Source organism: Microcoleus sp. FACHB-672 (genome assembly GCF_014695725.1).
Classification (GTDB): Bacteria; Cyanobacteriota; Cyanobacteriia; order Cyanobacteriales; family Oscillatoriaceae; genus FACHB-68.
In genome coordinates, this window is sequence record NZ_JACJOU010000012.1 from 230,687 (window position 1) to 346,029 (window position 115,343).

At 47.9% G+C, this 115,343-nt stretch carries 98 protein-coding genes, 2 tRNA genes and 1 riboswitch (2 of these 101 running past the window's edge); of the genes, 49 read left to right on the forward strand and 51 right to left on the reverse strand.

Features of this window, described 5'->3' with window-relative positions; translation table 11 throughout:
* The 5 genes from H6F56_RS07580 to H6F56_RS07600 form a co-directional block, all read left to right on the forward strand.
* Positions 1-3,427 carry the 3' portion of a response regulator gene (locus H6F56_RS07580; RefSeq protein WP_190666626.1) on the forward strand. 188 nt of this gene lie to the left of the window's left edge, so the window shows 3,427 of its 3,615 coding nt (coding positions 189-3,615); the start codon falls outside the window, past its left edge; it ends in the stop codon at positions 3,425-3,427.
* A gap of 122 nt (positions 3,428-3,549) precedes the next feature.
* Complete coding sequence (modB, locus tag H6F56_RS07585; RefSeq protein WP_190666401.1) at positions 3,550-4,275, forward strand: molybdate ABC transporter permease subunit; 726 nt, start codon at positions 3,550-3,552, stop codon at positions 4,273-4,275.
* A 147-nt stretch (positions 4,276-4,422) separates the two neighbouring features.
* Positions 4,423-5,670, forward strand: a complete 1,248-nt coding sequence (locus tag H6F56_RS27025) for a TonB family protein (RefSeq protein WP_190666403.1) — start codon at positions 4,423-4,425, stop codon at positions 5,668-5,670.
* Positions 5,671-5,745: 75 nt separating this feature from the next.
* A tRNA-Gly gene (locus H6F56_RS07595) sits at positions 5,746-5,816 on the forward strand.
* Positions 5,817-5,993: 177 nt separating this feature from the next.
* Positions 5,994-7,154 carry a DNA cytosine methyltransferase gene (locus H6F56_RS07600; RefSeq protein WP_190666406.1) on the forward strand — a complete coding sequence of 387 codons (1,161 nt, stop codon included), beginning with the start codon at positions 5,994-5,996 and terminating at the stop codon, positions 7,152-7,154.
* A gap of 74 nt (positions 7,155-7,228) precedes the next feature.
* On the opposite strand, the gene H6F56_RS07605 is transcribed toward H6F56_RS07600, so the two are convergent.
* The 3 genes from H6F56_RS07605 to H6F56_RS07615 form a co-directional block, all read right to left on the reverse strand.
* On the reverse strand, positions 7,229-7,513 hold the full coding sequence (locus tag H6F56_RS07605) for a hypothetical protein (protein ID WP_190666408.1): 285 nt from the start codon (positions 7,511-7,513) through the stop codon (positions 7,229-7,231).
* Between the two features lie 20 nt (positions 7,514-7,533).
* The gene (locus tag H6F56_RS07610) at positions 7,534-8,595 is read right to left on the reverse strand and encodes an ABC transporter permease (protein ID WP_190666410.1); all 1,062 of its coding nucleotides are present in this window, start codon (positions 8,593-8,595) and stop codon (positions 7,534-7,536) included.
* Positions 8,596-8,749: 154 nt separating this feature from the next.
* On the reverse strand, positions 8,750-9,262 hold the full coding sequence (locus H6F56_RS07615; RefSeq protein WP_190666412.1) for an adenine phosphoribosyltransferase: 513 nt from the start codon (positions 9,260-9,262) through the stop codon (positions 8,750-8,752).
* A 442-nt stretch (positions 9,263-9,704) separates the two neighbouring features.
* Between H6F56_RS07615 and H6F56_RS07620 the strand changes: the two genes are divergently transcribed.
* Complete coding sequence (locus H6F56_RS07620; protein WP_242031905.1) at positions 9,705-10,310, forward strand: DUF3038 domain-containing protein; 606 nt, start codon at positions 9,705-9,707, stop codon at positions 10,308-10,310.
* The gene (locus H6F56_RS07625) at positions 10,307-11,671 is read left to right on the forward strand and encodes a DUF4335 domain-containing protein (protein ID WP_190666416.1); all 1,365 of its coding nucleotides are present in this window, start codon (positions 10,307-10,309) and stop codon (positions 11,669-11,671) included. Before H6F56_RS07620 ends, H6F56_RS07625 begins: the two co-directional genes overlap by 4 nt.
* 69 nt (positions 11,672-11,740) lie before the next feature.
* Here the strand turns inward: H6F56_RS07625 and H6F56_RS07630 are convergent, their stop codons facing one another.
* Complete coding sequence (locus tag H6F56_RS07630; RefSeq protein WP_190666418.1) at positions 11,741-12,928, reverse strand: aspartate aminotransferase; 1,188 nt, start codon at positions 12,926-12,928, stop codon at positions 11,741-11,743.
* A 55-nt stretch (positions 12,929-12,983) separates the two neighbouring features.
* Between H6F56_RS07630 and H6F56_RS07635 the strand changes: the two genes are divergently transcribed.
* A complete protein-coding gene (locus tag H6F56_RS07635) occupies positions 12,984-13,157 on the forward strand; it encodes a hypothetical protein (RefSeq protein WP_190666421.1) in 174 nt (57 codons plus the stop codon).
* 56 nt (positions 13,158-13,213) lie between these two features.
* Here the strand turns inward: H6F56_RS07635 and H6F56_RS07640 are convergent, their stop codons facing one another.
* The 4 genes from H6F56_RS07640 to H6F56_RS07655 form a co-directional block, all read right to left on the reverse strand.
* The gene (locus H6F56_RS07640; protein WP_416360987.1) at positions 13,214-14,335 is read right to left on the reverse strand and encodes an iron-containing alcohol dehydrogenase family protein; all 1,122 of its coding nucleotides are present in this window, start codon (positions 14,333-14,335) and stop codon (positions 13,214-13,216) included.
* A gap of 268 nt (positions 14,336-14,603) precedes the next feature.
* On the reverse strand, positions 14,604-15,125 hold the full coding sequence (locus H6F56_RS07645) for a Ycf51 family protein (protein ID WP_190666425.1): 522 nt from the start codon (positions 15,123-15,125) through the stop codon (positions 14,604-14,606).
* 64 nt (positions 15,126-15,189) lie between these two features.
* Positions 15,190-15,669 (reverse strand): Fe-S cluster assembly sulfur transfer protein SufU, encoded by a 480-nt coding sequence (sufU, locus tag H6F56_RS07650; protein WP_190666427.1) that lies wholly within the window; start codon positions 15,667-15,669, stop codon positions 15,190-15,192.
* 242 nt (positions 15,670-15,911) lie between these two features.
* The gene (locus H6F56_RS07655; protein WP_190666429.1) at positions 15,912-16,064 is read right to left on the reverse strand and encodes a hypothetical protein; all 153 of its coding nucleotides are present in this window, start codon (positions 16,062-16,064) and stop codon (positions 15,912-15,914) included.
* An 81-nt stretch (positions 16,065-16,145) separates the two neighbouring features.
* On the opposite strand from H6F56_RS07655, the gene pheS reads away from it, so the two are divergent.
* The 5 genes from pheS to H6F56_RS07680 all read left to right on the forward strand — a co-directional run bounded on the left by pheS (position 16,146) and on the right by H6F56_RS07680 (position 19,246).
* Entirely contained in the window at positions 16,146-17,150 is a 1,005-nt protein-coding gene (pheS, locus tag H6F56_RS07660) for a phenylalanine--tRNA ligase subunit alpha (RefSeq protein ID WP_190666431.1), read from the forward strand.
* Between the two features lie 110 nt (positions 17,151-17,260).
* Positions 17,261-18,181: a bestrophin family protein gene (locus tag H6F56_RS07665; RefSeq protein ID WP_190666434.1), complete on the forward strand. Its 921-nt coding sequence runs from the start codon at positions 17,261-17,263 to the stop codon at positions 18,179-18,181.
* Between the two features lie 143 nt (positions 18,182-18,324).
* Positions 18,325-18,648, forward strand: coding sequence for a hypothetical protein (locus H6F56_RS07670; RefSeq protein WP_190666436.1), 324 nt, complete (start codon positions 18,325-18,327; stop codon positions 18,646-18,648).
* Positions 18,649-18,757: 109 nt separating this feature from the next.
* Positions 18,758-19,123, forward strand: a complete 366-nt coding sequence (locus tag H6F56_RS07675; RefSeq protein WP_190666437.1) for a DUF1818 family protein — start codon at positions 18,758-18,760, stop codon at positions 19,121-19,123.
* Positions 19,124-19,172: 49 nt separating this feature from the next.
* Positions 19,173-19,246 (forward strand) — tRNA-Pro (locus H6F56_RS07680).
* A 286-nt stretch (positions 19,247-19,532) separates the two neighbouring features.
* Here H6F56_RS07680 and H6F56_RS07685 read toward each other — a convergent pair.
* The 7 genes from H6F56_RS07685 to cysS all read right to left on the reverse strand — a co-directional run bounded on the left by H6F56_RS07685 (position 19,533) and on the right by cysS (position 25,029).
* A complete protein-coding gene (locus H6F56_RS07685; protein ID WP_190666439.1) occupies positions 19,533-20,066 on the reverse strand; it encodes a hypothetical protein in 534 nt (177 codons plus the stop codon).
* Between the two features lie 36 nt (positions 20,067-20,102).
* Positions 20,103-20,636, reverse strand: coding sequence for a hypothetical protein (locus H6F56_RS07690; protein ID WP_190666442.1), 534 nt, complete (start codon positions 20,634-20,636; stop codon positions 20,103-20,105).
* A gap of 205 nt (positions 20,637-20,841) precedes the next feature.
* On the reverse strand, positions 20,842-21,177 hold the full coding sequence (locus H6F56_RS07695) for a XisI protein (RefSeq protein WP_190666444.1): 336 nt from the start codon (positions 21,175-21,177) through the stop codon (positions 20,842-20,844).
* Entirely contained in the window at positions 21,165-21,581 is a 417-nt protein-coding gene (locus H6F56_RS07700) for a XisH family protein (protein WP_190666447.1), read from the reverse strand. Before H6F56_RS07700 ends, H6F56_RS07695 begins: the two co-directional genes overlap by 13 nt.
* 115 nt (positions 21,582-21,696) lie before the next feature.
* A complete protein-coding gene (locus tag H6F56_RS07705; RefSeq protein WP_190666448.1) occupies positions 21,697-22,803 on the reverse strand; it encodes an AI-2E family transporter in 1,107 nt (368 codons plus the stop codon).
* A gap of 59 nt (positions 22,804-22,862) precedes the next feature.
* The gene (locus tag H6F56_RS07710) at positions 22,863-23,528 is read right to left on the reverse strand and encodes a glutathione S-transferase family protein (protein WP_190666450.1); all 666 of its coding nucleotides are present in this window, start codon (positions 23,526-23,528) and stop codon (positions 22,863-22,865) included.
* 43 nt (positions 23,529-23,571) lie between these two features.
* Entirely contained in the window at positions 23,572-25,029 is a 1,458-nt protein-coding gene (gene cysS, locus H6F56_RS07715) for a cysteine--tRNA ligase (protein ID WP_190666452.1), read from the reverse strand.
* A gap of 140 nt (positions 25,030-25,169) precedes the next feature.
* On the opposite strand from cysS, the gene H6F56_RS07720 reads away from it, so the two are divergent.
* The 4 genes from H6F56_RS07720 to H6F56_RS07735 all read left to right on the forward strand — a co-directional run bounded on the left by H6F56_RS07720 (position 25,170) and on the right by H6F56_RS07735 (position 30,890).
* A complete protein-coding gene (locus H6F56_RS07720) occupies positions 25,170-26,294 on the forward strand; it encodes a CobW family GTP-binding protein (RefSeq protein ID WP_190666454.1) in 1,125 nt (374 codons plus the stop codon).
* Positions 26,295-26,902: 608 nt separating this feature from the next.
* Entirely contained in the window at positions 26,903-29,095 is a 2,193-nt protein-coding gene (locus H6F56_RS07725; RefSeq protein WP_190666456.1) for a protein kinase domain-containing protein, read from the forward strand.
* A gap of 403 nt (positions 29,096-29,498) precedes the next feature.
* Positions 29,499-30,290 carry a nickel pincer cofactor biosynthesis protein LarB gene (gene larB, locus H6F56_RS07730; protein ID WP_190666458.1) on the forward strand — a complete coding sequence of 264 codons (792 nt, stop codon included), beginning with the start codon at positions 29,499-29,501 and terminating at the stop codon, positions 30,288-30,290.
* Positions 30,291-30,488: 198 nt separating this feature from the next.
* Complete coding sequence (locus H6F56_RS07735; RefSeq protein ID WP_242031906.1) at positions 30,489-30,890, forward strand: hypothetical protein; 402 nt, start codon at positions 30,489-30,491, stop codon at positions 30,888-30,890.
* Positions 30,891-30,918: 28 nt separating this feature from the next.
* Here the strand turns inward: H6F56_RS07735 and H6F56_RS07740 are convergent, their stop codons facing one another.
* Together H6F56_RS07740 and H6F56_RS07745 are read right to left on the reverse strand one after the other, a co-directional pair.
* Positions 30,919-31,359, reverse strand: a complete 441-nt coding sequence (locus tag H6F56_RS07740) for a hypothetical protein (protein WP_190666460.1) — start codon at positions 31,357-31,359, stop codon at positions 30,919-30,921.
* A gap of 233 nt (positions 31,360-31,592) precedes the next feature.
* Positions 31,593-31,946: a DUF4258 domain-containing protein gene (locus tag H6F56_RS07745; protein ID WP_190666462.1), complete on the reverse strand. Its 354-nt coding sequence runs from the start codon at positions 31,944-31,946 to the stop codon at positions 31,593-31,595.
* A 972-nt stretch (positions 31,947-32,918) separates the two neighbouring features.
* Here H6F56_RS07745 and H6F56_RS07750 point away from each other — a divergent pair.
* Complete coding sequence (locus H6F56_RS07750) at positions 32,919-33,719, forward strand: Uma2 family endonuclease (protein WP_190666628.1); 801 nt, start codon at positions 32,919-32,921, stop codon at positions 33,717-33,719.
* A 145-nt stretch (positions 33,720-33,864) separates the two neighbouring features.
* On the opposite strand, the gene H6F56_RS07755 is transcribed toward H6F56_RS07750, so the two are convergent.
* The 3 genes from H6F56_RS07755 to H6F56_RS07765 form a co-directional block, all read right to left on the reverse strand.
* On the reverse strand, positions 33,865-35,715 hold the full coding sequence (locus H6F56_RS07755; RefSeq protein ID WP_190666464.1) for a DUF3685 domain-containing protein: 1,851 nt from the start codon (positions 35,713-35,715) through the stop codon (positions 33,865-33,867).
* A 218-nt stretch (positions 35,716-35,933) separates the two neighbouring features.
* Positions 35,934-38,183: a hypothetical protein gene (locus H6F56_RS07760; protein WP_190666466.1), complete on the reverse strand. Its 2,250-nt coding sequence runs from the start codon at positions 38,181-38,183 to the stop codon at positions 35,934-35,936.
* Between the two features lie 485 nt (positions 38,184-38,668).
* Entirely contained in the window at positions 38,669-39,109 is a 441-nt protein-coding gene (locus H6F56_RS07765; RefSeq protein ID WP_323797875.1) for a Fur family transcriptional regulator, read from the reverse strand.
* Positions 39,110-39,385: 276 nt separating this feature from the next.
* Between H6F56_RS07765 and H6F56_RS07770 the strand changes: the two genes are divergently transcribed.
* Positions 39,386-39,871, forward strand: a complete 486-nt coding sequence (locus H6F56_RS07770) for a CRR6 family NdhI maturation factor (protein WP_190666470.1) — start codon at positions 39,386-39,388, stop codon at positions 39,869-39,871.
* Positions 39,872-40,006: 135 nt separating this feature from the next.
* Here the strand turns inward: H6F56_RS07770 and H6F56_RS07775 are convergent, their stop codons facing one another.
* The 3 genes from H6F56_RS07775 to H6F56_RS07785 form a co-directional block, all read right to left on the reverse strand.
* A complete protein-coding gene (locus H6F56_RS07775) occupies positions 40,007-41,563 on the reverse strand; it encodes a peptidoglycan DD-metalloendopeptidase family protein (protein WP_190666472.1) in 1,557 nt (518 codons plus the stop codon).
* Positions 41,564-42,303: 740 nt separating this feature from the next.
* On the reverse strand, positions 42,304-42,900 hold the full coding sequence (locus H6F56_RS07780) for a D-glycero-alpha-D-manno-heptose-1,7-bisphosphate 7-phosphatase (RefSeq protein ID WP_190666474.1): 597 nt from the start codon (positions 42,898-42,900) through the stop codon (positions 42,304-42,306).
* Between the two features lie 89 nt (positions 42,901-42,989).
* Complete coding sequence (locus H6F56_RS07785; protein ID WP_190666477.1) at positions 42,990-43,961, reverse strand: glycosyltransferase family 9 protein; 972 nt, start codon at positions 43,959-43,961, stop codon at positions 42,990-42,992.
* Positions 43,962-44,125: 164 nt separating this feature from the next.
* Here H6F56_RS07785 and ispD point away from each other — a divergent pair, with 164 nt between their 5' ends.
* Complete coding sequence (ispD, locus tag H6F56_RS07790; protein ID WP_190666629.1) at positions 44,126-44,821, forward strand: 2-C-methyl-D-erythritol 4-phosphate cytidylyltransferase; 696 nt, start codon at positions 44,126-44,128, stop codon at positions 44,819-44,821.
* A gap of 64 nt (positions 44,822-44,885) precedes the next feature.
* On the opposite strand, the gene H6F56_RS07795 is transcribed toward ispD, so the two are convergent.
* Together H6F56_RS07795 and H6F56_RS07800 are read right to left on the reverse strand one after the other, a co-directional pair.
* A complete protein-coding gene (locus H6F56_RS07795) occupies positions 44,886-46,670 on the reverse strand; it encodes a tetratricopeptide repeat protein (RefSeq protein ID WP_190666479.1) in 1,785 nt (594 codons plus the stop codon).
* A gap of 309 nt (positions 46,671-46,979) precedes the next feature.
* Positions 46,980-47,291: a DUF4278 domain-containing protein gene (locus tag H6F56_RS07800; RefSeq protein ID WP_190666481.1), complete on the reverse strand. Its 312-nt coding sequence runs from the start codon at positions 47,289-47,291 to the stop codon at positions 46,980-46,982.
* Between the two features lie 35 nt (positions 47,292-47,326).
* A riboswitch (Glutamine riboswitch) is annotated at positions 47,327-47,415 on the reverse strand.
* Positions 47,416-47,711: 296 nt separating this feature from the next.
* Between H6F56_RS07800 and H6F56_RS07805 the strand changes: the two genes are divergently transcribed.
* Both H6F56_RS07805 and smpB read left to right on the forward strand, forming a co-directional pair.
* Positions 47,712-48,506 (forward strand): hypothetical protein, encoded by a 795-nt coding sequence (locus H6F56_RS07805; protein WP_190666483.1) that lies wholly within the window; start codon positions 47,712-47,714, stop codon positions 48,504-48,506.
* Positions 48,507-48,614: 108 nt separating this feature from the next.
* On the forward strand, positions 48,615-49,082 hold the full coding sequence (smpB, locus tag H6F56_RS07810) for an SsrA-binding protein SmpB (protein WP_190666485.1): 468 nt from the start codon (positions 48,615-48,617) through the stop codon (positions 49,080-49,082).
* Between the two features lie 125 nt (positions 49,083-49,207).
* On the opposite strand, the gene H6F56_RS07815 is transcribed toward smpB, so the two are convergent.
* Positions 49,208-49,351 carry a hypothetical protein gene (locus tag H6F56_RS07815; protein ID WP_190666487.1) on the reverse strand — a complete coding sequence of 48 codons (144 nt, stop codon included), beginning with the start codon at positions 49,349-49,351 and terminating at the stop codon, positions 49,208-49,210.
* On the opposite strand from H6F56_RS07815, the gene accC reads away from it, so the two are divergent.
* Entirely contained in the window at positions 49,339-50,685 is a 1,347-nt protein-coding gene (gene accC, locus H6F56_RS07820; protein WP_190666489.1) for an acetyl-CoA carboxylase biotin carboxylase subunit, read from the forward strand. The genes H6F56_RS07815 and accC overlap by 13 nt on opposite strands.
* 57 nt (positions 50,686-50,742) lie before the next feature.
* Here the strand turns inward: accC and H6F56_RS07825 are convergent, their stop codons facing one another.
* Entirely contained in the window at positions 50,743-51,027 is a 285-nt protein-coding gene (locus H6F56_RS07825; RefSeq protein WP_190666491.1) for a YggT family protein, read from the reverse strand.
* Positions 51,028-51,297: 270 nt separating this feature from the next.
* Between H6F56_RS07825 and psbX the strand changes: the two genes are divergently transcribed.
* The 5 genes from psbX to H6F56_RS07850 all read left to right on the forward strand — a co-directional run bounded on the left by psbX (position 51,298) and on the right by H6F56_RS07850 (position 55,655).
* Positions 51,298-51,417: a photosystem II reaction center X protein gene (gene psbX, locus H6F56_RS07830; RefSeq protein ID WP_190666493.1), complete on the forward strand. Its 120-nt coding sequence runs from the start codon at positions 51,298-51,300 to the stop codon at positions 51,415-51,417.
* Between the two features lie 235 nt (positions 51,418-51,652).
* Positions 51,653-52,552 carry a Ycf66 family protein gene (locus tag H6F56_RS07835; RefSeq protein ID WP_190666495.1) on the forward strand — a complete coding sequence of 300 codons (900 nt, stop codon included), beginning with the start codon at positions 51,653-51,655 and terminating at the stop codon, positions 52,550-52,552.
* A 76-nt stretch (positions 52,553-52,628) separates the two neighbouring features.
* On the forward strand, positions 52,629-53,168 hold the full coding sequence (locus H6F56_RS07840; RefSeq protein WP_190666497.1) for a TolB family protein: 540 nt from the start codon (positions 52,629-52,631) through the stop codon (positions 53,166-53,168).
* Positions 53,169-53,256: 88 nt separating this feature from the next.
* Positions 53,257-53,781 carry a TolB family protein gene (locus H6F56_RS07845; RefSeq protein ID WP_190666499.1) on the forward strand — a complete coding sequence of 175 codons (525 nt, stop codon included), beginning with the start codon at positions 53,257-53,259 and terminating at the stop codon, positions 53,779-53,781.
* A 407-nt stretch (positions 53,782-54,188) separates the two neighbouring features.
* Entirely contained in the window at positions 54,189-55,655 is a 1,467-nt protein-coding gene (locus H6F56_RS07850; RefSeq protein WP_190666501.1) for a trypsin-like peptidase domain-containing protein, read from the forward strand.
* Positions 55,656-55,672: 17 nt separating this feature from the next.
* On the opposite strand, the gene H6F56_RS07855 is transcribed toward H6F56_RS07850, so the two are convergent.
* The 3 genes from H6F56_RS07855 to H6F56_RS07865 form a co-directional block, all read right to left on the reverse strand.
* Positions 55,673-58,396, reverse strand: coding sequence for a diguanylate cyclase domain-containing protein (locus H6F56_RS07855; RefSeq protein ID WP_190666503.1), 2,724 nt, complete (start codon positions 58,394-58,396; stop codon positions 55,673-55,675).
* Between the two features lie 195 nt (positions 58,397-58,591).
* Positions 58,592-58,783: a chlorophyll a/b-binding protein gene (locus tag H6F56_RS07860; protein WP_190666505.1), complete on the reverse strand. Its 192-nt coding sequence runs from the start codon at positions 58,781-58,783 to the stop codon at positions 58,592-58,594.
* Positions 58,780-59,889 (reverse strand): succinate dehydrogenase/fumarate reductase iron-sulfur subunit, encoded by a 1,110-nt coding sequence (locus H6F56_RS07865; RefSeq protein ID WP_190666508.1) that lies wholly within the window; start codon positions 59,887-59,889, stop codon positions 58,780-58,782. Before H6F56_RS07865 ends, H6F56_RS07860 begins: the two co-directional genes overlap by 4 nt.
* Positions 59,890-60,067: 178 nt before the next feature.
* Between H6F56_RS07865 and H6F56_RS07870 the strand changes: the two genes are divergently transcribed.
* The 6 genes from H6F56_RS07870 to H6F56_RS07895 all read left to right on the forward strand — a co-directional run bounded on the left by H6F56_RS07870 (position 60,068) and on the right by H6F56_RS07895 (position 68,191).
* A complete protein-coding gene (locus H6F56_RS07870; protein WP_190666510.1) occupies positions 60,068-60,772 on the forward strand; it encodes a Uma2 family endonuclease in 705 nt (234 codons plus the stop codon).
* Between the two features lie 175 nt (positions 60,773-60,947).
* Positions 60,948-61,469, forward strand: a complete 522-nt coding sequence (locus H6F56_RS07875; protein WP_190666512.1) for an RDD family protein — start codon at positions 60,948-60,950, stop codon at positions 61,467-61,469.
* A 43-nt stretch (positions 61,470-61,512) separates the two neighbouring features.
* Positions 61,513-61,701: a 50S ribosomal protein L33 gene (gene rpmG / locus H6F56_RS07880; protein WP_190666514.1), complete on the forward strand. Its 189-nt coding sequence runs from the start codon at positions 61,513-61,515 to the stop codon at positions 61,699-61,701.
* Positions 61,702-61,791: 90 nt separating this feature from the next.
* The gene (gene rpsR, locus H6F56_RS07885) at positions 61,792-62,007 is read left to right on the forward strand and encodes a 30S ribosomal protein S18 (protein ID WP_190666631.1); all 216 of its coding nucleotides are present in this window, start codon (positions 61,792-61,794) and stop codon (positions 62,005-62,007) included.
* A gap of 144 nt (positions 62,008-62,151) precedes the next feature.
* On the forward strand, positions 62,152-64,170 hold the full coding sequence (locus H6F56_RS07890; RefSeq protein WP_190666516.1) for a ribonuclease catalytic domain-containing protein: 2,019 nt from the start codon (positions 62,152-62,154) through the stop codon (positions 64,168-64,170).
* Positions 64,171-64,312: 142 nt separating this feature from the next.
* Positions 64,313-68,191, forward strand: coding sequence for a DUF2157 domain-containing protein (locus tag H6F56_RS07895; RefSeq protein WP_190666518.1), 3,879 nt, complete (start codon positions 64,313-64,315; stop codon positions 68,189-68,191).
* 173 nt (positions 68,192-68,364) lie between these two features.
* On the opposite strand, the gene H6F56_RS07900 is transcribed toward H6F56_RS07895, so the two are convergent.
* Positions 68,365-71,202, reverse strand: coding sequence for a hypothetical protein (locus tag H6F56_RS07900; protein ID WP_190666519.1), 2,838 nt, complete (start codon positions 71,200-71,202; stop codon positions 68,365-68,367).
* Between the two features lie 425 nt (positions 71,203-71,627).
* On the opposite strand from H6F56_RS07900, the gene H6F56_RS07905 reads away from it, so the two are divergent.
* Both H6F56_RS07905 and H6F56_RS07910 read left to right on the forward strand, forming a co-directional pair.
* Entirely contained in the window at positions 71,628-73,004 is a 1,377-nt protein-coding gene (locus H6F56_RS07905) for a 1-acyl-sn-glycerol-3-phosphate acyltransferase (RefSeq protein WP_190666522.1), read from the forward strand.
* Between the two features lie 85 nt (positions 73,005-73,089).
* The gene (locus H6F56_RS07910) at positions 73,090-73,311 is read left to right on the forward strand and encodes a hypothetical protein (RefSeq protein ID WP_190666524.1); all 222 of its coding nucleotides are present in this window, start codon (positions 73,090-73,092) and stop codon (positions 73,309-73,311) included.
* Between the two features lie 2 nt (positions 73,312-73,313).
* Here the strand turns inward: H6F56_RS07910 and H6F56_RS07915 are convergent, their stop codons facing one another.
* Positions 73,314-74,828, reverse strand: coding sequence for a DUF2079 domain-containing protein (locus H6F56_RS07915; RefSeq protein ID WP_190666526.1), 1,515 nt, complete (start codon positions 74,826-74,828; stop codon positions 73,314-73,316).
* 149 nt (positions 74,829-74,977) lie between these two features.
* Here H6F56_RS07915 and dxr point away from each other — a divergent pair, with 149 nt between their 5' ends.
* The 3 genes from dxr (at position 74,978) to H6F56_RS07930 (ending at position 77,619) form a co-directional block, all read left to right on the forward strand.
* Entirely contained in the window at positions 74,978-76,174 is a 1,197-nt protein-coding gene (gene dxr, locus H6F56_RS07920) for a 1-deoxy-D-xylulose-5-phosphate reductoisomerase (protein WP_190666528.1), read from the forward strand.
* Positions 76,175-76,209: 35 nt separating this feature from the next.
* Complete coding sequence (locus H6F56_RS07925) at positions 76,210-76,875, forward strand: Uma2 family endonuclease (RefSeq protein WP_190666530.1); 666 nt, start codon at positions 76,210-76,212, stop codon at positions 76,873-76,875.
* Positions 76,876-77,397: 522 nt separating this feature from the next.
* Complete coding sequence (locus tag H6F56_RS07930) at positions 77,398-77,619, forward strand: hypothetical protein (RefSeq protein ID WP_190666531.1); 222 nt, start codon at positions 77,398-77,400, stop codon at positions 77,617-77,619.
* A gap of 261 nt (positions 77,620-77,880) precedes the next feature.
* Here the strand turns inward: H6F56_RS07930 and H6F56_RS07935 are convergent, their stop codons facing one another.
* Together H6F56_RS07935 and H6F56_RS07940 are read right to left on the reverse strand one after the other, a co-directional pair.
* Positions 77,881-78,663, reverse strand: coding sequence for an ABC transporter ATP-binding protein (locus tag H6F56_RS07935; RefSeq protein WP_190666534.1), 783 nt, complete (start codon positions 78,661-78,663; stop codon positions 77,881-77,883).
* A gap of 193 nt (positions 78,664-78,856) precedes the next feature.
* The gene (locus H6F56_RS07940; RefSeq protein ID WP_190666535.1) at positions 78,857-80,206 is read right to left on the reverse strand and encodes an FtsX-like permease family protein; all 1,350 of its coding nucleotides are present in this window, start codon (positions 80,204-80,206) and stop codon (positions 78,857-78,859) included.
* Between the two features lie 1,043 nt (positions 80,207-81,249).
* Between H6F56_RS07940 and H6F56_RS07945 the strand changes: the two genes are divergently transcribed.
* Complete coding sequence (locus tag H6F56_RS07945) at positions 81,250-82,593, forward strand: choice-of-anchor K domain-containing protein (RefSeq protein WP_199312631.1); 1,344 nt, start codon at positions 81,250-81,252, stop codon at positions 82,591-82,593.
* Positions 82,594-82,761: 168 nt separating this feature from the next.
* Complete coding sequence (locus H6F56_RS07950; protein ID WP_190666537.1) at positions 82,762-83,607, forward strand: transglutaminase-like domain-containing protein; 846 nt, start codon at positions 82,762-82,764, stop codon at positions 83,605-83,607.
* A gap of 185 nt (positions 83,608-83,792) precedes the next feature.
* Here H6F56_RS07950 and H6F56_RS07955 read toward each other — a convergent pair whose 3' ends face one another.
* From H6F56_RS07955 to trmD, 8 genes are all read right to left on the reverse strand, one after another.
* Complete coding sequence (locus H6F56_RS07955) at positions 83,793-85,463, reverse strand: glycosyltransferase family 39 protein (RefSeq protein WP_309236466.1); 1,671 nt, start codon at positions 85,461-85,463, stop codon at positions 83,793-83,795.
* A 195-nt stretch (positions 85,464-85,658) separates the two neighbouring features.
* Entirely contained in the window at positions 85,659-87,455 is a 1,797-nt protein-coding gene (locus H6F56_RS07960) for an ABC transporter substrate-binding protein (RefSeq protein ID WP_190666539.1), read from the reverse strand.
* A 29-nt stretch (positions 87,456-87,484) separates the two neighbouring features.
* A complete protein-coding gene (locus tag H6F56_RS07965) occupies positions 87,485-89,272 on the reverse strand; it encodes an ABC transporter substrate-binding protein (RefSeq protein ID WP_190666541.1) in 1,788 nt (595 codons plus the stop codon).
* Between the two features lie 40 nt (positions 89,273-89,312).
* A complete protein-coding gene (locus H6F56_RS07970) occupies positions 89,313-89,576 on the reverse strand; it encodes a hypothetical protein (protein ID WP_206753392.1) in 264 nt (87 codons plus the stop codon).
* A 245-nt stretch (positions 89,577-89,821) separates the two neighbouring features.
* A complete protein-coding gene (ispF, locus tag H6F56_RS07975) occupies positions 89,822-90,304 on the reverse strand; it encodes a 2-C-methyl-D-erythritol 2,4-cyclodiphosphate synthase (protein WP_190666545.1) in 483 nt (160 codons plus the stop codon).
* Between the two features lie 74 nt (positions 90,305-90,378).
* Positions 90,379-90,975, reverse strand: a complete 597-nt coding sequence (locus H6F56_RS07980) for a DUF1517 domain-containing protein (protein ID WP_190666547.1) — start codon at positions 90,973-90,975, stop codon at positions 90,379-90,381.
* A 283-nt stretch (positions 90,976-91,258) separates the two neighbouring features.
* Positions 91,259-92,536, reverse strand: coding sequence for a DUF1517 domain-containing protein (locus tag H6F56_RS07985; protein WP_190666549.1), 1,278 nt, complete (start codon positions 92,534-92,536; stop codon positions 91,259-91,261).
* A 41-nt stretch (positions 92,537-92,577) separates the two neighbouring features.
* Positions 92,578-93,288 carry a tRNA (guanosine(37)-N1)-methyltransferase TrmD gene (trmD, locus tag H6F56_RS07990; protein WP_190666551.1) on the reverse strand — a complete coding sequence of 237 codons (711 nt, stop codon included), beginning with the start codon at positions 93,286-93,288 and terminating at the stop codon, positions 92,578-92,580.
* 305 nt (positions 93,289-93,593) lie between these two features.
* On the opposite strand from trmD, the gene H6F56_RS07995 reads away from it, so the two are divergent.
* Positions 93,594-94,457 carry a cyanophycinase gene (locus H6F56_RS07995; protein ID WP_190666553.1) on the forward strand — a complete coding sequence of 288 codons (864 nt, stop codon included), beginning with the start codon at positions 93,594-93,596 and terminating at the stop codon, positions 94,455-94,457.
* A gap of 348 nt (positions 94,458-94,805) precedes the next feature.
* The gene (gene cphA, locus H6F56_RS08000) at positions 94,806-97,505 is read left to right on the forward strand and encodes a cyanophycin synthetase (RefSeq protein ID WP_190666555.1); all 2,700 of its coding nucleotides are present in this window, start codon (positions 94,806-94,808) and stop codon (positions 97,503-97,505) included.
* A 175-nt stretch (positions 97,506-97,680) separates the two neighbouring features.
* Here the strand turns inward: cphA and tatA are convergent, their stop codons facing one another.
* The 8 genes from tatA to ribD form a co-directional block, all read right to left on the reverse strand.
* Complete coding sequence (gene tatA, locus H6F56_RS08005) at positions 97,681-97,860, reverse strand: twin-arginine translocase TatA/TatE family subunit (protein ID WP_190666557.1); 180 nt, start codon at positions 97,858-97,860, stop codon at positions 97,681-97,683.
* A gap of 58 nt (positions 97,861-97,918) precedes the next feature.
* Positions 97,919-98,458 carry a type II secretion system protein gene (locus tag H6F56_RS08010; protein ID WP_242031907.1) on the reverse strand — a complete coding sequence of 180 codons (540 nt, stop codon included), beginning with the start codon at positions 98,456-98,458 and terminating at the stop codon, positions 97,919-97,921.
* 211 nt (positions 98,459-98,669) lie between these two features.
* Positions 98,670-99,266 (reverse strand): pilus assembly FimT family protein, encoded by a 597-nt coding sequence (locus H6F56_RS08015; protein ID WP_190666560.1) that lies wholly within the window; start codon positions 99,264-99,266, stop codon positions 98,670-98,672.
* A gap of 8 nt (positions 99,267-99,274) precedes the next feature.
* Positions 99,275-100,333, reverse strand: coding sequence for a prepilin-type N-terminal cleavage/methylation domain-containing protein (locus H6F56_RS08020; protein ID WP_190666562.1), 1,059 nt, complete (start codon positions 100,331-100,333; stop codon positions 99,275-99,277).
* A gap of 47 nt (positions 100,334-100,380) precedes the next feature.
* Positions 100,381-101,115, reverse strand: coding sequence for a prepilin-type N-terminal cleavage/methylation domain-containing protein (locus H6F56_RS08025; protein WP_190666564.1), 735 nt, complete (start codon positions 101,113-101,115; stop codon positions 100,381-100,383).
* Positions 101,116-101,136: 21 nt separating this feature from the next.
* Entirely contained in the window at positions 101,137-105,786 is a 4,650-nt protein-coding gene (gene hpsA / locus H6F56_RS08030) for a hormogonium polysaccharide biosynthesis protein HpsA (protein ID WP_190666566.1), read from the reverse strand.
* A 139-nt stretch (positions 105,787-105,925) separates the two neighbouring features.
* Positions 105,926-106,573: a hypothetical protein gene (locus tag H6F56_RS08035; protein WP_242031908.1), complete on the reverse strand. Its 648-nt coding sequence runs from the start codon at positions 106,571-106,573 to the stop codon at positions 105,926-105,928.
* Positions 106,574-106,751: 178 nt separating this feature from the next.
* Positions 106,752-107,816, reverse strand: coding sequence for a bifunctional diaminohydroxyphosphoribosylaminopyrimidine deaminase/5-amino-6-(5-phosphoribosylamino)uracil reductase RibD (gene ribD, locus H6F56_RS08040; RefSeq protein WP_416360988.1), 1,065 nt, complete (start codon positions 107,814-107,816; stop codon positions 106,752-106,754).
* Positions 107,817-108,378: 562 nt separating this feature from the next.
* Here ribD and H6F56_RS08045 point away from each other — a divergent pair.
* The gene (locus H6F56_RS08045; protein ID WP_190666572.1) at positions 108,379-108,654 is read left to right on the forward strand and encodes a hypothetical protein; all 276 of its coding nucleotides are present in this window, start codon (positions 108,379-108,381) and stop codon (positions 108,652-108,654) included.
* Positions 108,655-109,428: 774 nt separating this feature from the next.
* The gene (locus tag H6F56_RS08050; RefSeq protein WP_190666574.1) at positions 109,429-110,334 is read left to right on the forward strand and encodes an MBL fold metallo-hydrolase; all 906 of its coding nucleotides are present in this window, start codon (positions 109,429-109,431) and stop codon (positions 110,332-110,334) included.
* A 59-nt stretch (positions 110,335-110,393) separates the two neighbouring features.
* Here H6F56_RS08050 and H6F56_RS08055 read toward each other — a convergent pair whose 3' ends face one another.
* Positions 110,394-110,570 (reverse strand): hypothetical protein, encoded by a 177-nt coding sequence (locus H6F56_RS08055; protein WP_190666575.1) that lies wholly within the window; start codon positions 110,568-110,570, stop codon positions 110,394-110,396.
* A gap of 130 nt (positions 110,571-110,700) precedes the next feature.
* On the opposite strand from H6F56_RS08055, the gene H6F56_RS08060 reads away from it, so the two are divergent.
* From H6F56_RS08060 to secA, 4 genes are all read left to right on the forward strand, one after another.
* On the forward strand, positions 110,701-111,789 hold the full coding sequence (locus H6F56_RS08060; protein ID WP_190666577.1) for a bifunctional riboflavin kinase/FAD synthetase: 1,089 nt from the start codon (positions 110,701-110,703) through the stop codon (positions 111,787-111,789).
* 248 nt (positions 111,790-112,037) lie between these two features.
* A complete protein-coding gene (locus tag H6F56_RS08065; RefSeq protein ID WP_190666579.1) occupies positions 112,038-112,946 on the forward strand; it encodes an AAA family ATPase in 909 nt (302 codons plus the stop codon).
* 71 nt (positions 112,947-113,017) lie between these two features.
* Positions 113,018-113,548, forward strand: coding sequence for a diheme cytochrome C (locus H6F56_RS08070; protein WP_190666580.1), 531 nt, complete (start codon positions 113,018-113,020; stop codon positions 113,546-113,548).
* Positions 113,549-113,685: 137 nt separating this feature from the next.
* Positions 113,686-115,343, forward strand: the 5' portion of a protein-coding gene (gene secA / locus H6F56_RS08075) for a preprotein translocase subunit SecA (protein ID WP_190666582.1). It continues 1,153 nt past the right edge of the window; 1,658 of the gene's 2,811 nt are visible here — the first part of the coding sequence; it begins with the start codon at positions 113,686-113,688; its stop codon lies off the right edge, out of view.

Here is a 115,343-nt window from a genome sequence, read left to right on the forward strand (position 1 = left end):
CCTGATGAGCGGAACTGAATTCCTCAGCCTCACCGCAACCCAGTATCCGGATGTGATCCGAATTATTCTCACCGGCTACACCGATGTGGAAGATTTGGTGGAAGCAATTAACTCCGGTAAGGTGTTCAAATACGTTACCAAGCCCTGGGATGCTGAACAGCTTCTAGCCCTTGTGAGACAAGCCGTAGATACTCACAATGTACTAAAAGCTCGCACACGAGAACTTTGCCGCACGCTCCGTCAAGAATCACTGCTCAATGCAGTCACCAATACTATTCGTTCTCGCACTAACTACCGGCAGATTCTCCAGACGATCGTAGAAACCGTTGGCCAAATGTTTGAGGTCAGCTGCTGCATCCTGCGTCCGGTTCATGATGACCAACTAGCAGCCGAGTCCTTTATCTATCAAAAGGATGAAAACGGCAGGAGGAGGGATGAAAAAGGCAATTCTCATTCGTCTTCTACCCTTCCTGCTTCATCCTTATCCCAGACAGTTTGGGACACCCGCGATGTCGAGGTGATGAATGATGTACTAGCAGATGAGCGGTTTAGCGAAACCGAAGAAGGCAGAGAGCGGGCCGCCATTTACCAAGCCGCAAATATTCGCTCTAGCTTAGTTGTCCCGCTATTCTGCCGGCTCGATTTTATGGCAGTGCTGGCATTGCACGAGTTCGGGACGCCGCGTGTGTGGCAGGATGACGAAGTCCAGATGGTGATCATGGTGGCCGACCAAGCTGCCTTTGCGCTGGCCCAAGCACGGGCTTACGAACAGGTACGGGCGCTAGCCAAACGCGAGGCGCTGATCAACACAATCACAACCGCAATTCGCTCCAGCCTCAACCCTCAAGACATTTTTGCCGCCATCACCCACCAGCTGGGGCAAGCCCTTCATGCGGATGGCTGCGCCCTATCTTTGTGGACGGAGGAGGATGAATATGTCCAGTGTGTGGGGTTATACGACTCGTTGCAAGACACGTACCACAAAGAGACCCTGGAAGGTTCACATCAGCCGACAAACCCATTTTACCGGCTGGGAACGTCACACTTGCCCTCAGAAAATACCCAAGTCGGTAACAACGGAGCGCCAGCGGCTTCTAGCAACGCCAAGGGCGCACAAAACTCCCCTACACCCTCATCGTTGCTGCCCCGGTCTGTCGTGCCTATTCGGGGCAATCCTGTGCTGCTCCAGCTGCTAGTGACACAACAGCCGGTGGTGGTCAGCGATCTGGAAACCAAGCCAGAACTGAATGTATTCGATATGCCGCTGAGATCGCCGGCACGGGCGCTGTTAGTGGTGCCCCTGATCTCAGACGGGCAAATCATTGGCAGTATTTCTCTGCGCCAAACTCACACAGCCAGACAGTGGGAGGCATCAGAAATTGAGCTGGCGCAGGCAGTGGCGGCGCAGGCGGCGATCGCAGTGCAGCAAGCCCGACTTTATCAAAAAACACGACAGCAGGCAGAACGACTACTGGAACTTGACCGGCTCAAAACCGAGTTTTTCCAAAATATTTCTCACGAGTTCCGCACGCCGCTGACGCTGATGATTGGGCCGCTAGAATCGGTGGTGGCCCATCAGGGAGATTTACCCTATGAGCAGGCAGCGATCGCGCTGCGAAATTCCCGTCGTTTGTTGCGACTGGTGAACCAACTGCTAGATTTACAGCGCATTGATGCCGGTCGGATGCAACCGACATTCCGCCCCTGCGATTTAGTGGATTTTGTTAACCAAACCGTGGATTCGTTCCGCCCTTATTGTGACAAAAAGGGAGTAGGGGTTTACACGCATCTGAGCGAGTGTTCCTCAGTCTACTTAGATTTAGAAAAATTCGATAAGGTACTCTACAATTTACTGTCCAATGCGATGAAGTTTACGCCGAAAGGCGGCAGTATTATTGTTACCTTGCAACGGGCTGGGGATCATTGTCTTTTGCAAGTAAAAGATACCGGCGTTGGCATTCGATCTGACCAGATTCCTCACTTGTTTGAGCGCTTCCGTCAGGCAGAAGGATCGGCAAGCCGGTCTTATGAGGGCAGCGGTTTGGGTTTGGCTTTGGTTAAAGAACTGGTTGAACTCCACGGGGGCCAAATTTCGGTTGAATCGGTTTACCGGCAAGGGGCGACTTTCACGATTTGGCTGCCAATCGGAACGGCTCACCTGCCTCCTGAACAAATCATTGAAGTGCCTACCGGGGTGCTGCCTTCTCGCGCTGCAGTCGAGTTAGCAGATGTGGAGTTTGAGCAAGAAACTCATGACTTATTAGAGTTAAATGAAGAGTTAAAAGAAGCCACTCGCAAGACTTCTGCATCGCCAACGCAACCATCCGTGCCGGCACAAGGCGGACTCCCGAAAGCTCAACAGTCGGTTTTATTTGTCGATGACAATCCTGATCTGCGTACCTATGTTTCTGGCATTCTCAAGCAAAAAGGCTATCACGTTATTCTGGCTCGCAATGGAGCGGAGGGATTCTCGCTAGCAAAAGAACAGCATCCTGACCTAATTGTGACGGATTTGATGATGCCTTTGGTGTCGGGTTTGGATATGATTCGCATGATTCGAGAAGAGGAGGGTTTAAAAGGAATCCCGATCATTTTGCTGACTGCAAAAGTTAATGAAGACACTCGTCTTGAAGGTGTGGAAGGAGGCGCGGATGGCTATTTAGCAAAGCCGTTTAATGATCGCGAACTGCTGGCATCTGTGCGAAATCTCTTGGCACTCAAGGAAAATGAGCGCCGGATACAAGAACTCAATACCTATCTAACCGAGTCTGTGTTGCGTCGGTTTTTGCCGCCTTCTATGGTGATTAAAGCGGCTGCCGGTGAACTGTTGCTCGATCTGCGCCCAGAACCCCGTTTAATCACGATTTTGTTTAGTGACATTGTGGGGTTCACCCAGTTAGCTAATACATTGCGCTCTCGCCGGGTGGCAGAAGTGCTTAATGAATATTTAGCAGAAATGACGCGAGCGGTGTTTGATAGCGGCGGTACGGTGGATAAGTTTGTGGGAGATGCTGTGATGGCTTTATTTGGCGCACCGGAGGAACTAACCCCGAATGAACAGGTGCGGCGGGCGGTGGCGGCAGCGCGGCAAATGCAGCATCATTTAGCAATCCTAAACCGGCGCTGGCAAGAGCAAGGTTTAGTAGGGGCGCAAGGTGTGGCACCTATTCAGTTCCGCTGTGGCATTCATCAGGGCACGGCTGTGGTGGGAATGTTCGGTGGGGCAGATCGAGCGGATTATACGGCGATTGGCCCTTCGGTGAATATCTCGGCACGATTGCAAGAGGCGGCAGATCCAGGGAGTATTTTGGTTTCAGCAGCAGTTGCAGATTATCTAGATGAGGAGGAAATTACAAAATTCCGCCCACTTAAATTGAAGGGAATTGATGAAACGGTTCTCACTTTTGTGGTGAATTCGCCGGAGTGAAGCGTTGAAAGTAAACTTCTGGCAAAAGGTTTTTTTAACCGCAGATAAACGCAGATAAGGTTAACTATTTAAGGCGTTCATTTGTTGGTTTTTAAAATTTTTGCAAGAGGTTAAATTCAGAAATGAGTGTTCAATTTTCAATTCTCAGTTCTTTGCGCTTGTCGTTGCAGGTGGCACTTTTGGCAACAGTTTTTGTGGCGCTCATTGGGGGACTTATCGGTTACTTATTGGCGCGGCATAATATACAAGAAAGAAGAGAAAAGAAGAAAAGGCGGTTTGGATTTCCCCCTTCTAATTTTTTGCTGTTTGTGTTTGAAGCCTTGATAACTCTACCGCTGACGTTACCCCCAACGGTTGTGGGCTTTTATTTATTAGTTTTATTTGGGCGCAATGGGTTTGTAGGCCGACCTCTTTATGCAATAACCGGCTGGAGTTTGGTTTTTACCTGGCAAGGCGCTGTAGTGGCGGCGGCGGTGATGGCACTGCCGTTGATGGTGAAAACAACGCGGGCGGCTCTGGAAAGTGTAGATCCCATTTATTTACAAGCGGCTCAAACTTTGGGCCAATCTGAATGGCAAGTTTTTTGGCGGGTTTGGCTGCCTTTGGCGTGGAAGGGTATCTTTGCAGGGATTGTTCTCAGTTTTGCGCGGGCTTTGGGGGAATTTGGCGCGACACTGATGATTGCCGGCAACATTCCAGGGGCTACACAAACGATGCCAATGGCGATTTATGAGGCTGCAACTGCCGGCAATGAGCGGCTGGCGTTGATTTTAGTGGTAATTCTCAGTTTGATTTCCTTAATGGTTGTCTCGCTCACCAATTATTTGGAACAACGCCACGCACAATAGAAAAGGAAAAGTTAACGGTTTATCATAATGGGTTTGGGATTCAAGAATAGCTCTTTTCTTTATTGGTCAAGAGTTATCTGTCATTTGTCAAGTTTTCAAAAGGACAAATGGCAACGGACAATGACAAACTCTAGAATCTAAAGCTCAATGACTTCAACTGATCCAACTGAGCCACCGAACTGGCGCAGACACACCGATCCACCGGCACTCTGGGTGGGGGTGTCTCTGGGTTCTGTTTTTGTGCATCTGCTCGTTTTCTGGTTGGCACGCTCTCTCAGCTTGCCGGTTCTTGTTAAGTCGGGGGATGAGCCAATTGCAATTGATCTGTTTGTGGAGATTCCAGAAACAGAAGCACCTAAAGCATCGCCTCAGCAAAAGGCGACGCCATCGGCACGCCCACAAGCGCCGGCAAAAGCAATTCCGGCACCAGTAAATAAATCGGCTGTTTCTTCTGCTTCAGATAACACGGCGCTGCTGCCGGCACCAGCTAAGTCGCCGACGGCTTCTAACGGGGGCGTTAATAAGCCGGCACCCACTCCAACACCAACTCCTAAGCCGGCACCCACTCCAACGCCAATTCCTAAGCCGGCAGCTACAGCGACGCCAATTCCCAAGCCGGCATCCGCACCAACGCCAGAACCGACACCCACGCCAACTCCAACACCCACGCCAACTCCAACACCCACGCCAACGCCAGAACCGACTCCCACACCCACACCCACACCAGAACCGGCTCCCACACCCACACCAGAACCGGCTCCCACACCCACGCCCACGCCAGAACCGGCTCCCACACCCACGCCTGAACCGACTCCCACACCCACGCCTGAACCGACTCCCGAACCCACACCCACGCCTGAACCGACCCCGGAACCAACTCCGGAACCCACACCCATACCCACGCCAGAACCCGAACCGACTGGGCCGGCAACCTCTAGCGAAGAGTTGCCACCCGTACCGCCGCCAAGGGACAATCCCACAGAAACAGCTCAGCAGCCGGAGACATCGGAGCCGGCAGGGGAACCGGAACCTTCAGAGGGTGACGCTGCGGGGGTTAGAGTCAGTGTTGTGGGGGTTAGCCAAGCGAACCCAGACAAGGATCTTCCTGATGCCGGTCGAGAAGCCAAACCCATGAGGTTTTCTGACGAGTTTCCTGACTTGGCCTATCCGCCGCAAATTGATAAAATCGCTCTTGGTCAGGAGGTCACCTTGTATGTGATGGTGAGTGCTGCAGGAAGACCTGAAGTCATACAGGTGCGGCAAGGCAGTCAATCACCGGCTTATGATCAGTGGGCGGAAAACCTGATGGCACAATGGGAATTTGAGCCGGCATACCAAGGCGGTCAACCCGTTGCCGGTGAGCTGGAGGTGCGGCTTAGAATTGACCCACTGTAGAACATGAAAAAAGAGTTTTTTCAAATTTTGTTCACATCTGGCAAAATCGTGATATATTTAAAAATGCGTTGGATTGCGGGCATGGTTTAATGGTAAAACCTTAGCCTTCCAAGCTAAAGACGCGGGTTCGATTCCCGCTGCCCGCTTTTAAGTAAAACCTAATAAAACCAAGGCATTCAGGCTTTACTTCCTAGGCCGGTTTCAGTCTAAATTGACATCGCATCTGCAACAGTTCTATCAACTTCCTGCCGAGCGAGGCGGTAAGCTAGAGTTTTGTCACTTCTCAGATTCGCGTTATCTCTTTTGCTGTTGCAGGTCATTGCATGAGTCAACGTCCCAGTATCTTCTCGTTTTTCTCAGGAACCGGCTTTCTCGATTTAGGGTTTGAATTGAGCGGTTACAATATCGTTTATGTCAACGAAATTCACCCACCTTTTCTAGAAGCTTACCGTTATTCTCGCGAACAGCTTAATTTGCTTGAGCCAGAATACAACTACTTTAAAGAAGATGTGATTAAACTTACCGAAGGTAAAGATAAATTACGTCTGAAAGAATTAATCCAAGATGCTCGCAAATCTAGTAATATTATTGGGTTTATCGGTGGCCCGCCTTGCCCTGATTTCTCGATAGGCGGTAAAAATAAAGGTGGAGAAGGAGAGCGTGGTAAACTTTCTGCTGCCTACATTGAATTAATTTGTCAGCAGAAACCAGACTTCTTTCTTTTCGAGAATGTTAAAGGACTGTGGCAGACCAAAAAACATCGATTGTTTTTTGACGAACTCAAATCTAAAACGCAAGAAGCCGGTTATGTTTTAACCGAACGCCTTATTAATTCGTTAGAATATGGAGTTCCGCAAGACAGAGACCGAATTATTCTTCTGGGATTTCGTGAAGAATTGATTATTGATAAAAGCAATCATATTGATCTGCAAAAAAATATTGTTGAGAGTGCTTTTCCTTGGAAAAAGTATATTAAATATTCAAAACGAGAGGTTCTGTCTTACCCTTGGTTGCAAACCAACCAATTTCAAGAAGATTCAGAACTGCCTTTTCCGGGTGGTATTCCGCAAGAGCTAACCGTTGAATATTGGTTCAAGCAAAATGATGTACTTAACCATCTAAATGCTCAACATCATTTTAAACCGAGAGCCGGTCTCAACCGATTTAAATCTGTCGAAGAAGGTGATACTTCCAAAAAATCTTACAAACGCCTTCACCGATGGCGATACTCTCCAACCGCTTGCTATGGAAATAACGAAGTTCATTTACATCCCTACAAAACCCGCAGAATTTCTGTTGCTGAGGCGCTGGCAATACAATCTTTGCCAAAAAACTTTTATCTGCCGCCTTACTTACCCTTAAACATTTTATTTAAAACCGTAGGAAATGGGGTTCCTTACTTAGCTGCACAAGCACTCGCACAGACAATTTTGGATTATTTAGAAATCAGTAAAGTCGAGCGCGTCGTAGAATTAATTTCATGAAATTCAGACTCGGCGCTCGTTATGCCGCAAAGAAGATAAAAGTATCTTTTGTTACTTCTAAATGGGTGATGATTTCAACTGTTAGATAAAAAATCAACTGTTGGCAAAAGCGGATCTTTAACAATCCCCACACCGGCAAACCCCCAGCGAGTCAGCAAACCCTTTAATTGAGAGCCGGTGATTGACTCCACGCCAAACTTATCCGCAACACCGGCACCGTGTGTATTGAGGTAGCTTAGCGCGTCAGAATGCTCTTGGAACATCAGCAAATAGCCTTTGCCGCCGCTAGTATTGGGATGAGCCGCCAAATAGCTACCGTCAGCTTTAGAACGAACTAAATAGTGAATTTGTGAAAACATAGTTCCCCCTCTTACTAAGCTTAATTCATATCTTCCAGTTTAATTCGGGGATCAGAAACTTTTAAAAGTAAATCTGCTAGCAAATTCCCTACAATTAGCATGACAGCACCCATCATCAAACTTGCCATTACTAAATACAAATCTTGATTCGTTACCGCTTGCAAAATCAGCCGGCCTAATCCGGGCCAATTAAAGAAAAATTCTGCAATAAACGCCCCGCCTAACAAGCCGGCAAACTCAAATCCTAATAATGTAATTAGAGGATTCACTGCATTTCGCAGAGCGTGTACATAAATGACTCGATTTTCGGGTAAACCCTTTGCACGAGCGGTTCGGATATAATCTTGGCGCAGTACATCTAGTAATTGTCCGCGAGTAATTCGCTGCAAGCCGGCAAAACTGGTAACACTGAGCGCGATTGTCGGTAAAATCATGTGCCAGCCAATATCTAAAACTTTCCCCAACGGCGTTAAATCCGCATAATTAATGCTAGTCATGCCGCCGACTGGAAAGAGCGGGGAAGTAACTTGAGCGAAAAATAAGAGTACCAGCGCCGTGATAAAGCTGGGAAAACCTTGCCCGATGTAGCTAATGACACGCAGGATGCGATCAGTTAGATCATTTTGCTGAACCGCGCCAATAATCCCCAGAGGAATTGCAATTGCCCAAGTCAAAAGTAACGATGAAATGGCTAGCAATAGGGTTGCCGGTATGCGCTCCCACAACAGAGATGCCACTGAGCGTTGGTAAACAAAACTCGTGCCAAAATCCCCTTGTGTAACAATTCGTCTTAACCAGCGCCCATATTGCTCCAACGGCGGCTTATCTAAGCCAAAATTAATACTTAATTGTTTGATAGTTTCCGGAGAAATCTTGGGATTTTGCCGCAGCGTATCCAAGTAATCTCCTGGTGCTAGTTGAATAATTGCAAAGCATAATGCTGATGCTAGAAACAGCGTTAAAAGTGCTTGTAACAGCCGCTTTAACACATATAAAAGCGTCTCGCTGGTGGCAAGCGCCGCCATTCCATTTGTAAAAGATTCCAGCCCCCGGCTGCCTGAAGAATGCTTAGTAGAAGTCATAAAAAAAACGATTAGATAGAGATGGAGGCAGGGGCAAAGCGGCAAAGCAACACAGAAGCATAGAAATTACCTAACCGATTTTCTCTGCTTCTACCTTTGAGTTGGCGCAGCCTTGCCCGTACCTTTAGGTGGGCGAAGCCTTGCCCCATAAGCCTTAATACTCGATTAAACTCACCACCGGCACATTTGGCAGTTTGTGACGACCGCCCAAAGCCGCTAGCTCTAAGATAAAGCCAAAACCGACCAATTCGCCGCCCGTCTGCTGCACGAGATCCGCCGTTGCCTTTGCTGTACCGCCGGTTGCCATCAGATCGTCCACAATGAGCACCCGACTGCCCGGTTCCCAGGCATCCTGATGCATTTCTAGCCGGTCTGTCCCATACTCTAGCTCATACTCGACAGCATAAATCGCCGCCGGCAACTTGCCCGGTTTCCGCACCGGCACAAAACCGGCACCCAGTTTATAAGCCATTGGCACCGCAAAAATGAAGCCTCGTGACTCCATGCCAACAATATAATCGGGTTTTAAATCGGCACATTTTTCTGACATCGTGTCGATGGTGTAGCGCAGCCCCTGTGGGTCGCGCAAGAGCGTTGTAATATCCCGAAACAAAATACCCGGTTTCGGAAAATCTGGGATGTCGCGAATCAGAGACTTCAAATCCATGAGTTGATGATTGAGGGTGAGTTTGGCATCAGTATCGTCTTGTCTGCCGGTTCGGGAACTATCCTCTAGCCTGACAGGGGTTGCGACAAAATCGTACAGCTCTTCATGGTGCGTTTGTCAAGCAATCTTGCTCCGATCCCGTACACTAGAATTTAGCACCGGCTCACCGCCAACACCCATCAAAATGCCCAGCTCTCTTATGTGCCCTTACGGATCACTGTGCAGAAATCTTGCTAAAATTGACTGTTTGTTTGTCCCCGGATTTTTAATTTCAAGTGCTGAATTTTGGTAGCACACAGATGGGTTCGCGCCACTAGTAGAAAAGGGCATCAATGTCAATAGAAAAACTTAGGTATTTTTGTTTGCAAGCCATTATAAATTTAGTCTTGATTAGTCCAGTTGACCCCCCCAGGCAGTTAGCATGAATGGTCCAGTAAGCGTAATGCAATCCAATAGTCCGCCCGAACGGTCAACCCCGCTGATTTTGGACAGTCTGCCGAACCCTCTCATCTCTGAGCTGGGCTGTCCCCGTCGCACACGGTTGCAAATAGACCTGATCTTACTGGCCATTGAAGCCTTAGATCTTAGAGGCTCTGAAGCCATCTTAGCCTTGGCCAAAGAACTGGAGATCGACGAAATTATTCAAAATCGGGTCGTCCTGTGGCGACTTCGCAGCACCAACCCGCTGAGGCGTTACAGCCAGCGGCGTCCCCTGAGTTTGGAAGAAGCCAAAGCGCTGGTAATGATTGCCTGCCACTTAGCACGTCGGATGACTGTATTAATTCGTCAGCTGCTAATGGACTACCAGCAATTGCGAGACAAGCAAGTACCACTTGAACACCATTTGCGACTGTCTGATTATTTAGAACGCTTCCGGGCGCATTTCCGCAGCCGGATGAACCCCCGCAGAGCCGGTGTTATGGTGTACAACACCGATGAAAAATTGAACCAGCTGGCTCTAGAATTGCTGGGTAAATTACTGTTTTGCACCGGCACCGCCGGAATGCAGCGATTTTGGATTAGTCTGTTTGATGGAGAGGTGGCATGACAATTCTACGCCAATACAATTTACCGAATTGCACCCTGCTCCTAGAAGGCATGAGCGAGAGCGCTTCTAGCAGCCCCTCAGACAGTCGCCCTTTGATGTCGCTTCTAATCGGTGCGGAATGCCGGTTTGCCGGTCGAGAGCAGACACTGAGCGGGGGACGGGAGTTTTTAGAAAGCTTAGTCACCGCACTCAGCCGCTACGCCCAAGAAGTTTTGAGCGGAGTGCCCCTCCCAATCGATCCGACAGCTCAGCCATCCTTGGTAGAGGTGCGAAAAATTGAAGGAAACTTGCACCGGCTGACTCTACACTCGCCGGATGGGCACAGTGTCGCGAAACCGGCATCTCCGACACACTTTGATCTGACAACCGTACAGCTGTTTGATTTGGTAGAGGCCGTCGATCAGTTTTTTGCAGACTCTCGGACGCTGCCAGAGTTGTCTCTACGCTTGACACCCGTTTCTAAGAAATCTGCCCAAACCTACAAGCCGGTAGCCCGCCGCGCCATGCCGGCAGCCATTGGGGTGTCAACTTTAGCCGCTGCAGCAATCGCGGCTTCTTTCTTTCCTATTCCCGACGTGCGACGCCCCACAGAGCCGGTGCAACAGTCGGGTTCTAGCAATAATACGTTAACCAACACCAGTGCTAATTCCAATGCCGGTGCTTCCCCCCCTTCGGCTTCAGAGTTAGAAACTGCCCTGTCAACCTTGCCGGAGATTACCGATCCCAACCAACTCGAAGGTTTGAAGTGGAAACTTTACGACCAAATTGATCGCGCTTGGAAACGCGACGACTCGTTTGGGCAGGAACTTGTTTATCGCGTTGGTGTGGGCCAAGACGGGGCACTTGTCGGCTACAAACCGGCGAACCAGGGCGCGATAGATGCAAAGGAAACGCCCTTGTCAGACTTAGTTTACATTCCCCCAGGCGGCGGTGAAGCCACGCCAGAATCTCTCGCCCAGTTCAAAGTCGTGTTGAGCGAGAAAGGGGATGTGCAAGTCAGTCCCTGGAAAGGCTACACCGCAGATCCCAGCTTACCACCAGATATTTCCGATCCTGGACAGCTAGAAGATTTGCAGGATCAGCTGTACAAGGAAATTGATCGAAATTGGAAAGACTCTCCCTCCTTTGAGCGGGAGTTAATCTATCGCGTGGGAATCACCCCAGAAGGCACCATTGTCAACTTTACGCCGCTGAATCAACCGGCCTTTGATTACGTTCGGGAAACACCCCTAGAGAAATTGCAGCAACCGGCATCGGCTGCAACCGAGGGTGCCGGTGATCAGCAACCGCTGGCTCAATTTAGAGTTGTTTTTACCCCCAGAGGGGTGCTTCAAGTCAGTCCTTGGAAAGGATTTCGTTAACCGGCAGTTCCCGCTGTCGTTTAGAGAGGGGGAGCAAAGCAAAATTTGCTTTCTCCCCCAGGTATTCCTTTACGGCTGATAGCGGATACCAGCATCTTCAAAGCGGCGCAAGGCTTCGCCAAGGCGATCACAATCCGCAATTAAACTCACGCGGACATAACCCTCCCCGCCTTGCCCAAAAGCATTGCCTGGGGTTACAACCACACCTGTCTGCTGCAATACCGTCAGCGCAAAATCCGTTGAACCGGCACCAGGGGGACACTTCACCCAGAGATACATCGTTGCCAGCGTTTTGTCAACATTCCAACCGAGTTTACCCAATCCCTCAATCAGAAAATCTCGCCGGGTTCGATAACGATTTTGCACTTCATGCAGGTAAACATCTGGCAATTGCAGGGCAGTTTCCGCAGCCGATTGAATGGCGGCAAAAATACCGTAATCCAAGTTTGTTTTTAACGTCCGCAGTCCTTGAATAATGTGCCGGTTTCCTACCACAAAGCCAACACGCCAGCCGGCCATGTTGTAAGTCTTGGACAAGGTGTGAAACTCAACCCCAATATCCTTAGCCCCCTCAATTTCCAGCAAACTCGTGGGCTGATAGCCATCAAAAGCCAGCTCAGCGTAGCACAAGTCATGGACGAGCAAGATTTCATACCGGCGGGCAAAAGCAACAATTTCCTCGAAAAATTCGCGGGGTGCGGTTGCGCCAGTGGGGTTGCTGGGATAATTGAAATACAGAATCTTGGCTTGTTCAGCCACCGAGTCAGGAATTGCGGTTACATCAATCAGCCAGCCGTTTTCCGGTTTCAGCATTAAACTGTGAACCTTGCCGCCGGCAATCACCGGCCCGCGAAAATGGGCCGGATAAGCTGGGGAGGGCACCAGCACCAAATCCCCAGGATTAATATAAGCAATGGCTAAATGAGTCAAACCTTCCTTAGAACCGAGGAGGGGCAGCGCTTCGCTATCGGGATCGAGTTCAACCCCATATCGGCGCTTATACCAATTGCTAATGCTGCGGCGGAAGCTGGCGGTGCCTTCAAAGGGAGGATAGCCATGATTGGCAGGATTTTGCATCGCCGCAATCGCCGCATCAATCACGGGTTGAGGCGTCGGGCCATCTGGATTTCCCATGCCCAAATCAATTAAATCCAGCCCCTGTTCTCGCGCCCTGGCTTTAAGTTCATCCAGTCGGGCAAACACATAGGGCGGTAATGCTTGCAGCCGATTAGCTGGCTCGATCCAATCCAACGTCATTAAATTGCCGCACTCTTCTGATTAATCAAAAAAACACTAATTTGAGAAGCGAGTTTTGAGCAAACCGATCGGCTGTCAGGTGGTTTTTGAGCCAAACATTCTCGCTCTGGGTGAAAATAGATTGGCTAAATCCGCCACGACAAAGGCTTTACTGAACTTGCCACCCAGAGCGGCGATTTGCTCTACTTTGAAGTTGCAGCGGCAGCCGGCTAAATCTTTCCGAGGATAGATTTGAGTCTGGCAAACACGCTGGATTATTAGCTTATCAGCTATCAGCGATGAGAATTAACAAAGCCCTTCTTCAATTCCCAGCAAAGTTCGTCCTGAGTCCACCGGCACGGTTGTCGAAACCATTGCCGCCATCAGCTGTTCCGGAACCACGGTAAAGGGTAGTCGGTGGATATCTGAAGCCGGCTGACAGGCAATTTCAGCCGCTTGCTGCAACTGAGTTAGGGTAATATTGGCCAAACCTAACTGGCTAAGGGTTTGCGGCAAGCCGATTTCTGTATAGAACTTTAAAAGCTGTTGCCGCGCTGATGCCGCCAACTGGTTGCCTTGAATAGTTTCTTCCAACCGCAACTGCACGAGAATGCCATAAGCGACTTTTTCGCCGTGCAAAGTGCCATGACTCGCCAGCAAATGCGTTAAACCATTGTGTACCGCATGAGCAGCCACCGTGCGACACTGAGCACCGCCAATCCCCCCAATGATGCCGGCGAGTAAAACCGTTGCATCCACAACTTCCCGCCACACTGCACCCCCCGGTTCTTGTAGGGCATCCACAGACTTTTGAAACAAGAGATCCCGCAGAACTCTGGCTTGTTGAACGGCGGCGATCAGGAGGGTTTGATCTGAGTGACCACTACTAACAGACGCTTCATACCACTTAGCAAGGGCATCACCGATGCCGGCAACTAACGTGCGCTGGGGAGCGGTTTGAATCAAGTCATAATCGAGGATTAGCAAGTCCGGGCAGCGTGCCAGGGCTACGTCATACAGAAAAGCACCTTCGTTGGAGTAAACATTGGAGAGGGCTGTCCAGGCGGCACAGGTGGCTGCTGATGTGGGGATCGTAACCACCGGCAGCCGGCAGCGATAGGCCAAGAGTTTGGCCATATCCAGTGCCTTGCCGCCACCCAAGCCAATAATCACATCGGCTTGATGGGACTTCACCGCTTCTTCCAGGGAAGCCAAGGACATCTCAGAGCAATCCGGGCTGTAAGAAGCTTGCGCCACCGCTAATTTTTGCTGTTCTAGCACTGTCAGCAGGGGCTGGCCGGCACTTGTCAGAGTGCGTTCGCCGGCCACAACTAACGGCCTAAGTCCCAAACGTGCGATTGCTTCGCCACTGAGGGCTTGGGAACCGCGAATCACTTGAGCCGGCGCAACATTCATCGAATAAAGCATCGAGACACCCTTAGAGGCGTCTGGGACGTTAGAAGCAGCGGGATGGGTCATACGGCAACGCCTTGTGGGTTGAGTAATAGGAATATCAGTCTACAAATTTTTACAGGGAGTGTGTCACACTGATCCGCTAAATGAGTGAAGTTCTTAACCTTCACTTAAGGTAAATCGGCGGGCAGCCGGTTAGCGAACGGTCGAGTGGCAGAAAAAGCACTGAAGCGTCGCTGGCGCTTTCCCACCCGCCGCCTTACCTGTCTGGCACACGACGGTGTTAACTTTTCTCTGGCTGGGGCAATTGGGCGAATTTGTCTCGGAAGATTTCAACGCTCATGTTCTCGTCGTTGCGATTATAGAGCGAACGCTTGATCTGACCGATGTAGAGCGGTTTTGACACGCCGGTTTCTGGGTGGATAATGGTGCGGGCGCGGATCGTTAACTGATTTTCATCTTTACCCAGCCGGCCTGGTGTAAACAAGTTGCTTGCCGCTTGACGCAGAGTCGCGTCAAGTTCCGACTCGGTAATGGTGGGTGGAACCGCGATCACCGCCTGAGGCCCACTGATATCGTAGACAGTGGAAAAGCGAATGGCACCGGGAATTGAGGTGCGAGTGATGGGGACGAGGGTGAGAGCAAATAAACCGGCAGTTAGCACGCCCATAAAGCCGGTGGCACCCACCAGCCGAAACCGGATGTCCCATTTAAAGACAAACGCCAGCCCAGTGAGAATGCCACAGGCTAAGGTGAGAATGGCTGCCCACTGGGTAGCGGTGATAAATTCAGCAATTGTTGGCATAGGAGTTATTTCGCGATCTGTAGTTCACTGTTCGTGAACAATAAACAATGAACAAGCTGGCAATTCAAGATTCTTTTTCGTTGGTAACAAACCCGTTGGACTCAGCATCGCCCGATGATTCGAGGGCCGCTTTGAGGGTGTGCCAGGTGAGGGTGGCGCATTTGATTCGCACGGGAAATTGTGAGACGCCTTGCATGACGTTTAACTTCCGCAACTCTTTGGGGAATTCGGCTTCGCCTTTCATCATGCCTTGAAAGCGCTGCACCATTTCTAAGGCTTCTGCAACGCCTCGCCCCCGCAAGGCATCGGCCATCAAGTCAGCAGAAGCCATTGCGATGGCGCAACCTTCTCCCTCAAATTTGACATCTTCAATGCGATCACCGGCATCGTTCAGCCGCAGGGTTAGCTCAATCGTATCGCCACAGGAAGGATTATGGCCCCGTTGCAGCCGATGTGCCGGCTCGGTTTTACCGCGATGCCGGGGTTTTTTATAGTGTTCCAGAATAACTTGCTGGTAGAGGTCGCGCAGATTGCCAAGAGACATGATGGGATGGCTCAGATGTTAACTTATCGTTACTTAGATCCTATCAGTGTCTATCGATTTGGCGGGGTAACTCTGCCCCAACAACTGAGATGCCGGTTGAATTGACCTCTAGAAGTTGCTTTTTTACTGATCGCTGATGTTGTGAATTTTTTGTCTTTCAGAACTGACTTGAGCGGGCGAAATTTGCCCCACCTTTGTCCAACATCTGACACCTGTGGCAAAGCGTCATCAAATTTGCCCTTTCATTTATCTTTAAATAAATATCGGCTACTTTGTTGGAGGCTGCCGGTGGTGGCAGGGTCAGCAGCTAGCCTCGTTTGGCACTCTGCTAAATTTGCCGGCTCACACCCAACAACAGCGGCAATGGTCAGGGCAAATTGCGATAAACTCAGCATGATCACGAAATCTGGCTGTAGCCTCTAAACTAATATAAATGGGCTGCATTCAAAAACTCCATTCCCTTTGCAACCCCTAGCATGACGATTCAGATTAGCGATATTGAGGCTCAACTAGAAACACTGCGGCAGGAAGCGCAAAGTGCAATCACCACTGCCGGCACGCTCGAACGCCTAGAGGAACTCAGAGTCGGCTACCTGGGCAAAAAAGGCCAACTGTCTCAAGTCTTAGGCAGCATGGGCAAATTAAGTCCAGCCGACCGGCCTCGCATTGGTGCAATGGCCAATGAGGTCAAGGAAGCGGTGCAAACAGACCTTGATTCCAAGCGGACAGCGCTGCAAGCCGCTCAAATTCAGGCCAAGCTGGAATCAGAAACTTTGGATGTCACCATGCCTGGGGTTTATCGTCCCCAAGGTCGAATTCATCCCTTGAATGGAATGATTGATAGGGTCGTGGATATCTTTGTGGGACTCGGTTACACCGTGGCCACCGGCCCGGAAATGGAAAGCGATTATTATAATTTTGAGGCGCTAAATACGCCACCCGATCATCCAGCGCGGGATATGCAGGATACTTTCTATTTACCAGACGGCAACCTGCTACGCACCCACACTTCCTCGGTGCAAATTCGCTACATGGAAAAACACGAGCCGCCGATCCGAATTGTCTCACCTGGACGCGTTTACCGACGCGATACCGTGGATGCGACTCACGCGGCAGTTTTCCATCAAATTGAGCTTTTAGCGATTGATGAAGGGCTAACATTTACGGATCTTAAAGGCACGCTCAAAGAATTTTTACAGCAGATGTTTGGCGCTGATTTGCCGATTCGTTTCCGTGCAAGTTATTTCCCGTTCACTGAACCTTCTGCTGAGGTGGATGTGCAGTGGCAAGGCAAATGGTTAGAAGTCTTGGGTTGCGGGATGGTCGATCCAAACGTCCTTAAAATGGTCGGTTACGATCCAGAAAAATACACGGGGTTTGCTGCCGGTTTTGGAGTAGAACGCTTCGCAATGGTGCTGCACCAAATCGACGATATTCGCCGGGTTTACAACAGTGACTTGCGCTTTTTGCAGCAATTTTAAGCAAGTAGTTGCTAATCGTTAAAGGTGAATTTTGTCGCCATTAGCGATTAGCAATTAATCGTAAATATTTTTAAGAAAATACCTCTAGAAGACGACTAAATATAACTTTTATGGCACTTGAAAAACTGACCTGGTGGCGAATAAGTTTACGGATGAAAGGGTCAGTCGCTCCAGCAATTTTTAGCCAGGTGCTTTTTTGCGGAGTGTTTGGCTTTTTTATTTCCATACTTTATCATTTTAAAGTACCCGTTGGCTGGAGTATTGTTGGGTTTGTTCCTAATATTATTTTAGGTTTATTATTAGTATTTCGGACAAATACTGCTTACGAACGATTTTGGGAAGGTCGCAAACTTTGGGGAACTTTAGTCAATACTGTCCGCAATTTTGCCCGCCAAATTTGGATAGCGATTGATGCCAAGGAACCCCAGGACGCACACGAGAAAATAGCAACTTTGAGACTCTTAGTTGCTTTTGCTGTGGCGACGAAATTGCATCTACGGCAAGAGGCACTTAACAGTGAGATAGAGGCGTTAATATCGCCGGAACAGTATCTCAAGCTGAAAAGCATGAACAACCCTCCTTTAGAAGTTGCCTTCTGGATTGGAGACTATTTACAAAAGCAAAATGAGCGAGGGTGCATCAATAACTATCAACTGGCGGCGATGCATAAGCTACTAGATAATATGGTAGACGTTTTAGGAGGATGTGAACGGATTTTAAAAACTCCAATTCCCTTAGCCTATGCCATTCATCTAAAGCAATTACTATTAATTTATTGCTTATTATTACCTTTTGAAATTGTTGGTAAGGTGCAGTGGTGGACAGGGCCGGTGGTTGCTTTAGTGAGTTTTATAGTGTTTGGGGTGGAAGAAATTGGCATTGAAATCGAAAATCCTTTTGGTCATGACTTCAACGACTTACCTTTAGATACTATTTGCGCTACTATGCTACGCAACATAGAAGATTTAATTTCCCTCTCGCCTAATACTCACGTTAATCTAGCTGAGGAAAAACAAACACTAATAAATTAGGGAGCAAGCTAGAACACGCTCAAATTTTAAAATGTTAAAAATAATAGAATCTTGGGTTAAAAAATAGGTTAATAAAACAGATTTTACCGAAAGATAGGTGAATTAAAGCTAAAATTAAAGTAGCGTAATAGGCAGAAAAATATATGGCGGAAGTTCAGATCGCAATTGAGGGAAAAGGCGCAGTTGAAGCAGCAGAAGCGCTGTTAAGCAGTCCTGACATAACACGAGGAACCTGGCAACCCGTAGAAGCAACAAGACCTGATAAGGTCGTGTCAGTGATTGTTCACATTCTATCAGCTGCAAGCGCAGAAGCTTTATCCCAACAAATTAATAATTGGTATCAAAGATATCAAGAAGCGGTGTTGGCTCAAACAATTGATAAGGTGGTACTGGTAGCGAATGGCAAGCGACTGTTGCTGGGAGAGAGTAGTCTCGATGATCTTCGCCAGACAATCTTAAATACATAAGGTTGTTGTGAAAATTTTAAACAATAATAGATTTGGCGAACACCGGCAGCCGGTGAATTCACTCAATGGCATTGCTTAAACCTTGAAATAAACAAGCCGGCAGAATTTCATGGATCGTCTCGTCAAGAGTGGAACAGGTTGGCGCTTAGGCTGGAATCCCAGCGCCGCTGAATATAAAGGTTTAGTGGGTGGGGAAGATTGGGCGCTAGAGTTGACAGAGGCGGAGTTGAATGATTTTTGCCGGCTTCTAGGGCAACTGGCGGCTACAATGAGCCAAATGGCCGAGGAATTGATGGACGAAGAGAAAATCGCCTGTGAAGCCGAAAGTGATTTACTCTGGTTAGAAGTTGAAGGCCGGCCTAATTCCTTCAGCCTGCACTTCATTCTATATTCAGGACGTGGCGCAGAAGGGAAATGGCCGGCCTCTGCAATTCCCAGTTTGGTTCAAGCCATGCAGGCACTCAAAGTTTTTTAATTTAGGTGCTTGCTTACTGTGGCAGATGTGCTATTATAAAAATTCGCAACGGGGCGTAGCGCAGCTTGGTAGCGCACCACTTTGGGGTAGTGGGGGTCGTGGGTTCAAATCCCGCCGCTCCGATTTCAAAAAACCTCTAGACAAGTCGATTTGATCGAATGTCAAATCAGTTGTCTGGGATGACGAATTGTTGCCCGAATTGAAAAATTATTTGGTACTTAGATTTAAAAAAAGACTCCTGTTCAGGAGTCCTTTTTTGTAGGTGCACTTTATAAGCTTGTACTAGAGAAGTTACTTCACAGCAAAGATGATGATCTATGTTGGTTTGCTTTAGAGATAACTGAAGGATGCGGTCGCTCTTAAGCGTGTGGTGCCTCGTTAAATTGCTCTACAAATGTGCAGCGCTTTCCTACCGTGTAGGTGCTGATTTAATTAAATCTTGCACTAATTTATACGCTTCTTTTAAAGGCACTTGACCATTCTCTACATTCGCCATTAAACTCTGAGCATCCTTCGGGCTAATTAGATCGAGCCTTACTGGTTCCTTCAAGAGAAGAATGAATTTTGTCTTGTCACTATCTTCAAGTTTAGATGCTCTTTCTTTAGCTTCCATTTCCATTAGCTGTTTTTTCAACTGCTTCAGCATTTCTGCTTTTTTTCCGTCATCAAAAGTGCCATCAATAAACATCTTCTTTAATCCTACAAGAGCAAGCCCACCTAAGGCAGCACCTCCAGCAACTACTGCTAATGGGGCAGCAACCGGAAGCAGTCCGAAGAAAGCCGCACTAGCTCCTAATACAGAAGCGGCATAACCAGCACCAGCAGCGCCTACTACTCCAATTCCAATATCGGAGAGAATTCCTATCTTATCGTGAGGATTTTTTTCTAATTCCTCTATAGCTTTAAGAATTTGCTCTTTGGTGGGAGTTTTAGTGTCTGACATATTAGACCTCTTGAAATTACTTGAATCTGTTTATATTTAGGCAGTGATGACATTTTGAAAGACAACATTAAAAACATCAACCATTAATTGAAAAAAGGCTTGGACTATTTCAACAATGTCCTCTGCAAATCCCATAAGTCCGTTCTGTACTTCTTTCCCTTGAGCGCGTTTGTCTACCCTATGTCCAGCTATTGCAAACACAACTATTCCTGCTGCTGCTAATGCTGCTGCCAATGGTGTCAAGTACGCTCCAATAAAGGGTATAGAAATTACCAAGTAGTTGACAGCAAATCCTAGAGCCACTCCTATCCCAACTCCTGTAACTAAATTAGGATGTGCCTTAACAAACTCAATGATTTTGATAACGATAATTTTGCCGATATCAACTACTTTATTTCCAACTTTCGGAGTGTAGTTAGCTAGTTCATGTAATCTAATCGTTACTTCGTGGGGCAATCCACTATCGTTTAACCACACATACAGGTCACTGCTACTCATCGATCCTGCATCTGCTTGCCATAGAGCCATCTTAAAGTTGGCTTGTGCTTGAGATAATATTTGTCCTGTCATTTTTTATTTATCCCCTAGAGGAGCAATTAATCTCTGCACTCAGTATGAATGCTGATGTATATAGGTATGATGATAAAAGCACGGAACTTATTTTAAGTGCGATCAATAAACTCCGTACTATTACGGAAAGGACGTAGCGGTTCTTCGGCATCCCGGATGCAGATAAGTTCAGGAATGCCGGGACTATAGACAGCTTAGCGACTTTTCAAGCTACACCATACTCGGTGTACTGTCGTTTGTAAGGAGGCTGTAATCCCAATACAATATCCCCTCTCGGCACACCCATTTCAACTAGCTCCTCAGCAGGATTCTGATCTGTTAAATTTTGCTGGAGCCAAATTTTTCCATCTTTAATATCAAAATGGATCACGCATCGGTAAATCCGGTTGAACTGTTGCCAACCTACATTCATCCACAGGTAATGATCTCCTTCGGTATCGAAAATGAGTTGCACTTCGAGCGCATCATCCGAAACATCATCGTTGGCATACCGGCTCATTAACGTCTGAATATATTGCCGGTATTGAGCTACCTTGTCCATTGCACAATCACCTCATTCGCTGGATCGTACACAATTAACAAGACCTGATACCGTTGTACCGCAGTTTGAGTGAATTCGTACTGAAAAAACGTTTGATACACATCAACTGGGACTGCTAAGTACAATGTCCGATCTGGCTCAACAGACTCTAGAGCAAGACGATAGCTGAGAAATTGTCCCAGCGCCGAGTAGAAATCCGTAATCGCAGAGGGATTCAAGAAGCTTTTGATCTCAACCGCAATTTTCTCTCCAGCTCGCTCCGCTGCCAGCAATTGTTCTGCCCCTAAATCCACTTGAAAGTTGACGTTGCCGAACTTAAATCTCAAAGGATCGTTAGTAATCACCCACTTCTCTTTTTGAAGTGCCTGTTTTACAACTTCGTGGAAAACATCTTTGGCAGACACAGACAAAATCTCAACTTTGCATCTTCATATTACTGGCTACTGTTCAAGACTCTTTGGGAACTGCCCAACAAATCACTTTTTGGCACTTAACTTTGGGCTTTGCTTTAAACCCCTGTCAAGTTGAAGGAGCCACCGGCACAGTATTTGCCTTCGCTTGAGCGTGTGCCTCTCGCCTTTCTGCCATCAACTTTGGTCTTAGATAAAGATTTTCCACCAAAGCAGCCGCGCCGGCAAACCAAGGCGGAACAATTAGCGCCCCAATAATGCCCAGAAGTTGAACACCCCCCAGCACCGAAAGTAGCTGAAACAGCGGATGCACCCCCACTGAAGACCCTACTAGCAAGGGATCAAGCACATAAGTTTCCAGGTTTTGGATCACCACAAATAAAATTAACACCCACAGGAACAGCAAGCCGCCTTGGGAAATGGCCACAATGAGCGCCGGCACCACCCCTAAAATTGGGCCTAAAAATGGAATCAAATTTGTCACGCCGGCAATGGCACCTAAACCTAAGGCAAAATCTTGGAGTCCCAAAAAACTCAAGCCGACCGTTGTTCCCAACGCCAAAATTCCCGAAACCAAAACTCGCCCTCGAATGTAACTTCCCATTCGCTGACTCACCGGCACCACTTGAGCCTCTAAGCGCTCATCCCAAGGCTTCGGAAACAACCGCACTAAACTTTTAATTAAAGTGCGACTGTCTGCAACCATATAACCTGACAGAAACAGAGACAAAATCAAACTAAAAAAACCGCCCACAATACCCCGCGTAATCCCATAAGAACGCAGTAGTAGCTGTTGGCTAGAACGAAACACCCAACTTGTCAGCGCTTGAGTATTAAAAAATTGACGGATTAAATCAGGACTATTATCACTGAGTCGAACCGCTATATTTTCAACCAAGAGGCGCAACGCTTCCAAATAAACCGGCAATTGACGAATCAAGCGATCAATTTGCTCAATTACAGTTGGCCCAATTAACAAACCCACCCCTGTCAAGCCGCCAATCAAAGTCAGATAAGTAAGAATTGTCGCCACCCACCGGGGAACGCCAAATTTTTCCGCCCAATTCACCACCGGCACAATTGAAGCGGCCAGCACCACTGAAACCATCAGCGTTACCAGCAAACTTCGTAGCTGCCAAAGTAGCACCAGCATTAGGCCGGTGGCTAAAATTACCAACAGATTAGATATCGAAACGGTAATGCGCTGCTCTGACATAAACAGATTAGGTGATTCCTGACACTCCGATTCCGAAAAGCAATTGTGTTTAACAACTTTTAGCGATGAGAAGACCCTTGTATTCGAGCTTTCAATCGAGAGATAAACCCTACCATTTCTTGCTGACTGACTTGAGTTTTTTGCCAACTAGGATGTTGCGTCAATCGCTCACACCACCCACTCAGTTTAGGGTACTTATCTAGAGGCATACCAATCCCAGGCAACTGAGTCACCACCGTGCCGGCGACGATATCCGCTCGATTGATACCCTCGCCACCAAATAACAGAGAATCCCCTAAAACGCTCTCAAAAAAACCGAGTGCTGTATTAATTTGCTGCTTTGCATTTTCCTGTTTTTGGGGATCGGGTTCAGCAATTCCCCAGACTTGAGTGGCTAAGGGTAATAAAAGCGGCATGACTTCATTAACCGTTACTAATTCCACCATTCTCACCCTTGCCAAAGATTTTGCATCCTTTGGTAACAGTGCAGGATTCGGGTATTTTGCCTCTAAGTAATCCAAAATTGCTAGAGATTCAAACACGCTAAAGTCGCCATCCTCCAACACAGGAATGTGATGAAAAGGATTAAGTCTTAAAAACTCTGGTTGTAACTGATCACCATCTAGGTTAAGTTTCACCAACTCAAATTCAACTTCTTTTTCTAGTAACGTAATCCAGACGCGGCGGGAGTTAGGAGAAATCGGAGTATAATACAGCTTTAACATGAAAAAACCTCTCAGCTTTCATTTAAAATTCAGAAATTATCCCTTAACTGCGATGCCAGAGCGTCACACTTCCCGGCTGATCAATTAAAGTAATTCCTTGGGCTTGTAGCTCATTGCGGATGCGGTCACCTTCAGCAAAGTTTTTCGCCTTACGAGCATCCTTTCGCTGCTGAATCAAGGCTTCAATCTCTTCATCGCTTAAGCCGCCGACTTCTTCACTTTTTTCCACCGGCAGCGCTTCCAAACCTAACACTTGCGCTAATTGTACGAGCGTGTGCCACTTTTGCTGTAACTCACCGGCTGGCGTTTTGGTTTTCCCCTCATGGACAAGAATATTTTGCTCTTTTTGTAACTCCTTAGCGAGTTCAAACAGCACTGCTAAACCGCCTGAGAAATTAAAATCCTCATCCACGGACGCCTGGAATCTCTCAACCTGTTCAGTATTCAGTAAATTTTCCTCAGCTTTCTCCCAGCCGAGTCGATCCCCGCACTCATAACCGAACAGCAAACCATCTTTGAGGGTATTCCAACCATTTTGGATAGCAGCCATCGCGTCGCCGGTGAAGTCAACCGGCTTGCGGTAATGCGCTTGCAAAACGAATAACCGCACTGCCATTGGATCTGGCGCATTGGGCGCATCTAATAACTGCCGAATTGTGGTGAAGTTGCCTAAAGATTTAGACATTTTTTCACCATCCACATTCACCATGCCATTATGTAGCCAGTAACGCGCTAAAGGTTGGCCGGTGACTGCTTCAGATTGGGCAATTTCATTCTCATGATGGGGGAAAATTAAATCTGCGCCGCCGACATGGATATCAATGCTTTCTCCTAAGCGATCGCGCACCATTGCTGAGCATTCAATATGCCATCCCGGACGACCGGCACCCCAAGGCGACTCCCAAGCCGGTTCTTCGGGTTTTGCTGCCTTCCACAGGGCAAAATCGAACGGATCTTTCTTCTTCTGAGCTTCTGGATCTTCCACACCCACGCGTCCACTCGCGCCGGCTTGCATATCGTCTAGCTTGCGTCCCGACAGCTTGCCATACTCACCAAACCGCCGTACCGCAAAGTAAACGTCCCCGGCTGCTGGGTAAGCAAAACCTTTGCTTTCCAACTCGTGGATCAGCCGCTTAATTCCATCTAGCGTGTGAGTAGCGCGGGGATACTCATCCGCCTCCAGTACATTCAGCCGCTTCATGTCTTCAAAATAGGCTTCCGTAAACCGATTTGCCACTTCTTCCATCGAAGATCCTTGTTCCCTGGCGCGGTTGAGAATTTTGTCATCAATATCGGTAAAATTCTGCACGTAGCGCACATCATAGCCCCGCCATTTTAAATACCGGCGCACCGTATCCCAAACAATATAAGAGCGGGCATGGCCCAAATGGCAGTAATCATAAACCGTGACGCCACAGCAATACATCCGCACCTTGCCGGCTTCTAGCGGCTCAAACGGTTCGTCGCGACGAGTCAGGGTGTTGTAAATTGTAAGGGCCATAACAAAGCAATCGTGAAAACAGCTGGGCTGAAACCGGCAAGAACAACCTTTAGATCGGCAATAATGAGGTTAGCTGGGATATCAGCCAACATCCTCGTAACGCTATCCTCCCATTTTCTGACGTTTTTGACAGCGACGCTATGCAATCAGCAGTCACCCCCGACAACTCACCGACGATAGAGACTCCCAAACACGGCTTGCCGGTTACGATCATCACCGGCTTCCTTGGCAGCGGCAAGACGACCCTACTCAACCACATCCTAACCAACCAGGAAGGCGTAAAAACAGCGGTTTTGGTGAATGAGTTTGGTGAAATTGGCATCGATAATGAGCTGATTGTCGCCACCGGCGATGATATGGTGGAGCTGAGCAACGGCTGCATCTGCTGCACCATCAACAATGATTTACTCGAAGCCGTCTACAAGATTTTAGAGCGACCTGACAAGGTGGACTACATGGTTGTGGAGACAACCGGCCTAGCCGATCCGCTGCCGGTGGCGCTCACGTTTTTAAGCACGGAACTGCGCGATTTAACCCGCTTAGACTCCATCGTTACGGTCGTAGATGCAGAAAATTTTAGCCTTGACTTGTTTAACAGCCAAGCCGCTTATAGTCAAATTGCCTACGGCGATATCATTTTGCTCAACAAAGCAGATTTGGTAGATGAAGCGAATTTGGATCTTTTAGAAGTCAAGATTCGCGATGTTAAAGCCGGCGCGAGAATTGTTCGCACAAAACACTCACAAGTGCCTCTGCCCCTAATTCTCAGCGTGGGTTTGTTTGAGACTGATAAGTATTTCCAAACGAATGAGCCGGCGCACGATCACCACGATCATCACGATCACCACGATCATCACGATCACCATGCTGAATGCGATCACGATCATGGCCATTGCGCTCACGACCACGACCACGAACACCACCATCATCACTCAAATCACTTAGAAAATGACGGATTCATCTCCGTTTCTTTCGAGACTGACAAACCCTTGTCAATTAAAAGATTCCAGTACTTCTTAGACAATCAATTGCCCGCTAATGTCTTCCGCGCTAAGGGAATTATGTGGTTTGATGAAAGCCCCAAACGTCACATTTTCCACCTCAGCGGCAAGCGCTTCTCAATTGATGATGACGAGTGGAATGGTAAACCTAAGAACCAATTAGTTTTAATTGGACAAGATTTAGACCGCGAAACTTTACTATCACAAATTCAATCTTGTGTCTGTCTTCCTTCTAACAATCGCGGCAAGGGTTTTGGTAAATAAGCCGAAAAAGAAAAGAATCTCATAAAAAACTAGATTCTTTTCTGAAACTGCCGGCGGGAAATCGCTCAACCATTTCGAGCAAAAACGGATTGGAGCAACTTGGCAAACCCAACTCATTGTTCCATCCAAAAGTGCAGCCGGTTGAGCGATAGCCCCCAAATTTTGAGAGAATTACCCGCAGAGTCGGCAGCGGCTTTAATTGAGTGTGCCGGCCTTGTCAGGATATCCCAACACAAGTTGGCTGCCGGTAGCAACTGCCCATTATCTTAAAACCGGCTCATTTGGGGACAAAAAACTTCATCCTGTAAATTTTTCCCTAACAAGCGGCACAATTTTTAATCTCTAAATTCCCTAATCCAGGCTTCCAGGTTTCGCAGCAGTCGGCAAATTTTCAAGACTGTTGTACTATACAGGAAAAAGCCTTTAAAATAGATAACCACTAACGCTGAGAACCCTAATGCCGTCCCGGCCCAACAGGATATTTTAATTTCCGGGAAAAGCGCACCGTTAGCGCAATGATTTAATATGACTTATTACAGAGGTGCTGATCTTTCCCCTCTCTATTTGTAATAATCTTCAAAACTTAACTTAAGGTTAATGTACCTTCCGTGAGTTACTGCCTTAATCCCAACTGTCCCAACCCAGCTGACTCATTGAACGCTCAAAACCGCATTTGCCGGCATTGTGGCTCATTGCTGGTAGTGCGAGGAAATTATCGAGTCAAGCATCTTTTGGGAGAAGGCGGCTTCGGCAAAACTTTTGAAGTCGAAGATGACCGAGGATCGCTGAAAGTCTTAAAAATTCTGATTGGCAACAACCCCAAAGCCGTCTCTCTGTTTCAGCGAGAAGCCCATGTTTTAGGACACTTGCAGCATCCCGGCATTCCCAAAGTGCAGCCAGATGGCTACTTTACTTTTGTGCCGAGAAACAGCCCGCAGCCATTGCACTGCCTGGTGATGGAGAAAATAGAAGGCTCTAATTTGGAAGAGTGGCTAAGCGGTCGGGCCAACCAACCTATCTTGCAAAATCAGGCACTAATCTGGCTAAAACAGCTGGCAGAAATTTTACATCAAGTCCACCAGCAGCAATATTTCCATCGTGATATTAAGCCGTCTAACATCATGCTGCGTCCCAACGGCCAGTTGGTGTTGATTGACTTTGGCACCGTTCGCGAAGTCACCGGCACCTATTTAGCTAAAGTTGGCGGCGGTGGCCATAAAGTCACCGGCATTGTTTCACCAGGCTATACGCCACCCGAACAAGCCAATGGCAAAGCCGTTCCCCAGTCGGATTTCTTTGCCTTGGGACGCACGTTTGTCTATTTATTAACCGGCCACGATCCCAACGATTTTCCCGAAAGTCCCCAGACAGGGGAGTTAATGTGGCGAGATCGGGCCAAGCAAGTTTCCAAGCCGGTGGCCGATTTAATTGATTATTTGATGGCACCGTTTCCAGGAAACCGGCCTCAAAACACCCAAGTCATTTTACAGCGCCTCCTAGATTTAGAACGCGCCGCACCTCAGCCGCAGGTTTCTTATCAGCCGGCGCAGTTTCCTGCCAACCATCGGGGAGTTCCACAATACCGAGGCGCGGCTGTTCCCCTGGCTAGCTTGCGCCGAGGGAAAAGCAAAAGACGGTCCGCTACAATCGCTAAGTCCAGAAACAAAAAGCTTAGCCCGCTTCACCAGAAATTAGTGGGTGGCCTTGTTTTCCTGGTCGTAGCCGGTGTGGGCGCTAGCCTGCTCTTTGCTGGGATGGACATTGAACTGTCCCAGTATTTTCCAGCACAGGTAAATCTGTCAGTTGCCAGTTCTGGGCAGCGGGAAGCGGTTTCTGCCAAGGAATTGCAAAGTGAAAAAGCTGTGCGCCGGCCAGAGAACCTTTGGAAAAAGGCTGTTTTCGCCACTACCCTTGCTGATCATTTATGGGGTGTCACAAGCGTTGCCATTAGCGCAGATGGTCAGACCCTTGTCAGCGGCAGTGTTGACAAGACGGTGAAAATTTGGAACTTGCCGGCGGGTAAACTGCTTCACACCCTTGCCGGTCATACTAATGAAGTTTGGTCAGTTGCCATCAGTCCCGACGGCAAAACCCTAGCTAGCAGCAGTGGCGATAAAACCGTTAAATTGTGGGATCTCGGCACCGGCACCCTGAAAAGCACCCTGGATGGCCATTCCGGTTCGGTCAACACCATTGCTTTTAGTCCCGATGGCAAAACCTTAGCCAGCGGCAGTTTCGACAGCACGGTTAAGTTGTGGAATTTGGGCACCGGCCAAGTGGGCAATACGCTTTCGGGCCACGCAGGCGGGGTGAATGCCCTTGCCTTTAGTCCGGATGGCAGGATGCTAGCGAGTGGCGGCTTTGACAGCACGGTTAAGTTGTGGGATCTGCGAGTCAGTTGTGCCGGCGCACAGCCTTGCACTCCCATCCAATCCCTTGAGGGTCATTCACGCCGCGTCCAATCTGTTGCCTTTAGCCCAGATGGCCGTACCCTCGCTAGTGGCAGCGTGGATGGCAGCATTAATGTATGGGATCTCAGCCTCGGCCAGTTACAGCGCACATTTCTGGGGCATTTAGATGCAGTCAATGCCGTTGTGATTACTCCAGATAGCAAGACTGTGATCAGTGGGGGGGGCAGCGTGGACGGCACAATAAAGTTGTGGGATTTGGCTACGGGTCAGCTACTGGCGACTGCCAAAGGGCATTCAGACTCAATTCATGACCTTGCCCTCGGCCCGGATGGCCAAACCCTTGCGAGCAGCAGTGAGGACTATACAATTAAGATTTGGCGGTTGCACTAGAATAATCAATGAGCAAAAAAAACTGTTTTCAATGTGTTTTATTGGGTTTTATCTTCCTCATTTTTAGCTGCGGCAACTGATTGTTTTTCTAGTTTATACGGTTTTTGTTGCGAAAACTCTCCTTGATTCTATTTTTTTACTGCTCTGTTTCTTGTTCTTTAAAAATCCGAATTATTTTTATTAGTGAACTATTAAAAATTGCCAAATCATGAGTTTCTTAAAAATTGCTGCCAGCCGTGTTCGGTTATCTGTGTGAACCGGCACCTCGGCTGGGTAAGTCTGGCAAAATTAAGGACTTTGCATTTAGTGCTGCTTTCTGGGAGAAAAATTCAACTAAGCTAGCAATCGGATGTCAAGATAAAATTCTCTCCCTCCAATACTGTCTTTGCTGATAGCTGATACTGTGACTCAACCTGAAGCTTTACAATCTTTACTCAAAGCGGTTGCCGCCGGCACTGTAACCCCAGATGAAGCCCTGGATAAACTGAAGCATTTTGATTTTGAGCCGGTGGGTGATTTTGCCCGAATTGACAATCACCGCAGCTTGAGAACCGGCTTTCCCGAAGTAATTTGGGGACCAGGTAAAACTCCTGAGCAAATCGCTCAGATCATCGAAACAATGCGCCGCAATCATCCGGTTGTGATGGCAACTCGCATTGAACCGACTGTCTGTGTTCAATTGCAGGAGAAAGTTAGGGGTCTTTATTACTACCCAGAAGCTCGAATTTGCGCCACTGTGCCGGCAGCACTCCAACCTCAATATCCAGGCGTAGTTGGTATTTTGAGTGCCGGCACAGCGGATTTGCCGGTGGCGGAGGAAGCCGCTTGCACTGCCAGCCTCTGTGGCTTTGAGGTGCTTCGGCTGTGGGATGTGGGGGTTGCCGGCATTCACCGACTGCTGAGTAATCGCCATGTAATTGACGCCGCCGATGTGCTAATTGTCGTTGCCGGCATGGAAGGCGCTTTACCGAGTGTCGTTGCCGGAATCGCTGATTGTCCGGTGATTGCTGTTCCCACCAGTGTTGGCTATGGTGCGAGTTTTGGTGGCATCGCTCCTCTGTTGACAATGTTAAATTCTTGTGCCGCTGGTATAGGTGTGGTGAATATTGATAATGGCTTTGGTGCGGCGATTTTGGCTGGACAAATTCTGAGAACCGCTCACAGGTTAAAGCAATCATCAGAAGGAACGTGTTGAAATTTTGACCTCAAAAAATTGGGAGTTTTTGCCGGCATCTGGCGTTGTTCAGCACGCTAACCCAAGATTGCCGATTTAACGTTTGAGTTGGAAAGATGTTGAGCCGGTGTGCGGTAATACTTTACTAGCAAGCCCATCTGATCGATCAGACCTGCAATAATGTTTAAACGTTTTATATTTTTGACCTAAGTAAGACAGATGGGCAGCACGAACAGTGGCCAAAATTTTGATTCAGAACAATTGCCGGTTGAACTGCAAGCCCTTGCCACTGAGATCCGTACCTTAGCCAAACACCGGCAAGGGGATACACTGGCGATTTTAGAGCTATTGCGGCTGCTAGAGACTCTGCATCGAGAGGTTCAGGATAATGTATTTCAACCGTCTTTACCCGATAATCGGCAGGCGCTATACGCCTTGCTGCGCGACATTGAAGCTGATGGCGGGTGGCCTTATATTCCTCGCATGAAGCTACAATCGCTGTTAAGGAATTTTGCCCCAGAGTCTGCCGGCAAGCCTATCTCAGAAACGCTGACTTCTCAGCATCCTTCCAGTTTCGATAAAGGGAGAGGCAAAGGGGGTAAGGGTGATAGCTCAGATTAATTCTCGATTTTCAATCTCAAGCCTTCAATTAATCGACAGCTTTCCATTCCACGTTTAATTTGATCCACTTATTTGGCTCAAACTTTAACACTTGCTTGAAGACATACAAGCAATCGAACATTTCCGCCGGCTTCATCGGTTGTTCGCAACTGCGCTGCCAGTCAGCCCGATCCATTGTGCCCATAATTAGGTACTCGTTGCCGGTCAAATCCGGCTGCTGCTGGCTGCATAGATAGGCTAGTTGCTCCTCAATTTCATCCTGATGGGCAATTAGCAAGTCGCAGGCGGGGCAATAGCGGCAAGACTTGTTAAGGGCAACTGGCTGTTGCGGTTCAAGATGAATCACCAGCGGCACTTTACGCAGTTTTGTTTTGCCTTCGCACTTCGGGCAGTAAGAGAACCGCACGTCCCTGTAAGGGTTCTGAAAGAAGAATTTGTAGCGGCGTGGCTGCTTTCCGATTCGTTTCATCGCCCAAGTCCCATAGCACCTAAAAATTAGATTAGCCTATTATATTTCTGTTTAATGACTTCCTGTTTACCGCTGCTCCTAAGTTGCCATCTAAACCGTAATTCTCATACTCCCGCATTCCCAATACCCCTGATCTAGTCATGCAGCATCGCCCCACAATCTCTAGAACGCACGTATTGCCGGTTTAAGCAGTAGATTGATTTCTGACAAGCGGTATTGAATAGCGTTTCGCTTTATTTACGAACCCGACGCTTCGTTTTTTCGTGCCAATATGCTGTTAAAATTTTTGGATTGGGCGGGCCGGCAAGACAGACAACTCTTAACCCTCTTAAAACATCAATAAACTGATAATAAGGGCTGTGTCGCAAGCTTCGATCATTCAAAGTAAATACGAGCGCCCCTCTGCTGAATCCTTTAGTCCCATACATAAGAGCGACTTCAATCATTGCATTACTAATCGCCCGCTGCTGTTGCCGCCTTTGCAAATGATTGCTATCTTTTCGGCGATTTACGCTAATTAAAATCCCGATATGGGTTTGATTTTCATCTTTTTCGACCAGTCGCGTAATTTTCTTGTTGGCGTCCATTTTTGTAGCCTCTGATTTGATAATTCATGTGGAAGAAGTAGGTAGAACTGGATAGAATATAGAAAAGAGAATCAGGAAAATCAAGCAAAAATTAAATAGAATTCATGCAAGCTATTAATTTTTGCGAAGAAATGTAAAAAATAATTAAAAAATTCCTCCCTTTGTTAAATACACTCGACAGAAAGCAGTTTCGGAAAGCTTGGCGAAAATCATGTGCTGGAAGCGTGTAGAGCGCCTGCAACCACTCTCACCCTCAATGCAGCAAAGCAGAAAATACCCAACAATTGGGTATATTAAAGTTTTCCCAGTGTTGTCCTGAGATTAACATCGGCACTCTCACTACGTGTTAAAGATTATTGACTTTTGCAGTAAGAAGCGGGTTAGCGGCGGATCACGAGGCTTTTTTGACGAAATCTTCAACTTTAGCCAAATCTACAAGAAAATAAAATTACGCACTTTGCAGCAAATAAGTTTGTGATAGCCAGGAAATCGGCGAAAAATTGCTGATTTGAGAGTATTTTGCCTAATGTCCGTTTTAGAAGCATTTTCCTGATAGCTGAAAGCAGCGATAGAGCATAGAACCCCGATGAAGAAGTATCTACTTTGTTCATCTAATGTTTTAGGAGGATTTCGCTGTGCCGATGAATACAAATTGGCATTTTTTCCTGCAACCCGATTTCTCACAACCGGGTTGCAGGAATCTATGACATTTTTAAGCCGACAGGGGAGTTGCTAAGTTTAATGATTCTTCTAAAGCCGGTATAATATTGAATTAATCGGAAAACCCTGCTTGCTCTAACAAGCCTTCATTACTTCTCTACAGAGTGCCGACAATCCTTAAATCTTTGATATCAACGCCGGCAATAACAAAGGCAAAATAGAGATAGGTGCAGTTGTTTAAAAATTAATAATTAGTAAAATAAGATAGGCTGAATTTAGATAAAATATTGTCAAGCTACACCGGAGGGCATGATGACTGTAGCCGTTAATAACTATAGTATTACGTGGGAAAAATTGCCTGATGATTATCAACTAGATGACGAGCCGGTGGATAACCTTAACCAGCCATTGCTAGCCGCAGCCTTAAGCGAAGCCTTAGAATTAGTAGGGCGCATTCAAGAACCGATGCTAATCGCCACTAATTTCGGTCTGTGCGCCACTGTAAACGGCAAATTTGTGATTAAAGCTCCCGATTGGGTTCATGTGCGCTCTGTGCTGCCAGATGACTCTGATCAGCCTCGCCGCAGTTACACACCTAACCTGGAAGGCGAAGTTCCCTCAATTGTGATGGAGTTTCTTTCAGCGACAGAGGGAGGCGAGTATTCTAGTAAGCCAACTTACCCTCCCGGCAAGTGGTTTTTTTACGAACAAATCTTGCAAGTGCCAATCTATGCAATTTTTGAACCGGCAACTGGATTGCTGGAGGTGTATCAGTTAAATTCAGGACGCTATCAGCTGCAACAGCCAGATGCAAATCGGCGCTACTGGATTGCCGGCATCGAGTTATTTCTAGGCGTCTGGGAAGGCACAAAGGCAGATCGTACCGGCTACTGGTTGCGCTGGTGGGATGAAAGTGAGCAGTTGTTATTATGGGGTGTGGAATTGGTAGAGCAAGAGCGACAAGCTTTAGAGCAAGAGCGTCAAGCAAAAGAAGCTGCGCTACAACAAGCTGAGCAAGAGCGCCAAGCGAAAGAAGCGGCTGTGCAACAAGCTGAGCGGTTAGCGGCTCACTTGCGTTCCCTTGGCATCAATCCTGATCAAATCTCATCTTGAGTTGACAAGGCAAAAAACCGCGTATGGCTTGAGTTTGCACCATGCGGTTGGCACGGGTCGAAGTGAAGGAATAACAAACGGCTCAAATGATTCTCATTAAAAGTGGTTAGGCTGTTGTGCGTTTAAATAGGCAAATTAAATCTATTTATTTCTGTCGTTGGCTACTTTTATTAAACTTGCTTTCTTGCCAAGAACTGCCGATTCCCTGTATAATGCCGCGACCAATCAAACCTAGACCCCGGCCAATCACTTGAGTGAGTACATAAACAACACCGTTGCCGGCAAAAGCAACCGCTGATCGCAAGCGAGGCGCAACCGCATCGCGGCTTTCCAGAACCAACGTTACCGCCAGGGGAATTCCTGACAGTTGCATTAACTCCTCACGGCGGGGTGCATAGATAGGAATTTTCCCGATGCCCCGATAAGTGAACAAGAACAACCAATACCGGCTTTCAAAAATCGCTGTGGGTTCCCCAAAATATTTTTCCAGGCGGTATTTCCAAGACAAATTGTTGCGAAACTTTTCAATGGATCGGGTCGAAATCCAGCGCCGGTCATAAAAACTCTGTTTAATTTCCTCCACATCTGGAAAATAATTTAACAGAGGTTGTACCACTGCATTTGCAACTTGAATCACTAAATTGTGCAGCAAAGCCTCCGCTCGCAGCAACGCTTCTGTGCTGCCGGCAGGGTAGGCCAAATTGTCAATTTTTAAGGGAGTTTTAAATAGCACATGAGCAATAAATTCAGCCACTTGAGGGATTTTATTCAAAATAGCGCTCTGGACAACTGCCTCTTCTTGCAAGAACACCGGCACCACTTCCACCTCACCCACAGGTAGCAATAGCGTATAGAATTTGCCAAAAAATTCGGTTGTTACTCCTTCCCACAAATCCCGGACAATTACATTTTTTTTCTCACTGATCTGCCCTGCCTGTACTTCAGAAAAGCGCAGTTCATCCAGCATTTCTTCTAACTGACGCAGGATAATAGATAGCAATTCTTGTTTTTTTTCTGCCCGTAAAATATCAATTTCCAGCGTCACACTTGTCAAATTGGGCAGACTAGAATTTAGCTTGGCAAGAGTCGCTTCAAATAATTCTGAGCGCAACGCTCTATAACTCATTTCTGAGCCGATTGTTTGGCGCTGCAACCGGCCTGCTTCTGGGTCAAGCTCTGTAGGTTGCAGAGAAATTTGTCCAGATGCTTCAGGCGAATTTTGGGGCGAAAAGTCTTCTCGCTCGCTCCAATTAGAGGCAGAAGTGGGCTGAGGTGCCGGTGGTAAAGGGTTTGGAGCCAACACTTGGTTTACCAACCAGCGGGCGGCTCGCAGTTCTCTTCGGCGTCCCAGCAGAACCGCTCGATCCAAGTCTGTTATAGCCGGATTTTGCAGTTGGGCTGTCAAACTCTCAATTGTGGCATCAATTTGTCGCAGCCCTGGTAAACTCAGGGTTCGCCGCAGGTTGGCCAGTGGGCGCTTTGCTCTGGCCTCCAACTTTGCCGGTATTCGCACTTCGGCTGAAGACTGACGAGGGACAAGCGTCCGCAGACTTTTGACATCTGACCAATAAGTGCCGCCACCGGCAACCTGACGGATCGCAGCAATTAACTCAGCAGTGGCTGTACCTTTCGGGCAAAAACCCTTAACACCGGCTCGCCGTGCTGCTGCCAGTGCCGACAGATCAGTAAATGCACTCACCACCAACACCGAAACTTGAGGGTACTGAGTGGTCAGCCGGTCGCACAAAGTCAGTCCTGGCATCCCCGCCGGGGCAGACAAGCCCGACCCTAATTCTAAAATGACTAAATCGACCTGATTTGCTGGTTCCCCCGTCTCCTGTTTGACACGCTTTTCTAGCAGACGTAAAGCCTCTGAACCCTCTGCAGCTTCTGCCACTACTTGCAAGTCAGGAAACTGCTCACACACAGTCCGTAGACCGATGCGAAAGATGGGGTCATCATCAATTAGTAGCAGTTTCAAGGAGCGTTCGCTCATGACACTGGTCAGGGACAAGATAGGACTTAAGCATTTTAAGGGTGGACTGTCGCACATTTATTTGTCATTGCCATTCATCTTCCCGCTATCCCCTATGGATCTAGCGGGAAGATGAAGGGTGACATGAAGCTCAGTTTTCAACAATCAAGAATAAAGCAGCGAAAAACCGATTGCTTTCTCAACTTTCTATCCTCAATTCTGCCACCGGGTAGCTCACCTCACTCAATTCCATCGATAGGCAGGGGTTCAGTCGCTGGGGGTTCTGCCGGCGGCGGCGCGGCGGCTGGGGGTTCTGCCGGCGGCACATAAGGTTCTTCTGGCGGTGGGCTGTAAGACTCTACCGGCGGCACATAAGGTTCTTCTGGCGGCACATAAGCCTCTGCCGGTGGGTTATAAGGTTCTGCCGGGGCTACATAAGCCTCTGCCGGTGGGTTATAAGGTTCTGCCGGCGGTGCGTAATTTTGGGCCGGTGGGTTATAAGGTTCTGCCGGCGGTGCGTAATTTTGGGCCGGTGGGTTATAAGGTTCTGCGGGGGGATAATACTCTTGTGCCGGTGGGCTGTAAGATTCTGCCGGATAAGTTTCCTGAGCCGGTGCAGCCGGTTGCTGAGCTGCGCGAATAGCATCCCGTTCTGCCGCCCAGCGACCGATCCCGTCCTGCGCTTCATAATACAGCGCCCGACCGGAACCGATTTGCGATGCCACTTGAATCGCATCTGTCAGTCGGCCTTGAGCAGCCAGCTTCGTTGCTTCATTCAGCTTAGGCCGGTCTTCCGCAATTTGAATTTGGCCCACCCACTCATCAATAGATGTCCGAGCCTGTTTATATAGCGCCCGCCCTTGGCCAATTTTTTCAGCGATGCGAATCGCGTTGCTCAGATTGCCCTGCTTAGCCACCGTTCGCGCTTGGTCTAAGATTGGTTGGTCTTCCAGCGTTTGAATTTGTTTGTTCCAAGAAGCGATTAGAGTTTGAGCCTCGATGCGTAATGGCCGGCCTAGAGTGACTTCACGCGCCTTGGTGATCGCCGCCTTCAAAGCATCAATCGTTCCCGACTCCGCTAATTGCTGGGCCAGCACGACATAAGGCCGGTCTTGTGACTGTTCTAATTGCTTACGCCACTGGGCGATCAAAGTTTGTGCATAGATGCGTCTGGGGCGTTCCTGCTTCACCATTTGCGCTTGGTCAATGGCCAATTGGAACGTCAATCCCTGGCCCACGCTTGCCAGAGAACTCGCCATCTGAAGTTGAAGCAAATCTTTCAGTTGTGCCTGCCAGTCTGTAATTTTTGCCTGAGCTTGTTTGTATAAGGGGCGATCCGGCCCAATCTGGCGGGCAGCGGCTTGAGCTTCTAGAACCGCCACAATGGTTGCCGCCGGCTGTTGAGGCCCATTTTTTGTATTAGGTACAAGTATTTCTGCGCGGCTCAGCAAAACAAAGTCTTGAGCCTCTGCATACAGTGAAGATTCCTGAGGAACGCGTTTAGCGATAGAAATCGCCCCGTCCAAATCCCGTGCTTGTAGCCGTTTAGCCGCCAAATCGAGCAACTTTCGGCTCCATTTAACAATATCGGCTTTGGCTAACGTATAGGCGTAGCTGTTCGAGCCGATTTTGCGAACCAGCGACAGTGCCTTTTCTAACTCGTCTGGTGTCTCGTAGGTGGCCAATTCCCGCGCTTCTTTCAGCTGACCCCACGCCTGTCTTTCCGCAACGATCTGCTTGAGCAACTCGCCGTAGCGTTGCTGCCCCCAGTAATCATTTCGCAGCCGAACCATTTGTTGGGCATAGGCGGTTGCTTGCTGCCATTGCTGGGTTTTGATCGCCTCTATCGCTTTATTGTATAGAACTTTTCCTTTATCCCAATCCTGCTGCCAAAGGGCTACCAGCGCTTGAGCGTCGGCATAGACTGGGCTGTTTTTCGGCACATTACCGGCAATTGAGATTGCGCCCTTTAAATCGCCGCCATCCATCTTATTTTGGGCAATTTCTAGCAAGGATAGTGACCATTCGTCCCGCATGTGGGTTGCCTGACCATAAAGCGGGTGTTCTGCCGGCCAGTCCTTCACCAAGGCCAACCCTTTTACCAACTGGTCTACCTTGCGGGATGCCGCAGCCTGCTGAGCGCATTGCAGCCGTTCCATATCAGGCGAGAGGGGCGAAATATTCTCGCAGTTGATGGGCGGCGGCATGGTGATTAACCAGAAAAAGGCACCTGCGGCGGTTCCCCCAAATACAAGAAGCACGCTCAGCCAAATGAGCGGCCATCCCCAATCCCGGCGTCTGGGCTGGCTGTGAGGGTTCGGTGTGTCAGTTTGAACGGGAATCATCGTCTCACTACTTGGTTGGGGCATCGCGGCAGTGGGGGGATCGGAGATAGCCGTTGTTGGCCCTACGATCGGTTTGCGCCGACGTCGCATCAGGAATTTGCGGGCTGTAGGTGTTCGGGATTGGTCAAATTGTCTGTTCGCCATCGCTTCAGCTTTCCGGTGCGCTTTGTTCGCTTGTTGCCTCGGAGGTCTAAGTTAAAACGCCATTGACAGTTTGCCTAAAGCAATTTGCTTGGGTTTAACTTCGATCCCCAAACTCGGTTGGGAAACTGGCAGCTTGCCAGCAGAAGGAACGCGCCGCAGCAGGCCAATCTAATTTCACTTCAATACCCACTTAATAAAGTTGGGTATCCGGACAGTTGAGGGTGCCTGCGTTGCTTCCTCTTTTCAGCATGGCTCCATCAGGGCCAAGTCGCTCAATTCCTGCTTGTCAATTGTGAATCGCAAGTCAGTTTGCCGTCATATTATAGGGTTGAGAAGCAACTTGAAAGTGTTTTTAGGCTGAATTGATCGCAATTTGTGTCTGTATTGCCTTAATTTTTTTTCTGACCTTACCGGCCTGAACAATGGCTAGCCAGACAAACTCAGACTTTTTCCCTAAAATGACACATCAGTGCGATCCGAGCGCTCTAGGTGTCTGCTGACGAGCGAGCCGGCGCTGAGCGATATCCGTAAAAGTCTATCCGATACTCAGTTATCCGCACGCCTGTTTGTTTTTCAAGTTGATCAATTAACTCTTCAGGGAGTTCCACGTGTACGTCCATAATCTGATTGGTATCCAAACAGTTGACGTGACTGTGGGAGTCACTGATATTGCCATATAAACGACCGTCAGAGCGCTCTATACACTCGATGATGCCCTGAGTTGATAGCGCCTCTAAATTCTGGTACACCGAGGTATGACCAATGGCTTTGCCTTGGTGATTTAATCGGTCATAAATCTCTCGTGCTGACAGGTGTTCTTGCGCCTGCCACAGGAGTTCCAGAATGAAGCGGCGCTGCCGGCTCAGACGCATTCCTAGCGTCTGACAGCGATTCAGAGCATCTTCTAATGAGCGAATTTGTTTCACAGCTACCGCCTCATTTTTCATGCTTTTTTTATAAAAAGTCAGTCTCAAGAGTCTTTCTAATTATTCTATCCTAGGTTTTTTGGGGCCGGTTGCTATCTCCTGGTGTTGCCCTTGGGCTAGAGATGCCCCTAGCGTGAACTTCAGTTTGCAGCAGATATCTGATCATCATAGCCTCAAGTCTTAGGCCAGCCGGCACGGGCTGCGATCGGCTCTCTGATAAACTACAGGAAAGCGAATAATCTTCGCCTCTTGTTTTTCCCTTTTTTCATTGTTTTCATGGCCATCACCATCCCGCTTAATTTGGAGTGCTTGCAGCAGTTGGATCTGTCGCCGGCTCAAACTGCGATTGACTCATTGCTCCAGTTGCCAGCGCTTTCGGCTGATGGGCAGCTGCGCTTTGAAATTGACTATCCCAGAGAACCGGAAGATCCGCGAGAACTTTCAGAAATCCCTGAATTGCGACTGTGGTTTATTCGCTTAGACGCTCGCTATCCCTGGTTGCCGCTGTTGCTAGATTGGAAAGCCGGTGAGTTAGCCCGTTATGTGGCAATGCTGGTGCCCCACCAGTTCCACCGCACTGAGGGAATTCAGTTTAACCCAGAAGCTTTAGAAATTTTCTTAATGCAGAAAATTTTTGCAAGCGCCGACTGGTTGCACCGGCAGGGTGTCCCCAGCAAATCTAAGTTGATGTCAATGGCTCAGACGCTCGGCTATGATTTGGACGAGTCATTATTTGACTTAATTAGCAATCCAAATTCTTGACTAACTCTTAGATATAAAGAGTTGCCTGCCAAGTTTTCGGAAGCTCCTGCGCTACTAATTTGGCAATTGCCAATTCGTCATGAAGAGTGAATAGAAACCATTCAGTTTTTCACTCTTCACTTCTTCAGCAAAAAATTACGCCGGCGGCAAATAAGCCATCGGGTTCTCCGCTCCACCGCCAGGCTGGTGAATTTCAAAGTGCAAGTGAGGGCCGGTACTGAAGCCGGTGCTACCCATTTCAGAAATTTGCTCACCTTGCTCAACTTGCTGACCTTGGCGGACTAAAATCCGGTCGTTGTGAGCGTAGCGAGTCATACTGCCATCAGGATGTTTAATCTCCACTAAATTGCCGTAGCCACCTTCATCCCAACCGGCATAAGTAACAACCCCAGAAGCCGCCGCCATAATGGGTGTCCCAATCGCACCAGCAATGTCAATGCCGGCGTGCATCCGCCCCCAGCGCCAGCCATAGCCTGAAGTTAAAACTCCCTGAGCCGGCCAGTTATATCCATTAAAATAAGCTGGACTTTTTGGTAAATATGTGTCTGGGGAATTGAGCGGCGGTAACTGTGGCGAATTCATTAAGGGGTTCATTAATGATTCGTACACTTCGGAACCAAGAGATGCTTTTGCAATCTGTTGCGGTTCAATGCTCGATTCAGCGGCTGCTGTTTGCCAACTGCTACTTTGAGTTTTAGATGCAAGTTCCCGCTGTTGTTGCCGCAGCTTTTGAATCTGCGCCTGCGAGGTGTTGGTGTTTGCAGAGAAACGAGAGGCGGCTACCGAGCGATTTCTCTGTACCGGCACTACCATCGGCTGTTCAGCATTCTGCGCTTCTTGTATCGGCAGATGGGTTGGATGTTTATCTTTATGAGTCTGATACTTTTCCCGAAGCCTCATCAGATCCGCTCTTAAATTCTCAACGTATTTCTGATTGGGTTGTTCGCTTTGGGAGGCGAAAGAGTTTGCATACCGGCTGGCAACAGAAGGCGAACTTGCTGCTAAAGTTGTGCCGGCTACAGATTGATTACTACTTTCATCAGAGGCTGTTTCTGAAAAGTCAGAACGAATCGCACTCGTTTGAGGAATGCTGAGAGTTTGATTAATTTCGAGCCGGCTCGGATCGCTTAACTCATTAAACTTGATCAGGTCTGTTAAAGAAACCCCATAGACGCTGGCGATGGACGAGAGTGTTTCTCCGGGCTGTACTTTGTGAAGCACGATATTGCGGGCTACCTCGAGGACGGGTACTGTCATCACTGCTGGTGCTGGTTGAGCAGTGATGGCAGTAGCAGGAATAACTGTAGCTGGAGATTCAGTCTTGCCGGCAACCCTTGGCGTTACAGTTTTTAGAGCCGATCTCTCTGCTAGTTTCCCAGAAGACTGTATCAAATCTTTAAACTTCACCTGAACATCGGCATTGAAAGAGTTCCTGACGGAGACTGTTGGGGTTAACTCTGTGGCTGCCAGTTCCTCTTGAGGTTTACGACTGTCAGAGGCGGGAATAAAGTCGGGTGTGTAAAGTACAACCCGTGTGAGTTCGGGCGCTGCCGGCTCAGTTGCATAAGCAGCATCACCTTGTTGAGGCACGATTAGGCTAGACGCCCCCATTGAAATTGCCAATCCAATTAAAGCCGCTGAAGGACGATCTTTATGACTGGCATCTGAAAAACCTGGCGTAGCGTGTTCCACGATTGCATTCTCCTGTTCTGACTAGCACTTAATTTGACTGGGCAAACCAGTTTAGGCAGATGCACCGAGGAGCTTAGTAAAGTTCAAAATAAACCTAAAACGCTCAATTTAATGAAGTGAGTGTTGATGTGAAGCTATGTTCAGTTTTTTGTGTTTCCCATCTGTTTAGCTTTTTGAGGGCTAACAGTTTTTGATGACCCGATTGATTGCGACTTCGCCTGACTCTTTATTGACACCTGTGTTGCTAATGATTCTGGAAAAAACTCAATTTTTTAGAATTAAGGTGGCATCTTCAGAGTCTTTGCTCTTCCAGGGGCGATACGATTTCTTATCAAGTTTAGTGATTGGCGGATGCCGTCTTTAGGATGAGGCTCTGCTCAATCTAGCTTTGCTGATGTCCCATCAGCGGTTTTAGCGTAGCTATACATCTAGACTCTAGACGGCTCCCGTCTTTATGTAGTTTAAATACTTAAAGAACTATGTTCGGCTTCACTGGGAGCTAAATGTAACATCATTAATAGTGTCTATCCAAATGCACAAATTTTTATCAGTAAATTCCCTGATCTTTTTTTTACTTATTAATAAAATAATTCAAAATCTCTGTAAAAGTAACCTACGGGTTAGCTAAACAGTATGAGTTTTTCTAACTATGAGAAAGTTGCTTGATCGGCTCTCTGGTTCAAAAGTTCGGTAGAACCAAAACAGCGCCTGATACAAGAGACCCAAGCGGGAGCTGACCACTAAGTGCAAATACGATTTAAAATCCATTCAACGGCAATGGGTAAATTTGGGGCGATGTAGTCGGGTTTCGTGTGGTGCTGGTAGTCGCCGGCAAGCACGCGTTCCCCAAAGCCGGTTTGCACCAAAATACCAGTACAGCCGACATTGTGGGCCATATCAACATCAGTCGCCTTGTCGCCCACCATAAAACTCTGACTCAGATCCAAATTATGCTCCCACGCGGCAGCGACAAGCATCCCTGTATTGGGTTTGCGCCAAGTGCTCCACCGGGTAAACTCTGGATGGGTGCCGCCTTCCGGTGCGCTCAAGTAAGGACAGTAATAGAGCGCATCTAGTCGAGCACCAGCTTCAGATTCCAGTAGTTGGCAAAGACGCCGGTGTAAGGCGTCCACATGATCTGCCGGGTAGTAGCCCCGCGCTGGGCCAGATTGATTGGAAACTAAACAGCAAAAGATTTGCCGGTCGTTTAACCGGCGCACCGCCTCAGCAACACCGGCAATTAAATGCAGATCCTCCACCCGGTAGAGATAGCCGGCTTCCACATTCAACACACCATCCCGGTCAAGAAATACCGCTGTCCTTTGTGCTTTGTCCATACTCCAATGGTCGTTAGTAGGTGATTCGTTATTGCTAACCGCTGAGTGCTGACAAAGGATAAATCACCACTCAGCACTAGAAGGCGCAACTAGCTTCCCCAAACTTTATCCAGCACCACTTTCGGGGAAATATCCCCCATTTTGCCGGTCGGAGATTTGATGCCGATAAATTTATCGTTAGCCGGCAGCAATTTCTGCGGATCGGTGGGGCCAAACAGGGCAATCGTATAAGTTTGAACGGCTACAGCCAGGTGCATCGGTGCGCTGTCGGTACACAGCATCAAATTTGCGCCGGCAATCATCGCCGCCAACTTTCCAATATCCGCCGGAACAGTCAGTTTAAGATTCGGATTTGACTGTACCAGCTGGGTAATCAACGCCTCATCCTCAGGCCCTTGAATCACCACCACCGGCAACTGCGGCTGTCGCTGCTGCAAATCCTGAATAATCTGCTGCCAATTTGCGGCGGGATAGATTTTGTCAAGACCTTTCGATAGGGCCATTTGGCTAGAACCGCCGTGAACGATCACATAGCCACTTTCCTGAATTCCCAGCTTTTTCTGTTCCTGTTCCGCCCACTGTATATCCTCCTTGAGCAAAGTTACAGCCAACTCTGGACAAGGAGTGGTAATGCCGAACCCTCGCAGCAGATCGTGATACATCTGGGCTGCATATTGCTCAGTTTTGAGAGAAACAGGATTGGTGAGAAACGGACTGCCGATGCCGGCGTAGCCGATGCGCTGGGGAATTCCCGTCAGCCAAAGCAGTAGCCCCACACTGGGGCGCTGTCCCAAAGACAGCACAGCTTCGTACTCGCGATCACGCATAATGCCCAGCAGGTTTCCCCAATCAGCCAGTCCATTGCGATCTTTAAAGTCGAACGCAGTTAGCTGAAGAGACTTGTCGTGGAAAAACTTGCAAACGCGGTAGGCCCCTTTTGCACGAGGTTCTACAATCACGTCAATTTGAGCGTCGGGGTAAGACCGCTTCAGGTCGTCCAGCGTGGGGAAAAAGAGTATTTGGTCGCCAATTCCACCGGGGACAAGTGCCAGTATTCGCATTGTGGTTGATTGAGCTTGCCAAAGTCTTATTCTATAGGTTGATAGGTAATTTGTACGTTGTCTGTTGCTATCTGCCGGCTCTCAGTTGGGCGAACTCCTCTGCCAATGACCCGCAAGCGATGACTGATAGTGCGTTACCTGTAGCCGTTTTCGAGGAACAAAGCGTGCATTTATTAATTCCAGCGGCGGGAATGGGACGCCGCATGGGGAGCGATCGGAATAAGCTTTTGCTAACTTTACTGGGCAAACCGCTGATTGCCTGGACACTGCAAGCTGCTGAGGCTGCTGACAAAATTAGCTGGATTGGGATTATCGGTCAGCCAGAGGATTGGCCAGATTTTAAGGCGATTCTGGCAACGTTGTCGTTGAAGGTGCCGGTGGAGTTGATTCAGGGAGGTTCGACTCGCCAAGAGTCGGTTTACAACGGGTTGCAAGCGCTGCCGGCATCCGCAGAACGGGTGCTGATTCACGATGGGGCGCGGTGTTTGGCAACTCCTGAGTTATTTGATCGCTGCGCTGACGCCCTCCTCGATTGCACCGGCCTGATTGCAGCGGTGCCGGTGAAGGATACGATTAAAATTGTCGAGCCGGCCACTCAAGTGATTCAGCACACGCCGGATCGGCGGAATTTGTGGGCCGCCCAGACACCCCAGGGGTTTGATGTCAAACTTCTTAAGCAGTGCCATGATCGGGGGCAACGCGAAGGCTGGGAAGTGACCGATGATGCCGCTTTATTTGAAATGTGCGGCTTGCCGGTGCGAATTGTGGAGGGGGAAGAAACGAATTTGAAGGTAACAACGCCGGTGGATTTGGCCATTGCAGAATTTATTTTGCGCCAGCGCCTGCTCAAGCCTGAGTAGGAGCGTTGCCGGTTGGTTTACAACGGACTTGTTTGAACACGGTAGCTCACAAAAATTGAGCCGGTTATATGCGCTGACTCATTACCCGCTGGTAATTTTTAATAGCTTCAGTGCCATTCGGCTTAATTTCCATTGCAATGCCATAGGAACTTACAGCCTCTTTATAGCGCTGTAACGTTTCGAGTACCTCACCGCGTTTCAACCAAGCTTCATACTCACCCGGCTGTAGTTGAATCGCCTTATCGTAGTTACTCAAAGCTTCTGCGTGCATCGACATTAAACTGTACAGTTGGCCACGTTTTACCCAGAGTGGCGCATGATTGGGCCATTTTCCCAAAGCTTGATCGTAAGTCGCCAAGGCTTCCGCATATTGCTGCTGCTCTTCTAAAGCACGGGCGCGTTTTAGCCGTGGTTCTAGCTCATTGGGCAGCAGTGACACTAATTCGTCATAAACGCTCGCTGCCTCTTCATACCGCTCTAGTTGCTCTAGGGCATAAGCACGTTTCCACCAACAGCGAGAAACCCACTCCGTATCATTCGAGTGCAATTGAATGATTTTGTCATAAGCTGCGCTCGCTTCTGCATATCGATCAAGTGCCTCTAAGGCTTCACCTCGCTGAAACCATGCCTCAGCAAAATCAGGCCGTAATTGAATCGCATTGCTATAGGCAACAATCGCATCTTTAAACCGGCGCAAACCATAAAGCGCCTTACCGCGACCCAGCCAAGCATCGGGCCAATTCGGATTAAGTTTCGTTGCTCGATCAAAAGCAGACAGTGCCGGCGCATATTGTCCCGCCGCAACCAGTGTCAAACCTCGGCCATACCATGCCAGCGGGATTTCTGGCTGCAATTCTATCGCTTTATCCAAGCAGGCCAGCGCCGCCTCATGCCATTGATGCTTCAGCGCCATTCCTTTATGAAACCAAACTGCATAAACATCCGGCTGGATAATGATCGCTTGGTCATAGGAAGCCACAGCATCGGTATAGCGTTGCAACTTTTCAAAAGCCAGTCCCCGATTTAGCCAAGTCTCTATATGATTCGGGTTAAGTTGAAGTGCCCGGTTATAGGAAGCTACTGCTGCGTCGTATCGCTTCACCATCACCAGCGTTGCGCCCCGATGAAACCAGGTATCAAAATCATCCGGCTTGAGGCGAAGCGCCCGGTCATAAGCATCTGTTGCGGCAGAGAACTGCTGCGCTTGCTGTAGCGCGTAGCCTAGATGATACCAAATGCTGTGTAAATCGGGCTGGAGTTGGCTGGCTTTGCGATAAGCATCAGCCGCCGCTTGATACTGTTGCAGGGCATCAAATGACCGGCCTTGGTAATACCAAGCTTCATAACGGTTTGGGTGAATTTGAAGGCCCTGATCTAACGATGCCACTGCCTTTTCGTACTGCTGCAAGTGATAAAACGATTTGCCGCGAGATGTCCAGGTCGAAAAGTCATTCGGTTTGAGTTGCAGTGCTTTGTCGTAAGCAGCAACTGCCTCTTGATACCGGCCTACTTTTTCCAATGCCTTACCCAACTGCAACCAGGCTGGATGTAACTCTGGCTTGAGTTGCACTGCTTTTTCATAAGCGGTGATTGCTGCTTTATAATTGCCCCGGCTGTAGAGCTTGTTGCCTTGCTTTAAGTCGGAGACTTCTCCCCTAAATTGAGAAACCAGCGAATTGGTCAAACCAATTAATTGCTCCAGAGGCCGCCCCAGATCGATAGATGGCCGGTTGCGCCGGCGATCTCTGCGACTGCGTCGGCTTTGGTTTATATTGCGGACAATCGCAGTAGAAGACTCTGGCTGGCCTTGGTCAATCCGGGTGTCTGTGACATTGACGGGGTTAGACATAAAGGCAGGACTCCGGTGCTGAGGCTATCACAACTGGAAAGAGTTTTTTATCATCTTATCGCTACCCTCGCGAATGTATTCAGCAAATCGTTGTTTAACTTGCGGCGTTACTCTCTCTTAAACGCTCGCGCTGCCAGAACTGAATGGGAGTTAAACACTTATTGGGTCAGCAAAAAAAACACCCCCACCGGGGGTGCTGATAGGAATGAGTGGTTTGACAAACTTTAATAATTTACTGAAGAGAACGCCAGAGAAGAACACTCATTGATCATGTTTGGCTTCTATGGCGTTTGCGTAGCCTTGAAAGTCTTACAGAGCCAGGCCAATTTCAGCGGCAACGCGGCTCAACAGTGAGCGCTGGCGGTTTTGACCGGCACGCTGACGATCCAACATCAAGGTGCGAGCTTTTTCTGTAGTAGACAGCGCCGACTTTTTCTCTGAATCGGTTGTGTGAGCAACACCGCGATACTTCAACTCAACGGTGGGTTGCTGCACCAATTCCTTGTGAGTATTGCAAAATCTCCAATCAAGCCCGCGATACTTGCCGGCCAGTTCGCCTTCGGTTGTTTCAACGGCTGCTGGGGTGTAGTCGTAGGCGGTTCCGCGATATGTCAGTTTCATGGTATTCGCCTCTTAACGTTTATGGAGTGAATTGAGGCGCGTTCCTTCGGGATTACTCCCTACTTCCGTCTCTCTTGTATCTCTGTGCAGCGACTTGCTGATGAGGTAACGAGAGATGAACGATTTACTTTCTGTATTCATTGTTACCGTTTTTTGGGAAAATGTCAATTCTCTAAGAAAACTTTACAATTGTGCCTCCAGGTCGGCAGTTTTCCCAAAATCGGCAGATCCGGGCACAGAAACGAGCAACAGAAGATTAGCAAGGGCAACTCATCAAGCGCTGTTGGCGTCCAGATATCGTGCGACACATCAGACTCAGGGGAATTCGCCTCAACTTAACCGATGCCGGCATTTGCCCTGTGGGCGATGATTGCCGACGATTTCTTCTAGCACGTTCAAAACCCAAACCCCAAAGACACTATGAAGCGAAATCAAATTGCAGCGAGTTTAGTTACAGGAAGCATGACGCTAATTCTGGCGTGTGCCCTCAAGCCGGCTGGTGCCCTTTATTCGTCAAATAGTTCAGCGCAAAACACCAAGGCTCAAGGACTGCCGGCACAAATAGAAACCTCAAAACCCGTTTATTTAGCGCAAAGCCGGTCAGAAAACGAGATAGAAGGCACTTGGAAAATTACCGAAGGCAAAAACCTTGAGGGCGAGAAATACACCGGCACCGCAGAAATAGAAGCCCAAAGCAGCGCGGACAACTTATACAGTTTCTCTTGGAAAACCTCAGAGGGCGAGTATTCAGGACTGGGATTCGTAGAAGATGACCACCTGTTTATTGGCTGGGCACCCGAAGGGGAAATTTATGGAGTGCTGCTGTACGAGATTCAATCAGACGGCACCTTAGAGGGGAGGTGGACTTACAACACAGCCCCAGATGGCAAAGTCGGCAGAGAAACAGCCACCGGCGGCAGAAAAGACAAAATCGAGGGTGAGTACGAAATTAACGGCAAGGACATTGGCGGGGAATACAATGGACGTATGAACATCAGCCGGTCGGGCGACACCTACCAACTTTCTTGGACAGTCGATGACAAGACCTATCGGGGAGTTGGCTTGCGTTCGGGCGATTGGCTCGTAGTCGGCTGGGGGCCAAAAGATGATTTCGGTGTTTTAGACTATAAGATTAACGGCAGTAAAGCCACAGGCCGCTGGGCGCTTCCAGGCCGTTCTCAGTTAGGCGTAGATAAAATCACCCGCGAACGCTAACACAAAGGCGAGAGGTTAGGTCTAGGGGCCAGAAAGAATCACAACTTCATCTTTACCCCTAACCTTTCTCTCAAGCAGCTATAACAACAAACCACTAAAGAAATACTGATGGCAGAAAAAAGCGAAGGATTCAAAATTGTTAGCGATAACCGGCAAGCCCGCTACCTTTACGAAATTTTAGAAACCTACGAAGTTGGGATTGAGCTCAAAGGCACCGAAGTCAAATCAATTCGTGCCGGCAAAGTCAACCTGCGAGATGGTTACGTGCTAATTCGCAACGGCGAAGCATGGCTGATAAACGTTCACATCTCCCCCTACGAAACAGCCAGCCAATATTTTAATCACGACCCCCGCCGCACCCGAAAACTGCTCATGCACCGGCAAGAAATCCGCAAATTAATCGGCAAAGTCGAGCAGCAAGGCTTAACCATCGTGCCCTTGAAAATGTACTTCAAGCGCGGTTGGGTAAAAATTGACATTGCCCTAGGCAAAGGTAAAAAACTACACGACAAACGCGAAGATGAAAGACGCCGGGAAGACAAGCGAGATATAGAACGGGCCATGAAGCGCTATTAATCCGACTGTTAGCGCTATCTGCGTCACAAACGTTCAAAAGCAACCCCCTGCTGCCGGCTTTAAAAACATTTGCCCGACAACCTCCCTCACCCCACCATCGAGCCATTGTCTCCAGCATGGTACGATTAACGATCTGGCATCCCAATGCCGCTCCCATCTTCCCACCCGATAGCAATGCGTCCTGCCACTGCCTCTGAAACTCTCAGACTCAGTCTATAGACGCCATGCCAATTCAGACAGAACCCAAAGCTGGCCAATGCGTTTTTCAAAAATTTTGATTGCCAACCGAGGGGAAATCGCCCTCCGCATTCTCCGCACCTGTGAAGAGATGGGGATTGCTACTGTTGCGGTTCACTCCACCATTGACCGGCACGCCCTCCATGTCCAACTGGCAGACGAAGCCGTTTGCATCGGTGAACCCCCCAGTAACAAAAGCTATCTCAATATCCCCAATATCATTTCAGCAGCCCTGACTCGCAACGCCACTGCTATTCATCCAGGGTATGGGTTCTTAGCCGAAAACGCTCGATTTGCTGAAATCTGCGCCGATCATCAAATCACCTTTATTGGCCCTTCCCCAGATGGCATCCGCGCGATGGGCGATAAATCCACTGCCAAGGAAACCATGCAACGTGCCGGCGTTCCCACTGTGCCTGGAAGTGAGGGATTGCTGACGGATGAACGCGAAGCCCTGGAAATCGCCGATCAAATTGGCTATCCCGTGATGATTAAAGCCACTGCCGGCGGGGGTGGACGCGGGATGCGCCTGGTGCGAGAAGAAAGCCAACTGCCTAAACTGTTCCAAGCCGCCCAAGGCGAAGCAGAAGCCGCTTTTGGCAATCCAGGCGTTTATATTGAAAAATTCATCGAACGTCCCCGCCACATTGAATTTCAAATCCTCGCAGATAGCTACGGCAACGTGATCCATCTTGGCGAACGCGAATGCTCTATCCAGCGCCGGCATCAAAAACTTTTAGAAGAAGCCCCCAGCCCAGCCCTCACCCCGGAATTGCGAGAAAAAATGGGGACGGCAGCCGTTAGAGTCGCTAAATCGATCAACTACATCGGTGCCGGCACGGTAGAGTTTTTACTTGACAATTCGGGTCACTTCTACTTTATGGAAATGAACACCCGGATTCAAGTCGAGCATCCCGTTACAGAAATGATCACCGGACTCGATTTAATTGCCGAGCAAATTAAGATTGCCCAAGGAGAAAAACTCCAACTCACCCAAGATCAAGTGGTGCTGCGTGGCCATTCCATCGAATGCCGTATCAACGCTGAAGACCCTGATCACAATTTCCGGCCTTCTCCAGGGCGCATTACAGGGTTTTTGCCTCCCGGTGGCACCGGCGTGAGAATGGATTCCCACGTTTATACCGATTACGAAATTCCGCCCTACTACGACTCATTAATCGGCAAATTAATTGTCTGGGCACCCGATCGAGCCGGCGCGCTCCAGAGGATGAAGCGGGCGCTGCGGGAGTGTGCTATTACCGGCTTACCCACCACTATCGCCTTCCATCAAAGAATACTAGAGAACCCATCTTTCATAGAGGGTGATGTCTACACCAATTTTGTTGAGCAGATGATGGGGAAATAATAGGGGATGGGGAATTAATTTTTTTTCTATTCCCCATCCCCTATGCCCTATGCCCCATTAACGTAACATCGTTAACAAGCCTTGTTGACCTAAGAGAATTTCCCGGATCAGGCTGAAAATCCCCACCCAGATAATCGGGGTGATGTCTACCCCACCGATAGGAGGGACGATTTTACGAGCCGGCACCAAAAACGGTTCAGTGGGCCACGAAACCAAATTAAAGGGCATTTGGTTGAGATTCACTTGGGGATACCAAGTCAAAACAATCCGAAAAATAAATAACAACGTCATCACGGCTAGCAAAGGGCCGAGAATCCAAGTCGCAATCGTTGCAGCAGTCATGGGCGGTTGAAAATTCTTAAGTTTTGTAACTGTATTTCATCTTTTATTGTATCTTCCCTGAGAGCCGGCAGCCCATTTAAGAATTTAGCGTGAGTAATAATAAAGGGATTTAACTCCTAAACTTCAGACGCTCAGGCTCATCGGGTGCAATAAGTCGGTGACATTCACCCCGCGCTTAGATAACTGTCGGCTCAAATAGCTTCTCAATGGTGTAACAAATGATTAAAATCAAGATTAAAGAAATTTTTCTAAATAAGGAACCCAGAACTTATGACACCTTCACTCGCTAACTTTTTGTGGAGTCTACTGGCTGGCACTGTAATTGTCCTCGTCCCAGCAACCGTCGGTCTGCTTTTTATTAGCCAAAAAGATAAGGTTCGGCGCTCCTAAACCATCTGGGCCTAAAAAACCTCAGTTATCACCAAGGGCCATAATTAAAAAACTGGCCTGGACTAAATAACTGGGGTTTTGTTATTGTTGAGAGCGAACTTTTTGGACGCACCCGTCAGTCAGCCGGTCGCTGCAAGCCGCCAGATAACCTAGCCACTGAGGTTCAGAACCCCTAACAAGAGGTGGAGATTTTGAGCGTGACTCGCTAACATAGGACTGACACAGGAGATAAGAAATGGTAAACGTCGGATTTAGCTGGAGCAGTCTGCTAGGCATTACGCTGGCGGTGGCGGGGGCAGCACTTTACTTTTTGCGCTCAGTGCGTCCCAGTCTCGCCCGCGATCACGACATTTTCTTCGCAGCAGTGGGTTTACTCTGCGGCGGGATTCTATTTTTCCAAGGATGGCGGCAAGACCCTATTTTGCAGTTCGGTCAATTCTTGCTAACGGGTTCCGCTATCTTCTTTGCCGTAGAAAGCATCCGCCTGCGAAATGTGGCGACACTGCAAGCCAAGCGGAACACACGCATTGTAGATGACGATCGACCCGTCAGCTCGGCATACACTTATGTAGATGCTGAACTCGATGAACTTGAACCGGCAGAAGAAATGCCGCCCAGAGCGAGGATACGGGGAACTCAAGAGTCGCGCCCTTCTCGCAGTCAAGGGTATGAAGAAGAAGGCCGGCGTCGCCCTCCCAAGCGCAGCAGAAATGATGACAGATATGGGCCGGAAGATGGCCCTCCTCCCAGCCGCAGCAGAAGTGATGACAGGTATGGGCCGGAAGATGTCCCTCCTTCCAGCCGTAGTAGAGGTGAAGATAGATACGGCTCTGAAGCACCGTCTGGCAAGCGGCGGTCTCGTCCAAGCGCAGAACGCCCGCCAGCAAGCCGATCAGACGAGTGGGATGATTCACCCGTAGAGACGGAAGAAAGACCCCCACGCGCCTCCTCAGCCGGCGCAAACCGCAAACCGAGCGATGGCGCAAGACCGAGAAAGAAACGTCCGCCCCAAGAAGAAAGAACCAGCCGGCGAACTTCGGAAACAACAGATCCAACCCCAGGTGAATATGTTGATTTCCAACCCATAGACTCCCCGGATGACGAGCAGGACAATACAGGAAATTTTGATTACTAAATTTGTCCTTTGTCTGAAGTTGTTGCCCATGACAACAGACAGAGGGCAATTTCACTCTTGAAGTGGGTAACGTCTGGTGAACAGATTCACGCCTAAATGGTCTATTCATCGCTGGCTCACCTTGAGCGTCGCGAGTTTAGCAGTCGCCTGCAGCCCCGTCAATCGCACCTTAGAACCCGTTGCGATTAACAGTCGCTATACTGACGAGCAGCCGGCTCTTAGTGGCAACGGTCGCTTTTTAGCATTTGTATCTAACCGGGAAGGCAGCCGCAATATTCTGTTGTATGACCGGCAAACCCAGCAATATGTAAACTTGCCCTACTTGAATCGGCCCGATGCAGTCGCCGACAGTCCCAGCATCAGCAACACAGCCCGTTATATTGTCTATATAGCCAGTGATCGAGGCCGGCCAGAAGTTGAACTCTACGACCGAGTTACAAAAAGGCCAGAAGTTTTAACGCGTGGGTATGTCGGCTGGGTACGCAATCCCAGTATTAGCCCAGATGGCCGGTATATCGTGTTTGAGAGCGGGCGGCGCGGTCAGTGGGACATTGAAATGATAGACCGAGGGCCGACCATTGAATTGGATCGTCTTAATGGCGGCCCGTCAAAGTGAAAAGGCTCTAGGGTTTAGAAGCTAAGGGAATATCAAGTTCGCTCTTCTGCCATCTTCCCGTCACCCCGTCACCCCCTCTTTTCCGCCTGTGAAACGCGCTATCTTTCTCCTGACTGTCGCCCTCACCGGCACGCTGAGCAGCTGCACCGGCTACCCCCGCATTCTCAGCTTTCCCTTCGATGCTGGAGGGCGAAGCTTAAACAGTCCAGCCGGTGAAGTTACGCCTCAGCTTGCCGGTCGTTATATTGTTTTTACCTCTGATCGCCAGCAAAGCCAAGACGTTTACCTTTACGATGCAGTTGATCGCCGGCTCATCGATTTACCTGGGTTAAACGCCCTCGATACCCTCGCCTCCCATCCAGCTGTAACAGAAGACGGGCGCTCAATTGTGTTTGCCGGCAGCCGTGAGGGGCGAGTGGACGTCTATCTTTACAACGTGCCGACTCGCCAGCTGCGGAACCTCACACAAAACCTCAAAGCTGAAGTTCGCAACCCTACAATTAGTGCCGATGGCAGCACCATTGCCTTTGAAGCCGGTGCACAAGGTCAGTGGAATATTACGCTCATAGATCCTTCTGGAAATCCTGTAAATACTCCAGATGCGCCTCGTTGAACTCAAGCGACCTTAAATTTTAAAATGTAGATAACTTGCTCAGTGCCGGCGCTACTACAAACCCAGATAGAGGGTGAAAATCCTTTTCTCTATAAGATTCATAAATTTTAAACCCTAGCCTCTAGCGGATAAACGCAGATCTCAGTAAATTAATCTGTGTTTATCTGTGGTGACAATTTTGATTTCTAATGCCGCAACTCATTCCGGAAACTCAACATGAGATTAGGAACGAGTAATTGGTGCTGAGCGTCTTAGCGAAAAAGATAGCGAACGCTGCCAGCTTATCAAATATTCCACCCATAAAAACAGCAATTATAACCGCATTATTAAAAATTTGCTTTTCTTTGCGCTTTCCTTGGCGACCATTCGATTAAAAAATAAAATCATTTATTAATAGGAGTCAAACTATGAATACTAAACTCTTGCCTTTGGCGACATCAGGCATTTTAGCGATTGCAACAGTTATCGGGTCAATCACGATTACGGCCCTAGCCCCAGCCGGTTTGCTGCCCTCAAGCCGTGCCGTAGCCCAAGACGTAGATGAACAAACCAATATTCGCGTTTACGAAGTCGCCAGTCCTGCCGTCGTCTCCATCGATGCCGGCAGCAGTAACGGCAGCGGCAGTATCATTAGCCCTGAAGGTCTGGTGCTCACCAACGCCCACGTTGTCGCCGGATCTCCCCGCAACGTCAGCGTGATTTTAGCTGATGGCCGACGAGTCCAAGCCGAAGTCATTGCCTTTGGTGAGAAGGATCTAGACCTAGCCGTTCTCAAGATTCGGGGCGAAAACAATTTGCCCACCATACCCCTCGCATCGGTGGATTCCGTCAGAGTGGGCCAGCGAGCCTATGCCATCGGCAACCCCTTCGGACGATTTCAGGGAACCTTCACCGTCGGCATCGTTAGCCGCATTGACCGGCAGCGCGGCTTGATCCAAACAGACGCCGCCATCAATCCCGGCAACTCAGGCGGACCCTTGCTCAACAGTCAGGGAGAATTAATTGGCGTTAACACCGCCATTTTTACAGGTCGCCAAGGCGGCAATATTGGCATCGGTTTTGCCATGTCCCTAGATCGGGTGCAGCCTTTCCTGACAGCAGTCCGGGAAGGACGCGCCCCCCGGGTTTCTCAGGTACAGCAGCAAGCGACCGCTTCGACTAACAACTACAAACCCCAGCAAATCGCGCTCAATGGTGCACCCGTTAGCGGCAGACTCGGACCCGGTTCCCTGGTTTTACGGGCAGATAACAGCTTTTTCAACATTTACACATTTCAGGGGAAAGCCGGCCAGCGGATCTCAATTGAAATGGACAGCCAGGAGATCGATCCTTTTTTAATCCTACTCAGCCCTAACGGTCGCGATCTTGGGCAAGATGATGACGGGGGCGGCGGTAACAGCGCCAAAATTGAGGCAACCCTCCCGGGAAACGGCACCTATACCTTGATTGCCAATTCCTCTCAGCCGGGAGAATCCGGGTCTTACAACTTGCGAATCATTGCTAGTGGTGCCGGCGGTGATACCAGGGGCAATGCCAGGAATCAAGGCCAGCAGGGGAACGTGATCGCTCGTCTAGAGAGCGTTCTCGGTCCCGGCGCGTCTGTTCTTCCCTCCGACGGCAGTCTATTTCGGCAGACGACCTTTACAGGCCGTGGCGGCCAGTCTGTAACGATTAGCTTAGAAAGTCCTGAGTTTGACACCTATCTCGTCCTGCTCAGCCCAGAGGGTAAAGTGCTCGCACAAAATGACAATGCCGGTGCTGACACAACCAATTCTGCAATTACAGCTACTTTGCCCCGCAGCGGCGTTTACCGCGTGGTTGTTAATGCTCGTGACAGACAAGGCCGAGGCCGGTATACTCTCACCATTCGTTAAACAGTTAGTAAGGAAAATTAGGTTGAGTCGGGTAAATTTTTTCTTGAGGAACCCGATAGACCCAAATCTCCGCTCTCGTGGCAACTTTCTAATAAATTTACAGGGGAAAAAGTTGCGCTCGCGATGCGATTTCTGCCCTGATTTTTAGCTAGATAAAGCGCCTTATCAGCCACACTAATCAGTGTTTTGGGCGAAAATTCTTGAGTAGGAATTATTGCCGCCACTCCCAAACTCAACGAGACATATTGACTGACTGAAGATTTAGCGTGCTCAATTTTGAGCTGTTGAACTGCTAAACGCAGTGCTTCAGCCAAGGTGAAAGCCGTCTCAGCGTTTGTATTGGGGAGAATTATCGCAAATTCTTCTCCGCCGTACCGAGCAAGTAAATGTGCCGAACTCTGAAGTGTGCGGTTCAGTGCTCGGGCAACCTGCTGCAAACAATCATCTCCCGCTTGATGCCCATAAGTATCGTTATAGTTTTTAAAATAGTCCACATCGCACAGAATTAAAGACAGGGGCTTCATCTCCCGCCCCAGCCGCACCCACTCTTGAGATAAATACTGGTCAAACCGGCGGCGATTGGCGACTTGAGTTAAACCATCTAAGGTGGCGAGGCGCTCTAACTCTCGATTTGCTTTTTGCAGAGCGGCTTCGGCTCGCTGACGAGCGGTGATATCAGAAAATGAAGCAACGACTGCATGAGGTAAAGTTTCACCGGCTTGCAACAGCGGTTGGCAATTAATTGAAATCCAGATCAGCCTCCCATCTGGTTTGTGCAAGCCCATAATCGCATTGGACTGAGGTACGCTGGTTCGCAAAGCAATGGTTACCGGGTGATATTCCATTGGGAAAGGAGAACCATCTTCGCGGATCGCTCGCCAGCGCAAAGCCGTATAATTTCGCCCCATTATCTGTCGAGTAGAAAGCCCCAAGATCCTCTCTGCGCTAGCATTACAGGCGCTGATGCGGCCATTAGCCTGAACCAAAACAATTCCCTCTGCTATCGCTGCAATAACCGAGCGATAACGCTCCTCACTCTCGCGCAGCGCCTCCTCTGCCCGCACGCGATAGGTGATATCACGCGCCACCCAAATCACAGAATTGTGGGAAATCGGAGAAATACTTGTGGCAAACCAAACTTCTCGCTCTTTAATCATCAAGCTGTATTCAAAATTGACAGTCTCCTGAGTGTCGAGCGCCGTTTGGATGTGAGCCATAAAAGTATCTGCCGGCGATCGGGGAAAGATTTCGTAGACTGTCTTACCTATCAATTCTTCAGCCGGTTTATATAGCAGAGCTGGATTCGTCGGTGCGACTTTGAGATGGCGTCCGTCAGCATCAACAACCAAGATCAGTTCGCTCATTCCCGCAAACAGTGCTCTCAATTCAGCCTCAGCTTGCTGGAGTGAAGCTGTGCGCTGCTCAACCCGCACTTCTAGCTGATAATTTGTCGTTTCCAAGGCAGTAAAGGACTCGCGCAACTGTCCTGCCATTTGGTTAAAAGCACCCGCCAGAACCCTCAGTTCATTGACCCCTCTAAATTCAATATTTTGATCGAGTTCTCCGCCGGCAATGGCTTTGGATGCTTCACTCAAATGGTGTATGGGCTTGCTAATCCAGCGAGCAGTCAAAATTCCCATCCCTGTAGCCAACCCTAACGCAGCGAGTCCCAAGGCAATAGAACTGCGGTTGCTCGCGTGTATTTGCTCCATGAAGTCAGCTTCTGGAACCACCACAACAATCAACCAATCTAGACCTCGATTGTCACGAAACGGGGTTATCTGAAGAAATTCCTGCTGGTTCTTTAGCTCGAAGGTGAGAGACTGGCTACTATTAATTTCGCTAAGGTTGCCAAAGTGCTTGATTAAATGCTCTGCGGTGGAGCGAATTAAAATATCTTTACTTTCGGTCGCTTTCACCCGTTCTGCTTGACCGTTTCGCATGACAAACGGCTTATCAAGCGTGGAAGAAGCAACCAACAGTCCGGAACGCTCAATGATGAAGCTCTGTGCGGAAGGACTAATTTTTAAGCTGCGGAGAAAGTCACCAATTTGTGAGAGAAATAACGTCGTTCCTAAAACGCCTAACTTCCTGCCTTTTTTGTCGTAGACAGGAAGAATGGCATCGGTTACAACTTCCTCTGTGCCATAGCCGAGGTAAACGGGACTCCATCCCGGTTTACCTTGCTGCATCGCGGCTTTATACCAAGGCCGTTTCCGAGGATCGTAGGGTCCATTATCTCTTAAACGTTTGTCTCGGTGGCCTTTGCTGTTTACTGTGTAGGTAGACAAACGATTGCCGGTGGAGGCGTCGGCGGCTTCAATGTTAAGGGTGCCATCATCACGAACTCGCGCCACCCCAATGAATTCTCCAAACTCGTTGCCCCATTGAATGTAGCCCACCGCTTGAAATAAGTTGAGCTGTTGCAAAAAGTAGCTCTCGATGCTGCTCAAGTCTCGTGGGCGCAATAAACCCTGCTCGATAGCATCCAGGTTGATCTGATTGACTATGTGGGGGGTTTCTAAGTAGGGGCGAAAGCGTTCTTCAATGCGGGCGGCGGCGGCGCTTTGCAACTGAGTGGTTAGGTCGTTTACTGCCTTTTGGCCGTTGCGAAACGACAGCCAGCCGGTCAGTCCCACTGCGGCAAAAATTTGTAAGAGGAAGGGGACAACGAGGACAATGCGAAGAGGTATTTTTGTAGAAACCTTTGTCGCATTACTGAGCAGCAATTTCAGTAACATTTTGACCCTGGAGCCTTAAGGGAGCCAAACATTGAAACCACAAAAAATAACGCGCTGACGTAATATTTGCTTTGTTAAATCCTCGGAGTTTGTTTCAATGTATTACTCTATTTAAATGTCCAGCGTTGTTTTTTGTATGTTTGCTGTGATCAGAAGTGAATGAAGCGAGTTGCCGCAGCCGCTCGCTTCATTCCTTTAGCGCAGCCCCAGCCACGTGAAGAAATCTTGGCGAGTGAAAAATTCCAGTAGCAGGAGTGCGACAAATCCTAGCATGGCAAATCGTCCGTTAATTTGCTCTGCGTAAGCAGTCCAGCCAAAGGCCGGTTCAGGTTGGTTATAAGATTCGGTTTGAGTAGATGCCGGCGCGGACGGTGTTTCTGGCTTCATAGTTTTTCAGGGTTTTCTTGACTTTCTTGAGCAGATTGTTGCTCTAAATTTTGTACGGATTCAATCAGCGATCGCACAACCGCTGCTCCTTCCGACGGTTCAAATGATAAGGGAAATTTGCGTTTTGCCAGCATCCGCAACCCTAATGGGCCGAGGCTGGCTAATCCTTTGATATCACGGAAACTGTTACCGACAACTTGCAAACCGAATTTGCGCTCATCAATCCAACCACCTTCTTTGACGAGATTGATTAATACTTTGCGGTGGCGGATTTGCCGGCTGTCTTGGGCATTTTTGCGCTCAAGAATTTCTTGTTTGATTTTGCCGATTTGATCCATTGGTGCGACTTCCATCGGACAGACGGCATTGCAGTAATAACAGCGGGTGCAACCCCAGACGCCGGCGGTGCCTTGGTTGTATTGTTCCAACCGGCTTTCTGTCTGGTCATCGCGGGAGTCGGCTACCATCCGGTAAGCTTTCGCGAGGGCGTGAGGACCGACAAACTCAGGATTGACTTCGCGGGCGTTGCACTCGGAATAACAGGCACCGCAGAGGATGCAATTGCCGGTTTGATTCAGTTGTGCCCGTTCCTCAGGGGTTTGAAGGAACTCACGTTCTGGAACTTGTCGTGCGCCGGTGCTCACATACGGATCGACTGCCTGGAGGTTATTCCAGAAACTGGCCATATCCACCACCAGATCCTTAATCACCGGCATATTGCCCATTGGCGCGATAGTAATTTCTGGGATGCCGTCTGCCGGTGTTCTTGGAGGTGCATCTTGCCCACCTTTGTTTTTGAGCAGGGCATCCTGTCCTTCCTGTGCCGGCACCTGGGCAGCCTGAGCTGCAATTTGCTCTAATCTCGCCAGTTCGCTGCCCACATTCTCCTTACAGGCTAGCGCGGAGCGCCCATCAATTCGCATGGAACAACTGCCGCAGATGGTGTTGCGGCAATTTTTGCGAAACGCTAGGGTTCCATCTTGCTCCCACTTAATGCGATTGAGGCAATCTAAAATTGTATTACCCGGTTCCACCTCCAGCGTGTAAGTCTGAATGCTAGGAGAGGAATTTTGATTTTGTCGAACGACCTTAAAACGAACTTGCATAGTTGCTACTCCACCAATCCCGTATAGGGGGATGCTTAGACCATTGTATGCCGGTTAATTCATAAGGTGTGTCGCAGTTATATCCTTATTCAACCCCAGCCGGCAACTTATAGCCATTAGCAATTAATAAAAGGTGAGAATGTTAAATTAAAGCTGTTGCCAGTTGAGGGCTTTGCCAATGACCGTTTCAATTCTTGCCTCAACCCAAATTGAATACCCAGATGAAGATGGTTTACCAATGGCTGAAAGTGATTTCCAGCGCGATTATTTAATGGCTGCTGTTAAAGTGCTGGAAATCCACTTCCAGAATCGGCCTGATGTTTACGTTTCTGGAAATCTCTTTATTTACTACGAAGAAGGAAATCCCCAGTCAGTTGTCGCCCCCGATACTTTTGTTGTCTTGGGGGTGGAAAAACGCCAGCGCCGTTCCTATAAAATTTGGGAAAATGGAGACAAAACTCCTGATTTTGTGCTAGAAATCACGTTAATGAGTACCCGCAGTCAAGACCAAGGCGCGAAAAAAGGTATTTACGCTTTTTTAGGGGTACGAGAATATTTTCAGTACGATCCAACCGGCGATTATCTCGATCCTCAACTTCAGGGACTACATCTGGTTGAAGGCAATTATTTCCCAATAGCGCAAACCAGTTTACCAGATGGGACAAGTTCGGTATCCAGTGAAGTTTTAGGGTTAGATTTGCGAGTTTTGCCAGATGGTAAACTTCGCTTTTACAATCCTACAACGGGTGAATTTTTGCTCACCCATGAAGAAGCTGAGGCAGCGCGACGGGACGCTGAGGCAGCGCGACAGGAGGCTCAAGAGCGAGCGCAGCGATTAGCCGCTAAACTGCTAGAGTTGGGAATCGATCCTGATGCACTTTAAAAGACTGAGCGCTCGATTAATGGGGGATGCTGCGAGAGAAGCAATCTCTATGCCGGCACAAAGCGACTGAACCACAGAATTACGTCGTTGCAAATCGAGCATTTCCACCCGTTAACATCTAGCCGGTGGAAGTGCCAAGATAGTTAACGTAGCCCCTCAGAATTCCCTAAGTCCCATGCAAACCGAACCTCTCTACACCCGCTTGCCCAAAGTTCCGATGTGGCGACGGGCGTGTGCCCTGTTCGTCGATATCCTGCCGGTTTGGCTGCTCAGTTCGCTGCTAGTCAACAATTTTATTCTTGACTTTCTAGTCTGGCTGGGGTTGCGAGTGCTACTTGTGTCGGCAAATCAGGGGCAAAGTCTGGGACGCTGGGCATTCGACATGAAGGTGGTAGACGAACGTTTCGGGAAGTCACCCGGACTGCTAGAGTTAACCAAGCGGGAAGCACTCACCGGCATTGGTGTCAGCTTGACAGTGTTTGGGGTTACTAACCTCAATCCCTCAACGGCCCAATACTTGTTGCTAGTCGTTCCCTTGGCCCTAGATTGTAGTCTTGCTTACTTTGACCCCATGCGGAAGCAGGCATTTCACGATCGCTTTGCCGCTACAATGGTGGTCTCAACACGCCGGGGTTACTCGCTGGATATTAAAGTTAAAAAATGGGTTGCTCAGTTGCGCCGTTTTGTGAAACAATAGATATTTGTGTTTAATTCTGTACCCCTTCTGATTTTGTAAAAATATGGCTAAGGGTGTCCGCATAATCGTAACCTTGGAATGCACCGAGTGTCGCAGCAACCTGGACAAGCGTTCTGCCGGCGTCTCTCGGTACACCACCAGCAAAAACCGCCGCAACACGACGGCTCGTCTAGAACTGAAAAAGTTCTGCACTCACTGTAACAAACACACCGAACACAAAGAAATTAAGTAGTCATGAATCATGCGTCAGTCCTCAAAAAACTGACAAATGATAAATGACAACCGACAACCGACAACTGACAACCGACAACTGATAACTGCTATGGCTTATTTCCGCCGCCGTGTTTCCCCCATTAAACCTGGCGATCCGATTGATTACAAAGATGTCGATTTGCTGCGTAAATTTATCACAGAGCGTGGGAAGATTTTGCCGCGCCGCATTACAGGTTTGACAGCCAAACAACAACGAGACATGACCCTAGCAATCAAGCGGGCTAGGCTGATTGCTTTATTGCCCTTCATCAACCAAGAAGGATAACTGATTGAGTGGCCAGCGCTGAGTGCAGAGTTTAGTTGTTAGCTGTTAGTTGTAAAAAACTGAGAGCTAATAGCTGATAGCTAAACCTCATTGCTCATCGCTCAAAATCTAAAATATAACTATCCAAAAATCGCATAGAAGCTTGTGGAGAAAGGAACGCTGATCGAATTTCGGCTGCACGGAGAGCGTCGGCTCGCTGTGGCAGAATGTCCAGATGGGAAAAAGAACTGGAAAGTAACCGACGAACAGGGTCTATCCCACAGCATTCCTCCCCGACAGCTCAGTTATGAAGTGAAAGGGGCGACTTACAAACCTTCAGAAATTGCCCTTTTTAAAAAAGAAATCCAGCCCTATCTAGACCCATCTAGTTTAGAGGTGGCTTGGGAATTTTTAGTTGAAGAAAATCAGTCAGTGGAGCCGGCAGAAATGGCTCAACTGCTATTTTCCGATAAAACGCCGGCTCAGTGCTACGCGGCTTATTATTTACTGTCTGAAGATAAACTTTATTTCAAACAAAAAGGCGACCGTTACGAACCGCGCTCAGCGGTAATGGTGGCCGAACTCAAACATCAGCAAGAAGTAGAAAAGCAGCGGCAGCAAGAGTGGCAAGAATTTTTAGAGCGGGTACAACACCGGCTCTGTGGAAAACTGGTGGAGTGGCAAACCAGCGATCGCGTTCGCATTGAAGCCCTAGAAAGGGTTGCGGCCTTAGGAGATGAAGCCTCTCACCGTGCTCCCGCCCTAGAAACACTAGCAGCATTGAAACGCCCCGAAACTCCTCAAGGGGCTTTTCAGCTTTTGGTAGATTTAGGACAGTGGACTGTGCACGAAAACTTATCTTTACGGCGCAGTCAAACTCCGACTCACTTTTCTACCAAGGTGCTGGATGTGGCTCAAAGTTGTTTGAATTCTCCGCCCCCCGATCCTGACACAAATCGGCTGGATCTGACCCATCTTAAGGTGTACACCATCGATGATGAAAGCACCCAAGAAATTGATGATGGGTTGAGTCTGGAATATTTGGAAGATGGGCGAGAACGCTTGTGGGTTCATATCGCCGATCCGACTCGGTTACTATCACCTGGGGATGAATTAGACTTAGAAGCGCGCCGGCGCAGCACCACATTGTATCTGCCCACCGGCATGATCCCAATGTTCCCCCCAGAATTGGCAACCGGCCCGATGAGTTTGGTGCAGGGACGCATTTGTTACGCGCTCAGTTTTGGCATCATTTTAGATGAAACAGGGGGCGTGCGGGAGTACACCATTCACCCAAGCTCAATCAAACCGACCTACCGGCTCACCTACGAAGATGTGGATGAGATGCTGCATCTGGATCTGCAAACAGAACCAGAAATCTCTGCAATTGCTCAGTGGGCAAAACGTAGACAGAAATGGCGATTATCCCAAGGGGCGATCAGCATCTCCATGCCTGAAGCCATCATTAAGGTTCATGAGGACGATATCACTATTGACGTGATGGAAGACTCGCCCTCACGGCATCTGGTGGCAGAAATGATGATTTTAGCGGGGGAAGTGGCAGCGCGTTACGGTCAGACCCACAGCTTGGCCCTGCCTTTCCGCCATCAACCCCAACCAGAACTGCCTTCAGATGAAGAACTGATTCTGCTGCCGGCAGGGCCGGTGAGAGCTTGTGCGATTCGCCGGTGTATGCCTCGTAGTGAGATGAGTATCACACCGGCACGTCACGCAAGTTTGGGTTTAGATACTTATACTCAAGTCACCTCGCCCATTCGCCGATATACCGACTTGCTCGCTCACTTTCAACTCAAAGCTCACCTGCGCGGCGATCCCCTGCCCTTTTCGACAGAACAGATGCAAGAGTTGGTGATGAGTGTGAGTGCGGCTGTGAAAGAGGCCACCTCAGTGGAACGTCAAACCCAACGTTATTGGGGCTTGGAATACCTTCGCCGGCACACGAATGAAGTTTGGCAGGCATTGGTGCTGCGCTGGCTCAGAGAAGACGATAATTTAGGACTGATTCTGTTAGAAGAATTAGGCTTAGAGTTGGCTTGGCGTTTTCCCCGTCCTGTGGCACTGGGCGAACGCTTAGAAATCAAGGTGAGTTACGCAGATCCGCGCAAAGACGAGATTCATTTCCAAGAATTAATCGCTCAGTCGGCTCACCATGCCGCTCACTAATGGTTAATCTAATTTCAGCTGAGTTCAAAAGCTAGAGAGATTCTTTGGGAAAAAGTCACTTTATTAAGTAACTTTGTAAAAAACAACCGATCTCTTCCTTATAGCGCATGATAGGTTATCGCCGTTTGTGATAGCTGAAGTCATGTCACTTCAACCTGAGCGCTCCATCAGAATTGAACTCAACATCCAAGCCGAGCAGCCAGAGTTATTAGAAGGTTTGGATCTGTGGCTGCATCTGGGGTTGATTTCTGATGCCCAAGTGCGGCAGTTGTGCCGGCAGTATCTCACCTGTCGATTACCCTACCAGCCTGTCGTCGCGCCGCCAGAGAAAGAAAGAGAGATAAAGACAGAGGAAGCGCCGCCGCCAGCAAAACGCCGCACGCCGCAACCTGTACACTCACTAATGGCAGAACTTAGCGTCCGGTGGCTGCTGTTTCTGGGCGTTTTCATGGTGGTGGTGTCTTCTGGGTTGCTTGCCGCCAGTCAGTGGGAACGCTTTCCGGCATTTGGACAATACGGCGTTCTGCTGGCTTATACTTTAGTGTTTTGGGCTGTCAGCTACTGGGCAAACCGGCAGCGAAATTTACAGTTAACTGCTCAAACCTTGCAACTCGTCACTCTGCTATTAGTGCCGGTGAATTTTTGGGCGATGGATGGGTTTCGGTTGTGGAATTATCCCCTGGAATGGCTAACCGTTGCCATTGCGACTGCTGCCCTCACCGGCATCACGGTTTTGCTGCTGAAAAATCAACCCAATGCTTCCCGTCTCGCCCTGATTAATACGCTGGGACTCAGTTATCTGCACTGGGGTTGGAAACTGCCGGCACTTCCCGTTCCCCTGATTGCCGTTTATGTCGGTACAGTTGGAACTTCCCTCGCCACATTTTATCAATACCGGCGCATTTCCCCTCAAACTCCAGAACCTTCTGCCGGCACTGAGGAACAAGCTTCTAACAATATCCAGAAATACGCTTTAACTGGGGCAGCCGTCGTCGCTTATGCCTTAACCATATTATTATTCCGGGCCATATTTGTCGCCCGCGTGCCCATCAATCAGTTGGGGTTAGCAATCGGCATTTGTGGTTGGTTATTTGCATGGCTATCTCAACAGGAAACCACCAACGTCACCCCCTCACCTTCTCCCCGTCTCACTCCTTGGGAACAGATGGGTGCCATTTTAATGGTAATAGGCTGGCTAGTTGCTGTTGTCACAGAACCCTGGCAAGCGTTTGCCGTGAGTGGGTTGTTGTTGTGGTTTTTGAGCAGTCGTTTGCGCCGGCATTGGCAGCAGGATGATTTAACCGGCATTTACATCATCGGGTTGCAAAGCGTTTGGTTAGCTTGGCGGTTAATTCCAGAGGCAACCCAGCAATGGGCGATTACCACCGGCACCCAATTAGCCGGCATTCCTGTAGATGCTCCTTGGGCTTTATTGAGCCTTGCCCTGTTTCCCTATCTAATTTTTATGGTGTGGGTGACAGATTGGCTGCGCTGCCGGCAGAAATTGGCGCTTGCCCGCTTTAGCGAACAGCTAGCACTGATATTTGGGACTTGTTTAACGCTGCTGAGTTTACCCTATGCCTTATTACGAACGCTCAATTTGCTAGCTTCCACCCTCACTTTGGCAGTTGTGACGTGCCGGCAGACACCTACCAGAATCGTGCCGGTGTACCTCACTCACATTGCCGGTTTATTAACAATTTGTTCAGCAATTGATTGGATTTGGCCAAATCTCAGTTTAGGATTTTGGGCAACAATTTTATTAGTGTTGGCAATTGTTGAATGGTTATTCAGTTTGTATTCAGAATCAAAAATTGAAACTGAAGAATCCAGCGAGGAAAATTTATCTCTATTTATTAATAAAAACAGTAGTTGGTATCTAGGATTAGTGCTTGCCGGCATCAGTTATTTTTTACTCCTCAATAATTACTCTAACTTCCTTAGCAACATTGGGAACAGCTATCCAGAGTGGGGTCTTGTTTGGCTGATTGCGCCCCTTGCGCTTACGGGGATTACCAGACGGCTAAACACAAGCCGACGCCCAATTTCTTCGTGGTTGAGTACATCTGCCTTATTCATGGCGCAAATTCTGACCATACAGATGCCGGCAACCCGATTAATTGGTTTGGGTGTTGCCACCAGCTTGATGTTCCTCAACACGCGATATTTAAGGCAAGTAAGCGCTGCTATTATCACCCTTGGATTTGGGCTGAGTTTCTTTTTTACCCAACTTTATGAAGGCATTCCTGTATTTCCCCGGCTAACAGCAAATGACTGGTTAGTTACTATTGCCGGCACCTTTGGTATTTTATGGCTTTTAAGAAGTTTACTGCTTGTCACCTCCCCTCCAAAAGCCGAAGGTGAAACACCCTCACTTGCGGCAATTTACGCACCGGCAGTAGATTTCTGGGGGATCACATTATGTAGTGTTGAGCTGTTAATTTTGACGCTTCACTCGTTTGCAGTTTACTGGAAATGGCTTGATCCGAGTGTTCTTGTGATCATTGCTGCCGGTATTACTTTAACTGCAATCCTCTATCGCGGCAGGCGGCAACCTTCCAACTGGATGCTTTACAGTTTTGGTTGGGGTTTAGAAGTTTTGGCAGCAGAATTCCTTGGCTTTTTCGGGCGTGAGGTGATTCATTTAGCGATTGCGAATATTGCCTTGGGTTTAATTTTCCAATTGATAGGGGATTGGTGGCAAAGACGTGCCGGCACAGAAAACTTTCCCAGCAGTTGGCACATTTTGCCCCTGCTATATGGCGGATTGGGTGCGCTATTACGTTGGGGACTTTTTGCAAACTGGACGGGTTTAACGTCCTTGGGTTTAGCCTTAATTGCCATTGGTGTAGGACGCCGGCGTCAAGAACTCAAGTTTTTAGTTTACTTGGGTTTAATTGGCGCGTCGGTTTCTGCCTATGAAATTCTGGGATATCGCATTTCATCGCTGCCTGCCGGTGATCAATTAATTGCAATGGTCGCTTTAGGCACAAGTATTTTATATGCTTATCGAATCCTGAATATTTGGTTAAGCGATTATTTGCGCTTAAGCAGAGAGGAACTGAAATTTTTTGCAAGTTTGCATTGGGCAATTAGCAGTTTCTTCTTACTTTTAGCTATCAGCTATCCGATTATATCTTACGATTTGGTGGGATTAGGTGCCGGCTTTGTTTTAACGCGCTACGCGATCATGCAAGGACGAAACAACCCCAGTTTATTTCAGGCGGAAAGCTGGGTTTATTTGGGAATTTTAGAAGGTGCCGGCATCGGAATTTATATGAGTAATAAGCTGCAACTAGCAGCGCTATTACTTCCCTGGAGTGCTGCGATTGCTGCTGCGATCTCTTGTTTTCTCTACGCCTTACCTTGGGAAAATTGGGGATGGCCAAAAAGACCGTGGTTGCGTTCCGCCGTCGTTATTCCCACCGCAACGGCATTATGTACTCCGACAACTAATCCTACCAGTTTGCTATTAGTGGCAGGATTCTATCTTGTCCTGGCGCAGCTAAATCGCCAAATTCGCATTACCTATCTCAGTATCTTTTTTATTAATTGGGCGTTGCTTCGCTGGTTTACGATATTAAATGTCACCGATTTTTTAGCCTATACAACTCCACCGGCACTTTCCCTGCTTTATCTCGCCCAAGTTGATCCAAGTTTAAAATCAGTAGAACAAAGAGAATTGCGCCACATCTTGCGCTTGCTTGGCACCGGCACGATTTGCTTTGTGGCTTTATTCACTTCTAATTGGTTTGTCTGTGGTGTATGGAGTGTTGTGGCAATTTTTGCGGGATTAACTTTAAGAGTACGGGCTTTTTTATATGTGGGAACTGCTACGTTTTTACTGAATGCCATTAATCAGTTAGTCATTCTCAGTTTAGATTATTCGTTTACGAAATGGATCATCGGTTTGCTCGTTGGCATTGCTTTTATTTACATTGCTGCCAACTTTGAAACTCGCCGTGAGCAAATTGTCGCTTTAGTACAGAATTGGATTGAGGAATTGCAAGAATGGCAGTAAATAATAAGTCCTGTATTTTAGTTTGACTATTTATTGCCAAAAGAGATTTTTTAGATTTAACCACAGATGAGATCGCATTATGCCGGCAGGCATAGCCAGATCATTTATCTGTGATTAAATCTAAGCATTGAGTGAGTCGCGCACAACCCTAAAAATTACTCATGACTTAAGGCTTATGAGAGGTAATCAGGAGCAAGTGCAACTGACTCAGGTTTGTTCCTCGCCGCTGATAGTGTTGGGGCAATATCGAGGGAACCTAACTGGTTGAGAATGCCATCAAAGCGCATGATTAAATTGTTGGATTTCTCAGCGACATAAAGGTTTGCACCGTCGAATGTAATATCAACAGGATTTCCTAACTTCGAGTTTACGCCGGCAATTTGGGCGCGAACTGCAACATTGCCATTTGCCGCACCGGCATTATTAATGACAAACAGTTGTCCGTCAGCTGCATTCATGGCGCTGCCGACATCTGAAAGCAGCAATGTGTCAGAAGATTCCACGTAAATAATTCCATGCAAGTTGATAGATGCTTTTGCCGTTCCTGTCGGATCGAACGGAGTGAGAACTCGCGTTGGGCCGTTAGTACCTTGAGTGACAGAATACTGGTCATAAACGAGTACAGTGCCATCGGTGGCGGCAACAAACAGTCGATCTTGTGATGGCGCATAATCAACATCCCAAGGCCGGCGTCCGCCAAGGTCGGTCGTCTTGAATACGGGTGCTACGTCGCCTTGCGCTTGGGTGCTGAAGGCAAGAATTGCCGGTGTTGCGGCATTATTTTCGGCAACAAAAACTAGACCTAAACTATCAGCAACCTCGACACCTTTCGGACTAATCATGCCGGTGTTTGCACCTGTAATTAGTCGGTCACGCGACGCACTAAATGTGCCGCCATTTCGGCTTTCGGCCTGCCGATTTACGACTAAAATTCCGCCGTTGGTGTCGTTGCTATCAAAGGTAATAAAGGCATCGCCTGTTTGGTCGAAGGTGATGTTTTCTACGCTTGCCACGCCGTTAGCGGTGTTAAATGTCGTTTGGGTGGTTTGCAAATTCGTAGAAAGCCGTGCGACGAAGTCAGTGGCACCGGCAGATGGGGGGTTGCTAGTCGTAACGATGGAATTGATTAGCGTGCCTGTAGACTCGATATCGGTGACATCAGCATTAGCCGGCCCTTGAGAAAGTTGAGCGACTAAAGATTCTGGCTTGATTTGGCTGACACTGACTTGAGGCGCAATATCGCCGCTAGGTCCATTAAATATGTTCTTGAAAATCAATAGCTGATCTTTTGCTTTCTCTGCAACTTGAACATCATTGCCGGTCAAGATCATATCCACTGGATTACCCAGTTGAGTAGCCGGCCCTTCTAGGGTGCGAGATGGAACCACGTTGCCATCAGCGGCGCTAGCATTATTGATGACGTAAATTCGCCCGTCACTGTTAAAATTGGGGCTTTGCATTGCCGTAGCCGCGCCAACATCGGTAACGACTAATTGATTGCGGTTGGGTTCATAAACAATGCCGTGAAGATTAGTAGAAACTTTAGTTCCACTCGCATTTACTAGGTTAATTCTTCGAGTGCTGCCGGCACCGATATTGCTGCCATTTCCGATGTAATTATCGAAGACGCTAACAGTTCCATCGACTAAGGCGACGAACAGCCGATCTGCGTTTTCATCATAGGCAACGTCCCAAGGTTTGGCCGGCAAAGCAGTAGTAGCAACCGGCGGCACATTACCTCCGGCGGCGGTCCCAAATACTTTCACATCCCCTGCACCATTGTCTGCAACAAGAATAAATCCTGCTTCCTGCGCGATGGCGATGCCTTTGGGATTGAGCAAGCCGGTTTGAGATCCGGCAATTTCACGGTCTTTTAAAGCTGTAAATGCGTCGCCGTTTGCTCGATTGGCGATTTGAGAAATGGCGCGAATACTGCCGGCACCGGCTGTTACGTCACCGGCTTGATAAAGATTACCGAGTTCATCGAGTTCTACGCCTTCATTGTTGCCGGCGTCAAATCGTTTTTGGAAGTTTAAAGTTCCAATAAACTGATCCACATCGCCGACGTTACCTGTGCCGTTACTAGAAACGTAAATTGCTAAAGGATTGACGGTTTCTCCGCCGCCGCTACGTCCTTCGGCGATGCCAAAGCGAATGTAATGTTCAATCGCACTCTTACGATTTCCGTTGCTGATCGCTGCTGCTACGTCTCCATTATTTTGTAGATAAAAGTTGGGATTAAATTGAGAACTGGGTTGGCGGTTGATTTCAAATTGACCGTAAACGACGTAATGCTCAATCGCGGAAGTTCCGCCTGATGAGACTGCCGTTGCTACATCTGAATTGTTTTGCAGATAAAAATTGGGATCGAACAAAAATTGGGAGGTGCGGTTGGTTTCAAATTGACCGTAAACGATGAAATGCTCGATTGCCGAGGTTCCACCTGATGAGACTGCCGTTGCTACATCTGAATTGTTTTGCAGATAAAAATTGGTATCAAATAGCGCATTCGGGTTACGGTTGGCTTCAAATTGACCGAACCCCATGTATTGCTCAATCGCTGTAGTTGCGCCGGCGGATACTGCCGCTGCTACGTCTATATTGGTTTCTAAATAGTAACTTTCGTCAAAAAATGGGTTGACTTTGCGGCTTTCAAATTGCCCATTTTCGATAAAGTGTTCGATGCCGGTGATCACGTCTTTATCAACGTCTGCTTTAACGTCTTGATTTTGATCTAAATAAAAGCCGGTGTCGAAAATGGCGTTAGGGTTGCGTCCTTCAAATTGACCGTGCAGAATGAAGTGATCAAACCCATTTCCAGTCACATCTGAATTGGTATCAATATAATAGCCTTGATCAAAAAAGGCGCTAGGATTGCGCCCCTCAGATTTACCGTATAACTCGAAGTGTTCAAATCCGTTGTTATAAATGCCGGCGTTAACTGCTATTGCTACATCTTGGTTCTGGGATAAGTAAAAGTTTTCATTAAAAAGCCCTTGCGCGTCTAACATAAGTTATGATCCGAAATACAAAGTACAAACAAACTGAAAACTAGAATCGTCTCTGGTGCGATCCCGGAGCTGGATGGAGTGCTATAGGGCTACTTTCATAGCTAAAGCAGTAGTGAGCGCAGCTAGATCAATACAGTTGAAAGATTGTACCACAAAGCATACTCATCCTTATCTTTTACTGAATAATTTGCATTTTGCCTATCATTGCTCAAACCTTTGTCAAGAACCCACTGAGGTTGTACAAAAAAATTGAAATCTGGATTTAATAGGGTTTAGATTTTCTAGCTTTGGGGAGTTGACAACACCTATTCCAGTAAACGTTTAAAAATTTTATTAATTAATATTGAAAAAAATCTAAAATTTTGAGAAATTAATTTAAAATTTTTGTAAAGACAAAATTTAACACCCACGCCCTTCAAAACTGGATGCCAGATCAAATTATTCACGCTCAACCGGCTTTAGAATTTATCCCACCGGCACTTAACCCCCTGATTTTGTGGGGTTGTCAAAAACTGCTGCCGGCGTGGCTACCATTGAAGACAACCATTACTGATATTCAAGCCGATAATGTTGCGGACTTAGTTAAACTTTTTCATCAATTTCAAGAAGGTAAAATTCGCTTTTTATTGGCATTCCGTCACCCGAATACAGACGATCCTTACTGTCTGGGATACTTAACGTGGCAGCTAGTGCCACAAATCGCGAGAGAAAAAGGAATTTCTCTAAAACATCCAACTCATTTTCACTTTATTTATGACCGAGGAATTCCTCTGTGGGCTGGGGAACAAGTCGGCTGGTTATATTCTCGATTAGGGGGCACTCCCATCCAGCGGGGTAAGATAGATCGCCAGGGATTGCGTTCAGCGCGTGAGCTATTTGTTGGCGGTAAATTTCCATTGGCAGCCTCCCCAGAAGGCGCAACAAACGGTCATAATGAACTCGTCAGTCCCTTAGAACCTGGAATTGCTCAGTTAGGCTTTTGGTGTGCGGAAGATTTGTTAAAAGCTGGACGATCTGAACAAGTTTTTATTGTGCCAATGGGGATTCAATATCGTTATGTTGAAGAACCTTGGGATGCAGTGGATAAATTGTTAAGTCAATTAGAGACAGAATGCGGTTTGCCGGCTTTTGAAAAAAATCCTGAATCCCTGGAAAATCCGAACTCTGAAATTCAAAGTTATTTTTACCGTCGGCTGATTCGGATAGGGGGGCATTTACTGGCGATGATGGAGGAATTTTACACCCACTTTTATCATCGAAAATTACCTCAAATTAGCGAAAGCGCAGAATTATCTACTCGACTTTATGCCTTGCTAGATGTCGCATTACAAGTTGCAGAAGAGTATTTTAATTTACCGCAAAAAGGCAATTTAATTGATCGCTGCCGGCGCTTAGAACAAGCCGGTTGGGATCGCATTTATCGAGAAGATATCAAAGACTTTGAAACATTATCTCTTTTGGAACGTGGACTTGCAGATCGCATTGCTGAAGAAGCCAACTTGAGAATGTGGCACATGAGACTCGCAGAAAGTTTTGTGGCGGTAACGGGGCGATATGTGAAAGAAAAACCCACGGTTGAACGATTTGCTGAAACCGCTTTACTCTTACGAGATGTCATGACTCGAATTCAGGGAGGTAATCCTTTTGGGCGTCCGAAGTTGGGCAAACAACGCGTGCAAATGACGGTGGGTGAACCGATTTCTGTCAGCGACAGGTGGGATGCTTATAAAAGTAGCCGGCGATCTGCTGTTGCCGGTTTAACGAAAGACTTACAAATGGCTTTAGAAGGGATGATTTTTTAGTTTATTAGGGAAAATCTCGCTGCCGAGGGGCGAGATTTCGCTACACTAGAGTTAAGCTGTCCCGCACTTTGGAGCTTTCCTCAAAATGCTAAAATTAAAAGTCGCGTCTTTAACAGTAACCAGTCTCCTTTTATTTCTATTTGCCGGCTGTTCTAACTCTTCGCAACCTCAAAGTACACCGGCTTCTCCATCAACCGTAACAGAAACACCGGCACCTGGATTGACTCCCATTAATAGAGTAAAAGATAAAGTGAATGACGCACAGGAAAAAGATAACCAAAGACGAGAGGAGACGCAGAATCCTTAAAATTATTCAGTTAGCGAATTGCTCACTTGTTGAATAAACAGGTAAACATCATCTTGCTGATAACTGAGTTTAAATTCTGGCTTAGTTTTAAGTTTCTCTACTAAGCCGGCAGCAAATTTTGGCGAACTCTTCCAACCCGGATCTCGCAAATTTAGCAAAATATATTTAAATTCAGCTAAATTTCCCGGCGGTGAACTCGCATCGGTAAATTTTATAAGTTGCCGGCAACTTAAATGCGGGGAAATTTCATGAGTTGTTAAAACACTTTCCCGTGTTTGTATTTGAGCAATTGCCTGTCGTGTTGCTTTCCAAGTATCCAGAGAATCTAGATAAATAGAACCAAAATAACCGTACTTGGCTAATACAATAAATGCTAAAAATGACCACAAAATAAGTGGCAAGACACTTCCCTGTCGCCTTTTTAGAAAAGAAAGAAAAGGAATAACAAAGAAAAAAGTATTCTTTTTTCCGCTTTCTAATGGGGTATCAATTTCCTTAGCCGCCAGGTTAGAAATGACTGCCACCAGCAGAAAAGGTAACACCGGCAGCGAATATTGCTGCACCAAATTTCGTTGAGTTGCGGCTTCTGATAGAATATTTAAAACCAGTGTAGAAACTGCCCCCACTAACGGCGAGAGATGCTGCGGCGACAACCACCAAATCACCGGCAATACCAATAATGCCAGATATTCCAATGTTGCCAGGGAAAAGATTTTGCCCAAAATAAGTGCCGGTTGTAGCAGCAAATTCTTGAGCATTTCTGGTGCAGAATTGCCAAGATAACTGTAACGCGGTAAATGACGCGCCACAGATGCCGCATTGCTGCCAAAAAATGGAATAATAAATTGCGTAGCAATCAGAAACCAAGCGACACCGGCAGCAATCGCAATTATTCCCAATAACCGCTTTTTCTCAAAAATAATTAGCCAAAAACCCATCGTCACAACTGTCAGCGCCAAAACTGCTTTGCAACTTAAAACCAAGGCAATTGCTAAACAAAACCATCCAATTTGATTCTGTCGCGCGGCTAAAATTGCCCATAAAAGTGCCGGCAGTGCAATCACTTCTGGATGAAAATCGAACAAATTGAGATTAAAAACTAGCGGATAAAGAAGATAAACGCCAGCCATCGCTAACGCCGGCTTATCCTGCAACCCAGCTAACTTGGCAAGCCGCCATGCCGGCAGTGCACCCAACGCCAAGGCAGCCGCTTGCACAGCAAGTAACCCGTGCACATCGGGATAAATTTTGTACAGCAAAGCCAGTGGGTAAAGAATTAAAGCAGCATGATCGCCAAGAATGTGAAACCCGATAAACGAAGAAATTGCCGGCTTTCCCTGGCTAATCAGATAAACCGCTTGATCAAAAATTCCCAAATCAAACGCGCCAGATTGAAATAAAGCGTGTCGCAAACTGCTGCAAGCAAAAAAAATCACCGCAGCCGCGCCGGCAATCCAATACACTGCATTATATTTAATATTTGTCAAGATAAAACTGCGAATATTTTGACTCAACATTATTAATTAACCATGCCCCTACCTTTAGGTTGGCGAAGCCTTGCCCCATCCCCCATTCCGCACTTTTTCCAGAAGTGAAACGCCACCTCTCTATATCAGCGATCCCGTCCTTGTTTATAGTGGAGTTGCCCTATAAATGTTAAACAATTGTGAAAGCGATTACTCTCCTCGGCTCCACCGGCTCTATCGGCACTCAGACCTTAGATATTGTCGCTCAATACCCCGATCAGTTTCGCATTGTCGGATTGGCAGCAGGACGCAATGTGGAGATGCTAGCGCAGCAGATCCGCCAGTTTAAACCGGCAATCGTCGCCATTTGTGACGAAGACAAATTAGCCGAACTGAAAGAAGCGATCTCAGATATCGATCCCCAACCGATCCTGCTTGCTGGGGAAGCCGGTGTAATAGAAGTCGCCCGATATGGAGATGCCGAAGCTGTTGTCACCGGCATTGTCGGTTGTGCCGGCTTGTTGCCTACGATTGCCGCTATCGAAGCTGGGAAAGATATTGCCTTAGCGAATAAAGAAACATTGATTGCCGGTGGGCCGGTTGTCAACCCCCTTGTCGAGAAACACGGCGTCAAATTGTTGCCGGCAGATTCTGAGCATTCTGCCATTTTTCAGTGCCTCCAAGGCGTCCCTCCCGGCGGCTTACGACGAATTCTGCTAACCGCCTCTGGGGGTGCCTTCCGTGATTGGCCGGTGGAGAAACTGTCACAAGTCACCGTTGCCGATGCACTCAAACATCCTAACTGGTCAATGGGTCGCAAAATCACCGTCGATTCTGCCACTTTAATGAATAAAGGTTTAGAAGTCATTGAAGCGCATTATCTCTTCGGTTTAGATTACGACCGCATCGACATTGTGATTCACCCGCAAAGCATTATTCACTCATTAATTGAGTTGCAAGATACCTCAGTTTTAGCTCAATTAGGTTGGCCGGATATGCGTTTACCCTTGCTTTACGCCTTATCTTGGCCAGAGCGAATTTATACCGATTGGGAACCTCTAAATTTAGTTAAAGCAGGGGATTTAACCTTCCGTGAACCGGATCACCAAAAGTATCCTTGTATGCAGCTTGCTTATAATGCCGGTCGTGCCGGTGGTTCCATGCCGGCTGTTTTAAATGCCGCCAATGAGCAGGCTGTCGCACTATTTTTAGATGAAAAAATTCAATTCTTAGATATCCCTCGTTTAATTGAATCTGCCTGCGACAAACATCAAGCTGATAACTCTCCAAACCCTTCTCTTGATGATATCTTGACAGCAGATCAGTGGGCACGGCAAGAAGTTTTAGCAGCCAGTGAAAAACTTGACGGGCGGGAGCGTCTAATTTCCCTGCGATAAAATGAAGTAAGCCCCATCCTTCAGGTAAAAATTGAATGAAAGCTGAAACGAAGCCGGCAGTGTTTGAACTGAAGCAGCTAATTGTCCCTCCCGGCAATAGAGTGGAATTTAAAAACATTTCTTGGGAGATGTTTGAAAACATCCTCTCCTCTCTGGGAGAAGGTTACGCCGCTCGGCTTGCCTATGATAATGGAACCTTAGAAATTAGGATGCCCCTACCAAAACATGAAAGAGCGAAAGGAATAATCGGTGACTTTATTAAAGTTTTGCTTGAAGAATTGAGCATAGATTGCGAAAATTTTTGTTCAACTACCCTCAAACGTCAAGATATGCAGAGTGGTGTAGAGCCAGACGATAGTTTCTACATTCAAAATGAATCCGCTGTGCGAGGTAAGATGACGTTAGATTTAAATGAAGATCCCCCGCCCGATTTAGCAATTGCAGTAGACAACACCAGCAAAACCGGCTTTAACATCTACCAGGCTTTGGGTGTCCCTGAGCTTTGGATCTACGATGGGCAATTACTGCAAATCTATCTGTTACAAAACGGAAAATATATTGAATCCAATATTAGCCCAAATTTTCCAGAATTTTCGATGACAGAGGTAATTCCTCAGTATCTTGAGATGAGCAAAGCCGCTGGCAGAAGTGCGGCAATTAGAGCGTTTAGAGCTTGGGTAAGGGAGCAATTAAAGCAATGATTCTGCTCAAAAATTAAAGATAGAATACAAATGGATATTTCAATCAGTTGTCAAATCTGGGTTCAAAGAAATTAGTTTCAAATTTTTAAGGAAAAATCCAGGCATCAAAAGACAATTTCCCCTAAAAATATGCTTAAAATTAGCAGAAACGAGCAACTCATTTAAAAAACTAGAGCGAGTAATAAGTCGGCTTGCTTTTAAATTTAGGCCAAGCGAAAAAAGACAGTTAACCAAGCTAACCAGTTGCCGCCACAAGGAACGATGCCGGCGACTAAGGTGTTATTAAGAAGCAAGCTAAAGCAGCAAGCTTGAAAGCTCTTACAATCTGACTTTGCTCAAACTCGCCGGCTTAGTAGAGCAAGACAGCCGGCGTCGGCAAATAGCAATCACAAGGTGTATCCCAATGCCTACAAAAATGATTACTTCCCTCACTTCCCGTAGAATCCATCCTTTCTACTGAAGCCCTCTTAAAGTGCCCAACCCAGTTTTTACAGTTGTCTCAATAGGGATGCTACCACGCTTATGTCACTCAACCTGATCACTCTACTCGCGGCCTTAATTGTGTCTTGGCTAGTCTTCACCGCGTTAATCAACTTGCTAAAAACCACCCTTAAAACGGCAGTTTCAATTGCAGCTGTTGTTCTTGTCTTGCAACTGGCTTTCGGCATTGGCCCTCAACAGCTTTGGCAGCAGCTGATCGAACTCCCCCAAACGGTTCTACAGCAAGTAATCGGCCAGAACTGAGATGCAGGAAACTTGCAATTTCCTGCTATCAGCAACCTTAGCAAATAACCTTCCAAAGCTGTACTGAAACAAGAGGTTATTCGCAGTCAGATGCTAGAAGATAAAAGTGTTGGATATGATAGCCAATTGGCTATGCAACTGCACTCGAAAGTCGCCCTAACAGTGAGCTGCCGGCGAGAAGTTAAATGGCTCTATCATTCACTGCCATTCTAAAATTTCACACTTAGCTCGCCTGGAAATCATAGTTATGTGTCAGTATTCCTAGCCCCCTAGCCCCTCTCCCCTAGACCCTTTTAGTATTCCATCTTCTACAGAAAGAACTCGGTCAGCGATATCCATGATCCGGGGATCATGCGTCACCATTAGCACGGTGCAGCCGCCTTCTTTTGCCAACTGACTCAGCAGTTCAATGACTGCGTGCCCGTTTTGCGAGTCCAGGGCAGCGGTGGGTTCATCTGCCATAATCAGTTGAGGGCTGCCGGCTAATGCCCGTGCAATCGCGACTCGCTGTTTTTGCCCACCCGACAGTTCGCGAGGCAGTAGTTTCGCTTTCTCGCCCAACCCCACCTGTTCTAGCAGTATTTGAGCTTGATTTCTCCGAGTTCGGCCCCCAACGCCTTTCACTTTAAGCGCCACTTCCACATTCTCTGCTGCCGTTAAGGCTGGAAATAAGTTAAATCCCTGAAAAATAAAACCAATATTGTGCAATCGGAAGTGGGCTAGCTCAGCACGAGACATACTGGTAATTTCTTCTCCCAGAAGATAAACTCTGCCGGCAGTGGGTGTCAGCAACCCAGCTAAAATTGACAGCAAAGTTGTCTTACCCGAACCAGAGGGACCCATCAACAGTTGAACATCGCCCCGCTGGATATCTAAGTTAATTCCTTTGAGGGCTTTAAACTGCTGCCGTCCAGATTGGAAGACCATCTCTACTCTCTTGGCAACGATGGCTTCTGTTTTGGTATTGACGGAGCCTAAAGTAACTGCTGGCACCTGAGTTTTTATGTTAGTCGATTTAGTAAGGTGAATTTGAGAAACAGTCATATATATATTAAAGTTTTGATGAGACTGGCTCAGCTAGCAAGAGGGAAAGAGAAAAATTTAAGATGAGGTTTAGCGGTTCCTATTAACTCCAAAATCATCAGAGATAAATCCGGAGTCTAACCCCATCAAATACTGCTATTTAACAGCATTGAGACCGCTACAACTATCAAGACGCCGGCCAGAATTTTAAGTGTCATGCCTTGAATACGATAGCGGGATCGACACGAGTGACTTTTTGAATCGCAAATAGCGCTGAACTAACACACATCAACACGGTGATCCCAAATACAATGCCGGCGCTTGTCGGTGTAATTAAAATCATGATTCCCTGAGTTGCTAAAGTCCAATTGCCCAGTCCCCAGCACACCAGCATACCGGGGACATAACCTAAAACTGCCATCCATAACGCTTGCTCCACAATAATGCCGTAAATTACGGAATCAGATGCACCCATCGCTTTGAGAGTGCCAAATTCTTTAATATGGTCGGATGCTGATGCGTAAAGGATCTGACCGACAATGACGGTGCCTACCAAGATACCGACTGCCGCCCCTAATCCTAAGATGAAGCCAATTCCAGTTCGCTGCAACCAGTAATTTCGAGTGTGCTGTGCCATTTCAGCCCGCGTATAGGCTCGTGTATTTGGCAAAGCGGCTTCGAGATCCCGTTTGAGTGTCTGCAGATCGTAGCCGGCTTTGGGTTTTACCAACACATAAGCGATCTGATCTTTAGCAACTAATTTTCTGGGTGCTGCCGGCTTTCCCTTGCCGGATGCAGCACTTTCCAACTTCTGCTTAAATTCCTTGGTGGCCGCTAATTCTTTAAGCTTTTCTGGAGGTAGACTGGCTAGCTGTTCGGCTAGTGCTGGATCGATTTGACCTGTGGCGGCTAATGCTCGGATTTGATCAGGGGTGAGATTTTCCGGTGTGGCAGTTAGGTTGACTGAGGGGGGAGTGGAATTGACATAGACGTTAGCGTTTTCCAGTGAGGTGTACATAAAAGCACTGGAGACGATTGATTGAGTGCCGGCTGTCCAACCCACCAGCCGAGCTGGAAAGGCTCCGACTTCAACCTCATCACCCACCCATTGCACGTTCAGGGATTTTAAGGTGCTTTTGTCCACCATGACGGTGTAAGGTTCTTTGAGGAAACTCAGGCTTCCCCGTTCAATTGGTTGTGGCGCAAATAATTGCCCTTCTGGGTTAAATGCGATGACTCTCACCAGAGATATCGTCCCCAAGGGATCGCGCCAGATCGAGGCTTTCACCTGAAGTGCTTCTGCTCGCTCGACACCGGCTATTTTTTGCGTTTGGGCGACTTGCTCGTAATAGAGGGGGAGGGTGAGTTCAAAGTTCACCATGTATTTTGAAGCCACCCAAATATCGGCTTTGGATTGATCGATAACCAGGGCGCTAGAGCGTGTAAATCCATTAAGGATGCCGGTTTGGATCGTTACTAAACTCACCGCAAACATAATCCCAGCTTGAGCAACGAGGAAGCGAGGAATGTCTTCAAATAAGTTTTTACGCGCAATTGAAGCCATGCTGGGTTTTGCTCTATCGATAAGGCAAGATGCGATCTGTGAGGCTGTTCCTTTTTAAGGCCAAAGCCGGCGCAGTTGTGTTTTCAGGATTAATCAATCTGCTGGCTGCCAATCGTTTTATTCTTAGTTTTTAGGTTAAGCTCAGGATTGCTTTCTAGCTTACTCTGGGTCAGGATTGTGTGACTTCCTCTATTAGAATCACCTGATTGGGTGATTTTAGATACTTGCAGTGAACGCCTCGCCGACTGCGTGTCTAAGAAAATGACGATTTTACTCAGTAAAGCAGCCTGAGCGTTACTTTGCTCTTTTTAATACATTATAACTATTTGTAAACTTTGCTAGGATATTCCCCGGTTTTCTGTAGCCGTTAAGGTTTTAGGGGCGACGGCTTATCGTTGTTTGCTAATAGCTGTACCGTCTGGGCCGACAGCATTTAATAAAACGGCCACGTTGCGGGCGATATTGAGCGCTATTGATTTGATAGCTCAGTTGGCCAAGGGGCGGCACCTATCATGCCGGTGTGCTTGTCTGAATCGTTTATTTTTTGTGGATTTTTTAACCGCAGATAAACGCAGATGCTACTCCCGTCTATCGTTAGGCATACACAGATAACGCAGATGTGGGCGCAGTCTATCGTTAGTAATAGGCAGATAAACGCTGTTAATATCACCAGTTAAATACGCTTGACTGTAAAAGTTTAAGATTTTTTAGAGTTCTATTGGTGTTCTTTTTTTGAATAATTTTTCGCAATTCTTTATTAAAAAAATCACCGTACCTCCCAGTTAATTTTACTTCAAAAGTGAGAAAATTTTAAATTTAGTTAAATTATAGAAACAGTTATGAAATAAATTCTTGCATAAATACTTGAGGAGATTTAAGTCTTAAACAAAATTTAAACTCTACGGCATTTAGCCCTAAACCTTTGAAACTATTATGCCCTGAATATAGATTTTGCCGATGGATTCCAGTAAACTAGAGTACATCATGACGGAGTTTAGAACTTCTTAAGTCATTGTTTTTTTTTTCAGGGAGAGAATTCAACTATGGCAACCACCTTTACAGGAAATTCGTTCGGGCAGTTCGGAGAGCCATCTGAGCCAAACTCTAGGGCGGAAATTTCGCTAACCAATCAAAATAGTGGTACGGATAACCGGCTGACTTGGGGAATACCGGCAAGGGACAGTTTCAACACCTACGTCCAATATGACGGCACAAACTTTAACGCTGAACCAAATAGCCTCTTTAGCCTTGGACAACTAACTTACGCGAATGGAAGCTTTCAATCCGGCACAGGCTTTAATGGCGATTTCCCCCTCAATGTTTCTCTGGCCTTAAACTCTCCGATAACTGGCCAAACAAACTTTGACTTTTCATTTAACATCTTTAACACGCCGAACAGCACTGGCGATCCAGTTGAAGATGGGGATCGGTTGCGGTTTTCCACAGGGGGTCTGAGCCGTCAATCATTTAACTTTGACGGTAAACAATACACACTCGAATTGTTTGGGTTTTCAGCGGATGGTGGCAACCAATTCACAAGCCAATTTAACTCACCTGAAGAAACCGTTGCCACCGCCTCACTGTACGGCAGGATCTCGCCGGTTGTCACCTCTACAATTATTCAAGATTATGACCTCCTGTTTAATTTCAGGAGTGTCACAACTGTGATTGCAATTGGCTATATCAATGCCAATTTTTATGATTTGTCTGATGCCGGCGAAACCATTGAAATTTCTAATTTATTAGATGCCGGTCAATATCAAGGAGGCGTAAGGGGTTTAGCCGGCAACGACCGAGTTTTCGGCACCTTTGAAAATGATGTCGTCAATGGCGGCGGCGGTGCAGACTTTCTCGTTGGATACAATGGCGTTGACTACTTGGTGGGTGACGACGATAGCGATCAGGTTTTCGGCGGCCAAAGCAATGATATCCTCAACGGAAATATGGCCGATGACTGGGTCTCAGGGGATGAGGGTGAAGACTATGTGCGCGGTGGTAAAGGCAATGATATGGTCACCGGCGGGCAAGGCAATGATTTCTTATTTGGCGATTTTGGCTCAGATAGCCTAACCGGCGATGAAGGTGCAGACTCTTATGTTCTCAGGCGGGATGTGGCAGTTGGGAAATTTGACATCAGTTCAGTCTCCCGCATTACTGACTTCGCGCTGGTTGAAGGGGATCGGATCGGGCTGACAGAAGGTTTGACAGTAGCGGACTTGAGCTTTGAGGATATCGATATTGACTTAGATGGAGTCAGCGATACCACCATTAAACTAGCCGCAAGCGGTGAATTTTTGGGCGTAGCAATGAGTGTGACATCCGTCAGTCTTCAAGGTTCTTTCTTCTCAGTCACTTCAGACGATCCAGGGTTAAGCCTGCTTTCCTAAAACAACCGGCTTTTGATTCCACCGGCATCAACGACTTCTTGCCGATGCCGGTGGGTTTATCGCTAAATATCCGCGTTTGTTAACTTATCCAGCCAAGGCCGGTAAAAATTTGTCAGAATAATAGATCCTAGAGATAAGCTGCAATCATTTCTGCAATCCGGTGCAAATATGAAACTTCGCCTTGGCTGTCAATTAAACTATCAAATTGCTCAATTCAGCACCTTCGTGTTTAATATCAGAGTGGGCGACAGCGACCATCAAAAAATTTGTCAGGAAACCCTAAAGATAGAACCCCAACAAGATTTTGACGAGTTGCTTTCTCCAGTTTCTGACAATCGATACTTTCGACTCAATGCACCGGCAGGCAAGTTACAAGTCTCTTATCAAGCAACCGTTGAAGTTTCCCAATTTTACGCTAATCCTGGTGAGATTCTAGAAGTTCCACCGGCTGAGTTACCTCTAGAAGTCGTACCCTTTCTTTTTCCTAGCCGCTACTGCCAGTCAGATAAATTGATGCAACTGGCACAGAGTGAATTTGGAGAACTACTGCCGGGGTATTCCAGAGTCACAGCCATTTGCAATTGGATTTATGACAAAGTTGCCTATTTATCTGGAAGTACCGACTCCCAAACATCTGCTTATGATACAGCCACAGAACGTGCCGGTGTTTGTCGGGATTTTGCCCATTTAGGTATTGCTTTTTGTCGGGCTTTAAACATTCCAGCACGCTTTGTTGGAGGATACGCTTATGGCTTAAATCCACCGGATTTTCATGCTTATTTTGAAGCGTATTTAGGGGATCGCTGGTATTTGTTCGACGCCACCCGGCTAGTGCCGCTTAACGGAACCGTCCGCATCGGTACAGGAAGAGATGCAGCCGATGTTTCTTTTGCAACAATTTTCGGTCCGGTGCAGATGGATCAAATGCAGCTTTTTATAGAGCCGGTGCTAAACGAAAACGCTTCACCGCAAGACGTACTCGCCCCAACAACTGAGGCAATTTCGACCTCATAAACAATTGCTTTGGCTAATCTCTTATCTACTAGAAGGCTTGGCCAGCAGCAGATAAATTATCTGTGTTTATCTGTGCACGCAGGCGGAACTTGAATGTGCTGCACTCGTCATTCAAGTTCCACCTGTAGAATCTGTGTTTTTAATATCAAATTGTATTCAAAGAAATCTGATGAATTAGGCACTCTTCATCTGTCTTTTTTCGGGTGATCTCGCGTTACCAGGGTCCAATCGCCAGCGCTTCCCACCCACAACATTTCCTTTAAATCGAGCTTTTTGAGATTGTCTCGATCAAGTAGTAAATACGGTTGAGAATCATTCTGCCAGTGTCCGCGGAGTTCTTCAAGCTCAGCAGGAATAACTTTGCGATCACTATAAAAATCGAGAGAAGGCCGGCTGTAGGGATGAGAGGTGTAAATATCCTTACCTTTTGGGGTGTCCTCAGCAATAATTTGGGCAACCGACTTAACCGGATAATCTTCACCTAATTCCCAAACCCAGTGATTAGACGCCGTGAACAATGTGAGGGAAACATAAGTGCCCCAAAATAAAATTAAAATAAATTGTGGGTTTTGCCGGTAAGTGAGAAGAGCCACAACACTCATGGTTAAACCAAAACACCCCAAGGTGAGCTGCAAATCTCCTGCCGGCACAGGGGCAAACCAACCAAAATAAAGGCAGCCGGCCCAACCTACAATCGCCAGCAGTGCAAAAATAACCACCCATCGCCGGGAATACACTACAGATGAGTCAGGCGCAAAGGGTGATGCTTCCTGTCTTGAAAGTCGATAGTTGTCGCTACGCCGGTGCCAAATTTCAGCCAACTGAGCACCGCCGGCAAGTGCCAAGGCTGGATAAACCGGCAACACATACCAGGGAAGTTTCGTGCTCATCAACGAAATGGCCAGCAGATAAACCCCACTCCAAACCAGCACTAATTTAGCCCAGCCCATATTGCGATTTTCCCAGGCTAAGCGCAACCCCTGCGGCCAAAACAGCCCCCAGGGCCAGCTATATTTCAAAATTTCTAGGAGATAGTACCAAGGAGGGCCGGTGTTCCCCTCCACCTGGCCTGAAATCCGATTAAACGATTGGTTGATCAGATGGGCGGTGATGAATTGTTGGTCATAGTGCTGCCACTGCGCGACATACCAAGCAATTGCCGGACTCAGGCCCAACAGCAGGCCGATCCACATATACCCAGACTTGAGCAGTCGTGGGGTATCCCAGGCGATAAAAATCGCGGCAATTGCGCCTAGTAATAACCCCAAAATGCCTTTGGTCAAACAAATCAGTCCTAACCCAATGCCGGCACCCAATGCCCAGCGTAAATCTCGCCGCGTCCGCAGCAGACACCACACCATCAGCAAGAAAAAACACAACACCGGCCCATCTAGCATCGCCAGTCGTCCGTGGCGCACCACCGGCAACAGCGTCAGGTAACTCAGCGCCGCAAATAGCGCCGGCGTCCTGCGGGGAAAAACTTCACGACCGATCCAGTAAAGCAGGGGTACACTCATCGCACAGAGCATTGCCGGTGGCCAGCGAGTAGTCCATTCACTGACACCCCCGAATTTATAGGCAATAGCAATTAGCAAATGAACCAGGGGAGGTTTATTGAAATACGGTTGGCCGGCTAAAGTCGGGTAAAGCCAGTTCAAATCCCCGCGCCAAATATCACGGGCGACTTGAGCGACAATTCCTTCATCCCAATCTCGCAGTGGCAACTCACCCAGGTTCATTCCATAAAGAAGAACCGCTGCTAAAAACAGCCCCAAAACCCAAAGCTGTTCAAGCCGGCGGTCAGTGCGGCGATCTCGACCGTGTGACTCATCCAAAGTAAAAATTTCCCGGTACACGCTCCTGCCCCCCAGCTTCGTGCTCCCCTCTCCTGTGTTCTCCCAATCTTCGCTCAACAAACGGCAATTGGGTAGGAATCTGCTATACAATTTGCCGGTAGTTAAGCAGAAAACGCTAAAACGCTGGTTCAGGCATATTGTTAGTCCTGGCTCATCATTAGTTGTTTGTGATAAGCACAAATTAACCTGAAAATATTAATTTTTATCCTTAATTTTTAGTTTGGCGATATTCCAAAATGCCCCTCCCAGTGAGGTATATTTAACGCCTTCAACCCGATCTCGAATTGCCGCCATTGATAAAGGATTAACGAGATAAATCATGGGTAAATATTCTTGAGTCAAATTTTGAGTTTCTGCATAAATTGCTTTACGTTTAGTTTCATCTAACTCTTGAGCCGCTTTAATATAAAGATCGCCAATTTTCTGCTCCCAAGCTGCCACTTCATGCCCTTCTATCGCAGGTTTTCCAGATAATGGTTTTTGATTAAAACTGTGCAACCCCCCGTCAGGCAACCAGACATTTGCACCATTATGCGGCTCTGTACCGCCGGTGAATCCTAAGAGATAACATTCCCAGTCTAACGTGTTAGAAAGCTTATCTACGAGCGTACTGAAGGCGATGGGGCTGAAATCTACTTGAATCCCTATTTTGCTTAAGTTTTGCTTAATTTGCGCTCCCATCGCCACACGAGTTTGATTTTCAGCATTAGTGATCAGTGTGAAGCGAACTCGGTTGCCGGCTTCATCAAGAAGTTGTCCTTGCAGATTATATTTAAATCCCGCATTTAGCAGCAACTTTCTCGATTTTTCTGGATTGTAATCGTAAACTTTTAACCCTTCTTTTGGAGAAATATAGTAAGGACTTTGCACGGAAATAGGGGAGTTTTGGAGTTCTCCCAGACCGCGCAAGGAGTTGTTTATCATTGATTGCCGGTCGATGGCATGGGCAACTGCCTGTCTAAATGCTACGGTATTAAACCAGCGAGATTTGGCAGGATCGACTAAAGGGCGTCCGTTGCGCCGGCCTTTATTGAGGTTAAAAGAAATAAAGTTTGTCCCAGGTCTAGGGCCGGCTATGTGAATTTTAAAATTTCCCCGTTTTTCTTCTCGTTTCAGCAGCGGAAAATCTTCAGGGCGCATTCGCCCCCAGCCATCTGTTGTATCTAAATCTTGAGAGCGAAATTGCAATAATTGCGTATCCATGCTATCTGTAATTTGCCAGATTACACGCTCGATATAAGGCAATTGATTTCCCTGAGCATCGCGCTGCCAGTAATAAGGATTGCGCCGAAATATCACCCGCTCACTTGTGGTGTAACTTTCGATTAAATAAGGGCCATTAACAATAATTTCAGAGGGATTGGTGCCGGCACCCCAGGTTGAGAGAAATTTAGGCGTTCCCGTTGAAGTTTTAGTATTTACAGCAGTTTCAAAGGCGTGTTTTGGCAAAATAATTATGCCATCGGGTGGCCCTGTTGTGGTTCGCAAAAATGGCGCAAAAGGCTCTGGTAAAATAAATTCAACCCGCCTAGCATCTAGCTTACGGAGTTTGGGAAAAGCGCCACTATTTCCGATTTTGAGACTATCTCTGTCATCTGTGGGAATCGCTTGATTAAAAACTATTTTTTCGTAGGTGAAAACCACATCATCCGCTGTTAGCGGTTTGCCGTCCGACCATTTCAAATTTTCTCTGAGGGTAAAAACAACCCGTCGTTTATCTTTGGAAATTTCCCAGGATTCTGCGAGTGCCGGCTCAACTTCGCCTGTCAGGCTATTTTCTTTAGTTAAACCCTCACCCGTGAACATAAAAACATTCGGAAATTCTTGGTTAAGTGCCCAGTTGAAGGTTTTGGGATCGCTGAGGATGGCGCTTACTAATTGGGAACCTCTGGCTGCCGGTGTTGTGAGGGAGGTTGATTGGCAGCCGGTTAAGAAAAGGCAGTTAAAAAATAAAAAGGCAAAAGTAACGAAAAGAATTTTTGCCTTTTGCATGAGTCTTTGTTTCCTTATTAACGGGGCTGCTATTCTATGATTTTGAGTTCGGTAAGATTCCAAAGGGCACCGCCAAGTGCTGAGAATTTTATCCCTTGCAGGCGATTACGAATTGCCGCTATTGTTAGAGGATTTACGAGGTAAATAAACGGCAAATTTTCTTGGGTAATACGTTGGCTTTCCGCATAAATTGCTTTGCGCTTTGCTTCATCAAGCTCACCAGCGCCCTTAATATAAAGCTCTTCTATTTGCCGCTCCCAGTCTGAAACTGTCCACCCAGTTATTGGCGGCTGACTTTCTTGCGGGCCAAGGTTAAATGCGTGCAAACCGCCCTTGGTTAACCAAGTATTTGCACCTCCATTTGGCTCGACACCGCCACCCCCTATTTTGCCAATGTAACTCTCCCATTGCCGGCGATCAATCTGTTCTAAAAGGCTATTGAAGGCGATGGCAGTAAAATCCACTTGGATGCCAATTTGACTGAGGTCTTGCTTGATTTGAGATCCAATTGCTTCCCGCAGTTTGTTACCGGCATTCGTCAGCATTGTAAAGCGTACCTGGTTGCCCTCAGAATCGAGTAGTTGCCCTTGAGCGTTGTATTTAAAGCCGGCTCCTAAAAGTAATTCTTTGGCCCGCTTTATATTATAGTCATAGACTTTTAACCCAGCTTCTGGAGACAGATAATATGCGCTTTGTTTGTAAATCGGTGAATTTTGTGGTTCTCCAACCCCCCGGTAAACGTTATTAATCATTTTCTGCCGGTCAATCGCATGAGCGATTGCTTGTCGAAATGCTTTATTGTTGAACCAGCGAGACTTAATTGGGTCTACCAGAGGCTTATTATTCGCATCTTTTGCTTGATTTAGATTGAATACCAAAAAGGTGGTACTCATTTCTGGGCCGCCTATATAAACGGTAAAATTTCCCCGTTTTTCTTCTTGCTTCAGCAGGGAAAAATAGTCAGGTGAAACTCCGAATGCATCCAAACCTCCAGAGCGAAATTGCAGCAATTGAGTGTCTGTAGATTCTACAATTTTCCACACATACCGCTCGATGTAAGGCTTAGCATTTCCCTGAGCATCACGTTCCCAATAATAGGGGTTACGACGCAATACTATTTGCTGACTAGGGGTATAGCTTTCAAGCGTATAAGGGCCATTTCCAATTATTTGTTTAGGATCGGTGTCTGTATTCCAAGTTGATAAAAATTTAGGTTTGCCGGCACTGTCTTTTGTGATGACAGATTCCCGCAAAGCATGAGCCGGTAAAATTGCCAATCCGCCAGTATAGCGAAGAAAAGGAGCGAAGGGTTCTGGGACTGTAAATTCAACCCGACGATCATCAATCTTTCGTACTTTTGGTAGCAACCCATTCTTGCCTATTCTGAGAATATCTCTGATATCAGTTGGAATTTCTTCATTAAAAAAGATATCTTGATAAGTAAAAATAACATCATCTGTCGTTAGCGGCGCTCCATCAGACCATTTGAGTCCTTCTCGTAGCGTAAAAACAATTCGCTGCTTATCTGGGGCAATTACCCAAGATTCAGCTAAAGCCGGCTCAAGTTCGCCGGTAAGACCATTTTGGCTAAGCAGCCCCTCATAAACCAACCCCAGAACATCTGGGCTTCCCTGGCTGATAATGTAGTTAAAAGAATTCGGGTCGCTCAGGCTAGCGTCTACAATATAAGGCACTTGAGCGGCCTCAGTTTTGAAGTTACTAGGGTTGCAGCCTCCCAGCGTCACCACTGTAATCAAGGCGAGCACAACGGCTAACCACCGGCGTCCAGTTGCCAGAACAATTTTAGAAAATTTCATAGTCGTTTCTTTTGTCGTAACTTTTAATTTTACTACTAACTCACAAACTTTGCCCGGAGTTTAGCCAACCGAGAACATTTTGGCTGCGAAAGAAACATTTTTCAATGCCGGCATCGCGCAAAGTTTCTTGAACTTTCTTGCTTCCAAATTCTTTAGACTTTTCACTTAAAAATGCTTTAATTTCCGCTGCTTGTGAGCAAGCGTGCTTCAAAATATAGGGTAAAATCAATTTATCTGTCGGTTCTTCTAAAATTAAAGCAGGTTTCAAGTTTTTCTGAATTAAGGCTGCGGTTAAATTAATCATTTCTACTTTTGTTCCCACACTTCCTGAGGCTTGAAAAAGACGGATTTTGACATCATTTAGTAGCCTCGTCTTCTCATTTAGTGATTCCTCTAGATGAAAAAGGAGAGACTTGGCAGGTAAAATCTCGTTTTAACTGACTGATTTGGTTTCTAGTTACCTTTTAAAACGATTGCGGCGTTTTTTCTCATCCTCTAAAACAGAGAGGGTTTTCCATAATAGCTGCTTTTTATGCCAGACATTGAACGTTAATCAGCAGCGACTAGCAACACAACTGCATGAGCAGCAATTCCTTCTTCTCTTCCCACCGGCCCTAATTTTTCATTGGTGGTTGCCTTGATGCCAACTTGGTCAGGTTTGATACTTAAAACCTCCGCAAGACGCTCTCGCATTGCCGATATATGAGGTTTCAATTTAGGACGTTCCGCCACAAGTACGGAGTCAATATTTCCGATTCGCCAGCCTTTTTCTTGAATAAGCTGATCGACCTGCCCTAACAACATCAAGCTATCAGCGCCGGCCCACTTTTCATCTGTTGGTGGAAAGTAATGACCGATATCCCCTAAACTTAAAGCGCCCAGCATCGCATCCATAATAGCGTGAGTAAGCACATCTGCATCACTATGTCCTAACAAACCTAATTCATGGGAAATCTTGATACCTCCCAAAATTAAAGCTCGATCAGCGACAAGCCGGTGGATATCGTAGCCATTGCCAATTCTGATATTCATTTATTTTTGTTCTTTGTCTTTGTCCTTTTTAGTTTCTCACTAACAACTGTCTATTGACAACAAATATTTGACAGCTATTCAGCAATTTGAATCATATCAGCATACTGGAGCGCCATTTGCTGTTGAGTGAGCTTGTCTGTTTCTGCTTGTGGACTCCACAGCAGCTCAAAAACCATTAAATAGTCGGTTCGCATTGATAGCAGTTGCTCTAAAGCTTCCTTCACTGCTTCAGCGGATTTAATTTCTCCAAATAGGGGTTGATCGTCGGCAGTTCCAATTAATAAGGTTACGACTATATAAGCTGCCGATTCTCCATCTTTATCGGCGGGTTCGGGTTGTCGTTGCGTGATTTCACCATCCACATTGCTGAGAGTTTCGGTACTGAATTTGCTGCGCTCGTTAACGGAAATGCGTTCAAAAACTGTTTCAGCTTCTTGCCGACTTGCAACGGTTTGGGAATTTGTTAATACATGAGTCCAGTATTCTGAGTTTTTGAGCAGCAGTTGGCTTGTATTTTGCAAAATTTCCCACAAGCCTTCAGGTGTTTCGGTATCTGCGCTGAGGCTAAGTTTAGATAGTTCAGCTGGCACTGAGGAGGCTTGAGCGTTTAGGGCTATTTGCAGCTTGGTAACTGTGACGATATCGTTGTCTCTTTCGTTATTTTGAGTCATGGTAATCGGGTTTTTTGGATGTTTAATTTTGTCGATATGAAACCGGTGTTTAAGATTTTAACCGAGGATAAGCTCAGATAAATGCAAAAAAGATTGATAGTTGAATGGTTCTAAATTTTTTGGCTTTTAATAGTTTTATAAAAATGTTATTATAGTACAACAGTGGTATTATGTTGGTTGAGGTTTAATTGAGAGTTTCTTTGAGCTGGGATTCAGCACTGGGGTTGGCGAGCAGGGGCGTGAATTCGTTTGCTGTTGTTGCCCCTGCTTTGTTTTTATGGTTTTAAGCAATTTGAATCATATCTGAGTATTCGGTCAGCAACTGATCGTAGGAAAGGGTATCTGTTTCTTTTTGTGGACTCCAAAGTAATTCAAAGATGAGCAGGTATTCCGGTGAAATGGAAGCAACTCGCTGTAGGGTTTGTTGCAATTCTTCGGCTGAATGAATGCTGTCAAACAGCGGGTTATCGTTTTCTGTTCCTACCAAAAATGTGACGACGATATAAGTAGCCAACTCATCACCAGCATTGGCTGTTGCTCGCTCTCCATAGCGGATGTTGCCTCCGACATTACTAAGCGTTTCTGCACTAAATTTGCTGCGTTCCTCGATAGATAACTGCTCAAAAACTTGAGCGGCTTCTTCTCGACTTTTAAGGGTTTGCGAACTCGAACGGACATGAGTCCAGTATTCTGGCGAACGCAGCAACGCTAAGGCTGATTCTTGTAATAATTGTGTTAATCCTTCTGAGCTATCTAAATCCGCACTGAGGGAGAGATCAGACAAATGGGATTGAATGTGACGCGCTTCAGCTAGCAGGGCAACTTGCAATTTGCTAACCGTAACAATGTCATTAGTGAGTTCATTTTGGTTGCCTTTCTTTCTGCCGGCAAAAATGTACCAAGCAAGAAATACTAAACTCCCGCATACCAGCAGAAACATCAAAAAGCTCCAAAATGAGCCGCTAGAAGAGGTTGAGCGGTTTGAAGAAGAATAGCCAGAACCCTGATAATTTGGATTGGGTTGGGAGACGGAGGGATCAACCGGCGCATAGTATGGGGCTTGACCAGGATTGGAATAATAAGGTGCAGGACCCACCGGCACTGGCACCGGCACAATTACCGTCCCACCTCCACGCGGGTAGTAGGGATCGGCTTGCCTCGCAGGGTAATAATTGGGGGGATAATTTGTCGTCCCTGTCGAACGTGGGGGATTGTAAGGGACGGGTGCCGGTGCCGGTGCAGAAGGCTGGAACGATCCACCCCGGACGCGTCCCCCAGTGTTGCTAGAACCACTAGAGTTCGCAGGTGCCGGTGCTGACTGGCTGGGAAAGGAGTCACGGGGGGCACTGTTGCCGCTGCTAGGCCGGCTGGGAGAGGAGGATTGCGAAGGTCTGCTAAAGGAACCCCCTCGCGATCGCCCGCCACTGCTGCCTCTTCTCGCATAGGCGGCAGAATTGAACTCAACCCACTTCCCGACCTCACCTTTGCTGGGATTAAAGTTGACTTCATTAATCAGCAGAAATGACAAAAGTGCTATCCAAATAAATTGGAACTTTTTCATGGCTAAAACACCGGCTACCTACTCTACCGTCATAGCCGGTTTTATAAGCAATCGCCTTCCTCTTGATGGGTGGTTTCAATATCTTTTAACAAATCAGGCCGGCGCTGGCGGGTGCGTTGAATTTGCTGGTCTTTGCGCCACTGGGCGATCGCTGCATGATTTCCTGATAGCAAAACATCAGGAACTTTCAAATCCCGAAAAACAGGCGGTCGCGTGTAGTGGGGATAATCGAGGAGGCCGGCTTCAAAACTTTCAGCGGTTAGGGACTCTGCTTTGCCAACCGTTCCCGGTAGCAACCGCACCACACCATTAATTAGCGCCAGTGCCGGAATTTCGCCGCCAGTTAGGACGAAATCGCCCAGAGAAACCTCGCGGGTAACTAAATGCATCACTCGCTCATCAAAGCCTTCATAATGGCCACAGAGCAAAACTAACTGGTCATAACCGGCTGCTAGTTCGCGAAATAATCCTTGATCCATTCGCTCACCCTGAGGCGTCAGCAAAATGACCTCACGCCTGGGTTCTGCCGGCAGTGACTCCACCGCCGCAAAAATCGGTTCCGGTTTAAGTACCATCCCCACACCGCCGCCATAGGGTTCATCATCCACTCGCCGATGCTTGTCGGTGGTAAAGTCGCGAGGGTTCACCAAGCCAACAGAGGCAATGTTGCCGGCTAAAGCTTTTCCCAGCAGTCCTGATTGCAAGGCTGAGGTGAAAAAATCTGGAAATAAAGTGACTACATCAAATCTCACGAGTTTTAGCGATCGCACAACTACCACAAGAAAATACAATAGAAAGCACTCCCAACGTCATTTATGCCAGATCCCAGCCGATGGCAAAATCTGAAGCGCAAAAACAATCTTCTACTGGCTGCCGGAGATTGGTTAAAAACAGCGTGCCAATGACGTGAGAAGATTATGAGACAATTGAATCCCAGCCTGTAATTGATTCTGTTAGCCAGAAAGCCTACACTGGGCAGGAAAACTTTATAAGAAGCCACATCTGCTGAGTGGGCTACAACTTTTACAGTGTCCCCCTCACGCCCAGAAGCAAGGCCATGCTGCAGTTACAAGATAAATCTCTGGAACCGAGAATGCCCCAACCAACCAAAACGACCATCATGGTGATTGGCGGAGCTGAAGACAAAGTGCATGGACGCGAGATCCTGCACACGTTTTTCGCTCGTGCTGGAGGGCCGGCAGCACAGATTGCGATTATTCCGTGCGCTTCGCGAGAGCCAGCAGCCATTGGTGAGCGGTATACGACCATTTTTCAAGAAATGGGTGCCAAGGCGATTCAAGTGCTTGACATCCGGGAACGATCGCAGGGAGAAGACCCCGTTTGGCAAGACTACCTTGAAGGCTGTACCGGCGTGTTCATGACCGGCGGCGACCAATTGCGGCTTTGTGCACTGCTGGCGGATACGCCACTGATGGAAAAAATCCGGCTGCAAGTGCAACTGGGTCAGGTTACTTTAGCCGGCACCAGTGCCGGTGCGGCAGTGATGGGACACCACATGATTGCCGGTGGCGGCAGCGGCGAGTCTCCCAATCGTTCCCTAGTGGATATGGCCACCGGCCTGGGAATTATCCCAGATATCATCGTCGATCAGCACTTTCAAAACCGAAATCGCATGGCACGGCTGCTGAGCGCGGTTGCCGCCCACCCCGATAGAATGGGCATCGGCATTGATGAGGACACCTGCGCCATGTTTGAAGGTGATGGTGTGATTCAAGTGCTGGGCAAAGGCACGGTGACAATTATTGATCCCACGGAAATGTCCTACACAAATCAGCCGTTTGTAGCAGCGACAGATCCCCTGAGCATTTGCAACCTCCGCCTACACCTCCTTTGCCACGGTGATCGCTTCGACCGGCACAAGCGATGCTTCATTCATCCCGAACGACGAGTTTCTAGTTGAGCACTTAGGCCGATGTGCCTAAGCAAATGCAGCCTCAGCAAATAAAGATCATGAGAGTGAGTAGAAGCAAATTTCTACTTCTCTCTTCACTTTTCTTCTTTGTCTGCCTCTCTCCCACTCCACTACTCTTCTACTCTCTCTCCTACTCAGGACTCGGGACTCAGCACTCTCTAAATTAAAGTCCAGCTTGAAACGCCTAACTCTTGAGCAGGGTGGTATCTTGAGGAATAAAGCAAGTAGCAAGCAAGAAATGTTCATAATGAACAGTTTGCAGGGACCGGCAAGCCTGAAACTAGATTAGTTGCCCCCTTTGCTGCCAAGATTCGCGCATCACCTTCGGACACGGATATGAGAATACTTAAAATTCAGACATTACGGGGTCCAAACTACTGGAGTATCAGACGCCAAAAACTCATTGTTATGCGTCTTGATTTAGAAGACCTAGCTGAGAAGCCTACAAGTGAAATTCCCGGCTTTTATAAGGGACTGACCGAAGCGCTACCGAGTTTAGTAGAGCATTTCTGTTCGCCCGGATGTCGTGGGGGATTCCTGCAGCGTGTCCAAGAAGGCACGATGATGGGTCATGTGGTGGAACACGTTGCCCTGGAACTTCAAGAATTGGCGGGAATGCCAAGTGGCTTTGGCCGCACTCGTGAAACCGGCGCGCCTGGTGTGTATCAGGTCGTGTTTGAGTACCTTGATGAGCAAGCCGGTCGCTATGCGGCACGGGCAGCAGTCCGTCTGTGTCAGAGTATTGCCGACACCGGCATCTACTCTTCAGCAGAAGTCGAGCAAGATATTCAAGATTTAAAAGAACTGTGGGCTGAAGCGGCTTTAGGCCCAAGTACGGAAACGATTGTTAAAGAAGCAGAACTTCGGGGTATTCCCTGGATGCCCCTGCCGGCCCGCTCAATGATCCAGCTCGGTTACGGGATTTACGGCAAACGCGCTCAGGCAACGCTGACCGATTTTAGCAGCATTCTAGGCGTGGAACTGGCTTGTGACAAAGAAGGGACGAAAACCCTGCTGCGCTCAGCCGGCGTGCCGGTGCCGAGGGGAACGGTTATCTATTATTTAGATGAGCTGGATGAAGCAATTGAGGAAGTCGGTGGCTTCCCCATCGTACTCAAACCCCTTGATGGCAACCACGGACGCGGCATTACGATAGATATCAACGACCGGGAACACGCGATAGAAGCCTATGACGCGGCGAGTGCGGCTTCTAAAACCCGTTCTGTGATCGTTGAGCGCTACTATACAGGCCGTGACCACCGGGTGCTGGTGGTGAATGGTAAGGTGGTGGCGGTGGCTGAACGAGTGCCGGCTCATGTCGTGGGAAATGGAAAGTCTACCATTGCAGAACTGATTGAGGAAACCAATCGCGATCCCAACCGGGGCGAGGGTCACGATAACGTTCTGACAAAAATTGTGGTGGATCGCAATAGCATGAAGCTGTTAGAGCAGAAAGGCCACAATCTCGATACGGTACTGCCCCCTGGGGAGATTTGTTATTTACGGGCAACCGCTAACCTGAGCACCGGCGGCATTGCGATTGACCGCACGGATGAAATTCACCCAGAAAATATTTGGATCGCCCAACGGGTAGCCAAAATTATTGGACTTGACATTGCCGGCATGGATGTTGTGACATCCGACATTTCTCGGCCTTTGCGAGACACCGATGGGGTGATTGTTGAGGTGAATGCCGCTCCGGGTTTCCGGATGCACGTTTGCCCCAGCCAGGGTTTGCCCCGGAATGTGGCAGCGCCGGTTTTGGATATGCTGTTTCCTCCCGGTACGCCTTGCCGGGTGCCGATTTTGGCAGTCACCGGCACGAATGGCAAAACCACGACCACACGCCTGCTGGCTCATATCTACAAGCAGACGGGTGCGACGGTAGGCTACACGACGACGGACGGCACCTACATCGGGGATTACCTGGTGGAAAAAGGCGACAATACCGGCCCTCAAAGTGCCAATCTGATTTTGCAAGATCCCACAGTTGAGGTAGCAGTGCTGGAAACGGCGCGGGGCGGGATTCTTCGCTCTGGGTTAGCGTTTGATAGCTCTGATGTCGGGGTGGTGTTAAATGTCTCGGCTGACCATTTGGGGCTTGGGGATATTAACACGATTGAGCAAATGGCTCATGTCAAGAGCGTCGTGGCTGAGTCGGTGATGCCTGCCGGTTATGCGGTGCTGAATGCGGACGATCCGCTGGTGGCGGCGATGGCGAAACGGGTGAAGGGAACAGTTGCTTATTTCTCCATGAACCCGGACAACCCCCTGCTGCGTGAGCATACCGGCAAGGGCGGTTTGGCGGCGGTTTATGAGAATGGCTATCTGTCGATTCTCAAGGGCGACTGGACGCTGCGAATTGAGCAGGCGGTGAATGTGCCTTTGACCTTGAAGGGGATGGCACCGTTCCAAATCGCCAATGCCCTGGCCGCTTGTCTAGCAGCTTACGCTCAAGGGGTGACGATTGATTGCATTCGCAAGGCGCTGGCGACGTTCCAAGCGTCGGTGAATCAAACGCCGGGACGGATGAATTTGTTTAATTTAAGCAGTTTTCACGCCCTGGTGGATTACGCTCACAATGCGGCAAGCTATGAGGCGTTGGGGGGTTTTGTCCGTAACTGGCCGGGTGAGCGAATTGGCGTTGTGGGAGGGCCGGGAGACCGCCGGGATGAGGATTTTGTGGCCCTTGGGAGACTAGCGGCAGAAATCTTTGACCGAATTGTGGTTAAGGAAGATGATGATACGCGGGGACGCCTGCGTGGAGATGCTTCTCGGTTGATTTGCGAGGGGATTGTGAAGGCAAAGCCGGATTGCCGGTATGAGTCGATTCTGGATGAAACAGAGGCAATTCAGACTGCGCTGGATCGGGCCACGAATGGCAGCTTGGTGGTGATTTTACCGGAAAGTGTGAGCCGTGCGATTCGCTTAATTGAAGCGCGTCGCCCAATTTCTGGCAATGGCGTCTCACCGGCTGCTTCGGCAATTTCGGGTGATGCAGATGGATTGGCTTCTTCTGGAATCAGGCCGATGTGAGTCAATCTGCCATAAAACTAGGGCCGGTTGGGTGCCGGCTCAATTAAAATCAAGCGTCCTCTTCTGAGGACTTTAGCGATTAGCCTGGGGTTCAAACCCTAGGCTAATATCTGGAAAACTGATTTTAATCCCATTAATTGGAATCAGACAATAAACCGACTTTTTAAATCTCCAGCTAATTCTCAGATTTTTGTTCCTTCTCCTCTACCTCTTCTTCAGGAGATTGCAATTCATCTTTAAACCCACGCAAAGTTTTACCAAGGGTGCGACCTAACTCTGGTATTTTCTTAGGGCCGAAAATGAGAACGGCGGCTAAGGCAATAATGCCCATTTCTGGCAATCCTAAACCAAACATATTAATCCCCTAACCTATTGTTCTACTATTATTATTCGCTCTATACACCGGCAGCTTTTCATTTCTTCGGCTGACAAGGCTTATCGCTGGCGACGCGGATGTAACCTAAAAGAGTGGAAACGATAACGCATCGCTTAACTTTACTATTATTTTGAGAGGTTAAGGTAATTTTTCCTAGCTGTCCGTTGGTATGGCCTTTATAGTTAAATTGAACTCGCCACGGGCCGGTTGATTTCTGCTTGGTATATAACGTGGTGTTAGCGGTATCGACTTTAACCCCTGGATATTCAATCGTTTGCCAATGGATACCCATTGGCGCGACTTCGCCGGCAGGCGGATCTGGGTGAACCGCCCACTGAACGTAAGATTTTCCATTAATCTCCACTTCCCGAAAGGTAGTTTGCCAGGTGCCTTTCTGCTGAGTGGAGCGGCTTTTGGCTTCGTGAATGGCGTTTAAAGCGGCACTTTGGGCGGCGTTAACTCGCAAACGCTCTAACCAGCCTAAAAAGCCGGCGGTTCCTAGCACCGCCAAGGCACCCATCATCATGACAACAACTAATAATTCTACCAATGTGTAGCCGGCAGTTGAGGAATTCAACTGTGGCTGTGGTTTATTTTGTTTAGAAATACAGCTCAACGGACGCACCCTTGAAAATACAAAGTAGATGTGTTTTTGTAGTTAGTTTTTTCTCGCTCACAGTAAGCCTGCATTTTGCGTGACTTACTGTGGAAAACTGCTGATGATACTGAGATAAAAAAAGCTAAAGGTGCCAACTGAGGCTTTTTTTGAAGTATGCCTAAAGTGTCCGTTATTTGTTGCAATTGCTATCTGTAGCGGTTGAAACAGCCCCTAAAAGGGTTTTAACAATCACGCAACGCTTGGGACCACCTTTTGTAGAAGTTAATGTTATTGTTACCGGCACGCCTAAATTCCCTTCCTTAACAACTTGACCTTTATGATCAAAGCGAACTCGCCATGTTGCAGAGTTAGAAACTAGGCTTGTATTCTCTGTATCTACCTGAATAAATGGTTGTTCAATAGTCTGCCAAGCGACGCCTGTGGGTACAAATGGGGGATTAGTGGCCGTAGCAGCAGAGTGAACTGCCCACTGAACAATTGGCTGTCCATCGGAGTTTGTTGTATTTTGAAAGCTGGCTTGCCAAGTAGTATTTTGCTGCCTAGCACGAATTTGGGCTTCACGTATCACATTTAAAGCCGTACTTTGAGCGGCGTTCACTCGCAGCCGAGTCATCCACCCCAGATAGCCGGCACTGCCAATAACTGCCAGAATCCCAACCATCATCACAACCATTAACAATTCCAGCAGAGTGAATCCTGCGGTTACACCCTCCAACTTTTGCCGTTGTTGCTTTCGATTTGCCAATAGGGAAGTCGTGAGTGTCATAATAGTTGTCAATAAAGAGAAGTCGGCTGTCTGTCAAATGTACTACGAGTCTTAACTTGAGCCTGTACGGTGGGTAAAAAACCCGTGTTATTGTATCCAGAGGCACCGGCTCGCTTGAATGCGTTACCGCGCAAATAGAGCTTTACTTCTTGACCTTGGCCGGCTTTCCAAGGACTCACGCAGGCGTAAAAGCTAGTAATTTTGTCCAGATCTGCTTCTGGGTAGGAAGGCTGGTATCGCAGATCTTTGTATAGCGTTGCTTGCTCTCCTTCAAGGCGGCAGGTTGGAGTTTTACCTGCTTGAGGATCATCGACTAAATCAACTAATACATCTTCATTGGCAGCCCTGAAAGTTGTTTGAGCTGGTGCTGGACTACAGCTTGCCGTCGCACAAGGCCATATCTTATACCCTCCAGTGCTTGGAGGTGTAAAATTTGGATCTTGTAGTTTTAAAGTTGAGAGTTCATCTGGGTCATACTGACGCAGTGCGTAGCGGGTAATTTGAGCTGGGCCATCCCATACTCCCCCGCTTGAAGGAGTTTTTCTCAAGAAGTAAATAACTAGCGTATAACTGCTGCGGCTGATCTGAAGATTTTTACACTCAGTTTGTCGGTTAGCCGCCACCCCTTGGCAATCTCCGTTGCTTTGGAGGCCCGGTAATTGTTGAGCAGGTTCAGGGTTATTGACATAAGGGACAGTCTCAAGTTTCCAAAACGCCAATATCGGCCTCTTGTCATCATCATTATCAGGAAATGAAGTGATTCTCCCGATCAAACCCGGACACTGCTCACCTTGCGCTGTTTGCCCTGTTATTAAGCACTGACCATCATATACAAACACTGCATCTTTTAGATCTGAACCGATGTAATCCACAGCGACACTCATATCTCGCTGAGTTTCGCTCATTGCTAATTCTTGTTGTTCTGTTCTTGAGAGTTGTACTACAAAATACAACAGCGCTGAGATTACTATCCAGCCCATTGCAACAGCAACCAACAGTTCAATTAATGTAAATCCTGCTGATTTATGCTGCCGGCGAAAAGTATGTTTAAAGTTTTTCTTAAGCATAGCTATTTAGTCAAACATTTGCTGATCAAGGTGTCCTGCCATTAGCCTTATTCATTGCAATTTACTGATTGCGCTGTTGTATCGGTTGAAATTTTCTTAATCAGTTCACAGTATCCTCGTCTAGAAATTCCTTTTTCTATATCACTACTAACAATGGGTGCGTAAAGAGTCACCAGAGGCAGACTTATTGACTTCGCGCCATCTGTCAAGCCTGAAGCTGTGTTTCGTTTGGGTGCTGGATGTAGCAAGCTAGGTTTGCGTTGTACAGCCGCTATCGTATAGACACGCACTCCCATTAAAAACGCAACATCTTTATAGTCATTAGAGTTCGTGCCAGTCAGCTGCAAAACATCAACGGGAGTAGCTGAGCGGAACGATTGGACTGCTAGATCCAACTCTCCATCATCGTTCGTATCTATGCCACACCAGTTCCTTAGCTCAGATGTACTCCCGCTCACATTCTGCTGCGGACAGTTGCCCTTTCCTTGATTGGGTGGCCCAATGTCGTCCAGCTCAAACTGTCCGGCTCCTCCTTGTGCCATCTTGGGGGGTAATGTTTTTCCATCAAAATTTCCTGCTTCTATCTGGAGGCGCACGCGATTAATTTCTGCTTGAGCTGCTTGTACAGCCTGCTCGGTTCTGTAGTTTTGTACGCGGGAGGCATAGGCAATCAGCAGCGCTGGTGTGATAGCAGAAACGATGACTGCTAGCACCATAATCCCTACGAGACACTCAAGCAGTGTTAGACCTTGTTCGGTGTTTTTTAGTTTAGCTGATTGCATTTTTAGCCTCCACAATTACCATCATTGGCACGGATAATTCACAGCGCGTCGCAGCATACAAATGTATGGATCATTGACTTCTGGCTCGCGATAGAATTCACTGCGTAACCTGTCAAGCGTCACCATCCGTTTTGACACAGGACCAGCCGGCTGATACTGTAGCCCCACATCATAACCCCAGCGTCGAGTAGGAGCTAAACGACTCCCTTGACCGCTAGCGCCACCTTCGACATAGTAGTTAGCTGCTTCTGAAGTCCCAGGAGCGGGATTTTGTGGCTCCCACGCATCTTGGTCATAGGGTGCCGTCGCGTAGTTGCTGAAGTTTAGCTGAACCATTGAGCCAGAAATACCTAGGGGGCACGGTTTGATACCTGCACATGATTGACCCCAGTATTCATTCAGTCGCGGGAAATTGTGGAAACCACCATTAGCTTGATTGGCTCGTGAAGCTACAACTCCACTGACGAGGACGGAATTCACTTGCGTAAACACTGCATTGTTTAATGCTCTATTTTTTGCGCTGAATAGTCGATACTCAGTGTAAGGGGTGTAATCCGTGGGATCATTTGAAGTTGTAGGTTTAGATTTGACTTCGCCGTTGCGGAAAATCTTAATCGGCCCGTTACAAGTTTGGGCATTCGCTCCAGTTCCAGTTTGGCGTATGTCGTAAGGATTTTCACAAACCCATTGCTGTGTAGTAGCGAGTGCATCCTTCCACATATTGCTGTTGCGATACGAAGAATTTTGATTGTTAGCGACATCAGGGGGGTTTGAGTTCAGAATTCCACTTTCAACCGTACCGTCATAGAAGTTACCAGAAAGAATGTTGATTGCATCCCCAATGATTTCTGTCACCCGCCACTCATCTTCATCGAAATTAGCAAAGTCGTTGTTTTTGTCTCCTCTGCTGTAAAAATTTGAGTACCTGCCATCGCTTCGTACTTGCAGACGTGTGTCAAATTCTTCAAGATTGTTAGTAGCAGTAGCCGAGGCACTGTCAGTATGCAGGTTGAAATGACCCATGATGTAAACAGGGTTATCTGAAACGAAGGTCATGCCACGCTGATTGTCCGCATCAGGTAACCCAATTCGTTTCAAATGCATCCCATTTCGCAAGCGGAAACCGTAAGGACGCCGATCCGGATCGGCATAGTAATCTACAGGTTTAGGGCTAATTCCTCGGTCAGATGAACTTAAACATTGAGGTAATTGATTGGCGGCAGTTGCCGGATCTAGCTGGCATAGCGGTGGATCTGCTGGTTCCCAAGGCCGCATAATGTTTGAAGCAGCCGGATTACCCGTAGTATTGGCCCAAGTGGTTTGGTAAGCGGCCCAATTGCTAAAGGCAGGTCTGGCAATTGCATCTTCCCGCACTGCATCTTCCCGGAAAGCATAGACAAGACCGCTTTTTGGTAGCCAAACATCACCCGTGCCTCTCTTCTCAGTTTTCCTGAGCAGGTCTAGATCAACATCCAAAACCCGCACATTCATCATTTCCCGTCCATCAAACATTCCCTTGTCTAAAAGAGCAATGCCTTTGCGTGCTTGAGCTGCGCTAGCGGAACGATCGGTTGCAAAGTCATTTATGATGTTGGCTGCTGGCGGCGTTGTTCCGCTTGCTGTTACTGTTGTGCGCGCCGGCAGACACGAGAAAGCTCTGGAGCAGTCGCCAGGGTTACTTAGGTCTCGTGGCAATAGAGCAATTTCTGACGGCTCAACAAACTCAAAATCAACGTTTGTATTAACGCCTGTATTGCCAAATATGTATGGATCGTTTATGTACGACGACACGACAGTAGACGTTTGCGTACCCTTACCCTTAAAGCCTCCTGTATCCCTAGGGAAAATGGAATGTAGAGAGGGGAATTTCGGCCTATCACCTCTTGCGGAGATGTCCCCCAGGTTCAAGGCGGGTAGAAGAACAGAAGTGTAAGTTCCTGTTGTAGTAAAACCTAACGTGCGATCACGCTCTACTTGATCCTTTGTATGCAGGAATTTAGCCCAAAAAGCCCGTTGTTGTGCTTCCTCATCATTTGGTGCCGCTAGTGCTGCTCGATCCAGTGCGCTCAGAATGTAGTCGGCAAGTTCTCCTTTGGCCTCTAATTCTGTTAAAGTTGCTGGTGGAATATCGCCTTTAATATCGCTGATCTCAGCTGCTAAACCTATATCCGTTAATTCATCGGTATTAGCATTAGCTGTCACATCGTATGCATCCAGAAAGCTAATATTGTAAGCCAACATTCCCAAGGTGCCGGCTGCTGTTTGGATGTTCGTTTTATCTGCAAGGCTGAGATCGTTGTAATTTCCAGTATCTAAAAGTCGAACACTTTCCCGCAGATTGGAAAAATTCCCCCACATCGTTAACAAGGGATAGGGATGAACCGTTCCATTTTCTTGCAGGGGTGGGAAAAACCCATCAGGATCTCCAGCAAACTGGGCTAGGTTTCTCAACGCCTTTCTGAGATCAGAGTTATCATTTGTAATCCCGGTAGCACTTGTATAGGCATTTTCAGTAGCAGGCGGTAGTGTCGGCACGCCCGGTAGCACACTGAACTCCCACCCATTTGTTCCATCGCCAGTGAAGAAGTTGGTAATAATTTCGTAACGTTCATTTCCAAACCTGCGATTAGTACCGAACAGAGACCTATACTGTGGCGTATTTTTTACAGTGAAGTCTGTTAAGGGTCTTCTAAAAGTTGTACTATTGCTTAGCGTGTTCTGGTTTCCTGGATGAGCCGTTGTGGCAACATAAGCAATCGGCCAATATCCACCCTCACTAATGTTGGCTGTACTTGCAGTATCGCCCTGGGTGTAATGATAAACAGCTGTTGATTGAACTGCCGCTAAGTTATCTCGCAAAGTGCGATATTGTCGAATTTCATTGCGCCGATCTGGCTCAGGATTAATAGCAGGATCGGGTGGGTAAAGGGGATCGAGATTATCTTCTTCTTCTACCCAGCCAAAGGTATTACCTAGTTCCAGCCGTTGCCCTACAATTAATCGCAAACCTTCATTACGAGCTCGCCGTTCCCAGTAACCATCTAAGCCGACATCATCTGGTAAATCTGCTGTTGGCGGTACATTATTAATTAAATTTAGACCTGTAGGGTTACTAGTAATGACTTTGCCGATCGTGTCGTATGATGGTGTTGATTTGCAGACCCGCTTTTCTTCACCATTCTCATCTATAACGAATTCTTGAATTTCTTTGCTGTAGCTTGGTTTAGGGCCAAATCGGTTATCAGCACGATAGGTATCATCAACGTAAGGAGCGCAATAAGTTTCCCCTGTCTGAACTCGAGGGTAGTTACCCCCCGCAGAACTTAATATCTCATTAGATGGGGCAACTTCAGCTTTATTCCAGCCTGCTCCTGCTTCTTTTCTCGATAGGGATACACCTCGCGTGTGCAGTGCTAGGGGGTCTGTTGAAATTGCAATCGGTATATCTGTGCTGCTATCCGGGCCAACAGAGTCTAAATTGCTTTCTAGGCGCAACCCATCATACGTGTTGACCTGTCCGGTAGGCGTCCACGCGTGAATTTGCACCCTGGGAATTGGGAATATCTTGTTATCTCGAACTCTGCCACTAACAAACTCTCCTTTCGCGACAATTGCGGAGTTCGATGAAGGATTGTAGAAACAAGAGTCTTGAGAGCTAATTGGGTAAGCCCGAAAGCGATTTTCGTTGTTGGTATTGCCTGTCGTGAATATACTCCCTTGAGAGTACATCGCACCGTTCCAGTTAAAGGGATCACCTGGGTAAACATCTAAATCGTACCTGAACCACGCGCCCCATTTGTTAGAGCGCGAAAAGCGGCGATCTTGCTGATATTGAAGGGTTGCCAGCGCTGAATTATTGGTAGGAAGGCCATCAGCTATCGTCTTAGGAACTGTAATGGCATAAACTTGAATGGCTTTGTAGACATTGGCTGTTCCTTGCTCAAACCACCCAGGTAAATTAGTTCCTCCCGCTCCCCTCGTACAATCTTCATTGTTCTTACCTTGTTGAGTGAGCACTGGACCATTACGAGTCACGAAATTATTAGCTTTGGCTGTGTCGTTATCCCCATCCTCTGGATATATGGAGACATCGCCTCGTTTGGCTCTAGCAAGGATGGCATAAATGGTGGTTGCATCCGCTTTGCCATCCCCGTTAGTATCGGTGTCATATTTCCAAGCAGCCGATCGCTCGCCTGCTGCAAAACCACTTAAACCAAGCTCGCTAGCCGAAACAGGTGTTTCATCCGGAAATTGATAAGGACTTTGAGTGGCTCCAGCACTAGCCTCTCTCGTTAGCAGCTTCTCTAAACTATCTTCAGGGGGAATATCAAGAGTCTGCAAATCCGTAGAGAATAAATACTCTATCTTGGATTTTGCCCGCTCAACTGCTGGTGTTGCAGCGTTGTTGATCTGCTCTTGTCTCACCTCACCCATAACCTGAGTTGTGCGGTTAAAGGTGCGAAACATAATAGCCGTAACCAGCAAGGCCACAACCATTAGCATTAAAGCAATGGTGGGGAGTACAAATCCACCTTGGCGTTGCCCCCACCGGCCTGCTACGAGAAATGTCCGTAAAAACCAGCGCGTGAACTGGCCAGTCAGTGTTTTGAAGAGTTTAACAATCTCGCGCAGTAGGCGTGCAAACGTCTTGTTGAATTTGTGCTTAGCCATAGGTCCTCGGTAGACGCAGATGACAGTAAATGAATCTGGATGCTGCTGCTTCTGTCTTAACTCATAAAAGCAGCAAAGGCAACCATCCAAAGAATGTCTTATCTACTCTACAGAATACCCACCGGCTTCAACAGATCGATCACGGCAGTGGAGAATTTTCCGGATCAGTTAAACTTGGTGCTGCCGGCAGTGGGGGTGGAGATGCCGGCGAAGATGATCGTGTATTTGCTAACGTGTTTGACACCAAAACAAAACCCAAATAGGCCGGCAGCACTAAAGCCACCACCGCCGCAAACCCGCCTGCCCACGTCATCCAGCTAGTTGCCGGCCCATAATGAGAGCGATAGGGATCGAAAGAAAGCTGCTCAGTTTGTATTACTTCTCGCATCCCCAAAGGACGCTTAAACCGCACACGACGATCATCCAACTTTTCTAACAGAATCCAGCCGGCTTGTGACTCTTGCTCACACAAATTCTGAAAAATAGCTGGATTACGAAACAAATCCGAGCTAGCACGCACAATTTTATATTCCCAGCCGGTTAGGCGAGGATCTTTAGACACCTGCTGCCCCATCCCATTTGATGGCTCAGAATCAACCGGCATATAATAGTTTTCCTTAGCATCATACAAACTCAAAATATCATCCTCCTCTCGATCTAATTCCTTGGCCAAAACTTGCTGCCGGTGTATCCAACCACTGGCCATCACGGCTTCAATGCCAAGGGTGCCGACGAATGTACTCAAAATCAGGATTTCTAGCATTTTTTTATTAGGGGCATTGGGCATTGGGCGAGCCTGTGGTGAATGACCACAGGCTATGGATGGGGCATTGGGCATTGGGCATTGGGCTAAGAATTAAGGGTTTAGAAGCTAGAGGCTAGCAGGCTAGACTTAATGTTTTTTATCTAAATAAAATGAGCTTTTTGATCCCATGCCCCTACCTTTAGGTTGGCGCAGCCTTGCCCTATGCCCCTCTTAAATACCCCTCCACCACACAATCCGCCCCTACCGGCCTCCAGCTCACCCGTTCTAGAGTCAAAGCCTCCACCATCTTTGTCAAACCTAAATCCCCCACCGGCGAGGGAGCCATTTGGCCACCTACAATCTTAGGAGCGATAAAGGCTAAAATCTTTTGCACTGCCCCATCTGCAATCGCGCTAGCCGCTAAAGTCCCTCCGCACTCCCACAGCACAGAAAGTAACTGCCGGTCGTAGAGATAAGCCATCGCCTCAGCCGGCGTCAAAGCGATCAACTCTACAACTTCAACCCCCTTATTCACCAGCCGTTGCTTAACATCAGGATTGGCTCCTTCCTGAGTCAATACCAAAGTGGGTGCCGCCTCCGTTTCCCATAAATAAGCCTCAGCCGGCAAATTCAAGGTGCGACTCATCACCACGCGCAACGGATTATTTGCGCCGGCATGACGACTGGTTAAGCGCGGATTATCTAACCGCACCGTATTTCCCCCCACTATCACTGCATCACAAGCCGCCCGCAAGTGCTGCACCTCATTGCGCGCCTCCGTCCCCGTCACCCAGCTACTATGGCCGGTACTCGTGGCAATCTTTCCATCTAACGTCATCGCATACTTCAAAATTCCAAACGGACGCCGGTGGACAATGCGATGGATAAACGCCTCATTCAGCCGCAGACTCGCCGCTTCTTCCACCCCTACCACCACCTCAATGCCGGCTTGCTGCAGCCGTGCAATTCCGCCCCCAGCTACCAGCGGATTTGGATCAACCATTCCCACCACCACCTTCGCCACTCCTGCCGCCACCACCGCCTCAGAACACGGCGGCGTCCGTCCGTAATGGTTGCAAGGCTCCAAATTCACATAAATGGTCGCCCCCTTGGCCCGTTCCCCCGCTGCCTTCAGGGCAAACACCTCCGCATGGGGTTGACCGGCACCCGGATGAAACCCCTCCCCCACAATCTGGCCATCGCGAACAACCACCGCCCCCACCAACGGATTTGGAGCCGTTTTACCCAAAGCCTGTCGGGCAAGGCTGAAACATCGCTGCATCATCGCGCAATCAAAAGCACTAGCACTCTGAGGGCGAATCTGGTCTAAAGGATCGGAATCGGTATGAGCCACAGTTGCCTTGGTATCCGGTTGAGCATCTACAGGAAAATTTTCCATCAGTTTTATCCCAACTTGCTACGAAATCCCGCCACAAACTTTCCATCTCCCCATCTCCCACTAGCCCCTAACCCTATGCCCCATGCCCCATGCCCTTCTTTTCTGCGTGTTTGTGCTTATTGAAAAAGTTTACTTAAGTTTTATTAGGTCGAATCAGAAGAACTACAGTCATGAAGATTTTTCAATCGACCGTGAAAATTAAAGCGCAGACGGGCAAAAGCCAAGCTAAAGCAACCTTGCTAGCATTGATTTTTAATTTTGTTAAATAGATCAATATGCCGTGGGCGATGTCAGAGGCTTAGTCGAATAGATGAATCTGCGAATCACCCGACTGCGGAATGGAGAAGGGCGACTGAGAACGATTTCAAATACATGAATCTGCGAATCACCCGACTGCGGAATGGAGAAGGGCGACTGAGAACGATTTTAAACAGCGCGATTTCAATTAGTGCAAAATTTATCTAAAGATTGGGCGCGGGTCGAGCTAACGGTTGAGCTGGCCTATCACATCAATGTAGATGAAGCTCTTACTGTGATTAAAACATTGGCTGACAAACTCTACAATGCCCCTAAAGGGAACGACAAAATCATCGAAGCTCCAGAAGTGTTGGGAATTGATGAATTTGACCCGTGGGGATTCTGGTTTGTATTTGGATTAAACTTAAACCGCTACAGCACGGTGTGTGGCGCGAGAATTCCGCCGGCGTCTGAAGCAGATATTTGATTGAGCCGACATCGCCATAGGGGACAGCACAACAAGCCCTATTATTCCGTAATTCCCTGGATCTGCGCGACGGGCACAACGGCAAAACCCTCAAGGGGCAACCCGCACAGACGAATCTTTCGATTTTCTATAAACTAATTGATTAGTCAGCAATTTCCCCGCCTCTCTCCTTTCCGAGGTAGCGTTTTAACTTTTCAGCCGCCAGTAAGGATAGATTGGGTGGGGGGGATTTCCAACGGGCACAAGGCCATAGAGAGCATAAATATCAGTGTTTCAGCCATTGCCTTCAACATTGCCGGCGGCTCAAACAAAAACTGACCCTTGTCAGCGTACTCCCTCTAGCCCCTAGTCCAAGCTCCCCTCATCCCTCTCTAAATTTGTTAAATTGATTGTTTGAATTCAAAAAAATTTACTTAATTAATACGGAGTATCTAGCCCCAGTCCTTCAGCAAGTCTGCAAATTTAGAGCAGCCATCAGGGCAGACTTAAGTATTGGCATCCCACACCTATACAAAAGAGCATCGGGGAAGGTTAGGCTAGTAATAACTGCTTCATAAACCCCTTGCCATTCAAACTCGGTCGTCTACTTCGTCCCCAAGTGCGGCAGATAGCCGGCCCCGCACATTCTATTTCATCTAGCCACGCTTGCAGTTCGTCCGTTCAGTTGAATTACGCACAACTGCCGATCTCAAGATTAAATTGGATGATATAGACTGTGCCGAGATGTAAAACCTTACCGATGAACTGCCTAAGGAAGGAAAGCGAGAAACACCCATGTCTAGCAAGCAAAATCAATTCACCATTCACTTCTGGGGCGTTCGAGGGAGCATCGCCTGTCCAGGATCGGAGACAGTACGATATGGCGGGAACACCCCATGCATTGAGATGCGGGTGGGAGGAAATCGCCTCATTTTTGACGGAGGCACCGGCTTAAGGCTTTTAGGCTTATCCCTGCTATCGCAAATGCCGGTAGAGGCGAATATGTTTTTCACTCACTCCCACTGGGATCACATTCAGGGGTTTCCTTTCTTCGTGCCGGCCTTTATTAAAGGCAACCGTTTCCACATTTATGGCGCTGTCGCCCCCAATGGCTCCACCATTGAGCAGCGTCTCAATGACCAGATGCTCCACCCGAACTTTCCAGTGCCTTTGCAGATCATGGGAGCTCAGCTAGATTTCAACAACTTAGAAATCGGCCAGCGCGTCCAGATCGGTGATGTTCTGGTAGAAACTGCCCTTTTAAACCATCCAGGCGAAGCCGTGGGTTATCGCGTCAACTGGCAAGGGTGTTCGGTTGCCTACATCAGCGATACAGAACACTTTCCAGATCGCATTGATGAAAACGTCCTGTGGCTGGCTCGCAACGCCGATGTGATGATCTACGATGCCACTTACACAGACGAAGAATACAATTCAGAAAAATCCAGTAAAGTTGGTTGGGGACACTCAACTTGGCAAGAGGCTGTGAAAGTCGCTAAAGCAGCCAATGTGAAAAAGCTGGTAATTTTCCACCACGATCCACTGCACAATGATGATTTTCTCGACAGCATCGCCGAGCAAGTGGGTCAGCAATTCCCCGACAGTCTAATGGCCCGCGAAGGACAGTCAGTTCAGTTAGTGCCCTCTTTTGTCCCTAGTTCTGAGCCAGAGGCAGTGGTGGATGCCAAGGTTTCAGCGTAAACGACTCCTGAACCCAATCGCCAACGATCTGAAGTGGGCTTTGCGTTTCGTTAGGGAGACTATCCAAAACTCCTCAACGCACAGGCACGGGCGTTGCGACCGGCGTAGATGTATCTAGATTCCAGCAACGCCGTTTTATCCACCAAATCAATGGTATCAGTATGTAACGATTTCTCAACCCTCCCACTGAACCCGCAGTCCTTACCGGCAGCATGATTAGGGGATGATTTCTTCATATCTTAGGGTTTCATCAAGGGCGCTAAACGGAGTCCGTTATAGTGCCTACTTGCCATGAGTCAGCTAACTGAATTGAGATTTTAGATTTGATAAAAATCCAAAATCTGCTAAGCAGGCAATCTTTATTTTATGTGTCAAAATCTAAAGCGCTTGAGGGTGCTGTCCTCTTTAACAAAAGCGCTAACACCAACTGCCATTGCCTTGGGAAATTTTGATGGTGTGCATCGTGGGCATCAACAGGTGGTGCGGCCTATTTTAAATAGCTATGTCACACCAGAAGCTTTTGCTGATTCTGCGCCGGCACTGGGGCAGCAACGGCAAATCAGTAATGGGGAACTGACTAGCAATCGGGGAGAAAACCTCTCTGTGCCTGTGTTCAACAGTTCCTCTGCTTCTGGAGCTTCATCCGCACCCTGCGCCACCGTCGTCACTTTTAACCCTCATCCGCAAGAGTTTTTTACCGGGCAGCACCGGCTTATGCTCACGCCTCTGGATGAAAAAGTGGCGTGTTTGCAGGCAATGGGGGTAGAACAGCTGGTGTTACTACCCTTTAACCAAGAACTGGCTGATTTAAGCCCCCAACAGTTTGTTGAAGACATTCTGGTCAGGCAACTACAAGCCACTCAGATCAGCGTGGGACAAGATTATCGCTTCGGGCACAAACGGGCAGGAACTGTCGAAGAGTTGAGTGCCTTCGCAGCCAAGTATGGCATTACCGTTACGATTGTCCCCCTACAAACCTGTGAGGGCGGAAGAATTAGCAGCTCAAACATCCGTCAAGCCCTACAGCAAGGTAACTTGCTAGTGGCAAACAAGCTTTTGGGACGATCATATAGCCTTGTTGGGCCGGTAGTCCTCGGTCAACAGTTGGGCAGAACTATAGGATTTCCCACGGCAAACCTGCAACTGCCCCCAGACAAGTTTTTGCCCCGATATGGTGTTTATGCCGTGCGAGTCTGGAAGGACAGCCACACAGGCGGTAATCAGCCGGCATTTGGGGTAATGAACATCGGCTGCCGGCCCACTGTAGAAGGCAAGCATCCCACTGTTGAAGTTCACCTGCTAGATTGGTCTGGGGATTTATACGGGCAAACTTTAACCGTCAGTTTGGAACAATTTTTGCGACCCGAACAAAAATTTCCTTCTATAGAGGCGCTTAAAGATCAAATTCAAGCAGACTGCATCGCTGCCAGAAGCCTCCTAATGGCTAATTGTTAGAGGAGAGGCTAGGGCAAGACTGTACTAATAAAAAAGTTACGGGGATAGGAAGAGAGAGACTAGAGGCTAAGGTCTAGCGACTAGGGAACAGTGGGAGAAATGCCTCATCCCTCTACTCTCGCACTCTACACGCAATCTAAACAGACAAACTTACTGGAAATGATTAATTGATAATGTGCTTTTCAATTATTTGTTAAAAAAAGCATAGAAAAAGACAAAGGCCAACTTTATAGGAGCATCTACCGGCTATGAGGGAAAGTATTGATCGCCTCACCCAAAATCTAAATCAAACCATCGTCGGTAAAGCCGATGCCATTCGCTTAGTGGTCGTTGCCCTGCTAGCCGGTGGCCACGCCCTGCTTGAAGACGTACCCGGTGTGGGTAAAACCCTGTTGGCCAAATCCCTAGCCCGCTCAATTGCCGGCGAATTTAAGCGCATACAATGTACCCCCGATCTTTTACCCAGCGACATCACCGGCACCAACATTTGGAACCCCCGCAAAGGAGAATTTGAATTTTTAGCCGGCCCTGTTTTTGCCAATATCCTGCTAGCTGACGAAATTAACCGCGCCACCCCCCGTACCCAGTCCGCCTTACTAGAAGTCATGGAGGAAAACCAAGTCACCGTGGATGGCATCCCCCATCCTGTTCCTAGACCGTTTTTTGCCATTGCCACTCAGAACCCCGTGGAGTATCAAGGCACCTTCCCCCTGCCAGAAGCGCAAATGGATCGCTTCACCCTCTCCCTTTCCTTGGGCTACCCAACAGAAGCCGAAGAAATGCAAATGCTGCAACGGCTGCACCAGGGCATCACTGTAGACGAACTCCAGCCCTGCATTAGCTTAGAAGAAGTGCGACAGTTAAGTGTTCTGTGTGCCCAAGTCAAAGTGGAAACGTCTTTGCAACAGTACATCCTCAACCTAGTACGGGCAACGCGGGAAGACGAGGAAATCACCCTTGGCGTCAGCCCTCGCGGTGCAGTAGCTTTGCAACGATCCACTCAAGCTTTTGCATTTCTTGAGGGTCGCGACTACGCCATCCCCGATGATGTCAAATTTCTCGCGCCCCATGTGCTGGCCCACCGAATTATCCCAGCCGGCGGACGGCGGTCGAAGACGATTGTAGATCGGTTACTGCGCTCAATACCCATTCCTTAGACTTGCGAATCCCTAATGGCTAATGGTTAATTAAATTAGTCATTTTCCATTTGCCATTAGTGCAATTAAATATGCCAAATTTTATCCAGCTAAAACCGCAACAACAAAAACGCCAGCGCAAATTCGTTGTGCTGTTATTGTCAATCTTAATCTGCACTCTAGTCATGGGAAAAGCCTTAGCCCAATCCCTAGAACCTTCCAGAATTAGCACAATAGATCCTATCGGCAAAAGCCACCAACTGGGAAAAGAACTTTATTTGGAAAACTGCGCCGGCTGTCATGTGGCGCTGCCACCAGAAGTGATGCCCACAGAAACCTGGCGGCAACTACTGCTAGATCCACAACATTACGGGCGGCAATTACAACTGCCGGTGGGTCCCCCTCGCATCCTAATATGGAGTTATCTGCGAGATTTTTCTCGCCCCCATACTAAAGAGGAAGAAATTCCCTACCGGCTGCCGCAATCTCGCTATTTTAAAGCCCTTCACCCCCGCGTCAAACTGCCCAGACCGACCAGTGTTGGCACTTGTCTCACCTGTCATCCCTCTGCAGATCAATACAATTTCCGGCAGCTAGCGCCAGAGTGGCAGGATTCTCCTTAATATAGGATCTAGAGGAACTGTGAAGTGTCTGTCGTCACTGGGTTGGCACAGGTGGAGATTGCCCCACTAACCCCAGGCCACAGACCCCTAACATCCTTCATCCTCGATCCTCCATCCTTTCGACTCCCTCTCCTGCCATGCTGAAAAATTTGCTCGGAGATCCAAACGCACGCAAACTAAAGAGATATCAGCCCTTTGTCGCTGATGTCTACATTCTGGAAGAAGAAATCCAGGCGCTCTCCGATGAGGCTTTAACAGCCAAGACAGCAGAATTCAAACAGCGACTAAAATCAGCCAAATCTCTCAACGAAGAGAAAGAAATGCTGGATGAACTGCTACCGGAAGCCTTTGCGGTGGTTCGGGAAGCAGCTAGGCGGGTTTTGGGTATGAGACATTTTGATGTCCAAATCCTCGGCGGCACCATCCTCCACAAAGGACAAATTGCCGAAATGAAAACCGGCGAGGGCAAAACCCTGGTTGCTACCTTACCCTCCTACTTAAACGCACTCAAAGGCAAAGGTGTACACGTTGTCACCGTCAACGACTACCTGGCTCGCCGGGACGCTGAATGGATGGGACAGGTGCATCGTTTCCTGGGATTGAGCGTCGGTTTGATCCAGCAGGGGATGAACCCGGATGAGCGCCGGCGCAACTACAACTGTGATATCACTTATGCGACAAACAGTGAGCTAGGCTTCGACTACTTGCGCGACAATATGGCCAGCTCAATGGCAGAAGTGGTGCAGCGACCCTTTAACTACGCCATCATTGACGAAGTTGACTCGATTTTAATTGACGAAGCCCGCACCCCGCTGATTATTTCAGGACAAGTTGAACGCCCCACAGAGAAATATCTGCAGGCGGCTGAAATCGCTAATGCCCTGCAAAATGAAGAACATTACGAAGTGGATGAAAAAGCTCGCAATGTTCTTTTAAGTGACGAAGGGTTTGCGGAATCAGAGAAACTTTTAGGCGTTACGGATCTCTACGACCCTAACGATCCTTGGGCGCACTATATTTTTAACGCCATTAAAGCGAAAGAATTGTTCATCAAAGACAAAAACTACATCATTTTTGAAGATGAGGTTGTAATCGTTGATGAATTTACGGGCCGCGTACTTCAAGGCCGGCGCTGGAGTGATGGTTTGCACCAGGCCATTGAAGCGAAAGAAGGGGTAGAAATTCAACCAGAAACCCAAACTCTGGCCACCATTACCTATCAAAACTTCTTCTTGCTCTATCCCAAGCTGTCTGGCATGACCGGCACTGCGAAAACCGAAGAAGCGGAATTTGAAAAAATTTACAGCTTAGAAGTCACCGGCATCCCCACCAACCGTTCTGCTGGACGTCGGGATTTGCCCGATGTGGTCTATAAAACCGAAGCCGGCAAATGGGTTGCTGTGGCGGAAGAGTGCGCTGAAATGCACGAAAAGGGACGCCCGGTGTTGGTGGGAACAACAAGCGTGGAAAACTCAGAACAGCTTTCCGTACTGCTGCGTGAGCGCGGCATTCCCCACAACCTACTCAACGCTAAACCAGAGAACGTTGAGCGAGAATCAGAAATTGTGGCCCAAGCTGGACGCAAAGGTGCTGTAACCATTGCCACGAACATGGCCGGTCGAGGCACCGACATCATTCTGGGTGGGAACGCCGACTACATGGCAAGGCTGAAAGTGCGGGAATACTTCATGCCGCTGATCGTGCAGCCAGAAGATGAAAGCAACTTTGGTTCCATGCGCGTCGCCGCAGCCGGTGGCAGAAGCAATGCCCAAGGTTTCGGCACCACAAAGAAAGT

Coding starts and splice junctions, on each gene's coding strand:
- H6F56_RS07670 (WP_190666436.1), top strand. CDS start 18,325: ATGGCGGAAGTTCAGATCGCAATTGAGGGAAAAGGCGCAGTTGAAGCA.
- ispF (WP_190666545.1), bottom strand. CDS start 90,304: ATGAATATCAGAATTGGCAATGGCTACGATATCCACCGGCTTGTCGCT.
- H6F56_RS07905 (WP_190666522.1), top strand. CDS start 71,628: ATGCCAGATCAAATTATTCACGCTCAACCGGCTTTAGAATTTATCCCA.
- pheS (WP_190666431.1), top strand. CDS start 16,146: ATGACGATTCAGATTAGCGATATTGAGGCTCAACTAGAAACACTGCGG.
- H6F56_RS07770 (WP_190666470.1), top strand. CDS start 39,386: ATGGCCATCACCATCCCGCTTAATTTGGAGTGCTTGCAGCAGTTGGAT.
- H6F56_RS07645 (WP_190666425.1), bottom strand. CDS start 15,125: ATGCCAACAATTGCTGAATTTATCACCGCTACCCAGTGGGCAGCCATT.
- H6F56_RS08065 (WP_190666579.1), top strand. CDS start 112,038: ATGAGGGAAAGTATTGATCGCCTCACCCAAAATCTAAATCAAACCATC.
- H6F56_RS07720 (WP_190666454.1), top strand. CDS start 25,170: ATGCAATCAGCAGTCACCCCCGACAACTCACCGACGATAGAGACTCCC.
- H6F56_RS08060 (WP_190666577.1), top strand. CDS start 110,701: ATGTGTCAAAATCTAAAGCGCTTGAGGGTGCTGTCCTCTTTAACAAAA.
- H6F56_RS07965 (WP_190666541.1), bottom strand. CDS start 89,272: ATGAAATTTTCTAAAATTGTTCTGGCAACTGGACGCCGGTGGTTAGCC.
- H6F56_RS07690 (WP_190666442.1), bottom strand. CDS start 20,636: ATGACAGGACAAATATTATCTCAAGCACAAGCCAACTTTAAGATGGCT.
- H6F56_RS07915 (WP_190666526.1), bottom strand. CDS start 74,828: ATGTTGAGTCAAAATATTCGCAGTTTTATCTTGACAAATATTAAATAT.
- H6F56_RS07935 (WP_190666534.1), bottom strand. CDS start 78,663: ATGACTGTTTCTCAAATTCACCTTACTAAATCGACTAACATAAAAACT.
- H6F56_RS07735 (WP_242031906.1), top strand. CDS start 30,489: ATGGGCAGCACGAACAGTGGCCAAAATTTTGATTCAGAACAATTGCCG.
- H6F56_RS07925 (WP_190666530.1), top strand. CDS start 76,210: ATGAAAGCTGAAACGAAGCCGGCAGTGTTTGAACTGAAGCAGCTAATT.
- tatA (WP_190666557.1), bottom strand. CDS start 97,860: ATGTTTGGTTTAGGATTGCCAGAAATGGGCATTATTGCCTTAGCCGCC.
- H6F56_RS07655 (WP_190666429.1), bottom strand. CDS start 16,064: ATGCTGAGTTTATCGCAATTTGCCCTGACCATTGCCGCTGTTGTTGGG.
- accC (WP_190666489.1), top strand. CDS start 49,339: ATGCGTTTTTCAAAAATTTTGATTGCCAACCGAGGGGAAATCGCCCTC.
- cphA (WP_190666555.1), top strand. CDS start 94,806: ATGAGAATACTTAAAATTCAGACATTACGGGGTCCAAACTACTGGAGT.
- hpsA (WP_190666566.1), bottom strand. CDS start 105,786: ATGGCTAAGCACAAATTCAACAAGACGTTTGCACGCCTACTGCGCGAG.
- H6F56_RS08015 (WP_190666560.1), bottom strand. CDS start 99,266: ATGACACTCACGACTTCCCTATTGGCAAATCGAAAGCAACAACGGCAA.
- H6F56_RS07745 (WP_190666462.1), bottom strand. CDS start 31,946: ATGGACGCCAACAAGAAAATTACGCGACTGGTCGAAAAAGATGAAAAT.
- H6F56_RS07900 (WP_190666519.1), bottom strand. CDS start 71,202: ATGTTAGACGCGCAAGGGCTTTTTAATGAAAACTTTTACTTATCCCAG.
- H6F56_RS07630 (WP_190666418.1), bottom strand. CDS start 12,928: ATGACGTTGGATTGGATCGAGCCAGCTAATCGGCTGCAAGCATTACCG.
- H6F56_RS07995 (WP_190666553.1), top strand. CDS start 93,594: ATGCTGCAGTTACAAGATAAATCTCTGGAACCGAGAATGCCCCAACCA.
- H6F56_RS07930 (WP_190666531.1), top strand. CDS start 77,398: ATGTCACTCAACCTGATCACTCTACTCGCGGCCTTAATTGTGTCTTGG.
- H6F56_RS07675 (WP_190666437.1), top strand. CDS start 18,758: ATGGATCGTCTCGTCAAGAGTGGAACAGGTTGGCGCTTAGGCTGGAAT.
- H6F56_RS07620 (WP_242031905.1), top strand. CDS start 9,705: ATGCAATCCAATAGTCCGCCCGAACGGTCAACCCCGCTGATTTTGGAC.
- H6F56_RS07800 (WP_190666481.1), bottom strand. CDS start 47,291: ATGAAACTGACATATCGCGGAACCGCCTACGACTACACCCCAGCAGCC.
- H6F56_RS07985 (WP_190666549.1), bottom strand. CDS start 92,536: ATGAAAAAGTTCCAATTTATTTGGATAGCACTTTTGTCATTTCTGCTG.
- H6F56_RS07610 (WP_190666410.1), bottom strand. CDS start 8,595: ATGACTTCTACTAAGCATTCTTCAGGCAGCCGGGGGCTGGAATCTTTT.
- H6F56_RS07785 (WP_190666477.1), bottom strand. CDS start 43,961: ATGCGAATACTGGCACTTGTCCCCGGTGGAATTGGCGACCAAATACTC.
- H6F56_RS07665 (WP_190666434.1), top strand. CDS start 17,261: ATGGCACTTGAAAAACTGACCTGGTGGCGAATAAGTTTACGGATGAAA.
- H6F56_RS07695 (WP_190666444.1), bottom strand. CDS start 21,177: ATGGACAAGGTAGCTCAATACCGGCAATATATTCAGACGTTAATGAGC.
- H6F56_RS07825 (WP_190666491.1), bottom strand. CDS start 51,027: ATGACTGCTGCAACGATTGCGACTTGGATTCTCGGCCCTTTGCTAGCC.
- H6F56_RS08070 (WP_190666580.1), top strand. CDS start 113,018: ATGCCAAATTTTATCCAGCTAAAACCGCAACAACAAAAACGCCAGCGC.
- H6F56_RS07760 (WP_190666466.1), bottom strand. CDS start 38,183: ATGGCGAACAGACAATTTGACCAATCCCGAACACCTACAGCCCGCAAA.
- H6F56_RS07860 (WP_190666505.1), bottom strand. CDS start 58,783: ATGAAGCCAGAAACACCGTCCGCGCCGGCATCTACTCAAACCGAATCT.
- H6F56_RS07605 (WP_190666408.1), bottom strand. CDS start 7,513: ATGTTTTCACAAATTCACTATTTAGTTCGTTCTAAAGCTGACGGTAGC.
- smpB (WP_190666485.1), top strand. CDS start 48,615: ATGGCAGAAAAAAGCGAAGGATTCAAAATTGTTAGCGATAACCGGCAA.
- H6F56_RS07945 (WP_199312631.1), top strand. CDS start 81,250: ATGGCAACCACCTTTACAGGAAATTCGTTCGGGCAGTTCGGAGAGCCA.
- H6F56_RS08050 (WP_190666574.1), top strand. CDS start 109,429: ATGTCTAGCAAGCAAAATCAATTCACCATTCACTTCTGGGGCGTTCGA.
- H6F56_RS08020 (WP_190666562.1), bottom strand. CDS start 100,333: ATGCTTAAGAAAAACTTTAAACATACTTTTCGCCGGCAGCATAAATCA.
- H6F56_RS07615 (WP_190666412.1), bottom strand. CDS start 9,262: ATGGATTTGAAGTCTCTGATTCGCGACATCCCAGATTTTCCGAAACCG.
- H6F56_RS07755 (WP_190666464.1), bottom strand. CDS start 35,715: ATGAGCGAACGCTCCTTGAAACTGCTACTAATTGATGATGACCCCATC.
- ribD (WP_416360988.1), bottom strand. CDS start 107,816: ATGATGCAGCGATGTTTCAGCCTTGCCCGACAGGCTTTGGGTAAAACG.
- H6F56_RS07910 (WP_190666524.1), top strand. CDS start 73,090: ATGCTAAAATTAAAAGTCGCGTCTTTAACAGTAACCAGTCTCCTTTTA.
- H6F56_RS07685 (WP_190666439.1), bottom strand. CDS start 20,066: ATGTCAGACACTAAAACTCCCACCAAAGAGCAAATTCTTAAAGCTATA.
- H6F56_RS07950 (WP_190666537.1), top strand. CDS start 82,762: ATGAAACTTCGCCTTGGCTGTCAATTAAACTATCAAATTGCTCAATTC.
- H6F56_RS08055 (WP_190666575.1), bottom strand. CDS start 110,570: ATGAAGAAATCATCCCCTAATCATGCTGCCGGTAAGGACTGCGGGTTC.
- H6F56_RS07705 (WP_190666448.1), bottom strand. CDS start 22,803: ATGTCAGAGCAGCGCATTACCGTTTCGATATCTAATCTGTTGGTAATT.
- H6F56_RS07835 (WP_190666495.1), top strand. CDS start 51,653: ATGGTAAACGTCGGATTTAGCTGGAGCAGTCTGCTAGGCATTACGCTG.
- rpmG (WP_190666514.1), top strand. CDS start 61,513: ATGGCTAAGGGTGTCCGCATAATCGTAACCTTGGAATGCACCGAGTGT.
- sufU (WP_190666427.1), bottom strand. CDS start 15,669: ATGTCTCTTGGCAATCTGCGCGACCTCTACCAGCAAGTTATTCTGGAA.
- H6F56_RS07600 (WP_190666406.1), top strand. CDS start 5,994: ATGAGTCAACGTCCCAGTATCTTCTCGTTTTTCTCAGGAACCGGCTTT.
- H6F56_RS07970 (WP_206753392.1), bottom strand. CDS start 89,576: ATGATTAATTTAACCGCAGCCTTAATTCAGAAAAACTTGAAACCTGCT.
- H6F56_RS07805 (WP_190666483.1), top strand. CDS start 47,712: ATGAAGCGAAATCAAATTGCAGCGAGTTTAGTTACAGGAAGCATGACG.
- H6F56_RS07895 (WP_190666518.1), top strand. CDS start 64,313: ATGTCACTTCAACCTGAGCGCTCCATCAGAATTGAACTCAACATCCAA.
- H6F56_RS07875 (WP_190666512.1), top strand. CDS start 60,948: ATGCAAACCGAACCTCTCTACACCCGCTTGCCCAAAGTTCCGATGTGG.
- H6F56_RS27025 (WP_190666403.1), top strand. CDS start 4,423: ATGACTTCAACTGATCCAACTGAGCCACCGAACTGGCGCAGACACACC.
- H6F56_RS07740 (WP_190666460.1), bottom strand. CDS start 31,359: ATGAAACGAATCGGAAAGCAGCCACGCCGCTACAAATTCTTCTTTCAG.
- modB (WP_190666401.1), top strand. CDS start 3,550: ATGAGTGTTCAATTTTCAATTCTCAGTTCTTTGCGCTTGTCGTTGCAG.
- H6F56_RS07870 (WP_190666510.1), top strand. CDS start 60,068: ATGACCGTTTCAATTCTTGCCTCAACCCAAATTGAATACCCAGATGAA.
- H6F56_RS08025 (WP_190666564.1), bottom strand. CDS start 101,115: ATGCAATCAGCTAAACTAAAAAACACCGAACAAGGTCTAACACTGCTT.
- H6F56_RS07750 (WP_190666628.1), top strand. CDS start 32,919: ATGACTGTAGCCGTTAATAACTATAGTATTACGTGGGAAAAATTGCCT.
- H6F56_RS07640 (WP_416360987.1), bottom strand. CDS start 14,335: ATGCTTTATTCGATGAATGTTGCGCCGGCTCAAGTGATTCGCGGTTCC.
- rpsR (WP_190666631.1), top strand. CDS start 61,792: ATGGCTTATTTCCGCCGCCGTGTTTCCCCCATTAAACCTGGCGATCCG.
- psbX (WP_190666493.1), top strand. CDS start 51,298: ATGACACCTTCACTCGCTAACTTTTTGTGGAGTCTACTGGCTGGCACT.
- H6F56_RS07850 (WP_190666501.1), top strand. CDS start 54,189: ATGAATACTAAACTCTTGCCTTTGGCGACATCAGGCATTTTAGCGATT.
- H6F56_RS07980 (WP_190666547.1), bottom strand. CDS start 90,975: ATGACTCAAAATAACGAAAGAGACAACGATATCGTCACAGTTACCAAG.
- H6F56_RS07865 (WP_190666508.1), bottom strand. CDS start 59,889: ATGCAAGTTCGTTTTAAGGTCGTTCGACAAAATCAAAATTCCTCTCCT.
- H6F56_RS07795 (WP_190666479.1), bottom strand. CDS start 46,670: ATGTCTAACCCCGTCAATGTCACAGACACCCGGATTGACCAAGGCCAG.
- H6F56_RS08035 (WP_242031908.1), bottom strand. CDS start 106,573: ATGCCCAATGCCCCTAATAAAAAAATGCTAGAAATCCTGATTTTGAGT.
- H6F56_RS07855 (WP_190666503.1), bottom strand. CDS start 58,396: ATGTTACTGAAATTGCTGCTCAGTAATGCGACAAAGGTTTCTACAAAA.
- H6F56_RS07940 (WP_190666535.1), bottom strand. CDS start 80,206: ATGGCTTCAATTGCGCGTAAAAACTTATTTGAAGACATTCCTCGCTTC.
- cysS (WP_190666452.1), bottom strand. CDS start 25,029: ATGGCCCTTACAATTTACAACACCCTGACTCGTCGCGACGAACCGTTT.
- H6F56_RS07960 (WP_190666539.1), bottom strand. CDS start 87,455: ATGCAAAAGGCAAAAATTCTTTTCGTTACTTTTGCCTTTTTATTTTTT.
- H6F56_RS07710 (WP_190666450.1), bottom strand. CDS start 23,528: ATGTTAAAGCTGTATTATACTCCGATTTCTCCTAACTCCCGCCGCGTC.
- H6F56_RS07780 (WP_190666474.1), bottom strand. CDS start 42,900: ATGGACAAAGCACAAAGGACAGCGGTATTTCTTGACCGGGATGGTGTG.
- H6F56_RS07625 (WP_190666416.1), top strand. CDS start 10,307: ATGACAATTCTACGCCAATACAATTTACCGAATTGCACCCTGCTCCTA.